Below are 113,925 nucleotides of genomic sequence, written 5' to 3' on the forward strand. Positions count from 1 at the left end.
GGACCGGCCGGGTTGCTGTCGCCTCCGCCGGTCACCTCGGTCAATCCGAACACGACGGCCGCACCGGCGCGATAGGCTGCGCCGAGCTGGTTGAGCAGCTGCTGGCGCAGCTTCTCGCTGGCGGCGAATCCGGTTGAAGGATCGCCCGCGCTGGTCGACAGCACCGGCAGCGTCTTCAGGCCGATCGTATCGGCCAGGGATTCCTTGGCCGACAGCACGCTTCCCAGCGAACCGTCCTTGAGCGGATCGGTCACGCCGTCAATCCGGTCGAGGATGAAGGCGTGCGGCGCGTAGTCGGCCGACAGGAACTGATCGATTGCATCCAGCGCGCTCTGGAACCACTGGTTCAGGTCGACGCCGTCGAGATGCAGCGTGTCGGTGTCGCCGCTGTCATAGCGCGTGATCGCCGCATCGCCGCTGGCCAGCGCCTTGGCGATCGGCTTCGGCGCGAAATAGCTCGGTGACGTGCCGAGCTTGAAATGGATGCCCTGCCCTGCCGCCTTGCCGAAGCGCACCGCCCAGAGCTGCTGAGCGCCGTCGGCCGCATCCTCGCCGTCGCGGGACAGCCCCTGCCCGACCTTGAGATACCAGTCGGCAGTGGCGAACACGGCCTCGACCGCTTTGCTGAACACCGTATAGGACACATTGCCGTCGCCATCGGCACGCGGCAGGATCGCCGCGGCCACGCCGCTGCCGCCCTGCAACGCCGCCACCGCCGGATCGACCAGCAGCGGATTGCGGCTGAACGCGAGTGTTACATCCAGCTCGAGGATGTTGCCGGCGGCGATCGCATTGACGTCGACCGGAAGCGACAGGGTCACAGCCGGGGCGGCGGGCACCTGGCCGCGCGTCACGAGCTTCAGATACAGCACGCAGGCGCGCACATAGCCGCGAATGATGTCCGCCTGCGGGTCGCTGAGGTCCACATCGGGCTTGGCCATCAGCGAATTCGATAGCCGCATCGCCACCGCGTTGCCGGAGACGCCCGGCACATGCACGGCGACATCGGCCGAATAGTCCTGATGCAGCTGATAATAGATCCGGGTGTAGAGCGAGAGATCGTCGGCGGCCCGGGCCGCGCCGTCCGGCCCAGCATAGGCGGCGGCGTTGAGGGACAGAACGAGCTTGAACGCGGCACCGGCCGTGCCGTCATAGCTGTAGCTGGCGTTGGTATTGATCCAGGACCCCAGCCCGATCAGCTCGTCGCGATACAGCATCGGCACCGCCGCACCGTTGAGCGCGCCGCGGTACCCTTGCGGCGGTGCCTCGAACGGCGTCACCGTGGTGTTGCCGAAGATGTCGCGCCATTGCAGCGCGACCTGCGCCATGGTGCCGACGCCGAGATAGGGGTTGGCTGCCTTCGGCGGCAGATCCGGATCAGACGGGTCCGGCGCGGCGTTGACCAGCGCGAACTGCGCGCCGATGCCGATCGATTGGCGATAGTCGAAATCGGCGAGGGCAACCTGCGCCAACCGGTTGCCGCGCGTCCGCGCCGAGCGCGCATGGCTCTCGAACGCGCCGGACTGATCGTCGTCATGGTCCTGAGGACCGAACGGCATGCCCAGCGGAGTAGCCTTGTAGAAGACGTTGCCCGCGAGCCCCGCGGCCAGCGAGGTGTAGAGCTGATACATTGTCTTCTTGGCAAAGTCCGGCGCCGCTGGATCGTCCGGCGGCAGGCCGAGATTGTCGCGCGTCAACGAGAACCCGATGTTCTGCGGCGGCAGCTGGTCGCGCAGCGAGAACAGCTGCGGGTCGAGATCGAGCACGGCATTGACCGGGAACAGTCCGGGCGCTGCGCTGGCGCCACGGGCGATCAGGTCGACATCCAACCCGTAATAGGCGGCCATGCTGGCAAAGCTCATCCCGGGCGCGGCGGAGGAACTGACCTGATAGGTCAGCGGCGGGATGTAGAAGACGGCCGCGAGCGCAACAGCGACTTGCGGATTGAACGCGGCGATGTCCTGGCCGCTGATGGAGTGGATGGCGCCGGCAGAGAACAGCCTGGCGAGCTTGTCGAGGGTGGCCTGCGCGTCGATGGACCCGCCGGCACCGCGGACCAGATCCGCGTCGGTCAGTTGGCGCACCGCGCCCACGATCGGCACCAGCGCGCCCGCGGCGAGCGGCTTGGTCGCGTTGACCTCGGCGATCCGCCCGGGCCCAGGGCCGTAGATCGCCGCGAGCGCATCGAGCGATGCCCCCGCCGCAACCGGCGCCGTCTGGCCTGTCGAGGCGAGCGACACCGTCTGTACCAGATCGCTCTGCGGATCGACGGCGTCGGTTGTCATGAAGGCGTTGACGAAATCGGGAAGCGTGGTGCCGAACGACTCGCTGCCTTTCGTAGCGAACGTCACGACCACCGTCACTACGCCCGAGCCGGAGGAATCGAAGACGGCGGCCGGCAAGCCCTCGCCGCTTTCGACGTTCTCGTAATAGAGATAGTAGCCGCCGCTGCGGACCGTGCTGAGCTCCCACATCAGGCGGATGAACTGCGCCGGGGAGTTGGCAATGCCGCGCGGCGGAGCGTCCTCGGTAGCCAGCGTCAGCCGGAGCGCCGCCGCCGGATTGGTCTCGGTCGAGAGGTTGGTCTGGGTGATGAAGGCGAGGAAGTTGGCATCCGCAGGCGTCACCAGCATCGGCGCGCCGGGTCCGGACTGGTTGTAGAGCAGGAAGACGGCGGAGGCGATGCCTTCGCCCAGGGCGTCCATGGCGGTCAGGATGCGCTGCAGTCGCACCGCATCCTCCGAGCTGGGGCCAACCAACTCATAGACGAACGGCAGCGACGGCGCGGATGCCGGACCGCTCGGCAGATCGCCTGCGCCCACGCCCTGCGCGGCCAACGCCGCCGCGTCGGGCAGACGCTTGATCTGAACGTCGAGCCGCGTGCACCAGGCCCAACGTGCGATGTCGGCATAGTCGGTGCGTCCCGTTGCAGGATTGCTGCGCCCGGTCTGCGGCTGGAATTTCGGCAGCAGCGCGAAGGTCGAACGAAGATCCGGCATGACGGCGCGGATCGACTGCTCCCGCGTGGCGACCAGATTGGTCTGCGCCGGCGGCAGGCTCCACAGCGTCGGCTGCACCTGCGCGCCGGCATCGGCCGCCGCGGCCACGCCGCTGCGGTTCGTCAGGGCCAACAGGCTCGCGACGGAGCCGCTCGACCAGCGCGCGTAGCCGCTGGCGGTAAACGGCCGCGGCTGGCGCTCGGCGAGCGGCAGCGCCGCAAATGTCGGGCTCGGGACGAAATTGCCCGGCCCCCTGGCCCAGCTGACGACCACATCGAGCGCCGCATAGGCCTGGCTCAGATCAACCTCCATGCTGAGGTCGGTGCCGTCGTTCAGCAAGATGAAATCGAGCGGGACGCCGTGGCTCTGAGTCTCGCGTGCGAAGCCGACCTTGTAGCTCGTGGCAGAACTGGGTGTCGGAAACTGCTGGCCGGTGAGCTGATAGACTCCATAGGCCGACTGCGTCCTCGGATAGAGGAACGCATTGGACAGCGTCAATCCGTCCTGGACCGGTAGCCGCAACCCATAGACCAGGAAGCGCGAGACCATGCCGGCGGTCTGCCCGACCTGACCCGTGGCCGCGATGGCCGACCACAGCGCGCCAACCGACAGGGCCTGAAGATTGGCGACCGTGAGCAGGCCGCGCTCCGCCTGCACGGAGAACAGGCCGGCGACGCCGCGATTGGCGTCCGCAACCGCAACGGCGGTGGTCTGGAAGAGGCTCGCCACCGTCGCCAGCGTATCGGATGACGGGCCGGATGTCCCTGCGGTCTTGTAGGCGATCGGCCAGATCGCGAGCGGCAAGGTCGGCTGCAGCAGGCCGGCGACGCCGTAGAGCACGCTCTGTGCAGCCAGCGCGTCGATCGAGATCGCGCCGAGTTGCAGCGCGACATCGTCGAAACTGTCGCCCTGCCGCGTCACATAGATCTGCTCCTGACCCTGGCTGTTGGTGAGCAGCAGGACGACGCCGCCCTGCAGCATGTGGCGGGACCGGTTGGCCACGATCAGGCGGTCCGGCGTCGTGGTCCAGCGCGGAGGCGACGCCGCATCGGAATAGCGGCCAGCGATGCCTTGCAGCGTGTCCCCGCTCTGCACCACATATTCGAGGCCGTCGACATGCAGCGACAGCCCGGCCCCCAAGGCATGATCGACGTTGGGCTGCACGATATCGGCAATCGTCAAGGAATTGCCGGCGATCCCGTTCAGCTCATCCAGGATACCACCGACGTTGCTCGTCGGTGTCAACGGATAGGCATAGCTCTGCAGCGCGTCGGCCGCGGCCTGGAGCAATTGGCGTGCGATCAGGGTGAAGGTGTCGACGAACACCAGGGCCGCCATCGACTCCGCCGAGCTCGTATCGGTCTCCGCGGCAAGCCGGCGCGTTTCCTTGTTCTGGGCCGCGATGTTCGCGGCGACCTGCGCGAATATCTTGCTGACCGCGGTCGCGTAGCCGGGCGTGGCCGTGGTGTAGGTCTCGAACGCGATCGGCGAGGTCTGGCCACCGGACATGCCGGGGACCTGCAGCTTCAATCCGTCGAACACCGGAAACAGCACCGAACCGGCATCGAGCTTGGTCTTCAGCCCCGACGATTGCGCCGTCGCCGGATTGAAGATGTCGAGCGTGAATCCGTCGGCCAGGAACTGCAGCAGGCCCTTGATCGACAGGAACGGATCGGCCGTGTCGGCGAGACGCGCGACATAGGCCTCGAGCTGGGTGAGCGTCACCGACGTGGCCAGCGTCTCGGCGAGCTCGGCCGCATCGCCGCTCTCGTTGCCCAGCGCATCGATGATCCAGGGGAAGTAGACCTCGGCCAGCACATCGAACGACGTCTTCGTCGCGGACGGCACGCTCGCGGCGGCATCCGGCGCGTCCATCGCGAGCAGGAGCACGAATGCCCCCTGGTTCGAGGCTGCGTCCGTGGCCCCCTCCGGAGCAAGCACAGTGTACTGTGCGCCGGCCATCAGCGACAGTCTCGGCTTGTCGCCGGCGGTGGCGGCAAGTCCCATGCGATGAGCGGCGGCCGGCGCCAGCCGCTTCGGCCGCGGCTTCAGGCTGCGCGCCAGCCGCATGGCCGCGTCCGGTCCGCGTGCATGGGCCCGCTGCATCAGCAAGGCATCCGCGCGCGCCCCCTGGACCTCCCACGGCGCCGTACTGGTCTGTCCGATCACAAAGGTCGCGGAGACTTGAGCCGAGAACGACAGGCTGATCGAAATCGAGAACAGGCCGAGGTTGATCTTGACCTTGAGGCTGATCGTCACGCTCGCGCTGGCGATCACTGGAATCTCGCGATAGCTCGCATAGGTGAGCTGGATCGACAGCACAATCTTGACGTTGACCGAGGCCGAAATGATCGCGAAATCGACGCTGCCGTACAGCAGGCCGATGATGCCGACCGTTCCCGACAGCTTGAAGTAATAGTCGCTCTGCAGCGCACCGCTGCTGGCGCGCGATGCCAGCGTGCGCGCGGGATTGTAGGGATGCCACGGCGCCACGACGCCTTCGACGATGCCGAACACCGTGAGCGCGAAGCCCGCCTTCAGAGGCCCCTTCTCGAAATTGTAGCCCAGGCCGAGCTGCAGTCCGATGCCGAACTCGATGACGGGATCGAAAGTGCCGAGGTTGGTCTTCGGGATCTTGGTCGATGTCGCATTAGAGAGTTTTCCGATGTAGAAGCCGCCCGCGCCCAGCACCGGCACGCCGTACACGATCACCGAGATCGAGAAGGAGCGGCGGAAATCGAGATTGTACGGGAAGCCGATGTCGATGAAGAAATCGCCGTTGGTGTAGACCTTGATCCCGAGCTGCGGCAGCGTGATCGACACCGCGCCGAAATTGAGGTTGCGGATGATGTCCGGGAAGGTGAAGTCGATCTGGTAGACGCCGATGTCGTCGGTGATCTTCTTGTAGAGGATGTCGACGACGAGATTGGCGAGCCCGCCCATCTTCTCGCCGGCGAGCGCCAGCCGCAGGCCATAGAGATTGGGGTCGTTGAACACCAGCATGGCATCGATCGACCAGGCGCCGGCCACTTTCATCAGGCCGAGATGCCCGGCAATGAGCCAGTTGTTGGACTGGTCGTAATAGGGCAGTCCGGGCGTCCCGCCGTCGTCCGCATTGGGATCGACCGGATTCATCTTGCCCGTCGTGCTGGGGACGGACTGCAGTGCGCAGATCACTTCCTTGGTACTGTTGAAGCTGGAATGGCCGGTGATGCCGATGCGCTGTCCGAGCACCAGCAGGAACAGCTTGAACCATTCCTCGCCCCGGCCGGGCACCGACGGCAGGTTCTGCACGTCCTGCCCCTTGGCGGGATCGAGCAGATTCTTGAATGCCGGATCATCGGCGACGAGCGGGCTCGAGCCCTCGATGGCGAGGGTCACCTTGCCGTCGGTGCCGCGGCGGAAGGTCAGCGCCGTGATGCTGATGAAGCCGAGATTGATCGGGCTCGACAGCTCGTAGCTGGCCGAAAGGCGTTGCGAGAAGCTCTCGCCGCTCTTGAGCGAGACGTTGACACGCAGCGCATCGAGCGAAATCTGGTTGAGCAGGTCCCATGGCGAATCCAGCGTGAAGTAGGGATTGCCGAGCGTACGCACCAGCGCCTGCACCAGCGACCCGATGCTCCAGCCCTTGAGGCTGAAGGTGACCTGCTCCTTGCCGCTCTCCCAATCCGCGCGGAATCCTTCCCACTCGACGAACAGGATGTTGTTGGAGCCCGCCTCCGTCGTCTTGAACTCATAGCCCATCGTGAGCTTGAGGTTGATCGCCGAATAGACCCAGGTTCCCTGCGCGAAGCCGGAGAACTGTTGCTGGGCCGGCTTCTGGCCGTCATAGCTGACGCCGAGCCGCGCCGGATCGATGCCGACGGTCTGATCGCCGAAGGTGAACGTCCAGCTGAAACCGACGGTGATGTCGTAGCTCGTCTTCAGCTCGCCCTGCTCGGCCGGAATGGTCGCGGTGATCGCAAATTCGGCGATGATGAGATCTCCGGGCAGGAAGCTGGGGAATCCATAGGCGCTGCCGGGCGAAAAGAACTGGTTGATCAGTTCCGAGACCTCGAGCGGCTCCTCCAGCGAGGCGGCGAGGTCCCACCGCTTCGGCGTTTCGAACCCGTCATAGGTCACGCTGACCTTGGTGTGCAACGGCCCGACATCGAGGAAGCCTCCGACGCTCGACTTCCATTGCGTCTGCGAGGCGGTCTGCAGCGCGACCACTCGCGAGGTCCGGAGCATCGGCAGCGGCGCCGCGCGCAACAGCGTCGTCGCATTGCCCCCGTCTGGCGTCTGCGTCGGAGTCTGCGCCGCGATTGAGACCGTTCCCTCCCGCACGGCAAGGATCGGCTGGTTGTTGATCTTGAGCAGATTGAGCGTCAGGCTGAAGCCAGCATCGAACTGAAAGCTCTGCGCGCTGTAATCGACCGCGACCGCGATGTCGCCAAGTTCGAAATCGCCGACATTCTCGACGTCGAGCACGACGGCACCGCCGGACAGGGCCGTCAGGAAGTCGCTCAGCTTCGCGGTCCCGGCGAAGGACGCGAAGAACTGCTTCGCGGAGGTGAACTGGACGGTGAACACGCCGTCGCCCTCGCCGTCCGGCCCCTTGAAGACGCTGGGCGCCAGTACGAACTCGGTCGTGAAGTCGTAGGTCTGCTGCCGCTTCGTGCCGTCGAACGGATAGGCCATCGACCATTGCAGCGCGAAGCTCGTGATCTTGAAGTCGAGGACGCCGGTCGGCGGCAGGATCTGCCAGCTCGTATCCTTCGAGCTGCCGATCTCGATCGAGACCGCCGTGATCGTCGGCGAGCGGCCGAGCGTGCCGGCGATCGAGAAGCCGTTGAGACCGACGAAGGCGAGGAACTGCTGCAGCACGTCCGGAGTCGCGGCGAGATAGCCGCCATTGCCGCCCATCACCTCGATCACCGTGGCCGGCGTCAGCGGCGCGCCGCCTTCGACGACCGCGAGCGCCACCGAATAGCTGGTGTCCGCGCCGGGCGTGATCTCGACGTCGAGCTGATAGGAGCCGGTGCTGCCGACGTCGAACTGCGAGGAGATCGCGAGCGTCGGCGCCTGATCGCCGGCATCCGGATCGGCGGGATCGGCCAGCACCAGCACGCCATCGACCTCGTCCGCGCCATCGGGCGCGGGAATGGTCAGAGCCAGGCTCGGATCCTTGACCGTGAACTGCGACGCGAGCTTGAACGTGCCGTCCTGGATCGCGGCCCGCAACTGCCCCGGCGGGAACAGCACGGTCTCGCCGTTGAAGATGCCCATGTTGAGCGCGCCGCTCAGCAGCAGATCGCCGGCCGGCGCGGTGAGGCCAGGAAACAGCAGCAGGAACGGCTTGGCGACATCCGGCAGAGCGACCTTGGCAACGAAATTCTGCACCGCGCCGCCGCTCACGGCACGCCCTGCGGAGTCACCATACGGGTAGGTGCCGGTCGCCGTCGAGAACACGAAGCTGACGTTCTTCAGCGTGCCGAATTGATTGAACGGGAAGCCCCCCATGAAGGCGAAGCTGCTGGTCCAGGTCCAGTTCGACGGCGTCGCCTCGGCCTGCACGATCAGTTGGTCGCCGTCCACGGTGAACACGAGCGTGGCCTTCGCGGCCAGCGGGGTCGCGGCGCCGATGAAGGGGATCGTCGCCGACTGCACCGTGAACGCCGTCCCCTCGACCGGGCCGACGTCGGATTTTGCCACCGTCACCTTGAAGTCGGCAGCGGCCTTGAGGAAAAAGGCCTGGCTCAGCCAAGTGTCGTAGTCGGCGGGAACCTTCACGGCGGGATCGGCGAGGCCTGCCGTCAGGAACGCTGCATCGAGCGCGAAGGCCGTGTCGCCGGCGGCGGCCTCGACAGCGGCGCGAAGATTGTCGATAGCGCTCATGAGCCGGCGCTCCCTCAGATGTCGGCAGAGATGCCGAAGTGATCGCTGGTGTTGCGAACGCGCCCGTAATTGCTCCAGCCGGTCAGATTTCCGGCGCCGCCGATCCCGGGATAGTTCGCCGCCGTCGGCGCGCCCGGCCACCCCATCGGCGCCGCGGTGAACTGGTGGGCCAGCGCAACCGCGCCCGGGGGAGGATTGTCCGGCGGCGCCATGACCGCGTTCATCGGCGTGCCGGTCACCGTGTTCATGATCGTGGTCTGATAGTTGTGCATGCCGTTGTGCGGCCAGACCAGGATGTTGTCGATCGAGTAGAACGGCGCAGCGACGAAGTTGGAGCCGACATAGCCGTAGCCGGGATAAAAGCTCTGCCCCGGGCCGCCGCCGTTGGACCAGAGGAATTTGGAGGCCGCCGTCTTGTCCTTGCCGCGGATATGGGTGGAGAAATAGCCCTTATACTGGTCGAGATTGACAGGAACTCCCACCGCCGTCGGACTGACGAGCAGCGTGTAGGCACCGGGCCCCCCGGTGAGCGGATTATAGAGGCCCGAGGCCGTGCCGTTGACGGCGAACAGATTGACGTTGAAATCGCCGCCGATCACCCGCGTCTCATTCACTCCCAGGGCGCCGACGATATCGTTGATCGTCGACAGCGTGGTGATGTAGTTCGCCGCCGCGGGATTGTTCGGCGGGGAATGGATGCCGAAGATGGTGAGGTCTCGCTGCACGACGCCGAGATTATCGGTCTCGGTGAACGTTGCCATGAACGGCTCGCGCAATCCGCCAAAGGCAACGGGCGCACCGAGCGTGGTCGTGAAGGCGATGCGCGCGGCGACGACGTCCTCATTGAGGCCGCCATTGTGCTGGGCGCCCGCAGGAATCTGGCGCACGCCGCCAAGCCCCGGCGGCACCAGCATTCCGTTGACGTTCACGGCACCGATAGGCACCACCATGCCATTGTACGGCGCGGCGGCGCCGCCGCCCGGCGGCACCGACAGGCCGCCATGACCGCCGGTCCAGATGTTGGGCCCGGTGAAATAGCGACGGAGGTTGCCTGCAGTGTCGGTGCGGCGATAGAGAATGCCGACCGTTTCGGCGCGCCCGCCGGTCCCGGTGTAGAGCGGCGGCACGGCGTTCCAGCCGCCTGCCACCATCGTGGCGGGGTTGTTGAGCCCGAACTGCACCATGGCGAGTGCATTGATGCCGCCGGTCTGGCTCGCCAGCGCGTTGGGCGCATTGTCGCCGGAGCTCACCTCGATGATGACGATGATGTCCGGCTGCGTGGCCGTCAGCACGGCATTGATCACCGCGCGGCGCTGGATCGCGCTCTGCATGTCGTTGAGGCCGCCATGGCCGCGCTGCCGCTTGATCGACGCGGAAAAGATCTTGTTGACCGAGAAGCTCTCGATATTCCAGAACAGGATCCGCGTCATGATGACGGCTCCTGCAGCTCGGGCTTGCGTGGGGCGAATGCGAGCGACTGCTCGTAGCCCGGATTGTCGTCGGCGACATAGGCCGCATACCAGCCGAGGCTGCCGGTGTTGTCGGGATCGCCGAACAGAAAGAACTGGATGTTGGCGGACGGCGGCAGCTTGGCGATGCCGAAAATCTTGATGGCGATATCGTCGATCCGCAGGCAGTAGAACCACTTCGGACCGTCATCAGACAGCTTGCGTCCCGATGCGGTCGGGACCGGCTGGCGCAGGATCGAGATCGCACCGACCGCAACCTTGATGACGCCCTGGATGCTGAACAGGCTGGCGCCGGGCGCCGCGCCCGGCAGGCTCATGCCGATGAAGACCGCATGCTGCGCATCCGAGCCGGTGGTGATCGGTGACCATGCCGCGAGCAGCTGCGACTGGAAGCCGACGCCCGAGGCGAGCGCCCCCGGACCGCCCAGCGTGATGTCATAGACGACGCCGAACCAGGGCCCCTCGAGTTCGGTCAGGTTGAGCTGCGACGTCACCGGCAGGAAGCCGAGATCGGACGGATTCTGATCGCCGGTCGCGTTGACGAAGCTCTTCAGCTGCAGCGCGAAGCCGCGGAACAGGCTGGTGTCGCGCATCGTCGAGCCGTTGAGATTCCAGGCCAGGTTGCCGGTCGCGACCTCGAACCGCTTGGCGCCAGGCGTCGCCTGCGGATAGGTCATTCCGACGGCGAGACCGGAGAAGGCGAGGCCGACGCCGAGCGCCGCCTCTGGCGTGTCCGGCGGACTGCCGAACGACAGCAGGTCGAGCGTCTCTCCGATGGTGCTCTGAAGCGGCGTGAAATCGAGCCGCCCCCAGACGAGGAAGTTGCTCGCCACCGTGGCGCCCTGGTCCTGGGTGCCGATCGTGTTGAACTGCACACGGTCGAAGGCGACGGCCGGCAGCACGTTCGATGGGCTGGTCAGCACGTTGGTCGTGTTCTGCTCGAAGACATAGGCGCCGCGGCCGCCCTGATCGACATAGCTGCCCTTCAGCACGATTCCCGTGAATGGCTGCGGCTTGCCGCGTGAGTACAGCCGCGACACCGGCGCGCCGAACAGCGCCGCGACCGAGAGCTGGACGTGGCTGTCGAACCGCGTCAGCCTGGCGTTCTCGAACAACGACTGCAGCTGCAGCACGGTGAAGTCGAACTCGCCGCTCATCTGCACCGCCACGGGCACGTCGGGCGCAACGCCGCTCGAGACGTTCACCGCATAGCGCGGATCTTCGTAGTCGATCAGGCCGAACAGGCTCGAGCTGCCCGAGGGCATCGTGATCCGGCCGCTCCGGCCGTCGACCGTGACGCGGCTGACGGTGAAGCCGAAATGATGGGCATTGAAGCGCGTGAAGTCGATGCCGGCGGCAAGACCCGCAATCTCCGGCGGCATGTCGCGCTGGCCGAGATCGGCGGCGAGCACGATGACGCCGGTCCAGTTCGGATCCTGGGCAATGCGCGCGAAATTCTCATAGAATGGGCCGGACGCTCCCTTCGAGCGTGCGATGGCGTCCGCAATGTAGTCCTGCAGCCATTGCGAGAGGCCGGTGTAGGACAGCGCGGCGGTGACCGTCGGTGTGCCGGGCAACAGCGAGAACTGCTCCGCGGACGTCCAACGATTGGCATTCGTGACCCGCTCCAGCAACGAGCCGGAGCAGAACTTCATGATCATCACGTTGCGGTAGGCGGTGGCCGACACGCCGGCGCCGACCGCCGCGGTCATGGTCCAGCCCGCAATGTTGACGGTATTGGCGAACTGGGCGCCGGTGCCGAACGGCTCCGGATTGACAGCGACCAGAAAGAGCTGGTTGGTCTGCAAGGCGTCCTGCATCGCCTGGGTTGGAGCAGATAGCGCGAATGGCAGGGTATTGCCGTCGCGGTCGAGCGATTGCGCCATGCTGACCTTCAGATAGGCCCCCGTCGCCGGATCGCGCTCGATGATGAAGCCCTGAGGCGTCGTCCCATCGGTGCTGGGGCCATCCGCCAGCGTGCCGTGCAACGCATGAGCCCGCGCCGCCTGCACCCGCGCCGACCACGTCTTGCTGCCATAGCCCGAGATCAGCGACTTGCGGGTTGCGGCCACGATCTGGCTCTCGAACTGGACGAGCGTCGCGCCATCGAGGCCGCTGCTCGCAGCAGCGCCATAAGGCGCCAGCGGGAACGTCTTGTCGCTGCCCTGGGCGAGCGGCATGAACGGCGGCGCGGATTGGAGTATCTCCGCATTCGCGGCGCCGGCCGCGGCCGCACCGTAGATCGCGCTGCCCTCGGGCTCGGCCAGATAGTCGACGGCCCCGCCCCCGGCGACGATGGTCACCCAGGAGGTCTGGTGGTCGTCGGTCAGGCGCGGCGCAACGGCGCCGCTCGCGGGACGGTTGAGATCCGCCGTCTCGAACGGGAACACCGGCGCGTAGCCTGGTTTCGAGGGGATCGCGTCGAGGCGATCGTTTTGTGTTGCAGGCAGGCTGACGTCGTACGCCTTGAAGCTGAGCGCTTCCGATCCGAACAGTCCGCCCATCAGCTTCGCGACCTGGCCGGCGGCGCTGCCGTCGGCACTGAGCGCGTAGTGGCCGGCCAGGCTCAGATAGGCTGTGCCGGTGTCAGCCGCGGCCGTCTTCGCGGCGCTGGTAGCAAAGGCGAAGCCCCCGGCGCCGAGCGCCGGCGCCGTATCTCCGCTGCCAGCCCCGAGCGGTGTCAGTTGCACGACACGCCCGCCGGTCGTGCGGAATTCGCTGGTCAGCGCAGGCGCCCCCTTGATGGCAAAACCCGAACGCAGATAGCCCTGTTCGAGCTGCTCTCGGCTGATCACGCGGTTGGCCGGATCGCCGAGGTCGAAAGCGCCCGCGATCGAAAGCTGCGATGGCAACGCCGCCACCGTCATGGCTGCATACTGCGCAGCTTGCAGCGACGCCGTCGCATTGTTGTTGATGACGTAGCGGACGCCCTGCCCCAAGCCCTGGCTGACGAACGCCTGTTTCGAATCGAGCAGCCCATCAAAGGTCACGCAGCCGGTGTTGGCGCCGCCGAAGGGCACGTAGGCGTAGATGCGATTATTGGAGGCCGGCGCAAGCCGAATGCCGAGCGGGTTGTCGCCCTTGCCCGCGAAGCCGATGAACGGAGGTGAACTCAGCGCCGAGCCCGACAGGCGCAGCGCCCCACCGTCAATATCGATCCGGCTCTGATCGAGGATGTAGAATTTGGCGTTGCTGGCGAACCAGAGGTTCATGTTGCCCGAGACCTGGTAGACCGGCGGCAGATTGATGAAGGAGACGCCATAGCGCTCGAAGTCGCCAAACACGACCGGATTGGCCGAGGCAAGCCAGACGACGGCGCGATTGCGCGTCGCCTTGCTGATATAGGTCCGTGCACGCTCGGCGAACCCGCCGGGATCCCGATCGAGATCGGCGGGCCGCTGTGTCGCGAACAGATAACTGCCACCGTACTTCTTCAGCGAGTCATCGTAGTTGATGAACGGTGGCAGCGACGAGCCCGCGCCGAGAAGGTAGCCGGCCCAGCCAACCGAGCCGGCAACCCTGGTCTCGTAGATCGCGGAGGAGTCGACCTGCTCGAACTGCGCTGACGCGGACGCGTCCATGCTCGTATCACCCGATCGGGAAGATGCCGAGCAAGGTGCCCGCCAGTGAATAGAGGGCGCGATCGTCGATGATGTCGCCCTTGATGATGGTCACCGTATATTGCGTCGAGCCCAGCGCCGCATATTGCACCGTAATGCCCGCCTTCCACGTCGTCGCGCCGATGGTGATATCGGCGCCGAGGACCGCGGTGATCTGCGACTGCGAGACGATCGGCGTCCAGACCGGGATTCGGCCCTGGTACTGGAACGAGACATAGGTCGTGTTGTTGGTGTCGCCGCTCGGCGTCGTCACCACGTTGCTGTTCGGACTGGTCGGGGTGTTCACCGTCGGCAGCGCCGTGAAGGCCGCGCGCGGATACTCTTCGGTCCGCGTCGCCGCGGGCGCCGCTGACTTGACGGACGAACTGATCGGGAAGATGCCGAGCGTCACGCCCTGGAGCGAGTAGAGCCCACGATCGTCCACGATCTCGCCCGAAATGATGGTCACGGTGTACTGGGTCGATCCCAGCGCCGCATACTGGACCGTGATGCCCTTGCGCCAAGTCGTTGCGCCGATCGTGATGTCGGCCCCCAAGACGACTTGAGGTTGAGCCTGCGAAACCACCGGCGTCCAGACCGGAATGCGGCCCTGATACTCGAAGACGAGCTGCGTCGTGTTGTTGGGATCGCCCGTCGGCGTCGCGACGACATCGGTGTTGGGACTCGTGGGGGTTTTTACGACGGCGGGAGCGGTGAAACGAATACCTTCACGATCAGACATGACTATCTCCTTTTGTAAAACACAGGTCGAAACCTGCAGCGCGCAGCTGCTGAGCGCAGCTGAGGCGAGTCGAAAATCAATAAACTACCAATGATCGAAATCTATCAGAGGTTGCATCGTGTAACAGAGTTCGCAGGGGCGGTCAATCGGGCCAGATCACAGTCCTGCCCCCCACGCCCGATAACATTCTGGTGTTTACATTTCACGCGAAGCCGGGCCGGCCCTCAGCGGCTGCCTTGTCTCCGAAGCATTTGCATCGCACGCTTCATCGCTGCGGACCGGGTGAACGAGCCGAGCACGATTCCGGTAAAGCTGCTCTCCTTTCCGGAATCGACGATCGCTCCTGTCATCGTGACCGTGTAGTAGGGACCCATGGGGTTCATGGTCACGGTCAGCCCCTTGCACAGGACAATGCCGGCAACAGCGACATCCTCGGCCAGCGTGACCTTCACCTCGCCAATCGACACGAGCGTCCTCCAGCACGGGATCGTACCGTTGACGAAGAAGGTCACCCAGGTGCTGTCGTTGGTGTCGAACGTTGCGGCCACCTGCGCATTGCAATTCGTCGTCAGCTGGGTGTCGACGGTTTGATCGGTGAGCTGAGATGGCGCAGCGGGCAAGGCGGCTTCCGTCCTCGTTCAAACGCTCAGCGTCATGCAAGATGACCAGCCGGAGGTGACAAATAACTAGCCGCCGTCGGTTTGCGAGTCCATTTGCAATCCGGCCGGGGCTCCGCATCCCACGCAGGTGCGACCAAGGCCCTGGCCGTAACCTCCCGCTGGCCAAGATTCCCGGCGGGGTTTCGCAACAGGCACGATCCGCTGCAAAAGCTGCTCTTCCCGGATTTCTTCAAACCTACCAGCCTGTTGCCCGCCGATCGCATGCCGCACCGGGAAACGCCTCGCCCCTTGGATGGGACGCCGCCGATGCCAAGGCTGATTTCCCTTTATTTTTCAGCTCGTTGTTGTCGACAGCAATGTGAGACGCCGCCGCGTCGGACGCCGCAAACGGCAGACGCCGGACCGATCGGGCGCAGAGTCATCTCCGGCCTGAACGCCAGAGCGTCGCTCGAGCGGGCGGCAATCCCGTCTCCGGCGGCCTGCGTCGGGTTGCCTCCGGACCCTGCTGTTTCTACAACAGCCGGAGCGCCTCCCAAGTATCAGGACCATCCCTCAAAGTGAACGAGCAACGCTTCATCGGCTCGCTGACCGGCTTACGCTTCGTCGCGGCCGCAACGGTCGCCATCGGCCACGGCGCCCCGTCGTTGGCGCAAGGCCTGCTGCCGGAGCTCATCGCTCAGGTCAGCAGCATCGGAATGACGATGTTCTTCGTGCTGAGCGGATTCGTCCTGTGGCTCAACTATGCCGCGCGCTTCCAGTCGCAACCGTTCGGAAACGCTCTTCGCGAATTTGCCATCGCGCGATTCGCCCGGCTCTACCCGATGTACGCCGTGATTGTGCTCGCGGTCGTCGCATACGTCGTGATCGCGCGAGACCTCTCCGCGCCCTCGCTCGGCTTCATCCTCACGATGACGCAAGCCTGGTTTCCCGTGCAGAACGGCACCATGCTGGTCGCGGTCGTGCCGTCGCTGCAGCACCTCTGGTCCATCAGCGTCGAGCTGTTCTTCTACCTGCTGTTTCCGTTCGTCTGCCTGCTGTTTGCAGGCGTCGCCAGGCTGCCCACGATCATCTGGATCGCGCTTGCGAACATCGTGACTTTCGCGCTGACGATCGCCGCCGCTTTCACCTTTGGCGATGCGTTGTTGCGGGCCGCCGCGCCAAGCCTCACGCAAAACGGGATGCAGTGGCTCACCTACTACTCTCCCTATCTTCACATCGCTCAGTTCCTGGCCGGCTGCCTTGCCGCCATGATCTACAAGAACCGCGCCGATGCCAGCATCGGTGACGGGGAGCGGCGCTGCGTGAGGCTCCTGTTCTGGCTTGCGCTGGTGAGCCTCATCTGTGCGCCTGTCCTGCTGTTTCTGCAGCCTCGTCTGCCCGGCTGGTCGTTCGTGATCGAACTTGCCGTACGTCTCATCGAGATCTCGGGATTCTCGATCGTCTTCGTCGCAGCCAGTCGGTACGGCCATGCCGCTTGGTTGTCGTCCAGAGCCCTGATCATTGGTGGCGAATGCAGCTATTCGATCTATCTGCTGCATCCCTTTCTCATTCGGCTTGCGATGATCGGAAAGTCAGATGCTCCCGGCGCTCTCGAGCTCGCACTGCGGCTCGGTCTGTTCGTTGCGATTGCGACGGCGGTGGCCTGGGTCACCTACATGCTCATCGAGGCGCCCTCGCGAACATGGTTACGGAGAGCCTTCCGCACCAGCGCACCGCGCGACGTGATCCATGCGACGCCGGTCTGAGCGCCGTGTCACCGGCCCGTCCGTGCTTCGCGGTGCGCCTCTACCAGCGGCTTATCCGGAGCCTTGCCGTGCCTTGAATCAGGAGCCAGACGAAGCTGCCGCCGCTAACGACAGGGCGCGACGTCCAAGGTGAACAGTCGCTGATCCCTCGCGGCAGCCGGCAGCCCGGTACACGCTGCCGCGGCGATGATCAGCCATCGCATGTTCACCTGCTGACACAGGCCCTCGCCTGTCTGCTCCATTTGAACGCGGTTCCGCATGGCGGCCTTGGCCGAGCGCCCGCAGGGCATTCGTTCCACACCGGCGCTCCCACCTCCCAGCCATTCACGACGCAGCCGCCATTGGGCGCGACGTGGCACCCTGGGCCGCAGGACTCATTGGCGACCGACCGGCCGCCTCCTGCCGCAAGGCCAGTCAGCAGCACAACCCAAAACATCAGCCTCATCGCGTTGCTCCATTGACTCCGAGGCGACGAGCCCCTGCGACCGCGCCCCAGCGGAAACCATGAACGTATCAAACCGTTCCCCCGTTGATCGCAGCCTGCTCGCGCTGAGATCTCGTCGGAGATGGTCGCCGCCAGCCTGTGACGAAACACCGCGCCGCCACCACACTCCAGCCCCACTACGCGCACGACTGCGCCATATCCGTGCACGGAAATGGGAAACCATCGTAGCGAGAAGGTTTTCACCATGTTGGGCGATGATTGCGCAGCCTGGGCGAGCGATAAGCGGAAAAATCACCTCTCCACGCCAATTTGATCGTGGTGAGCCAGCAAGGCGTTGGGGCGCGCGCGCTCAGAAACGTGACGAGCCGAACAACATCAGGAGCCGGCGGCACGAACTGCCGGTCAGCCTTGGATCGTCCGGATGCGCGCCGGACGAGCCCGTGGCGAATGCAGGGAGCGATAGATCGACATGATGGCACGAAAGCTTTCAGTCCGCGAAGTCATTGCCAGATCCTATCCCAGCTGGGACTATGCCATGGCCGACCGGTTGATCGCATGGCTCGATCATTGTGGGTACGAGATCGTGGAGAAGAAGCCGGAGCGCACCGCGGCTCCCGTGACCGACGACGCGCAGCCACACGTGATCAGCGTTTGATGAATTCTGCCCCGTTTCGCCGAGGCGCTGTGAATGATCAGCGCTCCTCAAGCGGCAGCGCTCGGGCGCCGCAGGAACCGCGCATCGCGTTCTGGGGTTCAAGATGACAAGACCAGACGCTCGACGTCTCATCGAGCACCATGAGATCAGGGAAGGATCACCAATGTCTCGCAAGCTCACGCCACGCCAGGTCATCGCACGCTCCTACCCGACCTGGGATTACGCCATGGCCGATCGCCTGATCGCCTGGCTGGATGATTGCGGCTACGAGATCGTCGAAAAAGGAGCCGCGCACCTGGACACAAGTCTGGTGCCTGCTGCGCCGGAATCGACACCGTCGCATGAAAGCACACATTGATCCCGTCGCGGTCGAAACCGCGAACGGGGCCTCCGGGCGCTCATTGGTATGAGAAAGCCGGCCTCAGGCGAGCAGCTGCTTCTCGATTTCGTAGACCGGAAGCTTGACCAGATCCTTGTGGACCTCGCCATGCAGCACCTTTCGTACCGCGTCGGAATAGTCGGCGCGGATGATCCCGAGCGCGCGCGGCGACGCCACCATCGTGACGGCTTTGGTTTCGCCCGACAGGACAGCCTGATGCAGGCGATCAGCAAGCTGCTTGAGAAAGGCGCGCTCAGCCTGATCATGCCAATCCGTCTGATCCACCGAACTCCGAGCATTGCCAAATGACTGCTGCACCGAGCCGGGCGCATCAGTGCCCTGAGCGCTCGTGCGGTCGTTCTCCTGCTCACGGACCTCTTTGGTGTGCAGGTTCGGAAACATGCTGTCACCAACGTTCTCGAGGATCAGTGCCTTGCGGCCGTCGCACACGACGATCCAATCACCGGTTCCGACCTTCAGCTTGTCCATGAGATTACTCCATCATCCGAATTGCAACGAAGAACGTGCTGGGAATCCATCGGGAGACGCCGCCCAGCTATATGCCTTCTTCGAAGTCTTCCAAGGAAAGGCCGAATTCCGAGAGAGCCTCCTCCAGATAGTCGCCAAGCATCGGAGTTTCGATCAGGTACGTCGCGGTGCGATTGTTGTGCGCCTGAGCGGCCTGCGCACGAAGCTCATCCCAATTGTCCAGCGAGCCGTCACCCCGGCCCAGCCACATCAGCGTGACCAGATCGATCTGTTCGTCGACATTGAGGCCCCTGATGAAGCTGACGAGCTCCGACCTGTCCGTGTTCAAACCTCGCCCACCGGTACCGGGCGCCGCGTCGTCATCCGCCAAATCTGCCAGCAATTCGGGTTCGGCCGCTTCCATTTCATGCTTGTGGATCTTGGTCACGACGAAGGCGACCTTCTCCGGCGAGATCGAGAGGGTGGGCGTGGTAGTCGTCATTCAGCGTCTCCTGGGTCCCCGGGCAAACGCTCCCAGGTCCCATGCAAGGGACGCTAGGCGTTCCGGAAGGAGCGCACTTTGCGCAAGATCAAGGCAGCGCGGCGGCGTGAAAAACGGCGCAGCAGCCCACGTCAGTTCGACCGCCCCCGGCGCGCGATTGCACCGGGACTGCTTGGATCGACCAGGGACTGCGGGCAATCGATACTACCAGGTCCAAGCGAAAGGGCCGACATGCGGCTGCTGCGCGACCAAGATCATCGGTCTGCCCAGATGAGCTCTTGCGACCTTTCGCTTCTTCGCCTTGCTCGTGTCGGCAATCCGCGTCGCGCGAGGCTTCTCGGCGGCCTTCACGGCCGCAACCTGCGGGTTGGCTTCGACGGCGCTCATCTGCGCGAAGGCGTCGCGGAGACCGTTCTTGGCCACTTCTGCCGGAGGCTGCTCCGCCTTCGCGAGCTTCACCGGAGCTGGCGTGGCGATCGAGGTGTCCATCACGATCCGCTCCGGCCACTTTCGCGTCGACTGAATGCGCACCGGGGGAAGATCCGACGCAGACGACAGGCTTGCAGGCAATGGCACGCTGGGAAGCACGGCATCCGCCAGGACGAGCAGCGCCAGCAGAGTTCCACCGACGAAAAGAAAGTAACGGAGAATGGGCATAATTTACCGCTCCGTCGGCACCTGCGCCGACATCCACCTAACGGAGGATCATGACAGTATGTTCCCGCGTCGAACGCTCGGGTTCAAAGACCGTGGGAGACTAGCGCGACATAATTAGATTTTGGTCGCTGCAACCAGCGCGCATTTGGCCGCGCTGACGTTAACGTTGACGAATCCGACGTGGACCGCCGCGAAGGTCTTGCGGCTGCGCGACCCGACTTGGCCGGGCACGATCCGTCGGCGGTCGGTGACGTGACTGCCGTCGCGCCGGCTGAAGGCGCAGCTGATTTCGACGTCCTTGACTGCGAAACTGTTGGCATTCCGTAGCGTGAAGGTCACCAGCGCCTTCGATCCAAGCCCGCCGCGCCGCCAGGACTGGGAACTGATCCGCAGGCCGGACAGAGCGGCCGGGTCGAGCGCAGCGGATGACACAGGCAGCATCGTCGGCGACAGACTGGCATGCGCGTCCATGACGTTCCGGCCGGAGCCGACGACCGGGGACGAATCGGGGTGCGCATTGGACCCCAGACTGGGCACCACGGACGAGAGCCCATGCGATGGCTCCGTCCCGTCTTCATCTCCTTCATACCGGCCGCTCGGGGAGGCCGATGTGACTTGCGCAAGGCGGAGGTCGGCCATCTCCTCCTCTTCGACCGACATGATCAGCCACCCGACTGCGCCGAACATGATCAGCGCGAGGATCGCCAACCCCGACACGGCGGCTCCCAAAGGGATGGACGCTCCGCCGCTTCGGCGCATGGCCAGCGACGCCGCGGCATCGGGCTTGCGACCCAGCAAACGAGAGAGACCCGCGCTCATGTCTGCACCATCGGCTGCCCGGCGGGGGCATCTGGAAGCTTCAATCGGCAAACATCGATAGGGTTGCATGCAAAGCCGACAATTGGAGGGCAGGCCCGGATACCGGTCGGTTTGCCGGCTGGCGCGGCCGGCGACGGGCCGGTAAACATCCGCTCCGCTGCCGACGCCTCAAGGAACGCCGCCGCGCCGCAAGCGGTTCACTCTTTCGAAAGATCTCGACGATGTTGAATGTCACGTGGGACCATATCCATCTGCGCAGCCCTGACCCGGAAGCCACCGCCAACTGGCTTCACGACATTCTCGGCGGCGAGATCGTCCGCAATCCCGGCCGCATCGACGTCAAGCTCGGCGGCGCCAGCGTGTTCATCGCCAAGGTCGAGCCGGGCGACGGAGTGAACGAGCCGCCGGTGCCCCCGCACCAGGGCCTCGATCATTTCGGCCTCACCGTGAAGGACATCGACGCCGCGGCCGCCGAGCTCAAGGCCAAGGGCGTCACCTTCACGACCGAGCCGACCACGGTCCGCCCCGGTGTTCGCATCTGCTTCATCCGCGGGCCCCAGGGCATTTCCATCGAGCTCCTGGAGCGCGACAAGAAATACGTCTGAGCGCCGCCCCGCTCGTCTACGTCATGCTGCCCGGCATGAAGCAGCGGATCGAGAGGCCCTGATAGCCGCGCATCGGCCACACCATGGTGCGCCCGACGCGGTTGGGCTCGGTGATGACCGCCTCGTCGGGAACGTCGAGCCATTCCCCCTCGATGCGGACGCGGTAGTGACCGCCCCTGCTCTCCCAGTCGACATCGCTGACGGCGCTGCCGTCGGCATCCGAGCAGCACGGGCCCTTGCCGCTGCGCAGGCCGTCGAACCATGCCTTGATCTCCGGCGACGAGTTCGCATACTGGCCGCGATCGCGCGCCAGTGACGGTGGCGCGGCGAGTGCGATCAGCAGCGCCGCACCGCCGACCTGGATGGGCGGCTTCCATGGAGCGACCGCCGGTCGCCTCGAACCCGTGTTGCTGATGTCGGCACGATCAGCTCGATGCGGCTCATGGCCGCGGGACACGATCCATTTGCTCATTTCCATCTGGTCCATCTGGCTCCTGCACCACCCCAGGGTGCACGGATAATGATGCATCAACTGGGCCAGATTTCGATTCGATCTCGGCTTCGTGAGAGTCAATCCGGAGTTTCACGCAGCGGCGCGGCATCCCCGCGCATTGCGGATCTCCCTACTCGGCCGCCTGCTCGAGAGGCGCGACCCGCGGCAGAATGATCTGGACGCGCGTGCCGGCGCCCGGCTCGGAGTCGAGATCAAGCCGGCCGCCGAGCCGGTTGGTCACGATGCTGTAGACGATGTGCAGGCCGAGGCCGGTGCCGCCCTGGTCGCGGCGCGTCGTGAAAAAAGGATCGAAGGCGCGGCGGCGGACGTCGAGCGACATGCCGCAGCCATTGTCGGAAAAGATGATCTCGACATTGTCGCGCCCGGACTCCCGCGCCCTGATTTCGATCACACCGCTCCTGCCATCCGGAAACGCGTGCGCGACCGCATTGAGGAAGAGATTGGTCAGAACCTGCCCATAAGGCCCGGGGTAGCTGTTCATCACCAGATCGGGCTGGCAATCCACATTCACCGTCAGGTTCTGTCTGCGCACGCCCGGGCGCAGACTCATCACCACCTGCTCGGTGAGGTCGGCGAGATCGAAGGTGCGCTTGTCGGAGTAGTTGCGGTCCGCTGCGACCTGCTTGAACGACTGGATCAGCTCGGCCGCGCGATTGAGATTTGCGACGAGCTGCCCAGCCGCACTGCGGCTCATCTCGATGAACTCGTTGAGGCTCGACCGCCGCAGTTCGCCCCGCGTGACCGCCTCGCTGAAGCGCTCGGTCTTGCGCTCGAGCGCGGAGGCGACCGTGAGGCTGATGCCGACGGGGTTGTTGACCTCATGGGCAACGCCGGCGACCATGCGCCCGAGCGCCGCGAGCTTCTCGGCTTCGATCAGCGAGGCCTGGGTCTCGCGCAGGTTCCGGAGCGCCGTCTCGGCGGCCTCCTTGGCCTTGCGCATCTCCAATTCGCTCTTCTTGCGCTCTCCAATGTCGAGCGCCACGGTGACGATCTTGTCGACCTCGCCGTCGGCATCGAGAAGCGGCAGCTTGTTGACCAGCCATTGCCGCATGACGTTGCATGAATCGAGGTATTCCTCCTCGTAGAACCCGAGGCCGGCCTTCGTCGCCAGCACGCGCTTGTCGTTCGAGTCCGTCTTGTTCGCACCGTAGCGCGACATCAGCTCGCCCGTGGTGCGGCCGAGCGCATCCTCGGGCTCGACGTTGAAGATGCCGGCCATGTAGCGGTTCATCAGGACATAGCGTAGCTCGCTATCCTTGACGTTGATCACCGCCGGCACGGTGTCGATGACCTGCTGCAGCAATCGCCGGCCTTCCGCGATCGCGTCCTCGGCGCGCTTCTGATCCGTGATATCGCGAACCACGCCTTCGTAGCGAATTACCTCGCCGTTCTCATCCCGCACCACCGTGGCGCTGTCCGAAAGCCAGCGGATCTCACCGGTGCGCCGGCGCACCTGGTATTCGAACTCGCGCACCATGCCGTCGCGCCGCATCAGCCGCTGGTAGCGTTCGCGCGCCAGGGGATGGACATAGATCGTATCCGCGATGTCGTTGACGCTCTGGATCAGCTCGCTCGCGGATTCGTAGCCCATGATGCGCGCGAGCGCCGGATTGGCATTGAGCACGAGACCACTCGGTGTGGTGACATAGATGCCGTCGATCGAAGCTTCGAACAGCTTGCGATAGCTCTCCTCGGCCAGCCGCTGCTCGGCCAGCGCGCGGACGGCCGCCTCGCGCGCCGCGTCGGCATCCTGCAAAGTCTGCCGAAAGACTTCTGCCGCCCGCGCGATGTCGCCGATCTCGTTCTGAACGTCGGTCTGCGGGATCGACGCCGCTTTTTCGCCCGCCGCCAGCGCCCGAATCGAGCGTGCGATCGAGGCCAGCGGCTTCACCGTGCGGCGCACCACGAACGAGGCAGCAAAGATGCCGATCAGAACGCCCGCCGTGCCGAAGATGATGCTCTGCCATTTCGTCTCCGCCAGCGTGCGGGCGAAGTCGCGCGACAGCACCTTGCCCTGGCTGGCACTCAAGGCGCGCAGCAGCTCCGTGACCCGGCCGATCAGCCGCCCCTCGATGCCCAGCACCTCCTTGTCGAGGCGTGCGATCTCGTCCTCGGTGCCGGCAATGGCGATGATCGCCTCGGCGTAGCGGTCCGCTGCAGCGCGCAGGGCGCTGTCCTCGATCGGCATTGCGCGCATGCTGCGGGCGGCCTGCTCGGCGCCAGCCGGGTCGCGCGCCAGCAGCGCCGCGCCGACCTGGTTCTGCACTTGGAACAAGGCCCGCGCCGTGGCGCGATCAGTCAGGCCGGCGATGGCGTCCTCGAAGCTCTCGCGCGCCGCCGGCAAACCCGACAGCAGCTCGGCACGCCGGGCGATCAGCGCGCTGATGCGATCGATGCCTTCGCGGTAATTGGCGAGCCGCTGGGCAACGCCATCGATGGTCGCCTGCTGCTCCGGTGCGAGCTGCAGGCGCGTCTTCTTCAGGAGCGCGCTGAGCTCGGTCGCCGCCTCCATGGCACGGTCGGAGCGGGAGCCGGGGTCGGTGACGAAATCGCGCGCCGCGAGCCGCAGCTCGTTCATGCGCTGGTCGATCTCCTCGGCGAGATCGCCGACGCCCTGCAGCCGCTGCAACTCGGCAAAGGTCGAATCGATGTGGCGAATGGCGATCACGCTCGCCATGCTGGTCGCGGTGATCACGGCAAGCAGCAGCAAAAAGCTGCCAAAGATCATCCGCCCGATCGTCATCGATCGGAGACTGCTGCAGGCCGTGTCGAGGTCCGGTAATCTACTCATGGGATCCGATGGTCGGAACCGCACTATATACGAGCCGCCGGGCGGCCAAATGAACATATAGAGAACAATTCTCGTCCGCGCATCATCCGCCGGACGAAAAATAGCCCGTGCGGTTAACCGGCCGCACCGAACTCGAACACCTCCCCATCATAGCCCGCCTCGCGCGGAATGCGCAGCTGGCGACCGCCCTCGGCGGTCTTGGTCATGACCGGCATCACGGTGACGACGTCCATGTTCCGCGCCGCCGCCAGGGCGTCGGCCACCGCGGGCTGCTTGCCAAGCCGGATCAGGTTGCGCGTGGTCGGGAACGGCAGCTTGAAGCGGCCATCCTCGCCGCCGGCCAGCGCCTCGCGCGGCGAGACCCAGACGGAGTCGGTCGATTCCCGGCCGTCATGGGCGCCGAGCTGGTCCGGCGGCGCGGCCGCCAGGAAGAACCAGGTGTCGAAGCGCTTCGGCATGCCCTCCGGCGTGATCCAGTGGGCGTAAGGCACGAGCGCATCGAGCGCGAGCACGAGGCCGTGAGCTTCGAGGACCTGGAAAAAGCTGATCTTGCCCTCGCACAGCGCCAGACGATGCGCCGCCTCGATCTCTCGGGCGGCCGCGGCATCGATCAGCGCGTCCGATCGGCGCAGCCGCGCCAGCAGGATGCCGCTCTCCTCGAAAGTCTCGCGCACCCCGGCGATGCGGAAGCCGAGCGCCTCGGCCTCCAGGCCGTCGTCGCCGGCATAGAGCTCCGGCCTGCCGGCGATCTCCTGATCGCCTCTGTCGACGCTGCCGCCAGGAAACACCAGGGCGCCCGAGTTGAACTCAATCTGATGGTGACGCACCATCATGAACACCTCGATTTCGCGTGCGGCCGCGCTGTCGCGCAGCAGCAGCACGGTCGAGGCGGGACGGACGGCGGCAGCGTCAGCCATAGTCACTCCGCGGCGGTGGCACGAGGTTGCAGGTTGGCGCGGGCATCATAGCGCGCCACGCGCGACAAGAGATAGTCGACCTCGGCCTTGGCCGCGGCCGTGATGCCGGAGGCCGGCTTGCGCTGGGCGCTGGAGGCAATGGCGCCGCGCTTCTGCAGCACGTATTTGCGCACGGCAAGCCCCGCCCCCGGCTGCTGCTCGTAGCGCACGAGCGGCAGATGCGCGTCGAACAGGTCGTGCGCGGCGTCGCGTTTTCCGGCCTGCGACAGCTTGACGACATCGACCAGCATTTCCGGGAAGGCATAGCCGGTCATGGCGCCGTCGGCGCCGCGCTCCATCTCGAAGTCCAGGAACAGACCGCCATTGCCGCACAGGATCGACAGCGGCTTGAGCGAGCCGTCCTTCTGGAAGCCACGCAGCGCGGAGATCTTCTCCAGGCCCGGCCAGTCCTCGTGCTTGAGCATCACGCAGGACGCGCTGTCCATGACGATCTTGCGGATCACAGCCGGCGTGAACTGGACGCTCAGCGTCAGCGGGTAATCCTGCAGCACCCACGGAATGTCCTCGCCGATGGCCTCCTGGGCCTGCTTGAAATAGCCCGTGATCTGATCATCGGTGCGCAGGCTCGGCGGCGGCGCGATCATCACGCCGGCAGCGCCCGCGTCCAGCGAGGCGCGCGCCAGCGCGCGCATGGTGGCAAAACCCGGCGCGGAGACACCGACGATGATCTGCAGGTTCTTGGCTCGCTTGGCAAAGCGCACTGCAACCTGCTCGGATTCAGCCGCATCCAGCTTCGGCGCCTCGCCCATGATGCCCAGCACCGTGATGCCGTCACAGCCGGCCTCGGCATAGAAATCGACCAGACGGTCGATCGAGGCCTCGTCGATGCGACCGTCATCATGGAACGGCGTCGGCGCGATCGCGAAGGTGCCTTTGGCGGCGGCGGTGAGCTTCATCTCGTCTGGTCTCCAATCTCTCTGGCGTCATTCCGGACGCGCCAAGCGCAGGCCCGAAATGACGTCCTGAATACATCAAAACCGCCGTGCGGACTTGGCTATATCGGCCTCCGAAAAGAATATCTCCTCTGCGTGCGCGGCGATGTCCTGGGCGTTCCAAGCCGAGGACGGTGGCTTCCAGCCCTCCATCTCCATCATCCGCATCTCACGGACGCCGCGCGCGGCGGACACGCCGAGCACCTTGCCGGTCTGATCCCCCGAGAGTCTGCTGACCATGTAGAGCACGGCTGGCGCGATGCCCTCGGGCGTCAGCGCCGCGTCCGGGTTCTCCTTGTAGCGCGGCAGGTCCGCGGTCATGCGTGTCAGCGCGCCCGGCGCGAGCGTCCACACCCGGATGTTGTACTTGCGGCCCTCGATCGCCAGCACGTTGGACAGGCCCCAGATACCGCCCTTGGCGGCGCCGTAATTGGACTGGCCGAAATTGCCGATCAGGCCCGAGGTCGAGGAGGTGTTGACGATGGCGCCGCCGCCATTGTCACGCATCCAGCGGAACACCGGCAAGGTGCAGCAGAAGGTACCCTTGAGGTGCACCTGGATCACCTTGTCCCAGTCGGCCTCGCTCGACTTGGCGAAGGTCTGGTCGCGCAGGATGCCGGCATTGTTGATGAGGATGTCGGCGCGGCCGAAATGGCGGATGGCGTCGTCGAACACCGATTGCCCACCGGCCATGGTCGAGATGTCGGCGCCGTTGGCGACCGCGCGCCCGCCCTCGGCCTCGATCGCGGCGACCACCTGCTCGGCCATCGACAGGTCGGAGCCGGAGCCGTCACGCGGGCCGCCGCGATCGTTGACGACGACCGCCGCGCCCTCGCGCGCGAACAGTCTTGCGTAGGCCTCGCCGAGACCGCCACCTGCGCCGGTGATCAGCGCCACCTTGCCGTCGAGCAGTCCCATGGGTATCTCCTCCGCTGTCTTCTTTGCTTTTGTTCGTCATGGCCGGGCTTGACCCGGCCATCCATCTTCGGAAGCGGATGGATGCCCGGGTCAAGCCCGGGCATGACGACAACGAACAGACGTGTCTCACATGGCAAGTATCAACCCAGCACCGTCTTGCCGTTCTTGATCACGGTGACGTTGCGCGCGGTGACCCGCGCCTCGAACGAGATCACGTCGCCGTCCTTCCAGAGATCGACCGTCACGGTCTCGCCGGGAAACACCGGCGAGGAGAACCGCGCGGCGTGCTGCCGGAACGCCGAGGCGTCGTAGTCGGCATAGGTCTGCAGCACGGCGCGGCAGGTGAGACCGTAGGTGCACATGCCGTGCAGGATCGGCCGCGGGAAGCCGGCGCGGCGCGCGAATTCGGGGTCCGAATGCAGCGGATTGCGGTCGCCGCACAGGCGGTAGATCAGCGCCTGGTCCGGCCGCGTGGAAATGTCGACGCTGCGATCGGGCGCGCGCGACGGCACCGGATGCGGCTCGGGGATGCCCCCGGACGGGCCGCCGAAGCCGCCATCGCCGCGGGCGAAGCGCGAGGCCACCAGGGTCGCCAACGGGGCGCCGCTCTCGTCGCGCAGGATCGTCTGATGGCGAATGACGGCGCCCTTGTCCTTACCCTTGTCGGACACCGCGAGCACGGAGGAGTCGGCCGTGATCTTCGCGGCCGTCGCCAGCGGCTGGTGAAAGGTGATGTCGCGCTCGCCGTCGACCACCAGCACCCGGTTGAGCTTCATGTCGCCAGGGCCCGAACCCCAGGCGGCGACGGAGGCAAAGGTCGGCACCACCTTCAGCGGCCGCGGCTCGGCGGTGGCCTCGTTGACGAAGGCGAGCTCCCTCTCGTCCATCGGATCGGCGCCCATGCCGATGCCATAGGCGTACAGCATCACCTCGCGATCGCTATAGGCATATGGCTGCCCGATCGCCTTCATCGCCATCAGCTCATCGTAGTTGATCGGCATGTTGTTGGTGTCCTCCCCGAAACGCGTTCCTTGTAGGGTGGGCAAAGCGAAGCGTGCCCACCGCCTCTTCGTCTGGCAACGGTGGGCACGGCGCTCCGCGCCTTTGCCCACCCTACGCGCTTGTCGTTGCGCGGCGCCCATTGCTGCGCCCTCTCCCCCAAGCGAAGCGGAGCCTCGCAAGGGCGGGTGAGGGCTCCGCCGACGTCAGCCCCACACTCACTCGGTCGTCATTGCGAGGAGCGCAGCGACGAAGCAATCCAGAGTCTTGGAAATAGCCCTGGATTGCTTCGCTTCGCTCGCAATGACGTCCACCGGCATTGTTGCTCCTCAACTACACCGGCGTGAAGAACGGCAACGGGGCGCCGTCGGTCGGCTTGAACACCACCCTCACCTTCTGGCCGATCTTCAGGCTGTCGAAATCGCAGTCGACGAAATTGGTCTGCAGCGATGGGCCTTCCTTCAACGTGACGTAGCCGATCGCGTAAGGGCCGGTCGGCGACTTGCGCATGATCGAGAATGTGTAGATCTCGCCTTCGCCTGCGCTTTGCTCCCACACCGTCTGGTCGGAGAAGCAGAACGGGCAGATCGAGCGCGGAAAATAATGCGCCTCGCCGCAGGCAGTGCAGCGCTTGATCATGAACCTGCCCTCGGCGGCGGCATCCCAGAACGCCTTGGTCTCGGGATTGGTGACGGGGGCCGGCAGCTTCTTCTGATCAGACATCACACGCGCTCCAGAATGCAGGTCGAGGCGGCGTGGCGCACGCCGAGCAGGCCGCCGGTGCCATGGGCGATGGCGAGATCGCAGTTTGGCACCTGCACCTTGGGATGGGCTTCGCCGCGCAGCTGGCGCACGGCCTCGATCACCTTGGTCATGCCGCCGCGGTTGACGGGATGGTTGCTGCAGAGGCCGCCGCCATCGGTGTTGAACGGCAGCTTGCCGACGCCGGAGATGAGATTGCCGTCGGCGACGAACTTGCCGCCCTCGCCCTTCTTGCAGAAGCCGAGATCCTCGAGCTGCATCAGCACGGTGATGGTGAAGCTGTCATAGATCGAGGCGTACTTGATGTCCTTTGGCGTTACGCCCGCTTCCTCGAAGGCGCGCGGGCCGGACCACACGCCGGCGGAATAAGTGAGATCGAGGTCCTTGCCGCCACGCGGCCCCTTCATCGCCTCGCCATGGCCGATCAGGCGGACCAGCGGCTTCTTCAGGCTCCTGGCAATCTCCGGCGTGGTCACGATCAGCGCGCCGCCGCCATCGGTGACGACGCAGCAATCCATGCGATGCAAGGGATCGGAGATCATCGGCGAGTTGATGACGTCCTCGACGGTGACGACCTCCTTCAGCATCGCGTGCGGATTGTACTGCGCGTGATGCGAGGCTGCGACCTTGATCCAGGCGAGCTGCTCCGACGTGGTGCCGTAGTCGTGCATGTGGCGCATCGCGCACATGCCATAGGCGTTGTGCGTGGTGGCGCCATAGGCCACCTCGAAGTCGGCCTCGGCGCCGGCGGCGCGCGGCGGCATCGGCCCGGTGCGCGGCTTGCCGGCCAAGGTGATCAGCGCGATCGAGCATTTGCCGGCGGCGATGGCTTCCGCCGCATGGCCGACATGAATCAGATAGGAGCAGCCGCCGGTCTCGGTGGAATCGATGTGCCGCACCTTCAGTCCGAGATAGTCGACCATCGGCCAGGCGCCGCCAGGCGCATCGCCGGCGCAGAAATAGCCGTCGACATCCCGCACGCTGAGCCCGGCATCCTCGAGCGCGCCCTTGGCGACCTCGGCATGCAGCTGCGCCGTGGATTTGTCCGGTGCATGCCGGGTCGGATGCTCGTAGATCCCGGCAATGTAGGCCTTGCCCTTGATGGTCAATTCCGTCTCCGCTGCTCGTCGTTTCGTCCCGAATGGTTGGAGATTTTCTGGACCGTTGCATGAGGGTTGGCAAGCGTGGAAAATATTCCGCGAGGTGGAGATGAGCCGTGGTCTTGCCCTTCACTCCGCTGTCGTCCCGGGCTTGACCCGGGACCCATACCCACCGGCCAATGTTGGTAAGGACGATGGTCGACCAGCGTGCGCGACAACTTCTCCCTGTGGATATGGGTCCCGGGTCAAGCCCGGGACGACAGCGGTGATGACGCGCGATCGTGCCCATATCGAACTACGCACGACATCGCATTCCCGCGGCAGACACTGCCCGGGTGATGCTGGTCTCGCTCACCCTCATCAAGTCGGAGGGCGCAGGGAAGGCCAGGCGTCGGCTGACGCCTGCGGCCCGCCTGCGAAAAAAATGCAGGCGGCAGGTACCACAGGTGCAGCCGGAAAACGCCCGGCCTTCCCTGCGCGATGGTCTTCACGCTTATACGCAGTCTGCTTGGTGCACCGGGCTTGTTGGCCACCATGCGCACAATGCTTGCGCATTGCGCGGGACACCAGCATCGGGGTGTCAGCACGCTGCGACTTCACGTCCGCGCCATGCCGTTCGTCCGCGCATCCGTGAGGACACGCTGCGGCACGTCGCGGCCACCGCTCCCCGCCTCGCGTGTCGTGACGATCGCGCGCAACGCCCCTCCGAAGTGAGGCGGGATGCGCTCATCAAAGCACAATTTCTGAATTTCGTAAAGATAAATCTGCCTGACGGGCATTCTGCGCATGGCGCCCATGCCGCGAGTCTTGCCGACGGCTCCCGCTAGCGAGCGCAGAGGCCGAACCAATTGCCCTCGGTGAGATCGGGCTGGGCCGCCCGGATGTCGATCGATATCTGGGGCGACCATGGAAAGTGTCCATCACGATCGGGATAGAGCAACTGCAGACATTCGAAACGGTCACCGCCATAGAACCAGCGGCTCCACCCGAGGTGATCGCGATAGTGCCGTTGGGCGACCGGGAGCAGCACGGCAGGTGCATTCTCGAAGACATCGCCCGTCTCGCTGCCGACAGGCATCCGCCGTCCAGCTTGGAGCTCGCGATACAGATGCCAGAACGTGTCATGCGCGGTCTGCCCGGGCAGCGAGAAAACGATCAACTCAGGATGACCGAACTTCAACCAGAACCCGGTCGTATAAGCGAACCCCGGTCCCTCATCGTCCGCTGCGATAGAGGTCGTGGCCCAGCCGTGCTGACGAATCCTGGCAACGAACGTCCGGTCTCCGTCGTCGAGCTTCTCCGGATCAGCGTCGAGCGCCGTGTACATAGGTCGTGCGTCCTCCATCCCATCAATCGCGATATCACGGAATACTCTTCCTGGTCATCCACGAGCGCTCATACCATGCGACCGGCGCAACGGAACGAACCGCGTGACCGGCCGTTACCCCTGCGCTGCATCATTTCTCGGATCCTCCGGTTGTCGTGCACGCCTTTCCATGAGGGCAGATGATGACCGCAGCCCGGACCACAGCGCGCGCGCTCGCTGCGTCGACGCCCAGCCGCCTGACCAGCCTGACACCGTCCCTCGAGCCCGTGGCGCGACGCGGCCGGTCGTTGGCGAAGACGCATCCTTTTCTGCTGGCGGCAGCGGCGGCCACGGCCGTCCTGGCCGTCACGGCGCTCGTCAACCGCCGGCTCGCCAAGTCTGCCGAGCGCGCCAATCCCCCTGCCGGCCAGTTCATGGACGTCGACGGCGTCCGGCTGCACTATGTCGAGCGCGGCACCGGCGTGCCGCTGGTGCTGCTGCACGGCAACGGCAGCATGATCCAGGACTTCGCCTCCAGCGGCCTGATCGATCTGGCGGCGCAGACCTACCGTGTCATTGCGTTCGACCGGCCGGGCTTCGGCCACAGCGACCGGCCGCGCAACGTCGTGTGGACGCCGACGGCGCAGGCCCGGCTGATCAAGAGCGCACTCGACCGCCTGGGCGTATCGGAGGCCTTCGTCCTGGGTCACTCCTGGGGCGCATCCGTGGCGGTGGCGCTCGCCCTCGAACATCCGGCCATGGTCAAGGGCATGGTGCTCGCCTCCGGCTATTACTATCCGACCTTCCGGTCCGACGTGGTGGCCGGATCGGCTCCGGCCATTCCGTTGCTGGGCGATATTCTGCGCTACACGATCTCCCCTCTGATCAGCCGGATGATGTGGCCGCTGCTGATGGCCAAGCTGTTCGGCCCGCGGTCGGTTCCGGCGAAGTTTGCCGGCTTCCCCAAGGAAATGGCGGTTCGCCCGTCGCAGATCCGCGCCTCCGCCGCGGAGGCCGCGCTGATGATTCCCGATGCTTTCCGCTTCAGGAGGGCGTACGGTGAGCTGAAGATGCCGGTCGTGATCGTCGCCGGCGATCAGGATCGGCTGATCGACATCGACGCGCAGTCCAGACGGCTTCATCACGACGTCAGCCAGAGCACCTTTCGCCGCGTGCGCGGCGCCGGCCACATGGTGCATCAGACGGCCACCGAGGCCGTCATGTCCTCGATCGACGAAGTCGCAGCGGCGGCGTAGTCGGAGGGCGAATATGGCTGCGGCTGCCGGATTGCGGGATCCGTAGCTTGCGGAGCAGCGACGAAAGGGGGAATCGAACTCATGCCGGCCGAGGACGCGTGCATGCCGATCTGGCACGAAAAGCATCTGCGGGCCGCTACCAAAGCTGCGGGCGTGGCCTTGTGGTCGTGGAACGTCGACACCGATGCGATCACGATGGACGAGCGCGCCTATGAGCTGTGGGAGGTGCCCAAGAGCAAGAGCAGGATCACGTTCGAGGTGCTCTCCCAGAACATTCACCCCGCCGATCTCGAACGGGTGAGATCGGCGTTTTCAGCGACGCGGGCGATCGTCGGCGCTTATGAGATCGATTTTCGCATTCTCGCGGATGGCGAAATCCGCTGGATTTCCGCCCGCGGCCAAGGTGACGATGCCGACATCGCCGAGCGGCTGATGTTCGGCATCTTCCTCGACGTGACCCAGCGCAAGCAGGCCGAAGAAGCCAACGAGCTGCTGGCGGGCGAGATGAGCCATCGGGTCAAGAACCTGCTGACGATCGCCACCGCGCTGACGCAGATGACGTCGCGCACGGCGGCGACAAAGGAGGACATGGCCCACGAGCTCGCCAGCCGGCTGATCGCGCTAGGCCGTGCCCAGGATCTGATACGTCCGCGGCCGGGCGGGACGAACCAGGCAGCCCTGCTCGGCGATCTCGTCTCCGTGCTGCTTGCCCCCTACGACGAGAAAGGCGCCAGCGTCCGCATCCGTGTGTCGGTGCCCAAGATGAATGTCGGAGAACGCTCGAGCACGACATTGGCGCTGGTGATCCACGAGCTCGCGACCAACTCGGCGAAATACGGCTCGCTGTCGGTTTCGAGCGGCACGCTGGACGTGTCATGCAGCGCGCATGACGACGAAGTGGTGATCATGTGGACCGAGCGCGGCGGGCCGCCGAAGTCGGCCGACACCAGCGAAGGCTTCGGCAGCAAGCTGATCCATCGCAGCGTGAACGCCCAGCTCGGCGGCACCATCGCCTTCGACTGGTCCGACGAAGGCCTGGTCGTAACGCTGCGCATGAGCCGGGAGCGGATGGCGAACTGACGCCCCTGGCCGCCCGTGTCGCTTCGTTCACGTGGGCACTATATGCAATCCTCCCAGGACATGACCGCCGGCAAGATTCCCGTCCTCCAGTAGATCACCTTATCATCCCGGGTCTCGAAAATGATCGCTCTCTTGGCATCCGGGCTCTTGGCGATCACCCAATGATTGGGTGCGGGTGGCGGCTCCGTGACACCCTGCTTCAGCCGCTCGGCCTTGTCTTCCTCGGTCTCCTCGCTCTCGTATGGCGCGAATGTCCGCTCCGTCGCTCCATAGGCACCCGCGATGTCGGCCTCCGTCGACCCCACTCCAACTCCGTTCGCGTCGACGATCTTCGGATCTGGTCGACGCCCATCGTCGAGAAAGAGGTAGATCACGGCAATCCTGCCATCGACGATCACGTAGGACAGCGCTTCGTCCTTGCCGTCGGCGCGACCGGCGACATAGCACTCCTTCGTATACGGCGGCTCCATCGGGCCTAGCTTTGCGTTCAACGCACGCTCGGCCTCGGCAACGGTCATGCCCAGGTCGACCGACCCCACGCCCCGCCAGGACATGACCTCGGCGTGGCTCGAGGTCGATATCGCCGCGATAGCCGCGAACAAGAAAACCAGAACTCGCATGGACCCCCCCTATCGACGTCTCCATGCGTATAGCAACATGTAGTGAATACGGCAGATTTGTGCGACACCCGCACGATCGGGTGAACAGGAGTCATCCAGAGTTGGGCAAGGACGCTAGATTGCTTCCTTCGCTCGCAACGACGAGGCTAGCGGACAAAGCGATCGCGTGATGGTGGGCACGGCGCTCGCGCGCCTTTGCCCACCCTACGAACCTGGCTCGTAGCGCCCTACTCCGCCGCCATCTGGCGCGGGGCCGGCGGCGGGCTCGCGAGATCGGCGGCGAGTTGCGCGTAGCGGGCCTTGGCGTCCTGTACCGCCTTCTCCTTCACCGGGCCGTAGCCGCGGATGCGGTCCGGCAGCGACAGCAGCTCGACGGCGATGTCGGCGTTGGCTGGCGACAGCAGGTTGAGAACTGTCGCGACGTCCTTCTCGTAGCCGGCGATCAGGTCGCGCTCGGTTCTGCGCTCGGCCGCATAGCCGAAGATGTCGAGCGGCGTGCCGCGCAGGCCCTTGAGCTTCGCCAGCAGGCGGAACATCTTCATCATGCCGGGTCCGAAGCTGCGCTTCTTCTGCCTGCCCTGCGGATCGAGGCCTGTCTTCAGGATCGGCGGCGCAAGATTGAAGCTGATCTTGTAGTCGCCTTCGAACGCGTCATGAATCTGCTTCTCGAAGCTGCCATCCGAGAACAGCCGCGCCACCTCATACTCGTCCTTGTAGGCGAGAAGCTTGGCGTAGTTGATGGCAACCGCGCGGGGCAGCGCCTCGCCATAACCGCCCTTGTCGGCGGCCTCGCGCACCTGATCGACCAGCTTGCCGTAGCGCTTGGCAAGCCGCGCGTTCTGATAGGCGGTGAGGAACGCCGTGCGATGGGCGATGATCTCGTCGAGCGACATCGCATCGAGCGATTTCGGCGCCACCGTTTCGTCCTGGCCTGACATCATCGTGGCCACCCGCTCGGGGTTGACAACCACGAGGCGGCCGAGCCGGAACGCCTCGGTGTTCATCTTGACCGCGACGCCGTTGATCGCAATCGCCTTCTCGATCGCCTCGGCGGACAGCGGCAGCAGGCCCTTCTGATAGGCGTAGCCCATCATCATCATGTTGGTGGCGATGGAATCGCCGAGCAGCGCTTCGGCCGGCTTGGTGAAGTCGAAGAAGGTGGAGTCCTTGCGCAGCGCGGTCTCCAGCAGGCTCGTCACCTTGCGGTTCTGGAAGTTGAAGTCGCGATTGAGCACGAAATCGGCAGTGGGAATGAGATGGCTGTTGATGACGCCGTGGGTACGCTCGGACTCGCACAGCGTGATCGTCTCCTTGGCGCCCGCCACCACCTCGTCGGCGGCAATGACAAGATCGGCCGTCCCGGTGACGATGCGCGAGCAGGTCACGTCGGCAGTGTTTTCCGACAGCCGCACGTGGCTGAGCACCGCGCCGCCCTTCTGCGCGAGGCCGGACATGTCGAGGATCATCGAGGCCTTGCCCTCGATATGCGCGGCCATGCCGAGCAGCGCGCCGATCGTCAGCACACCGGTGCCGCCGACGCCGCCGACCGCGACGTTGTAGGGCCGCTCCAGTGACGGCTTGGTCAGCGGTTCCGGCATCTCGCCGATGTCGCCGAGCTCAGCGGGCGCGCGGCTGCGCGGCTTGCCGCCGTCGATGGTGACGAAGGACGGGCAGAAGCCCTTCACGCAGGAATAGTCCTTGTTGCAGGAGGACTGGTTGATGACGCGCTTGCGGCCGAGCTCGGTCTCCAGCGGCTCGACCGAGATGCAGTTCGACTGCACCGAGCAGTCGCCGCAGCCCTCGCAGACGGCGGGATTGATGAAGACGCGGCGCTGCGGGTCCTCCATCGTGCCGCGCTTGCGGCGGCGGCGCTTCTCGGCGGCGCAGGTCTGCACGAACACGATGGCCGAGGCGCCCTTGGTCTCGCGCAGCGTCTTCATGACGTTCTCGAGCTCGTCGCGGTGCGCCAGCTTGACGCCGGGCGCGATGCTGTCGGCCGGATAGGCGTCTGGATTCTCCGAGACCAGGTAGATCTCGCGGATGCCCTCGGAATGCAGCTGGAAGGTGATCTGCTGCGGCGACAAATCGCCGTCATGGCGCTGGCCGCCGGTCATCGCAACCGCGTCGTTGTAGAGGATCTTGTAGGTGATGTTGGCCTTGGAGGCGATCGACTGGCGGATCGCGAGGCTGCCGGAATGGAAATAGGTGCCGTCGCCGAGATTGGCGAAGATGTGCTTCTCGTCGGTGAACGGCGCGATGCCGACCCACGGCACGCCCTCGCCGCCCATATGGGTGAAGGTCTCGGTGTTGCGGTTCATCCACAACGACATGAAGTGGCAGCCGATGCCGGCCAGCGCGCGGCTGCCCTCGGGCACCTTGGTCGAGGTGTTGTGCGGGCAGCCCGAGCAGAAATACGGCGTGCGCGCCACCGGCGAGACCAGTTGCATCTGCGAGGCGTCGCGGCCGTTGAACCAGTCGGCCTTGGCCCGCAGCATCGCCTTGATCTCGGGGTTGAGGTCGAGGCGGAGAAGACGCTCGGTGAGCGATGTCGCGAGCGAGGCGACGGAGAGCTCGGTGGCAAACGGCAGGAAGCGCTTGTCGTGGTCGTCCATCTTGCCGACGATGCGCGGGCGGACGTCGTCGCGCCAGTTGAACAGCTCCTGCTTGACCTGGTTCTCGACGATCTCGCGACGCTCCTCGATGATGAAGATCTCCTCGAGGCCGACCGCGAACTGCCGCACGCCTTCCGGCTCCAGTGGCCAGGGCATGCCGATCTTGTAGAGGCGAAGCCCGATCCTGGCGGCGACCTCCTCGGTGATCCCGAGTTCGCGCAGCGCCTGGCGGATGTCCTCATAGCTCTTGCCCGACGCCATGATGCCGTAGCGGGCGTTCGGTGAGTCCATCGTGATGCGGTTGACCTTGTTGGCGCGGGCAAAGGCGATCGCGGCAAAGCCCTTGTAGTCCTGCAGCCGCCGGTCCTGCTCGAAGCGGTCATCCGGCCAGCGCAGATTGAGGCCGCCCGGCGGCATCTCGAAATCGGCGGGGATGACGAACGGCGTCATCTCGTCGTTGAGGTTGATCTCGGCGGTCGTCTCCACCGTCTCGGTGATCACCTTCATTCCGACCCAGCAGCCGGAATAGCGCGACATCGCGATGCCGAGCAGGCCCATCTCGATCATCTCGTGGATCGAGGACGGATAGAGATAGGGCATCAGCGCCGAGATGAAGGCATGGTCGGACTGATGCGGCACGGTCGAGGATTTGGCGCCGTGGTCGTCGCCGGCGAGACAGAGCACGCCGCCGTTCTTGGCGGAGCCGGCCGCATTGCCGTGGCGAAACACGTCGCCGCAGCGGTCGACGCCGGGGCCCTTGCCGTACCAGATGCCGACGACACCGTCATACCTGCCGCCGGGCGACAGTGCGAGTTGCTGCGAGCCCCAGATCGCGGTCGCCGCGAGGTCCTCATTCACGCCGGGCTGGAACTTGATGTTGTACTGCTCGAGATGCTTGCGGGCCGAGAACAGCTGCTGGTCGTAGCCGCCGAGCGGCGAGCCGCGATAGCCGGAGATGAAGCCGGCGGTATGGAGGCCGGCGGCGCGGTCGCGCCGGATCTGGGCCATCGGCAGCCGCACCAGCGCCTGGATGCCGGTCAGGAAGATGTGGCCGGAGCTTGCGGTGTATTTCTGGTCGAGATTGATCTCGCTCTCGTTGAGTCCCATTCCGCCCTCTTGCCGTGCTTTACCGGGGTGCGCGGCTGCCGCCGGCGGGCGGAAGCGCGCGCTCTGCCAATCATTTATGTCTGCTTTTGAAGAATGCGCATCACAAATCTCGTTTGCGCAGGGCAGCCAACCGAAATCGCAATTTCGTGGCGGGAGCCGGCCGCGGCTTTTGCGGTTTGTGTCGAAAACCCCCGCCGCCGCGAAATGGGATGATGCGTGCCATGGCTTTGGCGGCTCGGCGGACGGTTACTGAAGCGTTGTGGCCGGCGCGATTCCGGCACCAAACGAATTGTGCGATGCGACAAGACCGCCGCCGTTCATCCCCGATCGTCGCCCGCAAATACGAAGCGCGGCATGTTCCATTTGTAGCGGATCGCGAGCAGCCGGAACGACAGTCCGAGCGCGAAGGTCAGCGCCGTCCACCATCCGCTGGCGATGCCGAGCGACAAGCCGGTCGCATAGACCAGGCCCGTGACGAGGGACACGCTGGCGTAGAGCTCGGCGCGAAACAGCAATGGCACGTCATTGCACAGGATGTCGCGCAGCACGCCGCCGGCGCAGCCCGTGATCATCCCGGCGACGATGACGATGCCGATCGGCACGTTCATCTGCCAGGCGATGTCGCAGCCCGTCATCGTGAACACGACGAGACCAACTGCGTCCAGAACGAGGAAGGCCATTGTCAGCCTGTGAACCAGGCGCGCCATCGCGATCGTCACGAACGGCGCCAGCACGGTCAGCAGCAGCAAGGACGGGCGCTCGACCCAGGCGAGCGGATAGTGGCCGAGCAATACGTCGCGCAAGGTGCCGCCGCCGAGCGCGGTGATCGCCCCCAACAAGCAGACGCCCATCCAGTCCATGCTGCGGCGTCCCGCCGCCAGCGCAGCCGTCATCGCCTGCGCCGCCAGCGCCACCCAGGTCAACAGATGCAACACGCTGTCACCGGGCGGCAGGTTCCACATGAGGTGAGCTCCAGAAGTTCCAATAGAACGAGAATCGCAATGCTCGCGAGGAACCTTAGCGCGCCGTGCAACGATACAAATTGGGATTCGCGCAGGTTTCGCGGAACGGCCCGGAGCTGCCCTGGTTGTCAGGTGACAATCACGAGGAGGATGAGATGGCCAACGAACGGCTTCCCAACGAACGTTATCCCGACGGCATGAACCGTCCCGACATGTCCACACGTCCCGACATCACTGGGGCTGGAATGACGGGAACAGATTATGAGCGCACGCCGCCAGTGGACAACCGGCTGCAGCCCGATCTCGAGCCGACGAACGCCTCCAGCTCGACGGGCCGCATCGCGGCCTATGCCCTGGGCATCGCGATCCTGCTCGGCGCGGTGTTCTACGGCCTGAACAACATGTCGATGCGCAACGACCAGACGAGCACCACACCGGCTTCGCAATCGGCCTCGACCACCAAAGATAACACCTCGACCGGCATGACGACCGGCGCCGCGGGAGATCGCACCACACCGCCGCCGGCGGCCCCGAGCGACAAGCCCAACGCCGTCAAGTAGTCTCGCGGACGGCAATCAGCGGTCTCACTCCTGGGCGGCGGGTGAGCAATCATCCGCCGCCGCTTTTTTGGCGAGTCCTCCAACAAATTACGCGAAGTGTGCGAGGGCCGCCGTGGAACCATAGCAGCGCGAACCGATTGGCTCATTGACACTCTCACCCAGGAGATACGTAATGAAAGCTCTCTCCATAGCTATCGCAGCCGCGGCAAGCACGCTGGCCGTGACCGCCGCTTCGGCGGCACCGATCTCTCCCGCAGCCTCGGCGGTCCCGCAACGCGACATCCAGAACGTCCGGATGGTCTGTAACGAGGAAGGCCGCTGTTGGCGCGAGCGCAGTGAACGCCGCGTCATCATTCAAGGCGAAGATCGCGATTCCTACGCGTACGCTCCGCGCGAGCGCTACATCGAGCGGCGCGGCTATGAAGACCGCGGCGGCATCGGCTTCCGCGCTCCGGGCGTGAGCGTCGGCATCGGGACGGATCGCTACTAAGCGATTTCCGCGAACTCAGACTGAAAAGCCGCGGCAGAGTCCGCGGCTTTTCTACAGGCGGATGAGATCGGGATCTGCGGGAGGCCGGGCGCGCAGCCTGATCTCAACCGAAGATCCTGTTCAGCTCGCCGCCGGGATAGCCGTTGGCCAGTTCGGTGAAGGTGCCCTGCTCGGCCATCTCCTTGGCCGCCCGGATGAAGCCGGCCCAGGCCATCCGGGCCAGCGAACCGCCGACGCTGATGCGGCGCACGCCGAGCTCAGTGGCTTGCCCCAACGACAGGCCGGAAGCGCCGATCAGAAGGTTGACCGGCTTGGGCGCCACGGCTTTCACGACCGCAGTGATCTCCTCGATCGTCTTGATCCCGGGCGCGTAGAGACAATCCGCGCCCGCTTCGGCATAGGCTGCGAGGCGGTCGGTCACGAGCTTGAGGTCGGGCTTGCCCCAGAGAAACGCCTCGCAGCGGCCGGTCAACAGCACGTCGGCGCCGGTCGCATCGATGGCCTGCCGGGCCGCGCGGATACGCGCGATGGCGAGCGCGCGCTCATAGAGCGGATCATCCCTGTCGCCCGTGGAATCCTCGATCGACAGACCGGCGACGCCGGTCGCGACCGCACGCGTGACGTTGGCCGCCACACCCTCCGGCGCATCGGCGAAGCCGCCCTCGAAATCGGCATTCACGGGAATGTCGACCGCCGCCGACAGCGCCGCCAGATGCGCAAGCATCTCGTCGAGCGTCGTGCCAGTGTCGGCCTTGCCAATCGACCACGCGAAGCCGGCGCTGGTGGAGGCGATCGCGTTGAAGCCGAGATGCTGCAGCATCTTCGCCGTGCCGACGTCGAACGGGTTCGGCAACACGAAGCAGCCGGCCGCGTGCAACTTGCGAAAGGCTGCGCGCTTGTCCGCCGTGTTGGTCACCGTCATGTCATCCTCCCATGCATCGTCGCGTTGTGTGGCAGCATAGAGCCGCGATCATTGCGCCGCCACGACATTGCGCAAGAATGTTCGCTCTTCGCCCAGAATGAGCTTGTGCTCCTCGGCCTGCGCGAAGTTCGCCCGACCCTCGGCATCGCCGCGCAAGGTCGCGCGATAGCGCTCGTAAGCCGCGAGACTGTCGAATGAAATCAGGCCGTAGGCGATGTCGTTGGTGCCTTCGTGAGGCATGAAATAGCCGATCAGGTCGCCGCCACAGCGAGGAATGATCGACAGCCAGCGCTTCGCGTAGGCCTCGAACACGTCGCGCTTGAACGGATCGATGCGATAGCGGATGAAGACGGTGATGGTCATGACAACCTCCGGTGAGTTCTGTATCATCCACACTATCCGCTTGCCGGGCGAGAATGCTTCGTCTAGCATCGAAGTATGAAATCAGGTCCGGACATTGCGATGGTGGCGGCGCTGGTGGGCGATCCCGCCCGCGCCAACATGCTGACTGCGCTGCTGTCGGGCCGCGCGCTGACCGCGACCGAGCTCGCCCAGGAGGCCGGCGTGACGCCGCAGACGGCGAGCTCGCATCTTGCCAAGCTCGAAGGCGGCGGCCTGATCGAGCCGGAGAAGCAGGGCCGTCACCGCTACTACCGGCTCGCCGATCCCGACGTCGCCGACGTGCTGGAGAAGCTCGCCGGCCTCGCCGCGCGCGCATCTGCTACGACCATCTCGCCGGCGATCTCGGCGTGCAGATGCTCGACAGCATGACGCGGCAGAAGCTGGTGCGCCGGCGCAAGCAGGAGATCGTGCTGACCGAGGACGGCGAACACTTCCTGGCGCAGCATCTGCGGATCTCGCCGGAAATGCTGGCGCATCCCCGCCGGCCCGTCTGCAAGGCCTGTCTCGATTGGAGCGCGCGGCGGCATCATCTCGCGGGCACGCTTGGTGCAGCGTTGATGAAGCGCTTCACCGAGCTGAAATGGGCGGCGCGCGATGCCACCCCAGGCAGCCGCGTGGTGAATTTCAGCCGCGCCGGCGAAAAGCATTTCGCGGCGCTGTTCGGTCCGGCCGAAGACTGACGATCACGCGCTCTTTATCGCAGCGCCTTCCTGCCTTGCGGCCAAAACCAACGCGGGGCACGGAACGACCATCTCATTCCCGTCTTTCCTGGAATCTCCATGTCCCGTTTCGCCGGGCGCGACAATCGCCGCGAAAGCGAGCACCGCATCGCAGAGGACAACGCCGCGCGAGCCCTACGGCATCAATCTCGAAGGCTTCCCCTACCCCGTACCCGGTCAGCCTGCTGCCTCTGTTCAATGACGGCGAGCAGAACGCGCCGGAGGCCCCACTCGCGACGGAAGCAGCGCTTGTCATGAGGCAGCTGTGCCGACATCACCAGTGGTGACGACGGTGCCAACGGCGGCGCCAGTGCCGATGATGGTGATGCCAGCCCCAATGACGGCGCCGCCAACCCCAATGCCGCCGGCGCCAGCCCCAATGATGGCCGTGACCATGGTGTCCGTGATGATGACCGTGATGCCCCCAGCGAACCTGCTCCGGCGCGAGCCGATCGGCCTCACCCTGCGAACCGACCGCGCGCTCGACGTGCTGATCCCTTGCTGAAGGCGCCGCTTCGTTCAGCGGCAACGGCGAGAGCGGCGCAGCGACCGCATCGGTGGTGCGGAGCACGGCGCCGGCCGCCGCCGCGCAGCCGAACCCGAATGCCAGCTTGAGGAAATTCCGTCGTTCCATCGCACGCCTCCATGATCCACGAGCCAGAGCATGAAGTGAGTATTCGGCCGATCACCTGAACGTGAGCTGAACTGGCGCATGCCCGCGACACCACCATGGCTCTGCCACCTTCGCCGATCTTGGTACGCGCCGCCGGCCGATCACTCCTCGACCGCCTGCGCCAGCACGAAGCTCTCACGCGTCCGCGTCACGTACGACGAAGATGGCTGACGGCATCGAGTTTCCTCCGGTCCGTGTTGGTGTCGTCACGGAGCAGGATCAAAAACGCGACCTTGCCGTTGTCTCGATCATCGCCGCGCGATGACGGGAGACTATCAAAATCAACGAGGCCCGGAGTGCCTAGGAGTCCGGGCCTCGTCACCTCGCGACCTCGCGCGAGCGAAGCCGGTCGGTATTCGATGAAATCTAGCGCCCGTTCACACGGATCGCATTGAGTTGGCTCAAAACGTCAGTAGCAGCGCGTGATCGTGACGGAGTGATCGCCGCCGCGGCGGCCCGGTACCGTCACGGTCTGCATCGGACAGCTCGACACATAGGGGCGATCGGACGGCACGACATTCGGCGGATAGCGGTGAACCCAGTCCCACGGGACGTCATATGTATAAGTGTAGCGCACGTCGGCCGATGTGTGCTCGGGGATCTGCTGCGGCACGGGCTCGCCAGGGCCGCCATAGGCGAAAGCGCCGGCGGCCGGCAGATAGGAACGATAGCCGCGGTGGTGCTGACGGACAAAGGGCCGCGCGCCAAGCGCCGGCGGGACGACCTGGCTCGGCCCCGCCTGACCGGCGGCGACGGGCGCAGCCACCGCGGCGCCGGACTGGGCCGACGCGGCCTCGGAGGAGAACATCAGCGCGGCGGCTGCCGCGCAGACGACCAGAACTCTGGAATTCCGATATGCCGATGTTCCGACAGCCATGATACGCGACCCTACTCTTCTGACCCACCAGCGATCGATAAATGCTAGGCCAGCGGCCCAGTTCCCGCAAACCCATCGTTAAAGGTTAGTTAAGCCGTAAGCTTAACGCCAGGGGCGGAAACGGTGCAGATTGCCGCGCCGCTCCGGCGGCAGCGCGCTGCGGTCGCCGGACTTCGTCAAATACGAAGGCGACACGCCGGTGCGCTGCCCTCCCACTTCTTCACTCCCCCTCAGAGCGGCAGATTGTCGTGCTTCTTCGCCGGCATTTCCATCTTCTTGTCGCGGAGCATCGCCAGCGCACGCGCGATGCGGCGGCGGGTGGAGTGCGGCATGATGACGTCGTCGATGTAGCCGCGCTCGGCGGCGATGAACGGCGACAGGAAGCGGTCCTCGTATTCCTTGGTGCGCGCGGCGATCTTCTCCGGATCCGCCATGTCGGCGCGGAAGATGATCTCGACCGCGCCCTTGGCGCCCATGACCGCGATCTGCGCCGTCGGCCAGGCGTAGTTCATATCGGCGCCGATCTCCTTGGAGGCCATGACGTCGAAGGCGCCGCCATAGGCCTTGCGGGTGATGATCGTGACCAGCGGCACCGTGCACTGCGAATACGCGAACAACAGCTTGGCGCCGTGCTTGATCAGGCCGCCATATTCCTGCGCGGTGCCCGGCAGGAAGCCGGGCACGTCGACGAAGGTGACGATCGGGATGTTGAAGGCGTCGCAGAAGCGGACGAAGCGCGCCGCCTTGCGCGAGGCGTCGCTGTCGAGCACGCCCGCCAGCACCATCGGCTGGTTGGCGACGAAGCCGACGGTGCGCCCGGCGATGCGGCCGAAGCCGGTGACGATGTTCTTGGCGAAGCCTTCCGCGATCTCGAAGAAGTCTCCCTCGTCGACGACCTTCAGGATCAGCTCCTTCATGTCGTAGGGCTTGTTCGGATTGTCCGGGATCAGCGTGTCGAGCGACATGTCGACCCGCTCGATGTCGTCGAAGCTCGGCCATTCCGGCACGCCGTCGGTGTTGTTCGACGGCAGGAAGTCGATCAGGCGGCGCATTTGCAGCAAGGTCTCGACGTCGTTGTCGAAGGCGCCGTCGGCGATCGAGGAGCGGGTCGCGTGCACCGAGGCGCCGCCGAGCTCTTCCGCGGTCACGACCTCGTTGGTGACGGTCTTCACGACATCTGGGCCGGTCACGAACATGTAGCTCGTGTTCTTCACCATGAAGATGAAGTCGGTCATGGCCGGCGAATAGACGTCGCCGCCGGCGCACGGGCCCATGATGACGGAGATCTGCGGGATCACGCCGGAGGCCAGCACGTTGCGGCGGAACACATAGGAATAGCCCGCGAGCGCCGCGACGCCCTCCTGGATGCGGGCGCCGCCGGCGTCATAGAGGCCGATGATGGGCGCACGCGCCTTCATCGCCATGTCCTGCAGCTTGGTGATCTTCAGCGCGTGGGTCTCGGACAGCGAGCCGCCGAACACGGTGAAGTCCTTGGCGAACACGAAGGTCTTGCGGCCGTTGACAGTGCCCCAGCCGGTGACGACGCCGTCGCCCGGGACCTTGGTCTTCTCCATCCCGAACTCGGTCGAGCGATGCTCGACGAACATGTCGAACTCCTCGAAGCTGCCCTTGTCAAGCAGCAGCTCGATCCGCTCGCGGGCCGTCAGCTTGCCGCGGGCATGCTGCGCCTCGATGCGCTTCTCGCCGCCGCCGAGCCGCGCGCCGGCGCGCCGCGTCTCCAAGGTGTCCAGGATGTCCTTCATGCGCGTCCCGCCCGTTCCCGATCTCGTGAGTGTTGGCGGCCTTCTAACACGGCTATTTCGGAGGCGAAAAGCGGCTTTCGGACGGGCCGCCCCTCCTCCCACAGTTCGGAATTGGAAGCAGAATCATGGATATGGCCGTTCGACCAAGCCTTGCCGATCCGGCTGACGACGCAGCCCGGGGCGCCGTGCGGGGCGGCGTCCGCCTGCTGTTGCGGCTCGAAGGGCTGGTGCTGGCGGCCGCGGCAATCGCCTTCTACGCCCATCGAGGGGACTCGTGGTGGCTGTTTGCGGCCCTCTTCCTGGGGCCCGACCTCAGCTTTGCCGGCTATCTCGGCGGCCCCCGGATCGGAGCGGCCGTGTACAACGCCGCGCATGCCACGCTGCTGCCGGCCGCCCTGCTCGCGGTCGGACTGGCGCTCGGCGTGCCGCTGGCGACCCAGCTCGCCACCATCTGGCTCGCCCATATCGGCGTCGACCGGCTGGTCGGCTACGGCCTGAAATACACCGACGGCTTCGGCTTCACCCATCTCGGCCGGATCGGGCCTGCCGCGCCGCGAGGCTGAACGCCGGATGCAGGGACCTGCCGCGACGGGTAGGATGCCGGCATGATCCGATTCCGAGACATGGCCGGCCTGGACCGGCGCTGCCTGCTGAGCGGCGCACTGCAGGCCGGGCTGGTGACGCTCGGCACGCCGCTGGCGCGCACGGCGCTCGCCCAGGCTCCGCCGCTGAAATCCAACCCGTTCACGCTCGGCGTCGCCTCCGGCGATCCCAGCCCCGACGGCTTCGTGATCTGGACCCGGCTCGCGCCCGAGCCGCTGCAACCGCGCGGCGGCATGATCGCGCTGCCGCGCGAGGTGAGCTGGGAGGTCGCGACCGATCCGGCGATGACGACCATCGTGCAATCCGGCATTGCGATCGCCCGCATCGAGCTGGCGCACTCCGTCCATGTCGAGATCGAGGGCCTCGCTCCGGCCCGCGACTATTTCTATCGCTTCCGCCTGCCGGAGGCGGAGAGCCCGATCGGGCGTGCGAGGACCTTTCCCGCCGCCGGCGCCGACGTCGCGCAGATGCGGTTCGCTTCCGCCGGCTGCCAGGAATGGGACCGCGGCTTCTACACGGCGTGGCGTGCGATCGCGCAGGACCATCTCGACTTCGTCTTCCACTATGGCGACTACATCTACGAGAATGCGTACGCCGCCGAGTCCAAGGGCGTGGCGCTGCCGCGCACCATGCCGAAGCAATTCGCCACCTGCTACACGCTGCCGGAGTACCGGCAGCGCTATGCGCTCTACAAGACCGATCCCGACCTGCAGGCCGCGCACGCCGCCTGCCCGTTCCTGCCGAGCTTCGACGATCACGAGGTGATGGACAATTGGGCCGGCGACCACGACAAGCGCGATACGCCGCCGGAGGCGTTCCTGTTCCGGCGCGCCGCCGCCTTCCAGGCCTGGTACGAGCACATGCCGGTGCGCCGCGCGCAGTTGCCGCGCGGACCCGACATCCTCGCTTTTCGCCGCCTCGCCTTCGGCAGGCTCGCCGACATCGCCGTGCTCGACACCAGGCAGTACCGCTCGAAGCAGCCCTGCGGCGACGGCATCAAGGCATGCCCCGACGCCGACGAGCCGAGCCGCACCATGATGGGCGCGCAGCAGGAGCGGTGGTTCGCCGAGGGTCTGCGCGGCAGCCGCGCAACCTGGCAGGTGCTGGCACAGCAGGTGATGTTCGCCCCGCTCGACTGGCGCTCGTTTCCGTGGCTGCCGTCGTCGGACGTGCCGCTGCGCAGCCTCGACAAATGGGACGGCGCCAGCGCCGCGCGCGACCGCGTCATGCAGATGCTGCGCGAGGCCGGCATCACCAACACCGTCGTGCTGACCGGCGACCTGCACAAGGGCGTCGCGCTCGAGCTGAAGCAGGATTGGCGCGATCCGGCCTCGCAATGCGTCGGCGTCGAATTCCTGGCGACGTCGATCTCGTCGGACGGCGACGGCTTTGCGCGCTACGACAACGAGCCGACATTGTTCGCCAACAATCCGCATCTGAAGTTCTTCAGCAACCAGCGCGGCTATATCAGGCATGTCGTGACGCCGGCCCGCTGGCAGGCCGACTACCGCGTCGTCGACCGCATCAGCGTCGCTGACGGCACCGTGTCGACCGCGAAATCCTTCGTCACCCTGGCCGGCAGGCCGGGGCTGGCCGACGCCTGAGGCGACGCGCGCGCGGCAAGGCCGCCGCCGCGTCGTGTGGCGATCTGCTCGCTGACAGCAGCCGGTCGTCCTGCCGCGTAGGGTCGAGGTCCGGCGACGATATCAAGAGCTTCGAACCCGACGGACGGGATCGACTCATCGAGGTCAAGACCACCAACGGCTGGGAACGGACACCGTTCTACGTTACTCGCAACGAGCTGGCGGTTGCGGAGGCGTACCGCGATGACTGGCGGCTGATGCGACTGTGGAATTTCGCCAGCGCCCCGCGCGCTTTCGAGCTGCGACCTCCTCTCCGAAGCGCATGTGTCGCTGATGGCGACGAGCTTTCAGGCCAGCTTTCCATAACGATCAGTCCAACCGCACGAGATCCGTCGACTTGACGACAACGAACTAATCGCTGCGTGGCATACTGCCGAACGCAGAGCTCCGCGCAACGTCAAGCGAACGACCGTTACAGCATCTCTCCCGCGGCGCACCATGCCTGAGCCTGCTCCACGCGTTGTCCACCGCTGTCCGTCGGCGTCGCTCACCAGTCTGTTTGACAGCCTCCTGATCCCTGGTTCTACTCGGTGCCAAAGCCGCGCAACAAGCGGTGAGCCAGGAGGACGGTCATGGAGCGACACGTTGGTGGTGCGCCGCTGGCGTTTGCCGCGCGCGCTGGTTTCAATCGCACGCGTGCATCACGCCGCACGGATCTGCGATCGCTACGCATCATCGCGGCAGCGGCCGTCACGATGCTGCTGACGGCTTTCGGCTCCGTCAGTTCCGCCCACGCCCAAGGCATCCCCAAGGACACGCCTGCCCGGATCGAGATGTATCCGATCCCTTCGCTCACGCTGTCCGACCGGCAGTTCCTGTCCGGCGACGACAATGGCAAGCCGGTCACGGTCGTGGGCGAGCTGCGCGTCGCGCAAGGCAGCGGCCGGCTGCCGGTCGTGGTGCTGATGCATGGATCGGGCGGCGTCGGCGGCAACATCGCGGCGTGGAGCCGCACCTTCAATGCGATGGGGATCTCGACCTTCGCGATCGACGGCTTCACCGGACGCGGCATCACCGCCACCAGCACCAACCAGGCGCAGCTCGGCCGGCTCAATTTGATCATGGACATCTATCGCTCGCTCGACGTGCTGGCGAAGCATCCGCGCGTCGATCCCGAGCGCATCGTGCTGATGGGATTTTCGCGCGGCGGTCAGGCGGCGCTGTATGCGAGCCTGGAGCGTTTCCACAAGCGCTGGAACAATTCCGGGCTGCAATTTGCCGCCTACATCCCGTTCTATCCGGACTGCTCGACGAGCTATGTCGGTGAGACCGATGTGGTGGCGCGGCCGATCCGGATCTTTCACGGCGGACCGGACGACTACAATCCGGTGCGGACCTGCAAGGCCTATGTCGAGCGGCTGAAGGCAGCGGGCCGCGACGTTGCGCTGACCGAATATCCGGACTCGCCACACGGCTTCGACCTCGGCCTGCTCGGCGCCAACATGCTCGCCGTCGCGCCGAAGGCGCAGACCGTGCGCAACTGCCGCATCAAGGAGAGCGACGGCGGGATGCTGATCAATGCCGAGACTCAGCAGCCCTTCACCTATCAGGACGCCTGCGTCGAGCTCGATCCGCATGTCGGCGGCAATCCCGCCACCGCGGAGGCCGCGCGCCAGGCGGTAACGGACTTCCTGCGCACGCTGTTCAAACTGTCGTGAGCAAAAATAGAACGATTTGGATCAATTCTTGAGGTGACAGATCGAACGCATCGGGTGTTCCTGCGTTGTCGCTCACTTTTCGACGATGAAACGGAGCCCGATGATGCGCGCCTCTCGCCTTGCGATCCCCACTTTGCTGACTGCCCTTGCTCTGGCTGGCGCCGCCCATGCCGCGCCGGCCTCGCCGTTCCGGGGGCTGGAAGGCTCCTGGACCGGCGGCGGCGTGCTGAGCATGTCCGACGGCAACCAGGAGCGGTTGCGCTGCCGCGCGGCCTATGACGTCGGCGGCGCCGGCGAGCAACTGCGGCTCAACATCCGCTGCGCCAGCGACAGCTACAACATCGATCTCTCCAGCGACGTCGCCTATCGCGGCGGCGAGATTTCGGGGCAATGGAGCGAGGCAAGCCACAATGCCTCCGGCACGATCGAGGGCCGCGCGGTCGGCAACCGCATCGAGGCGCAGGCGCGCGGCCAGACGTTTTCGGCCGGGCTGTCGCTGACGACGCAGGGACGCCGGCAGACGGTGTCGATCCGGCCGGCGGGCACGGAGATCACCGGCGTCAATTTGGAGCTGTCGCGGCGGTGACGAGAATGTAGGGTGGGCAAAGGCGCGCAGGAGCGACGCTTGCGTCGCTCCGAGCACCGTGCCCACCGCGCCGGGCAAGACGGTGGGCACGGCGCGCGACGGCGTCATCTACGACTAAGAATGTGCCTCGCGCCTTTGCCCACCCTACTGTCAATCACCTACAGCGCGCCGATGTCCTTCAGGCAGGCCTGCGCGAGCGTCATGCGGTCCGCAACATGGCGCTCCTCGGGGCAATCCATGTTGAGCGCGAACACGGTGGGCTGGTCACCCTTGTCGACCCAGCCAACCATCCAGCCGAGCGCGCCCTGCTCCTTCCCCAGCAGCCCCGACTTGAAATGGATCACGGCCTCGCCGACCTTGGTGGTCGGGATGATGTCGCGGGTCAGATCCTGGCTGCGCTTCGACACCGGCAGCGCGCCGCGCCTGAGGCGATCGATGAAATCGACCTGCTCCACCGGATCGATGCGAAGCGCGCCTGTCAGCCAGAACTGGTCGATGCCGCCGCCGATATCGTGATTGCCGTAGTCGAGCTCCTCGAGATATTTCTGCATGCGCTCAGGACCGATCCGGCGCGCGATCTCCTGATAGACTGGGACCGCGGAGACCGCGATCGCGCTGCGCAAGGTGTGATCCTTGTTCCAGGCCTCGATCGATCTCGTGACGCCATCCCATTTGAACACGTCCTTGTCGGGATCCTCGACGACGCCGGTCTCCAGCGCGATCAGCGAATTGGCGATCTTGAAGGTCGAGGCCGGCAGCTTCGCCTCGCCGGAGCGATCGGTGTCGCTGGCGATGATGAGATACTCCTCGACCTTGTAGGCCAGGAACGTGCCCTTGGTGCCCTCGTCGGTGAAGCGCTTGACGAGATCGCCACGGACCTCGTTGCGCGGCGGGGCGACATGCGCGAGCGAGCGCGCGGGCAACAGGCTGGCGCCGGCCATCAGGGCAAGCGCATGGCGGCGGCTCATCATGGACATCGCAAGTCTCCGTCGTCGTTCGCCCTCCCTACCACACGGCGGTGACGACCGACGCATGACGGAGATCACAAATGCGGCGCTAGCGCATCGGACGCGACAGATTGAGCACGAACACCAGCACCTCGGCGACGGCCTTGTAGAGCTCCTCCGGGATCTCGTCGCCGAGCTCGACATTGGAGAGCGCGCCGGCGAGCACCTCGTTCTCCTCGATCGGGATGTCGTGCGCCTTGGCGACCTCGATGATCTTGGCGCCTATCGTGCCCTTGCCCTTGGCGACGACGCGCGGCGCGCCCTGGCCCTTGTCATAGTGCAAGGCGACGGCGAGCTGGGTCTTGTTGGCGGCCTTCACCTCGATGCTCATAGCGCGCGATCCAGGAAATGGCCGGCCTTGGGCGGCATCACGGCCGGCGGCGCGCCGTCCTGCACCACGAGATCGCCCGGCGACAGCTCCGCGCGGCTGAGGGCCTGGCTGAGTTCGGAGAGACCGGCGCGCAACCGCGCGGCGGTGACCGGACGCTCGGCCCACATCCGCACGGAGGTGCGCTCGGCGCTGAAGCTGATCATGGCATGCACCGGGCCGGCCGGCTCGACGTCGAGCGAGAAGCGCGCCCGCCAGACGCGCTTGGCCGCGTCCGGCGACTGCGTGCCGCCGTCACGCGAGATCTCGAACTGTGCCATCGCGGTCCCTTGCGGGGTGGCGAAGGGAATCTCGAAATTCCAGCGCGGCAGCGCCGGATCGGTGCGCGCGGTCGAGGCGTCCGGGCGATCCGGCAGCGAGGCGACCTGCAGCAAGGTCTGGCGCGACAGCGCCTGGTCGGTCTCGTCGAGCAGGCGGTGCGCGATCGCCGGCAGCGGCGTGTCCGGGCCGAGCGTCGCCGTCGCCACGGCCTGCGGCATCGGCGCAGCCCCGCGGAACGGCGGCGGCGGCGTGTTGGTGCGCACGACCATTTCGGCGCGGCCATTGGCGTTGCGTCCGGGAACGAGGCCGGCGGCACGCGGAATCTGCTGCTGCGCTTCCTGCAGCACGGCCAGCACCGTGCCGGGCGTGAGCGACTGCGCCTTGGCGCCCGTCAGGGTCTCGATCAGCGCCGAGCCGGTGAAGCCGGCAGACACGGTGTCGGGCCGCCCCATTGCCGTTGCCCAGGGCTGGGGCGGCAGCTCGATCTCGATGTCGGGCACCAGCGAGGGTGCAGCGCTCTGTTGTTGCGCGGCGGCGGCGCGGCCGGCCTCGGACAGCACCGAGGCATAGGAGCCTCCCGGCGACGCCGACGTCGAGGCCGCCATGCTGGGATCGACAATCTGCAGCACCGTCGCCAGCGTCTGGCGCAGCACGATCAGCGCCGCCTTCAGGTCGGGCGTGCCGGCGCCGGCGGTGCCATTGGCAAGCGAGGATTCCAGAAACAGGCCGGAACGCCGCACTGCGCTCTGCACATCCTCCGCGGTCAGCGCCGGCGATAGCTGGGTCTGCTGCGCCAGCACCTGGGCCACGGCCGCGCGCAACGCCGGCGGAAGATTGGGCGCGTCGGCGACGGCCTGGAGATCGGCGAACAATTGGCCCTGGCTGCCCTGGCGGGTCGCCGCCTCCTCGCTGGCGATCGACAATGCGAGCCGCTCCAACCCGGTCAGCGGATCCGGCGTCGGGGGCAAGGTTGGCGCCAGCCGGCCGGTGACGTCGACGACGGTGGCCGCCGGCGTCGGGGTGCCACTGGTTCCAGTGGCAGCGCTGCCGCCCTGGCCGACGATGGCGAGCTGCAGCCCCTGCGCGGTCTGCGACACTGCGACCTGCACGGTCTGGCCGGCCTGCAGCGGCAGCTCGCTGGCGAGCTCCATCGACAGGTTTCCGATCGCGACCTGGACCAGGTTCTCGGCGAGCACCTGCTGCACCCTGGCGCTGAGCAGCGCACCGGCCTGTAGCGTGGTCGCGGCCTGCGGCGCGGTTCCGGCCGGCGAGCTGCCGACGCCGCGGACGGCGCTCACGGAAGGCGACGGGGTGACACTCTGGACCATGCGCGTACTCGGGTTACGCGCAGAGCCTAGCGGGTGCCCCTAAACCCGGCGTTAACCGGCCTCAGAGCACGGCGTCGACCGCCCGGAGGATGCGGACGGCGGCCTCGTAGTCGATCTGCTTGGCGGCGCGGCGGCTCATCGCCTCCTCGTCGGCCCCCCATTGCGCGACGTTCCAGTCCTCGTCGACATGGGCCGCCGCCCAGACCTGGCCGGGGTCGCGCACCCCATGCACCAGCGCCAGCGCCAGCAGCGCCGAGCCGGTCAGCGTGGTGACGACATGCGTCGCCGCGACCGTCCACGGGCCGGTCGGCAGCGCGCCCCGCGCCGCCTGCACCGCGGCGCCCGGCTGGGTCACATGCATGATGCCCTCGGACAGGATGAAATGCGCGCCCAGACTGTCGCGCGCCCAGTCCAGCACCGGGTCCCAATGCTCGGCCTCGCGCGCGACCAGCCCCTCGGGATGGCCGGCGCGGTAGAACAACAGGTCGGACTGGAGATATTTGGCGATGTCCTCGCGCACGTCGTCGGTGCGATCGACCACTGACTGCACGACGCTGTTGGCGAACCGCGTCAGCGGCATCGTGGCGGGATCGATGCTGTCGCCCTGGGCCTGCCACTCGGCGGCCACCGCCTCCGCCAGCTCCCCGGCGGGAACGATGACAACGCGCCCCGACGGCGTGCGGATCGGCCGACCGTCAAGGGTCACGTTGAAGCCGCCCTCGGCGGCGGCGGTCCCGGCCTCCTTGTAGAAGCGCTTGCGCAGCGGCGTCCGCATCGCCTGGCGCGCCGATTCCTGCGGATCGAGCGGCGACCGGCCGACGACGTCGTCAAACAGTTCACGCATCAGAATTCCAGCCCTCTCGCGGGATGATCACACGGGATCCGTCGTTTTCGCGCTAGATAAGCCCTGTCCGCCCGAAATGCGAGCTGCCGATGCGCGCCCTGCTGTCCGCCCTCGTCCTGATCGGCAGCGCCGCCCCGGCCGCGGCCGGCTTCCGCACCCCGGAATCGCTGGTCCGCAACGTCTATGCCCATTACGGCCAGGGCGCCCCGGAGCTCTCCGGCGGGCTGCCGCGGACGGCCGAGGCCGCACGGCAGTTCTTCGATCCGAGCCTGGCGAAAGCCTGGACCGCCCCGCGGCGCGAGCCCTACGACTTCCTGGTGCAGAGCCCGCGCTGGAAGCTCGGCCCGGTCGCGATCTCGATCCTGCGCCGGCAGTTCGACAAGACCTATGTCGCCGCCAGCTTCGACAATCAAGGCCGCCGCATCACCCTGAACTTCATCGTCGTCAAGGGACCGGACGGCTGGGTTATTCTGGACGTCGAGACGCCGCACGATTCGCTGCGGCTGTTCCTGGAGCAATTCCGGAACTGAGCGGCTGCGTAGCCTGGATGAGCGAAGCGACATCCGGGCTACGAGATGCCGCTCACTCCTCCGGCGCGTTCTCGATCGGGTCGAAGCGGTCGTGCTCGAGCCCGAGCAGATTCCACGACTGCAGCATGTGCGGCGGCAGCGGCGCGGTGGCGTCGATGACGCCGCCGCGCGGATGCGGGATGACGATGCGGCGCGCCAGCAGATGCAGCCGGTTCTGCAGGCCGCCGGGCAGCGCCCAGTTCTCGATGTTGAAATATTTGGGATCGCCGACGATGGGGTGGCCGATATGGGCCATGTGCGCGCGCAACTGATGGGTGCGCCCCGTGACCGGCTTCAAGGACACCCAGGCGAGCTTGTTGGCCGAGGCCTCGACCACGGCGTAGTAGGTCACCGCGTGGCTGGCGCCCTCGTCGCCATGCGCGGCGACGCGCATGATGGTGTCCTCCTCGCTCTCCTCCTTGGCGAGATAGGTCGAGATGCGGCCCTGCTTCGGCTTCGGCACGCCGGCCACTAGGGCCCAGTAGATCTTGCGCGCTGAGCGGCTGCGGAAGGCGCCGGTCAGATGCGTGGCGGCGAAGCGGGTCTTGGCGATCAGGAGGCAGCCGGAGGTCTCGCGATCGATGCGGTGCACGAGCCGCGGCTTCTGACCCTTGGCGTCGCGCATCACCTCCAGCATCTGGTCGATGTGGCGGGTCATGCCGGAGCCGCCCTGCACCGCAAGCCCCGCGGGCTTGTTGAGGACGAGCACGTCGTCATCCTCATACAAGGTCATCGCCTTCAGGCTTTCGAGCGTCTTGCGCTCGCCCTCGGTGAGGCCAGCGCGCTCCTTGGGCGCATCGAGCTTGAGCGGAGGGATGCGCACGCTCTGGCCTTCCTCCAGACGATCCTTGCTATCAGCGCGCTTGCCGTTCACCCGCAGCTCGCCTTTGCGGACGATGCGCTGGATGTGGGAGAACGACAGGCCGGGGAAGCGTGCCTCGAGGAAGCGATCGACGCGCATGCCGTTCTCGTCGGCGGTGACGACGACGGTCTGCACCTTGGTCGGCAGCACCGGCGTCTCGGGCTCGGGCTTCTTCGGCGGCGGTGCGGCGACCGGCTTGCGCTCGGCCCGCTCGGCGCCAAAGCGCACGGGCTTGCCGGCACTGGTGCGCTTGGCCGGCGGCCGCTCGCGCGACTCGAACGCGTCGCGACGATCCTCGCGCTCGGCGCGCGGGGCGCGGACGCGATCGCCCTTGCCCCGACCAAACTCGCTACGCGGTGCCGCCTCGCGCTCGCCGGCAAAACGGTCGCGCCGCGGCCGCTCGCCATCCGGACGCTTGGATGGCTCGCGCTTGGCTGGCGCGCCTGCGCTGCGCGCAGCCTCGGCCTTCGGCCGCTCGCCCTTGCGGCGGTCGGCGGGACGGTCGGATTTGCTCTGGGTTCGCTTGATGCGGCGGCTCATGGCAGGTTGCGTATCTCAAAAGCCACTGCCAGTCACGGCGAAATCGGGATAAATCGGCCCGGCGAGGCGTTGCCCCGCGAAATCGGACGTGATCGGAGCGAATTGAATGACGCTGACGAAAGTGGCCCTGACCATCGTAGCGACCGCGCTGACGCTGGGTGCCGCGCAAGCTCAACAAAGCCCGATGCCCGACGACATTGCCTGGAAGCTGATCGAGATCGGCCGGGCCATCGACCCGCCGAAGACCGCCGCGATCTACGCGCCGCTGCAGGCCAGGGAACCCTACATCGGCGTCAAGGTTCAGCGCGATGTGAGATACGGCACGGCCGAGCGCAATCTGCTCGACGTCTTCACGCCGGACAGCGCCGCCGCGCCCCGCCCGATCCTGATCTTCGTGCATGGCGGCGCCTTCATCGGCGGCAACAAGCGCACCACGCCGGACGGCCCGTTCTACGACAACATCATGCTATGGGCCACCAAGCACGGCTTCGTCGGCATCAACATCACCTACCGCCTGGCGCCGAAATTCCCCTGGCCCGCCGGCGTCGAGGACGTCGCCAGCGCGGTGCAATGGGTGGCCGCCCACGCCGCCGAGAACGGCGGCGATCCCGCGCGCATCTATCTGATGGGCCATTCGGCCGGCGCGGTGCACGTCGCGACCTATGTGGCGCATCCCGAATTCCACAAGGTCGCCGGTGGCGGCCTTGCGGGCGCGATCATGGCCTCGGGCGTCTACGACCTCACCGCGACGCCGCTCGGCGACCAGGAGATGGCCTATTTCGGCACCGATCCCTCGCGCTTCAAGGAGCGCTCGTCACTATCAGGCCTGCAGGCCTCGAGCCTGCCGCTGATGATCGCCTCCGCCGAGCTCGACCCGCCGCGCTTCGTCGAGCAGTTCGACCTCCTGAAGCAGGCCGCCTGCAAACGGCCTGCGGGCTGTGCGCGCGCGGTGATGCTGCCGCAGCATAGTCACATGTCGGAGGTCTACTCCATCAACACCGAGGACGACCGGCTGACGCGGGAGATCGTGGAGTTCGTGCAGAGCGGGAAGTAAACTAACGTTCTGCTGTCACCGCAACGACGGCAGCTCTCTCAACCTAGGACGCGCCGGGTCGTCGGGCGCGTCCTCCGGCCCTAGCGCTGCGCGTGCAATTGGAGAGACTGCATTTCCGCTGCAGCGCTTGCGTCTATTTTCCGATCACCGATATGCTGACATTCTTTGGAATGTTGATTGGGTCGTTGGACTGGTTGGCAAAGTCCATGTGCCACCAGGTATTATCTATGAATACGCTGATTACAGGAAGCGCTCCCGACTGTTTAACGGTGATGTTGTTACCGTTGCTCTGGAAGCTTGTTCCGATGCCGGCATTCACAGTATCGATGGTGCCGCCAGAAGACTTGGCAAGATCGAAGACCTCGGTCTCCTTGTCTCCAATGAATTTGATCTGCGAATGCCAGTTTAAGCGGACCGGTCGTGCCGCACTGGGCACAACGCTCAACGAAACTGCGTAGGTGCCAGCCCTCAACCTGTCGCAAGTCCATGAGAACGAATTGCCTCTAGTCACGGGTCCGGGGTCATCGGTCTGTGTAATAACACACCGGTTGGCGAATTTTTGCTCCGGAGGAATCGGAGGCGGCAAAGGCGTCAGAATCAGCGAATCGGAAAAACCGGCGTTTGCATCGTCGTTGAGCGCCAGCATGGAGGACTTGGCCGGTCTGTCAATGACGATAATTTTTTCACCGGCACTCACCGTTCCCGGCAGGGAGGCGTCCTTCGCCGCGGCACCCATCCATTTCACAGGAAGCGGGTTGGGACTGCCGCCAACCACGCCGTAAACTACACGGAACGACAGGTCGGAATCGGTTGCCTTATCGGGAACAATGTACAAGCCTCGACTCTTCTGCCTGATACATTCCTTGTAAGCATCCGCCGCCTCAGCCCCGAGGCCTGTCCAAGAGATGTTGTGGAATTGCTCCTGCGAAAAACTCTCCGTCGTGCTTGTCTTGTAGCGGTCGATACTCTCACGGAACTGGTCGTAATTTGCGCCCACCGGCACTCCGTATATGACAGCAGATGCACCGGCCGATTCCTTGATCTTGTTATAAGCCTCCTTGTCTACGAACGTCGCCATTCGCCAATCGGACTTGGAAGCATCTATTTTGTTGTAGGTAGAGACGATCAGTGCTGCGTTGCACTCCGACAAGGACGCAGCCGCTGCACTTCCAGCACCGAAAATCACAAGGCTTACAGTGGATGCGACCGCTCCCAGCTTGAATATCATGGCTCGCTCCTGCGGGTATGAATTGTAAAAAAAGCTTTCCTAATGAGAGGAAGCTGCCCTTAAAGAATCGCTTTGTCCAGCTCCGAAAATGAGTTGCGACCGGACAGGGTCTCACAACAACTAGGGCTGCTGTCGAACTGCAGCCCCGCCTTCACAACACTTACCGACAACGCACTTGTTGGGCCAACGAGAAAGATGAGCTGGACGCGCGACGCAAAAATCGGTCTCGGGATTTCAAAAGTAGTCGCCAGAGTCGATGAAGGTGTCAAGCGAAGTCCGAGATCGATCCCGACTGCTTAACCGAAGGCCGCATCGCGACCGCTGCACCCAACGGCAGGCTTGCTGCACTGCGCAAGTTGGCGGAAGCTAGAAGAAGGGCCGCGGTACCAGTCTGATTTTCTTGCTGGACGGTAAAATCAACGTCGTCCGGCGGAGCAACGATCAACGCCTCTGGAACGAGGCGCTATTCAACCGCCCCGCTCCTTCCGCAGCTTCGCCCAATAATCCAGCCGTTTCCTGATCTCGCGCTCGAAGCCGCGCTCGGGCGGGTCGTAGAACTGCTGGCGGCCGAGGGCTTCGGGGAAGTAGTCCTGCCCGGAGAACGCATCGGGGGCGTCGTGGTCGTACTGGTAGCCGGCGCCGTAGCCTTCGCCCTGCATCAGCTTGGTCGGCGCGTTGAGGATGTGCTTCGGCGGCAGCAGCGAGCCGCCCTCCTTCGCCACCCGCTTGGCGGCGCCGAAGGCCTTGTAGGCGGCGTTGGATTTCGGCGCGGTCGCGACATAGATCACGGCCTGCGCGATCGCGAGCTCGCCCTCGGGCGAGCCCAGGAAATCATAGGCGTCCTTGGCGGCGTTGGCGATGACCAGCGCCTGCGGATCGGCCAGACCGATGTCCTCCACCGCCATGCGCACGATGCGGCGCGCCAGGAACAGCGGGTCCTCGCCGGCGTCGAGCATGCGTGCAAAGTAGTATAGCGCCGCATCCGGATCGGAGCCGCGCACCGCCTTATGCAGCGCCGAGATCAGGTTGTAGTGGCCGTCGGCCGACTTGTCGTAGATCGGCGCCCGGCGCTGCAGGATGTCCTGCAGTTGCACCGCGTTGAAGATCTCGTCCTTGCGCGCCGAGCGCCAGACTTCCTCGGCGAGCGTCAGCGCGGCGCGGCCGTCGCCGTCGGCCATGCGGATCAGCACGGCGCGCGCCTCGTCGTCGAGCGGCAGCTTGCGGCCCTCGACCGCTTCGGCGTTGCTGTAGAGCCGCTCGATCGCGGCGGCGTCGAGCGAGTGGAACACCAGCACGCGCGAACGCGACAACAGAGCGGCGTTGAGCTCGAAGGACGGGTTCTCGGTGGTGGCGCCGACCAGCACGACGGTGCCGTCCTCCATCACCGGCAGGAAGGAATCCTGCTGGGCGCGATTGAACCTGTGCACCTCGTCGACGAAGAGAAGCGTGCCCTGCCCGGTCTCGCGGCGGGCGCGCGCGGCGTCGAACACCTTCTTCAGGTCGGCGACGCCGGAGAACACCGCGGAGATCTGCTCGAAATGCAGCTCGGTGGCATCGGCCAACAGCCGCGCCACCGTGGTCTTGCCGGTGCCGGGCGGGCCCCAGAAGATCAGCGAGCCCAGCGTCCGCGTCTCCAGCATGCGCGTCAGCGCGCCGTCGGGGCCGAGGATGTGATCCTGTCCGACGACGTCGGAGAGCTTGTGGGGGCGCAGCCGCTCCGGCAGCGGCCGCGGCGCATCGTGCTCCATCCCCGCCGCGGCGAAGAGGCTCGGGCCTCCCTGCTGGGGGCGCTTCGGACTCATCCGCCGAGCGTGACGTTGATCTGCTGGCCGCCGCGCAGCACGGTGATGCGCCAGACGCGGGCGGTCTCACGCGCGGCCTTGTCGAGATCAGCGGTCTTGGCGATCTTCTGGTTGTTGACCGCCATGATCACGTCGCCCTTCTGGAAGCCGACATTGGCCGCCGTGGTGCCGTCGCCCGGCTCGAGAATGACGACGCCCTCGGTGTCGGCATCGAGATGCAGCTCGTCGGCCACCGCGGGCGAGATGTTGGCGACCTTGGCACCCTGGAACGGCGAGCGGCCGTTGATGACCATCTCGTTGCGCCCCGTGTCCGGCGCCGTCTCCAGCGCGACCGCGACCTTCACCGGCTTGCCGCCGCGCTGCACCTCGATCTGCGCGGTGCCGCCGAGCGGCCGCGTGGCGAAGCGGTAGTCGAAGGCGTTGGGATCGTCGACGGTCTGGCCGTCGATCGACACGATCAGGTCGGACGACTTGATGCCCGCCTTCGCCGCCGGGCTGTTCGCGACCACGGAGGCGACCAGCGCGCCGGTCGGTGAGCGCAAGCCGAGGCTCTCGGCGATCTCAGGGGTCACCGCCTGCAGCCGCGCGCCGAGCCACGGACGCTTGACCGCCTTGCCGCCGCTCTTGGCAGACGCCACGACGACCCGCACCATGTTGGCGGGAATCGCGAAGCCGATGCCCTGCGAGCCGCCGGACTTGGAATAGATCGCGGTGTTGATGCCGACCAGACGGCCGTTGATATCGACCAGCGCACCGCCGGAATTGCCGGGATTGATCGCGGCATCGGTCTGGATGAAGAACTGATAGTCGGTGATGCCGACCTGCGTGCGCGCCAGCGCCGAGACGATGCCGTGCGTCACGGTCTGGCCGACGCCGAACGGATTGCCGATCGCCAGCACGATATCGCCGACCAGCAGATCGTCGGAATTGGCGAGGTCGAGCGTGACGAACGACTCGCGCGTTCCCTTCAGCTTGAGCACAGCAAGGTCGGTGCGGCTGTCCTTCAGCACGATCTCGGCCTCGAATTCGCGCTTGTCGGACAGCGACACCTTCACCTCGTCGGCGCCCTCGATGACGTGCACGTTGGTGACGACGAGACCCGACTGATCGATCATCACGCCCGAGCCGAGCGAGCGCTGCATCTGCTCCTGCGGTCCGCCCTGCAGGCCGAAGAAGCGGCGGAAGATGGGATCGTCGAGGAAGGGATTGCGGTTCTGCACCACCTTGGCGGCGTAAACGTTGACGACTGCCGGCTGCACCCGCTGCACGATCGGCGCATAGGACAGCCGGAGCTCGGCCTGGGACTGCGGCACGCGCCGGTCCTGGGCCGCGAGCGGAGAGGCGGCCAGCAGGGACAGCAGCAGGACCACGGAAGTGCGAATCAACGTCATGCAAAGAATCCCGGACAATGAGGACTTCGATATAGGCGGAACGGCGGGTGCGGCCAAGCTCAGGCGGTCTGATGCGGCGCTTTGATGGTCTCCGCAACGGGTGCGCAGGACAGCCGTTCCTGGTGCCGCTCGCCCCAGCTTCTGAGAACCTCGATCACCGGCCGCAGGCTCTCGCCGACCTCGGACAGGCTGTATTCGACGCGCGGCGGCACCTCGGCATAGACCTTGCGGACGACCAGCCCGTCGTCCTCGAGCGCCCGCAGCTGCTTGGTCAACATGCGCTGAGTGATGCCGGGCATCAGCCGGCGCAGCTCGCCGAAGCGCTGGCTGCCACCCTGCAGGTGGTAGAGGATCACGCCCTTCCACTTGCCGTCGATCAGATCGAGCGTGGCTTCGACCGCGCAGCCGGGACGGCGGGTGAAATTCTTCCGTTTCATCGCGTTTTGGCCCAATAGTATCCAAATGGGGACTAGTTCCCCATTTTTACAGTACTTGCTGAAGTGATGCCAGCAGGACAAACAGATCCTATTGCCAAGCCAACCAGGAGGCTGTTCATGAAGGCCGTCGGATACCAGCAGTCGCTGCCCATCACCGAGGACCGCGCGCTGTTCGATTTCGAGACCGCCAAACCCGAGCCGAAGGGACGCGACATCCGCGTCGCCGTGAAAGCGGTCTCGGTCAATCCGGTCGACACCAAGGTGCGCAAGCGCGCCGCACCGCCCGCCGGCGAAACCAAGATCCTGGGCTATGACGCCGCTGGCGTGGTCGAGGCTATCGGCCCGGACGTGAGCCTGTTCAAGCCCGGTGACGAGGTGTTCTACGCCGGCTCGATCCTGCGCCAGGGCACCAATGCCGAATTCCATCTGGTCGACGAGCGCATCGTCGGCCGCAAGCCGAAGAGCCTGTCGTTCGCCGAAGCCGCCGCCCTGCCCCTGACCTCGATCACGGCCTGGGAGCTCTTGTTCGACCGGCTCGGCGCAATCCCCGGCAAGAGCCTCGACGACCGCACTTTGCTGATCACGGGCGCCGCCGGCGGCGTCGGCTCGATCCTGATCCAGCTCGCGCGCCGGCTCACCGGGCTGACCGTGCTCGCCACGGCGACGCGACCGGAGTCGCGCGACTGGTGCCTGAAGCTCGGCGCCCATGCCGTGATCGATCATGGCAAGCCGATGAAAGAGCAGATCGACGCGCTGAAGCTGCCGCCGGTCGCGCTCATCGCGAGCCTCACCCACAGCGACCAGCACTACAAGGCAATCGCCGACTTCATGACGCCGCAGGGCAAGTTCGGCCTGATCGACGATCCCGCCGAGTTCTCGCTCGCCGCCTTCAAGGGCAAGGCGATCTCGATCCACTGGGAGTCGATGTTCACGCGCTCATCTTTCACGACACCCGACATGATCGCGCAGCACCATCTGCTCAACGACGTGTCCGACCTGATCGACAAGGGCGTGATCCGCACCACCCTTGGCGACAATTACGGCACCATCAACGCGGCCAACCTCAAGCGCGCGCACGCGTTGATCGAGAGCAACACCTCCCGCGGCAAGATCGTGCTGGAGGGATGGAGCTAACTAGCAGGCAACAATGGGCAAAGGCGCACAGGCGGTCTCCTCGCGCGAGATCGCGGGGGCGCCGTGCCCACCATTCCACCGATCGAAAGCATGAGATGGCCAGCAGCCGACGCGCGGTCCGATCAGCGGCCATGAGCGATTGAGACTGGCCGACGGTCCCGTTTCCCCTTAACGAAAGCCGATAGGAACCTCCTCGCGACTGGAACGAACGTCCGTGAGCAGCCTGAAGTCCGCGACCAACCCGCCCGCCGATCACGGCGGGCGCTCCGGATCTGCGCTCGAGGTCCTGCGGATCTTCCTCACGCTCGGCCTGACCTGCTTCGGCGGTCCGATCGCCCACATCGGCTACTTCCGCGACGAGTTCGTCGTCAGGCGGAAGTGGATCGACGAGCATGCCTATGCCGATCTGGTGGGCCTCTGCCAGTTCCTGCCCGGCCCCGCCAGCAGCCAGGTCGGATTCTCCATCGGGCTGATGCGGGCCGGCTATCTCGGCGCGCTCGCCGCCTGGACCGGCTTCACCCTGCCATCGGCCGCGATTCTCGTGCTGTTCGCCTATGGTGCCGGCCAATTGAGTGGTCCGGTCGGCGACGGCCTGCTGCATGGACTGAAGCTGACCGCGGTCGCCATCGTCGCGCAGGCGGTCTGGGGCATGGCGCGCACGCTCTGCCCCGACCGGACGCGCGCCTCGATCGCGGTCGCCGCAACCCTCGTCATCCTATTCAGCACCGCCTCGCTCGCCCAGATCGGAGCGATCGTTCTCGGCGGACTCGCCGGTCTGTGGCTCTGCCGCGGCGAGGCGGCGCCGTCCGGACACGTCGCGATTCCGGTGTCGCGGACCGTGGGGCTGGTTGCGCTCGCCATGTTTGCCATCCTGTTGGCGGGACTTCCGCTGCTGCGCGGCGTGACGGGATCGACCGGCGTCGCCTTGTTCGATGCCTTCTATCGCTCGGGCGCACTCGTGTTCGGCGGTGGGCACGTCGTGCTTCCGCTGCTGCGCGAGGCCTTCGTCGGACCTGGCTGGCTGAGCGACGACGCCTTTCTCGCTGGCTACGGCGCCGCGCAGGCCGTACCGGGCCCGCTCTTCACCTTCGCCGCCTATCTCGGCACCGTCGTCGCTCCGGAGCCGCATGGGATCGTCGGAGCCGCGCTCGGTCTCCTGGGCATCTTCCTGCCGGGCATGCTTGTCCTGCTCGCCGCGCTGCCATTCTGGGACTCGTTCCGCAAACGCGCCGGCGCCCAGGCGATGATGCGGGGTGTCAACGCCGCGGTCGTCGGTGTGCTGGGAGCGGCCCTGTACGACCCGGTCTGGACAACCACCATCCACAACGCCGCGGATTTTGGCATCGCCCTGATCGGCTTCGTCCTGCTGGTCGCATGGCGCGCGCCGCCGCTCGTCGTGGTCGCGTTCAGCGCCGCTGCCGGCGTCACGGTCGCGCTGGTGTGAGCGGCGCCGCCGTCGCATCACATGATGGCAAAGCGCCGCCACGGCGGCGCCTTGCCGCCAGCGAACCGCCGTGCGCGGCTAATTGTGCTTCTTCCAGAATATGCGCGCGCCCTGCACGGATTGCGCGACGTTGATGCGGGCACGCTCGAACGGCGTCACCACGCCGTCCGCCTTGGCCTTGTTTTCCAGCTTCTGGACGTGGATCTGACCGCGGACGAGCTGCTGCGCCTCCAGATGGGTCAGCCGTCCGCCCGCGATGCCGTTGTAGATGCGATGTGACTGGTTGTGCTGACGCGCATCGATCAGCGGCGTGCCCGCAAGGCTTGCGCCCGATGTCAGCACGAGCAGCAACGCAGCGGCCATGATGGACTTCATTTCACTCTCCTGTGGTTGTCGTCCACTGGCGTGAAGACCTCATTGTCCGCAATTCTCCAGCGAACGGCCGCCAGGATGCGCACGATCAGCGGTGTCGGCCGTGCCCGCGCTCACACTGCAGCCCGTTCGGCCGATGAAGACGAACGCCGTCGCATCGACGGTCCGGCAGAGCCGCATTTCACGCCGCGAGGCGCCTCCGAAAAAAAACGCGGGTTGCGTGAGCTACCGGTCTTGCAAATCTCACCTTTGGGTGCATGTTCGCCGCGCACTACTTTTGAATGAATCATTTTCAGCAATCATTTGCGACGCATGGCGGCGAGACCTTCGGCCCATCCCAGCGCGCACATCAATGGAGACCGGCCATGAAGACGATTCAGTGGCTCATGCTCACTTTCGCGACGACCGTCACCGCAAGCGGCCTTGCCGGCGCCTTCAGCCCGGCCAGCGCCGCCCCTCCACCGCCGGCGAAGAACTGCCCGGCCTTCGGCTGGTCGGAGGGACTGGGCAATTATCTCAAGCCGGACGCCGCCTTCCCCACCTCCGACACCAAGACCATCCCGACGCCGGACTGCAATTTCCATCAATGGTCGTGGGAGGCGTTCGTCTGGGCGACGGCGCTGGTGAAGGATTCGGGCTCCGGCGCCGCCGTCCCGCGGTTCATGACCTTGGCGACGCCCGACGAGTTGCTCGGCAACGCCGAGAATGCCGGCGCACCACGGCCGCGCCCGCTGACGCTGGCGGCCCGTGCCCAGGTCTTCCACGGCACGGCCGGCTTCACCGAAGGCGCCGGCGCCATCGTCGAAGCCGACGGCAACATGCTGGTCGCGCAGAACGGCTATCCCGTCTACGCCTCGGTTCACATGAACCAGAGCTATTTCAGCACGGCGCGCAAGAACCTGATCGCGACCGGCGGCTACCAGAGCCAGCCGGCGGATTCCTCCTTCGCCGTTGGCGATGCGGTGTTCAAGGCGACGTGGCTGCGGCTCGACCCCGGGCAGGCACCGCCTGCGGGCGCCTATACGACCCAGGCGCAGGTGCCGGTGCTGGAGAACAACATCACCCCCGGCCTGATCACGATCCGCCCGGTGCCCGGCAAATTCGTCACCGTGACCGTGGCGCTGATCGGCCTGCACGTGGTCGGCTACACCGAGAACCACCCCGAATTCCTGTGGGGCACGTTCGAGCTGAAGAACAACTCGCCGCAGACGCCGGACAACACCTTTGCGCCATCGGCGAGCCGCTCGGATCCGAAGAGCTACACGCTCTACAAGGGCCGCACGCCGTTCTCACAGGTCAACATCCCGGCTCTGCCCGGCGCCAACCGGCCGCAACTGCGGCTCGATCCGGCGACCCAGAAGCTCACACCGGTGAGCAACGTCGTGCTCGAGAACCAGACCGGCGGCGAGAACCAGCCCAATGGCGTCGGCAACATCTTCGCGATCACGGCGCAAGCCCAGGGCTTTCTCTCCGGCCTGAAAGGCCCGCAATCGACGTTCGCGAACTACGCCCTCGACGGCACGGTCTGGATGCTCCCCAACTCGTATAATCTGAACAGCAACCAGACCAGCGCGGTCGGCTCGGTCAATCTCGCCAACGCCACCGCCGAGACCTTCGTGCAGAACGCCGACAACACGCCGATCAAGAACGTGCTGAACTGCTTCCTGTGCCACAACCCGACGTCGTATTCGTTCCAGACGCCGCCGCCGGCCAAGCTGCCGAACCGGCTGATCGCGCTGAGCCACGTGCTGTCGATCGGCTCACCCTACGAGGTGCCGAACTCGATCTCCGGCCGGCTTCTGATGCGGCCAGATCCGTTCAGGAAGTAGAGCGACGAACCTTGCGCGGCGGCGCCGGCAACGGGGCCGCCGACGGTCATTTCGAACTGATGGCAGATCCCAGGATCTGCCATCAAGCGATTGAACCGACGCCGGTTATCGGCGCGCGCCGAACACTGTGGATGAGCGCGAGGTCAGGACGGCGCGGCAAACCGCTTCAGTCCTTGCGCTGCCTCAGCCTTTGTCTCAGCTCTGGCGACGAAGCCCTTGGCGAGGGCGTGGTAGAGCCCCTCCTCGCAGATGAGACGCGAGGTGCCGTAGGCGATCAGCGCGGCCGTCATCAGCGGCACCACCATGACGTGGTTGTCAGTCATCTCGCAGCACCTTGCCGATGGCGATGCGGATCGACACCAGCGGGCTGCGCGCGCTTGTATCCGTCAGGTGGCGTGCGGCGATCGCCTGCGGGATTGCCGCTGCCTTGCGCGTTCAGGAAGAAGCGCTGGGTCAGATAGACCGACAGCGCGAAACCGGCGGGCGTCATCACCAGCGACGCGTAGCGTGACTTCGACAGCAGCCAGTTGAAGGCGAGCCGGCCAGGTCGGCGAGCTCAGCCAGCGCGACGCCGCACAACCACCAGGCTGCAGTGCGCAAGAAAACGTCCATGCGTTTGACTCCGCGGGAGATTTTGTCTCCATTTCGAACTTTCCGTCACGAACGTTTTAAGATCGACGAGGTATTTGCGTAGTTGCGCGTGTGAAACGTCGCGAACACTCTCAACCTTCTCTGCGACGTCTCTCCGCCCGACGGCTCCCGTTCAGACCTGATGTGACAGAAATGCAGCAAGCCCTGTTTGCGCACGCAAGCCGCCTCCTCTCCGTTCTCTTCCAGCGACTACGTCCAAGCCTCGCCACCCAGATCGCGGCGCTCGGCACCGCCGGCGTAATCGTGGTCGGTGCGCTCTGCCTCGGCGGCCTGGAGCATGCGGCCCAGATCCAGCAGGCCGCGGACGACGGCATGCGGTTCCGCATTCACATCGCCACCCTGTCGGAGGGCTTTCTTGAGACCCAACAGCTCGCCACGCGATTCCTGCGCAGCCGCGACGAGAGCCTGATCGCCAGGCACGCCGATCGCCTCGCGCAGGGGCTGCGCGCGCTCGACGCCGTCGAGGCCTATGTCGCGACCACGCCCCAGGGAGACCCCATCGGCGAGGTCGGCGCGCTCCGCCCCGGCATCAACCTCTACGCGACGCGGTTCCAGAACATCGTCGGCGCGCAGCGCGTGCTTGGCTTCCGCGACGGCGACGGGCTGCAAGGCCGGCTGCAGAATGCCGCCCGCCCGTTCGAGACCGTGGTCACTCAAATCAGCGATCCCAGGCTGTCGCTCGCCATGCTGGCCATGCGCCGGCTCGAGACCGAGTTCCTGCTGCGCGGCGAGGAGAGGATCAGCGACCGCTTCGACGAGGCCGAAAGCGAGTTCGAGGCGGCGCTGGCGCGCGCGCCGGTCGCGGCAGCCAGCAAGTCGGAGCTCCTGCCGTTCGTCCGCGCCTACAAGCAGGCCTTCGCGGCGGTGGCGGTCTCGCGCCAGGCGCTGGACGAGCAGGCCGAGGACCTCGACCAGATCTTCGATCGCATCCGCCCGGCGCTGGTCAAGGCAGCGGCCGCCGCTCAGCAGCGCGCCGACGCGGGGGAGCGCAGGGCGGCGGAAGTCCGGCAGCTGCTGACATGGATCACCGGTGCGACCGCAATCGCGCTCGCGGTCGCCGCCGTGCTGTTCGGCCGCCGCGTCGCGCGGCTGATCCGGCGTATGAGCACGGCGATGTACGAGCTCGCCGCCGGCCGCTTCGAGATCGTGCTGCCCGGCCTCGGACGAAGCGACGAGATCGGCGCGATGGCGCAGGCGGTCGAGCAGTTCAAGCTCAAGGCCCGTGAGCGCGCGGACGCCGAGCTCGAAATCCGCCGCGAGGAGGACCGGCGCGCTGCCGAGCGCCATCGCGCCGGGCTCGCGCGGCTGGCAGAGGCGTTCGAAGCCACCGCCGGCCAGGTGATCGTGTCGGTGTCGTCGGCATCGCAGGAGCTGACGCAGTCGGCGCATGGACTGACCGAGACGGCCCATCACACCCAGGCGCTCTCGGCGGCCGTGGCCTCGGCCTCCCAGGAGGCCTCGCACAACGTGCAGCGCGTCGCCGCCGCGACCGAGCAGATGATGGCCTCGGCGGCCGAGATCGGCCGGCAGGTCGACATCTCCGCAGCCATTGCGCGCGACGCCGTCGATCAGGCGAGGCAGACCGACGAGCGGATGGCAATGCTGGCCGCCGCGGCCGACCGCATCGGCAGCGTCATCCAGCTGATCGCCACGATCGCGCAGCAGACCAACCTGCTGGCGCTCAATGCGACCATCGAAGCCGCGCGGGCCGGTGAAGCCGGTGCCGGCTTTGCCGTGGTCGCCCAGGAGGTCAAGACGCTCGCCAAGCAGACCGCGGATGCGACCGAGGATATCCGCGAGCAGATCGCCGGCATCCAGACGGCGACGCGGGATTCCGTCGGTGCCATTGGCGCCATCGTCGACATCATCAGCCGCATCTCGGAGATCGCCTCGCACGTCGCAACCGCGATCGAGGGTCAGGGCAATGCCACGCGCGACATCGTCCGCAACATCCAAGGCGCGTCCGAGCGCACCGCCCAGGTGGCGCACAGCATCGGCGAGGTCACACAGGGCGCCTCACGGACCGGCGAGGCCTCATCTCAGGTCCTCAGCGCCGCCCGGCTGCTGACCGAAGGCAACGACCGCCTCCGCCATGACCTCGATGACTTCGTCCGCACCATCCGCGCGGCGTGAGTGAGCGCGACCGTCTCACTTCATGTCGCTGCGAGCACAGCGACGGAATCAACTTTGCGCAGCCCTGGATGCGTCGCTGCGCGCGCGTGACGATGTGGCAAGAGGACGAGACACCCTCCCCGCCTCATCCGGCCACGCCACCTCAAACGAAAACGGCGCCCGAAGGCGCCGCTTTGCAAACCCTGGATCGGAGCGACCGTTACGCCGCTTCCGAGGTTTCCTGCACCGGACCGGAGTCCAGGCCCTTGGCATCGACGTCGCGGTCGACGAACTCGATCACGGCCATCGCCGCGTTGTCGCCGTAGCGGAAGCCGGCCTTGATGATGCGGGTGTAGCCGCCGTTGCGGTCCTTGTAGCGCGGCGCCAGGACGTCGAACAGCTTCTTGACCTGGTCGACATCGCGCATCTCCGCGATCGCCTGGCGGCGCAGCGCCAGACCGCCCTTTTTGCCGAGCGTGACGAGCTTCTCGACGATCGGCCGGAGCTCCTTGGCCTTCGGCAGCGTGGTGACGATCTGCTCGTGCTTGATCAGCGCGGCGCACATGTTGGCGAACATCGCCTTGCGGTGCTCGGCGGTGCGGTTGAGCTTCCGATGAACCTTGCCGTGACGCATTGTCTTAGTCCTTCATTTCAATCTGCCGCGACGGTTCGTCGGACATGTTGCTCAGGTGGGCTGCCTGCGTTCGCCCAGAAGTGCGAGTAGCGAATGGCGAGTAGCGAATAGTTCTTCCTATTCGCCACTTCCTATTCGCTATTCGCCACTCCCTATTCGCTCAGTAATGATCCTCGAAGCGCTTGGCCAGCTCGTCGATGTTCTCCGGCGGCCAGCCCGGCACTTCCATGCCGAGATGCAGACCCATCTGGGCCAGCACTTCCTTGATCTCGTTCAGCGACTTGCGGCCGAAGTTCGGGGTGCGCAGCATCTCTGCTTCCGACTTCTGCACGAGGTCGCCGATGTAGACGATGTTGTCGTTCTTCAGGCAGTTCGCCGAACGCACCGACAGCTCGAGCTCGTCCACCTTCTTGAGGAAGGCCGGGTTGAAGGCGAGGTCCGGGATGATCTCCTGGGCGACTTCCTTGCGCGGCTCTTCGAAGTTGACGAAGACGTTGAGCTGGTCCTGCAGGATGCGGGCGGCATAGGCCACCGCGTCCTCCGGCGTGATCGCGCCGTTGGTCTCGATCGTCATGGTCAGCTTGTCGTAGTCGAGGATCTGGCCCTCGCGGGTGTTCTCGACCTTGTAGGAGACTTTGCGGACCGGAGAGAACAGGCTGTCGACCGGGATCAGGCCGATCGGCGCGTCCTCGGGGCGGTTGCGATCGGCGGCGACATAGCCCTTGCCGGTCGCGACCGTGAACTCCATGCGGATCTCGGCACCCTCGTCCAGGGTGCAGAGCTGCAGGTCGGGGTTCAGAACGACGATGTCGCCGACGGTCTGGATGTCACCGGCGGTGACCGCGCCCGGGCCCTGCTTCTTCACGACCATCCGCTTCGGGCCTTCGCCCTGCATCTTGATCGAGATGTCCTTGATGTTCAGCACGATGTCGGTCACGTCCTCGCGGACACCGGCGATCGAGGAGAACTCGTGCAGCACGCCGTCGATGTGCACCGACTGCACAGCGGCGCCCTGCAGCGACGACAGCAGGATGCGACGGAGCGCATTGCCGAGCGTCTGGCCGAAACCGCGCTCCAGCGGCTCGGCAACCACGGTGGCGAAACGGGTCGCGTCGGAGCCCGGCGTGACCTGGAGCTTGTTCGGCCGAATCAATTCTTGCCAATTCTTCTGGATCGTCACTGTTTCACCCATGGGCCAGTCATGGGATCTGACTGACTGGCGTTGGAGAACCGCGCTTCAGATCGCGGCAGTCGAAATGTCTCAAAAGCACGACGAGGCGGACATGCTGTCCGCCTCTTTCAGATTAGACGCGCCGACGCTTGCGCGGACGGCAACCATTGTGCGGGATCGTCGTCACGTCGCGGATCGAGGTGACGGTGAAGCCCGCAGCCTGCAGCGCGCGCAGCGCCGATTCGCGGCCAGAGCCAGGGCCGGCCACCTCGACCTCGAGGGTGCGCATGCCATGTTCCTGGGCCTTCTTGGACACGTCCTCCGCCGCGACCTGCGCGGCATACGGGGTCGACTTGCGCGATCCCTTGAAACCCATCGTACCGGCGGACGACCAGGCAATGGTGTTGCCCTGCGCGTCGGTGATGGTGATGGTGGTGTTGTTGAACGACGAATTCACATGAGCGACGCCGGAGGCGATGTTCTTGCGCTCGCGACGGCGGACACGTGTGGCTTCCTTGGCCATATAAGTACCTTTCTTGAGATCTCAACGCCGCCGTAATGCCAGCGGCTACACCAAACGAGCGAATGGTAAATAGCGAATAGCGAGAAGGGCTTCCCCTACCCGCTATCCGCGCATTCGCAATTCGCCAATTACTTCTTCTTGCCGGCGATCGCCTTGGCCGGCCCCTTGCGCGTGCGCGCATTGGTGTGGGTGCGCTGACCACGCACCGGCAGGCCGCGGCGATGACGCAGGCCGCGATAGCAGCCAAGGTCCATCAGCCGCTTGATGTTGATGCCGGTCTCGCGACGGAGGTCACCCTCGACGACGTAGTCACGGTCGATGATCTCGCGGATCTGCAGGACTTCCTGGTCGCTCAGCTGGTTGACGCGGCGATCTTCCGCGATCTTCACCTTCTCCACGATCTCACCCGCGATCTTCGGGCCGATGCCATGGATGTACTGGAGCGCGATCAGGACGCGCTTGTTGGTCGGGATGTTGACACCGGCAATACGGGCCACGGACTTCTCTCCTGTCACCGATCCCAGGACGGACCGGCCTTCATTCTCGCTATCTCGGGCAGGTGTCCGCAAACGCGAACAAGACGCCCACCCCTCGATTCGTGGGGCCCGGCATCTCTGGGAAAACCATCCGACTTTGATGCGGGCTTATTAATGGATTCACACGGCGGTCGTCAACCGCCCCTACAAGATTCGATCACCTCGCCGCACGCTTTTTTGCAGCCTTTGCAGAGGTCTTGCGGGTTCCCCTGGCGGCCTTGGCGGCGGGCCTGGCAGCCTTCTTCGAAGCCTTGGAGGCCTTCTTCGGCGTCGTCTTGACCGCCTTTCTTGCGGTCTTGGCGGACTTCTTGACTGCCTTTTTCGCGGGTGCGGCTGCCTTAGGAGCCTTTTTGGCAGCCTTCTTGGCCGATTTTGCCGGCCCCGTCTTGCCCGGTGCCTTGGCGCTGCGCTTGGCCGGGCTCGCCTTCTTGGCCGCCCGGTTACCGCCGGTCTTGCCAACGGCGGCCAGGATCCGACCGATCTCCTCGGTCACCTGCTCGATCGGCATCATGCCGTCGACGGTCGCCAGCATCCGATGGTCGGAATAATAGTGGATCAGGGGCGCGGTCTGGTCGCGGTAGCTGGCTAGGCGCTTGGTGAGGACCTCCGGCGTATCATCGGCCCGAACAGCTTCGCCGCGCGCGCGGGTCTCGGCGGCCCGGCGCTCGACGCGCTCAAGCAGCACACCTTCATTGACGCGGAGTTCGATCACCGCGTCGAGCTTCATCTGCTTCTGCTTCAACAGCGCATCCAGCGCCTCGGCCTGCGGCACCGTGCGCGGGAAGCCATCGAGGATGAAACCATTGGCCGCGTCGGGCTGCTCGATCCGGTCCGCGATGATGCCGACCACGACCTCGTCCGGGACCAGACCGCCCGCCGCCATGATGTCCTTGGCCTTCAGCCCGATCGGCGTCTGCGCCGCCACCGCGGCGCGCAGCATGTCACCGGTCGACAGCTGGACGATGCCATACTGCTGCACGAGGCGCTGCGCCTGCGTTCCCTTGCCCGAGCCGGGCGGTCCCAGAAGAATGAGTCTCATCGAATTTCGCCCCCCGGCACACGGTGAGCGACCCTCCCGCACACCTTGTTCTTGGCTTTGTGGTTCCCGGGCCGCGATCCGCCGCTATCCGCGGCGGCGCCCCCGCAACTTCGACTTCCTGATCAGCCCCTCATATTGATGGGCGAGCAGATAACCCTGAACCTGCGCCACGGTATCCATCGTAACGCTGACCACGATCAGAAGCGAAGTGCCACCAAAGTAGAACGGGACGGAAGCGTAGGAAATCAGAATTTCCGGGATCAGACACACGATCGCCAGATAGATGGCGCCGAGCACGGTGATCCGCGACAGCACATAATCGATATATTCCGCGGTGCGCTCGCCCGGCCTGATGCCGGGGATGAAGCCGCCATGCTTCTTGAGGTTGTCCGCGGTCTCGGTCGGGTTGAACACGATCGCGGTGTAGAAGAAGGCAAAGAACAGGATCAGCGCCAGATACAGCACCAGGAACAGCGGCCGGCCATGACCGAGCTGCGTCGTGATCCACTGGAACCACTCGGGTCCCTTGCCGGCGTTGAAATTGGCGACCGTGGTCGGCAGCAGCAGCAGCGACGAGGCGAAGATCGGCGGGATCACGCCCGAGGTGTTCAGCTTGAGCGGCAGATGCGAGGACTGGCCCTCGAACATCTTGTTGCCGACCTGGCGCTTCGGATACTGGATCAGGAGCCGGCGCTGGGCGCGCTCCACGAACACGATGAAGGCGATCACGGCGACTGCCATCACGATGACGATCAGGATCAGGCCGGTCGACAGCGCGCCCTGACGTCCGAGCTCGAGCATGTTGGCGAGCGCCGAGGGCAGCTCGGCCACGATGCCGGACAGGATGATCAGCGAGATGCCGTTGCCGATGCCGCGCGAGGTGATCTGCTCGCCCAGCCACATCAGGAACATGGTGCCGCCGGTCAGCGTGATCGCGGTGGAGAGGCGGAAGAACAGGCCGGGATCGGCAACGACGTTGCCCGCGCCTTCGAGGCCGACGGCGATGCCGTACGACTGCACCGCGGCGAGAATCACCGTCAGATAGCGGGTGTACTGATTCAGCATCTTGCGGCCAGCCTCACCCTCTTTCTTGAGGGCTTCGAGCTGGGGCGAGACGGTGGTGAGCAACTGAATGATGATCGATGCCGAGATGTACGGCATGATGTTCAGCGCAAAGATCGCCATGCGGTGAATGCCGCCGCCAGCGAACATGTTGAACATGCCGAGAATGCCGCCGGCCTGGGTCCGGAACACCGAGTCCCAGATGTTCGGATCGATGCCTGGCAGCGGAATGTAGGTGCCGAGGCGGTAGACCAGCAGCGCACCGAGGGTGAACCAGATGCGCTTCTTCAGCTCATCGGCCTTCGCGAGCGCGCCGAAATTGAGGTTTGCCGCCAGTTGTTCCGCTGCTGAGGCCATGTCTAGCTTTCTCCCGCCGCCCTTCTTCACCGCATTGGGCCCCGCGAGGGCTCGCAGGGCCGGGCAGACGCCGGATATTATCTGGTGCGCGGGCGCGTTCTGTCCATTGCCCTGCCCTATCCGGCATGCGCCGGAGGCAGGGCAATGACGCAGATGTTACGCAGCCTCGCCTTCGTCCTTGGCTGGCGCCAGGAGCTTGACGGTGCCGCCGGCCTTCTCGACCGCCGCGATCGCTGACTTCGAGGCGCCATGCACCTCGATGTTGATCTTCGCGGTGAGCTCGCCACGGCCGAGCAGACGCACGCCGTCCTTCGGCCGCCGCAGCGCGCCCGACTTCACCAGCGCCTCGGCGTTGATCACGCTGCTGGCGTCGAGCTTCTTGGCGTCGATCGCCTGCTGGATCCGGTCGAGATTGATCTCGACGAAATCGAGCGCGAAGATGTTGTTGAAGCCGCGCTTCGGCAGACGGCGATGCATCGGCATCTGACCGCCTTCGAAGCCCTTGATGCGCACGCCGGAGCGCGCGGTCTGGCCCTTGCCGCCACGGCCGGAGGTCTTGCCCTTGCCGGAGCCGATGCCGCGGCCGACGCGCATGCGCTTCTTGCGCGCGCCGGCGTTGTCGGCGATATCGCTGAGCTTCATCGCCCTTCTCCTTACTTCTCGTCGACGATGCGGACGAGATGATGAACCTTGGTGATCATGCCGCGGACCGCCGGCGTATCCGGCAGTTCGGTCACCCGGCCGATCTTGTTGAGCTTCAACCCGATCAGCGTCTCGCGCTGCGAGTGATGCCGGCGGATCGGGCTGCCGATCTGCTCGATCTTGATCGTCTTGGCGCTAGCCATGGTCTTCACTCCGAGTTGCGCCATCCGCAGGACGACGCGCGTTCGTTAGTCGGCTGCTGCCTCGGCATCGCCACCGACGCGGCGGGCCTGCAGAGTCGACACCTTGATGTTGCGGCGCGCGGCAACTGAGCGCGGGCTATCCTGGTGCTTCAGCGCGTTGAAGGTCGCACGCACCATGTTGTACGGGTTCGACGAGCCGATCGACTTCGCCACCACGTCCTGGATGCCGAGCGTCTCGAACACGGCGCGCATCGGTCCGCCGGCGATGATGCCGGTACCGGCCGGAGCCGCACGCAGATAGACGCGACCCGCACCGTGACGACCGAAGATGTCGTGGTGCAGGGTGCGGCCCTCGCGCAGCGCGACGCGGGTCAGGTTGCGCTTGGCGGAGTCGGTCGCCTTGCGGATCGCCTCCGGAACCTCACGTGCCTTGCCGTGGCCGAACCCGACCCGGCCCTTCTGATCGCCGATCACGACGAGCGCCGCAAAGCCGAAGCGCTTACCGCCCTTCACGACCTTCGCGACTCGGTTGATGTGGACGAGCTTGTCGACGAACTCGCTGTCGCGCTCCTCGCGCTCCTTGCGATCGCGACCGCCTCGTTCCCGTTCACCTGCCATGGTGCTATCCAATCTTCTGAGGGGCTCTGACGCCCATATCCATTGATGTTAGAAGCTCAGCCCGCTCTCGCGCGCCGCGTCGGCCAGCGCCTTGACGCGCCCGTGATAGAGATAGCCGCCGCGATCGAACACGACTTCCTTGATCCCCGCCTTCACCGCGCGCTCGGCGAGCAGCTTGCCCACCGCCTTCGCCGCGTCGATGTCGGCACCGGTGTTGCCGGCCGAGCGCATCTCCTTCTCCATCGACGACGCAGAGGCGAGCGTCTCGCCCTTCTGGTCGTCGATGACCTGAGCGTAGATGTGCTTCGACGAGCGGAACACCGACAGACGCGGACGGCCGCCGGCGGAGCGGCGCAGCGACAGCCTCACACGCTGCTTGCGCCGGGCATTCGTAACCTTGGCTCTCGACATGTCCGGCTCCGTTACTTCTTCTTGCCTTCCTTGCGGAAGATGAATTCACCCGCGTACTTCACGCCCTTGCCCTTGTAGGGCTCCGGCGGCCGGTAGGCGCGGATTTCGGCGGCCACCTGGCCGACGCGCTGCGGGTCGATGCCCGTGACCGTGATCTCGGTGGGCTTCGGCACCGCGATCGTGATGCCTTCCGGGATCTGGTAGACGACGTCGTGGCTGTAGCCGAGCGCGAGCTGCAGGTTCTTGCCCTGCATCGCGGCGCGGTAGCCGACGCCGGTGATCTCGAGCTTCTTCTCGAAGCCCTTGGTGACGCCTTCGACCAGATTCGCGATCTGGGCGCGAGCGGTGCCGTACAGCGAACGGGCGCGCTTGGTCTCGGCGCGCGGGGCAACCTTGACCTGGCCGTTCTCGAACTTCACGTCCACGTCGTCATGGACGATGAACTGAAGCTGGCCCTTCGGCCCCTTCATCTTGACGGTCTGTCCATCGACGGAGGCCGTCACACCGGACGGCACCGCCACAGGCTTCTTGCCAATACGTGACATGGCTCAATCCTTCTTAGAACACCGTGAAGAGAACTTCACCGCCGACATTCGCGTCACGCGCGCTATGGTCGGCCATGATTCCCTTCGGTGTCGACAAAACAGAAATTCCGAGCCCGTTGTTCACGCGCGGCAGGTTCTTCACCGAGGTGTAGACGCGGCGGCCGGGCTTGGAGACGCGCTCGATCTCGCGGATCACGGGCTCGCCGTCGAAATATTTCAGCTCGATCTCGATCTCGCTGCGGCCCGACGGATGCTCCAGCGTGGCATAGCCACGGATGTAGCCTTCGGACTTCAGCACCTCGAGCACGCTGGCGCGCATCTTGGAGCCGGGAGTCGAGACCTTCGACTTCGAGCGCATCTGCGCGTTGCGGATGCGGGTGATCAGATCGCTGATGGGATCGTGCGTTGACATGGTGCGACCCTCCTTACCAGCTCGACTTCACGAGGCCCGGGACCAGGCCCTTGGACCCGAGCTCGCGCAGCGCGATGCGGCTCAGCTTGTTCTTGCGATAGTTCGACCGCGGACGGCCGGTCAGCTCGCACCGGTTGCGGATGCGGGTCGCCGACGAATTGCGCGGCATCTCGGCCAGCTTCAGGGTCGCGGCAAAGCGCTCCTCCATCGGCTTGGACTTGTCGGCGATGATCGCCTTCAACCGGGCGCGCTTCGGGGCGGCGTTCTTCGTCATCCGCTTGCGCCGGTTGTTCTTCTCGATTGAACTCTTCTTTGCCATGCTTGGCTCCTGGGTATCCGCGTTTGAGAAGCTGTTCAGCGTCTCACTGCCGGAACGGGAAATTGAATGCGGTCAGAAGGGCACGGGCCTCATCATCGGTCGTCGCGGTGGTGCACACCGTGATGTCCATGCCCCAGCTCTCCCCGGCCTTGTCGAAGTCGATCTCGGGGAAAATGATGTGCTCCTTGATGCCGAGCGAGTAGTTGCCGCGGCCGTCGAAGCTCTTCGGGTTCAGGCCGCGGAAGTCGCGGACGCGCGGCAGCGCGACGTTGATCAGGCGGTCGATGAACTCGTACATCTTGGTCTTGCGCAGCGTGACCTTGCAGCCGATCGGCTGGTTCTCACGCAGCTTGAAGGTCGCAATGGCGACGCGCGAATAGGTCACGACCGCCTTCTGGCCGGCGATCAGCGACAGGTCGGCCGCCGCCGTCTCCGCCTTCTTGCGGTCGTTGACCGCCTCGCCGATGCCCATGTTGAGCACGACCTTGTCGAGCCGCGGCACCTGCATGACGTTGGCGTAGCCGAACTTCTCGGTCAGCTGGCTCTTGATCTGGCGATCATATTCCGTGCGGAGGCGCGGGGTGTAAGCAGTCTCAGCCATCGATCTCAACTCCCGAGCTCTTGGCAACGCGGACCTTCTTGCCGTCCGCCTGAATCTTGAATCCAACGCGCGTCGGCTTGCCGTCCTTACCGACATACGCGACGTTCGACAGGTTGATCGGCGCCTCCTTGGAGATGATGCCGCCTTCCTGGTTCTGGGTCTGCTTCTGGTGACGCTTCACCAGGTTGATACCGCGCACCAGCGCGGTGCCCTCGTCGGGACGCACCTCGAACACCTCGCCGGTGCGACCCTTGTCGCGGCCGGTCAGGACGATCACCTTGTCGCCCTTGCGGATCTTGGCAGCCATCACAGCACCTCCGGCGCGAGCGAAATGATCTTCATGTGGTTCTTGGCGCGCAGCTCGCGCGGCACCGGCCCGAAGATGCGGGTGCCGACCGGCTCCGACTGGTTGTTGATCAGAACGGCCGCGTTGCGGTCGAAGCGGATCACCGAGCCGTCGGCGCGGCGGATGTCCTTGCGGACGCGCACCACGACGGCCTTCATGACGTCGCCCTTCTTCACCTTGCCACGCGGAATGGCTTCCTTGATCGACACCACGATGATGTCGCCGACGGTGGCATAGCGGCGCTTCGAGCCGCCCAGCACCTTGATACACATGACACGGCGTGCGCCGGAATTATCGGCCACGTCGAGGTTGGTCTGCATCTGAATCATTGATGCACCTCGTCCTCTTCATCTGCTGCGCAGGAAAGCTGCGCCTTGTTTGATCCCGAAAGCGAAATGGGCCCTCTTCGACGAGGGCCGCTTCGCGCCTCAGGCGGTTTTCTTGTGCTCGCCCCGGACCACGGTCCAGCGCTTCAGCTTCGAGATCGGCTTGCTCTCCTCGATCCACACCATGTCGCCCGGCTTGAACTCGTTGTTCTCGTCGTGGGCGTGGTAGTTCTTCGAGCGGCGGATGGTCTTCTTGTAGATCGGGTGGGTGAAGCGCCGGTCGACGCGCACGACCACCGTCTTGGCCTGCTTGTCGCTGACGACAACGCCCTGGAGGGTCCGTTTCGGCATGTCGAGCCTCTTACTTCGTCTTGGCGCGCTGCTGCGCGGCGATGGTCTTGATACGGGCGATGTCGCGACGCGCCTCGCGCAGCCGAGCGGTGTTCTCGAGCTGGCCGGTGGCACGCTGGAAGCGCAGGTTAAAACGCTCCTTCTTCAGGTTGACGATCGCATCGTCCATCTGATCGGGGCTCATCGCGCGAATGTCGGCAATCTTCATCTCGGCCATGACCATTACTCCGCAATGCGTTCGACGAAGCGCGTCTTGATCGGCAGTTTGGCGGCCGCCAGCAGCAGCGCCTCGCGCGCGATCTGGGTGCTCACGCCGTCGATCTCGAACATCACCCGGCCCGGCTTGACGCGGGCCACCCACAATTCCGGCGAGCCCTTGCCGGAGCCCATGCGGACCTCGGCCGGCTTCTTCGACACCGGAAGATCCGGGAACACCCGGATCCAGACGCGGCCGGCGCGCTTCATGTGACGGGTCAAGGCACGACGGGCGGCCTCGATCTGGCGCGCGGTGACGCGGTCCGGCTCCATCGCCTTCAGCCCGAACTGGCCGAAGGCCAGCGTCGCGCCCGAGGACGCAACGCCGTGGATACGGCCCTTATGCGCCTTTCGGAACTTGGTCTTCTTTGGTTGCATCATGGCTTTGAGCCCTCAAACCTGTCTTGTCGCGGCTGATCGATCAGGCCGCGTCGCGGCGCGACCGCGGCTGCGAGCTCTCGCCGCCGCCTTCGTTCATCCGCTTGTCCTGTGCCATCGGATCGTGCTCGAGGATCTCGCCCTTGAAGATCCAGACCTTCACGCCGCAGGTGCCGAAAGTAGTGAACGCGGTGGCCACACCGTAGTCGATGTCGGCGCGCAGCGTGTGCAGCGGCACCCGGCCCTCGCGGTACCATTCCATGCGGGCGATTTCCGCACCGCCCAGACGACCCGAGCAGTTGATGCGGATGCCCTCGGCGCCGAGACGCATCGCCGACTGCACGGCGCGCTTCATGGCGCGGCGGAACGCCACGCGGCGCTCGAGCTGCTGCGCGATCGACTCGGCGACCAGGGTCGCATCGAGCTCGGGCTTGCGGATCTCGACGATGTTGATGACGACGTCCGACGAGGTGATGTCGGCGACGCGCTTGCGCAGCTTGTCGATGTCGGCGCCCTTCTTGCCGATCACGACGCCCGGACGTGCCGAGTGGATCGTGACGCGGCACTTCTTGTGCGGACGCTCGATCACGATGCGGGCGACGGCCGCCTGCTTGAGCTCCTTGTGCAGGATCTCGCGGATCTTGACGTCTTCATGCAGCAGCTTGCCGTACTCGGCCTTGCCAGCGAACCAGCGCGAATCCCAGGTCCGGTTGATGCCGAGACGCAGACCGATCGGATTGATCTTTTGACCCATCGTATTCTCCCAGCGCCTGCTTTAAGCGCTCGCCTCGACCTGACGGACAATGATCGTCAGCTGCGAAAACGGTTTGAAAACTCGGCCCGAACGGCCACGGCCGCGCGGCGAGAAACGCTTCATCACGATTCCCTTGCCGACGAAAGCCTGCGAAACGACGAGATCGTCGACCTCGAGCTCGTGATTGTTCTCGGCATTGGCGATCGCCGATTCCAGGCACTTCTTGACGTCGACCGCAATCCGCTTGCGCGAGAACTGCAGGTCGGCGAGGGCTGCCGACGCCTTGCGGCCGCGGATCATCTGCGCCACCAGGTTCAGCTTCTGCGGGCTCACCCGAAGCATCCGGGCCACAGCCTTGGCCTCGTTTTCGGGGAGGCTCCGTTCGCGCTTTGGTTTGCTCATCGCTTAATCCTCAAGCCTTCTTGGCTTTCTTATCGCCCGAATGGCCGTGGAAGGTGCGGGTCGGCGAGAACTCGCCGAACTTGTGGCCGACCATCTCTTCGTTGATCGCCACCGGCACGTGCTTCTGGCCGTTGTAGACGCCGAACGTCAGGCCGACAAACTGCGGCAGGATGGTCGAGCGGCGGCTCCAGATCTTGATGACGTCGTGACGGCCGGACGCGCGCGCCGCATCTGCCTTCTTGAGCAGCGACGCCTCGACGAACGGGCCTTTCCAGACTGAACGAACCATGTCCGTCGTTCCTTACTTCTTCCGCTTGTGGCGGCTCAAGAGAATGAATTTGTCGGTCGACTTGTTGGTGCGGGTCTTCTTGCCCTTGGTAGGCTTGCCCCACGGAGTGACCGGGTGACGACCGCCCGAGGTACGGCCTTCGCCGCCGCCGTGCGGATGGTCGATCGGGTTCATCGCGACACCGCGGTTGTGCGGGCGACGACCCATCCAACGCTTGCGGCCGGCCTTGCCGATCGAGGTGTTCATGTGGTCCGGGTTCGACACCGCACCGATGGTGCCGCGGCAACGGCCGTGCACCAAGCGTTGCTCGCCCGAGTTCAGGCGGACGATCACGTAGTCCTGGTCGCGGCCGACGATCTGGGCATACGTGCCGGCCGAACGCGCGAGCTGGCCGCCCTTCCCGATCTTGACCTCGATGTTGTGCACGATCGTGCCGACCGGCATGTTGCCGAGCGGCATGACGTTGCCCGGCTTCACGTCGACATAGTTGCCGGCGACGATGGTGTCGCCGACCGCCAGGCGCTGCGGCGCCAGGATGTAGGCGAGCTCGCCATCCTGATACTTGACCAGGGCGATGAAGGCGGTGCGGTTCGGATCATACTCCAGCCGCTCGACGGTGGCCGGAACGTCGACCTTGTCGCGCTTGAAGTCGACCGTACGATACGACTGCTTGTGGCCGCCACCGAGGAAGCGAACCGTGATGCGGCCGGTGTTGTTGCGACCGCCGCTCGACTGCTTGCCTTCGGTCAGCGCCTTGACCGGCTTGCCCTTGTAGAGGGCCGAACGATCGACCATCACCAGCTGGCGCTGGCCCGGCGTCGTGGGATTGAATGTCTTCAGTGCCATGGCAGCTCAGCCTTACAGTCCGGTGGTCACGTCGATACGGTGGCCCTCTTCGAGGGTCACGATCGCGCGCTTGCTGTCCGATTGCGAACCGAAATTGCCGCGGAACACCTTGGTCTTGCCCTTGCGGACGAGCGTGTTGACGCTCCTGACCTTGACGTCGAACAGCTTCTCGATCGCTTCCTTGATCTGCGGCTTGGTCGCCTTGGCGGCCACCTTGAACAGAACCTTGTTGTGCTCGGAGGCGAACGTCGCCTTCTCGGTCACGACCGGCGCGATGATGATGTCGTAGTGGCGCGGATCAATGGTCTTCATTTGAAGCGCGCCTCCAGCGCATCGATCGCCGCCTTGGTCAGCACGAGCTTCTGACGGCGCAGGATGTCGTAGACGTTGATGCCCTGGATCGGCAGCACGTCCAGGTTCGGGATGTTACGGGCTGCAGCGGCAAAGCCGTTGTGCAGCTCAGCGCCGTCGATGATCAGCGCGTTGGTCAGGCCGAGACCGGAGAAGTGACCGATCAGCGCCTTGGTCTTCGCCGCCTCGAGGGTGGCGTTCTCCAGCACGACAAGATCACCGTCCTTGGCCTTGGCCGACAGCGCATGCTTCAGCGCCAGCGCACGGACCTTCTTCGGCAGGTCGGTCGCATGCGAGCGCACGACCGGACCGAAGGCGCGGCCGCCGCCACGGAACTGCGGCACGCGGGCCGAGCCGTGACGAGCACCGCCGGTGCCCTTCTGCTTGTACATCTTCTTGCCGGTGCGCCAGATCTCGGCGCGGCCTTTGGCCTTGTGGGTGCCGGCCTGGCGCTTGTTCAGCTGCCACTGAACGCAGCGCTGAATGATGTCGACGCGCGGCTCCAGACCGAAGATGGCGTCGGAGAGCTGGACGGAGCCGGCTTCCTTGCCCTCGAGGGTGGTGACTTTCAGTTCCATTTATGCGCCCTCCTGCACGGCCGGCGCTTCGGCAGCCTGCTCACCCGCGACCTTGAACTTGCCGGGCTTCGGCGCTTCCTTCGGCAGCGGCTTCTTCACGGCGTCGCGCACCGAGATCCAGCCACCCTTGGAGCCGGGCACCGCGCCTTCCACCAGGATCAGGCCACGCTCGACATCCGTCTGCACCACACGCAGGTTCAGCGTGGTGATGCGATCGACACCCATGTGACCGGGCATCTTCTTGTTCTTCCAGGTCTTGCCGGGGTCCTGACGGCCACCGGTCGAACCGATCGAACGGTGCGAGATCGACACACCGTGCGTGGCGCGCAGACCGCCGAAGTTCCAGCGCTTCATACCGCCGGCGAAGCCCTTACCGACCGAGGTGCCGGTGACGTCGACGAACTGGCCGACGACGAAGTGATCGGCCTGGATCTCGGCGCCGACCGGAATCAGCGAGTCCTCGCTGACACGGAATTCGGCGAGCTTGCGCTTCGGCTCGACCTTGGCGACCGCGAACTGGCCGCGCTCGGCCTTCGGCATGTAGACCGTCTTGCGGCTGCCGCTGCCGAGCTGCAGAGCGACGTAGCCGTTCTTCTCGGTGGTGCGGTGACCGACCACCTGGCAATTGCCGAGCTTCAGCACGGTCACGGGGATATGTTCGCCGGTCTCCGTGAAGACCCGCGTCATCCCGACCTTTTGTGCGATCACTCCGGAGCGCATCGGCGTGCTTCCTGTTCTTCTCTATGTCCGCGTGAGGTGCGAACGTGAATCCAAAAACTTAGAGCTTGATCTCGACGTCGACACCGGCGGCCAGATCGAGCTTCATCAAAGCATCGACGGTCTGCGGGGTCGGATCGACGATGTCGAGCAGGCGCTTGTGGGTGCGCATCTCGAACTGCTCGCGGCTCTTCTTGTCGACGTGCGGCGAACGGTTCACGGTGAACTTCTCGATGCGGGTCGGCAGCGGAATGGGTCCGCGAACCTGCGCGCCGGTCCGTTTCGCCGTGTTGACGATCTCGCGCGTCGACGTATCGAGGATACGATGGTCAAACGCCTTGAGACGGATGCGGATATTTTGGCCGTTCATTGCCGTATCTTTCTGTGAGTAGTGAGTGGCGAGTAGCGAACGGCGAATGGATAATCTCCATTCGCCACCCGCCATTCCCTATTCGCTGTTGTTACTCGATGATCGAGGCGACGACGCCGGCGCCGACGGTGCGGCCGCCCTCGCGGATGGCGAAGCGCAGCTTCTCCTCCATCGCGATCGGCACGATCAGGTGCACTTCCATCGCGATGTTGTCGCCCGGCATCACCATCTCGGTGCCTTCCGGCAGATGAACGACGCCGGTCACGTCGGTCGTGCGGAAGTAGAACTGCGGACGATAGTTGGTGAAGAACGGCGTGTGACGGCCGCCCTCTTCCTTGGTGAGGATGTAGGCCTCAGCCTTGAACTTGGTGTGCGGCTTGACCGAGCCCGGCTTGCACAGCACCTGGCCGCGCTCGACGTCCTCGCGCTTGGTGCCGCGGAGCAGCGCGCCGATGTTGTCGCCGGCCTGACCCTGATCGAGCAGCTTGCGGAACATTTCGACGCCGGTGACGGTGGTCTTCTGGGTCGGGCGGATGCCGACGATCTCGATTTCCTCACCGACCTTGATGATGCCGCGCTCGACACGGCCGGTCACCACGGTGCCGCGGCCGGAGATCGAGAACACGTCTTCGACCGGCATCAGGAAGGGCTGGTCGATCGGACGCTCCGGCTGCGGAATGTACTCGTCGACATTGCGCATCAGCTCGAGGATGGCGTCGTGGCCGAGCTTCTTGTCCGAATCTTCGAGAGCGGCGAGCGCCGAGCCCTTGATGATCGGGATCTTGTCGCCCGGGAATTCGTACTTCGACAGCAGCTCGCGGACCTCGAGCTCGACGAGCTCCAGCAGCTCCGGATCGTCGACCATGTCGCACTTGTTGAGGAACACGACCAGCGCCGGCACGCCCACCTGGCGAGCGAGCAGGATGTGCTCACGGGTCTGCGGCATCGGGCCGTCAGCGGCCGACACGACCAGGATCGCGCCGTCCATCTGCGCGGCGCCGGTGATCATGTTCTTCACGTAGTCGGCGTGGCCGGGGCAATCGACGTGCGCGTAGTGGCGGTTCTTGGTCTCGTACTCGACGTGCGCGGTCGAGATGGTGATGCCGCGCGCCTTCTCTTCCGGGGCCTTGTCGATCTGGTCGTAGGCAGTGAACGTCGCACCGCCCGTCTCGGCCAGGATCTTGGTGATTGCAGCCGTCAGCGAGGTCTTGCCGTGGTCGACGTGACCGATGGTGCCGATGTTGCAGTGGGGCTTGTTACGTTCAAACTTAGCTTTGGCCATTTGACTCTCCGTTCAGTCGCTCACTTGAGCTCGCGACAATCAGGCAAACTTCTTCTGGACTTCAGCCGACACGTTGGCCGGCGCTTCAGCGTAGTGCGAGAACTGCATCGTGAAGGTCGCGCGACCCTGGCTCATGGAGCGCAGGTTGTTCACGTAACCGAACATGTTCATGAGCGGCACCATCGCGTTGATGACGTTGGCGTTGCCGCGCATGTCCTGGCCCTGGATCTGGCCACGACGCGAGTTCAGGTCGCCGATGACCGAGCCGGTGTAGTCTTCCGGGGTCACCACCTCGACCTTCATGATCGGCTCGAGCAGAACCGACTTGCCCTTCTGCAGCGCCTCGCGGAAAGCCGCACGAGAGGCGATTTCGAAGGCTAGCGCCGACGAGTCGACATCGTGATACTTGCCGTCGACCAGTGCCACCTTGACGTCGACCACCGGGAAGCCGGCGACGACGCCCGCGCCGAGCACGCTCTCGATGCCCTTCTCGACGCCCGGGATGTATTCCTTCGGAACCGCACCGCCGACGATCTTGGACTCGAACACATAGCCGCCGCCCGGCTCGTTCGGCTCGACCACGAGGCTCACGGCCGCGAACTGGCCGGTACCGCCGGTCTGCTTCTTGTGGGTGTAGTCCACGTTGGCCGGCTTGGTGATACGCTCACGGAACGCCACCTGCGGCGCGCCGATGTTCGCATCGACCTTGTAGGTGCGCTTGAGGATGTCGACCTTGATGTCGAGATGGAGCTCGCCCATCCCCTTCAGAATGGTCTGGCCCGACTCGTGATCGGTCGACACGCGGAAGGACGGATCCTCCGCGGCCAGCTTCGCCAGCGCGACGCCCAGCTTCTCCTGGTCGGCCTTCGACTTCGGCTCGATCGCGATCTCGATGACCGGCTCCGGGAACTCCATCTTTTCCAGGATCACCTGGTTGGACGGATCGCACAGCGTGTCACCGGTGCGGGCTTCCTTGAGGCCTGCAAGAGCGACGATGTCGCCGGCATAGGCTTCCTTGATGTCCTCGCGGTTGTTCGCATGCATCAGCAGCATGCGGCCGATGCGTTCCTTCTTCTCGCGGGTCGAGTTCACGACGCCGGTGCCCGAGGTCAGGACGCCCGAATAGATGCGGCAGAAAGTGATGGTGCCGACGAACGGGTCGTCCATGATCTTGAACGCCAGCAGCGCCAGCGGCTCCTTGTCGTCCGCCTTGCGCACGACCTCGTTGCCCTTGTCGTCGGTGCCCTTGATCGCGGGCACATCGAGCGGCGACGGCAGATAGTCGACGACGGCGTCGAGCAAGGGCTGCACGCCCTTGTTCTTGAAGGCCGAGCCGCACAGCACCGGATAGAAGGCGCCGGTCAGCACCGCCTTGCGGATCAGGCGCTTCAGGGTCGCCTCGTCCGGCTCGTTGCCGTCCAGGAACGCAGCCAGGGCGTCGTCGTCGAGCTCGACGGCGGCTTCCACCAGCTTCTCGCGATATTCCTTGGCCTGATCGGCGAGATCAGCCGGAATCTCGGCGTAGTCGAACTTCGCGCCAAGCGCCTCGTCGTTCCAGACGATCGCCTTCATCGTCACGAGATCGATGCAGCCCTTGAAGTTGTTCTCCGCGCCGATCGGCAGCTGAATAGCCACCGGCTTCGCGCCCAGGCGATCGACGATGTCGGACAGGCACTTGAAGAAGTCGGCGCCGGTCTTGTCCATCTTGTTCGCGAAGACGATGCGCGGCACCTTGTACTTGTCGCCCTGACGCCAGACGGTCTCGGTCTGCGGCTCGACGCCCTGGTTGGAGTCGAGCACGCAGACGGCGCCGTCGAGCACGCGCAAGCTACGCTCGACCTCGATGGTGAAGTCGACGTGACCGGGGGTGTCGATGATGTTCAGGCGCTTGCCGTTCCAGAACGCGGTGGTCGCGGCGGAGGTGATCGTGATTCCACGCTCCTGCTCCTGCTCCATCCAGTCCATCGTCGCGGCACCTTCGTGCACTTCGCCGATCTTGTGGCTCTTGCCCGTGTAATAGAGGATGCGCTCGGTCGTGGTCGTCTTACCGGCGTCGATATGCGCCATGATGCCGAAGTTGCGATAGTCTTCGATGGCGTGTTGGCGGGGCATGGGTGTGTTCCCTGATTTCCGTCGGTTTCGCCGTTACCAGCGATAGTGCGAGAAGGCGCGGTTGGCTTCAGCCATCCGGTGCACGTCTTCACGCTTCTTCACGGCGTTGCCCCGGTTATTGGAGGCATCGAGCAGCTCCGCCGAAAGCCGCTCGGTCATCGTCTTCTCGTTGCGGTCGCGCGCGGCCGAGATCAGCCAGCGGATGCCCAGCGCCTGCCGGCGGGTCGAACGAACTTCGACCGGCACCTGGTAGGTCGCGCCGCCGACGCGGCGGGAACGGACCTCGATGGTCGGCATGACGTTTTCGAGGGCCTGCTCGAACACCGTCAGCGGGCTCTGCTTGGTCTTGGCCTCGATGATGCCGAACGCGCCGTAGACGATACCTTCGGCGACCGACTTCTTGCCGGCGTACATCACCGAGTTCATGAACTTGGTGACAATGATGTTCCCGAACTTCGGATCCGGAAGCACTTCACGCTTTTCGGCTGAATGGCGACGCGACATGTGATCTTGTTCCCGCTTCTCTCGAACGTCTTACTTCGGACGCTTCGCGCCATACTTCGAACGGCGCTGCTTACGGTTCTTGACGCCCTGGGTATCCAGCACGCCGCGGAGGATGTGGTAGCGCACGCCCGGCAAGTCCTTGACGCGGCCGCCGCGGATCATGACCACCGAGTGCTCCTGCAGGTTATGGCCTTCACCCGGGATGTAGCCGATCACCTCGAAGCCGTTGGTCAGGCGCACCTTGGCGACCTTACGAAGCGCCGAGTTCGGCTTCTTCGGGGTCGTGGTGTAGACGCGCGTGCAAACGCCACGCTTCTGCGGCGACTGCTGCAGCGCCGGCACCTTCTTGCGCGACTTCTGCACTTCGCGCGGATTTGCGATCAGCTGGTTGATCGTCGGCATCTTGGCCTTCACCCTTCTCAACGTTCGCACGGAGACCGCGACCGGCTTCCGCAAATTCTGTTCGAGGTTCCCCGCCTCACCGGGCCGTTCGCGCGATCAAAACCCACGCAAAACGAAATCGCGCCAACCGTTCATCGCTGAACGGAAAGCGCTTGACGCCACAGAGGACCGCGATCACCACCAGTCAGCTTGCGCTGGCGGGCGGCCTACCGAGGTCATGCATCCGAAATTGGTCTCAGGAGAACGAGCTCGAGAGATCTAATATCGTTTTGGCATTGCCTAGCTATGATCGACAGCGTTTGAGCGGCATTCGTCGAGGGTGGTGCCCGTCCCACCCTGTTCTGGGTGGTCTGGGTGATCCGTACCGACGCTGGCGAAGCTCACCGCCTGTCGTTGAGTGCCGGCCTTTTATAAGCGGTAAATATCCAAGTCAAGCAAAACGACGCCGCAGGACGCTCAAAGAAGCGCTTCTGGCCGCTGCAGTTTCCGCTCCGACGGTGCCCCCCGCGTCCTAAGGTATCTGTAGACCGCAGAGCCCTGCCCGCGCCTGCGCAGTCACCTCTCCAACCCCGGAAATATCCAGAGACATTGAAGATAAGGCTTTTTTCGGCTTTGGCCGACAAGGATGGCGCCACGACGAGGCGCCCGGTGACAGAATATACCGATATTGCGATCATTGGCGGCGGCCTGGCCGGCGCGATCACGGCCGCCATGCTCGGGCGTGCGGGCATCCCGGCGATTCTGGTCGATCCCCACGCGATCTACCCGGCCGACTTTCGAATCGAGAAGATCTCCGGTGCCGGGCAGATCGACCGGTTCCGTCGCACCGGGATCGCCGACAAGGCGTTAACCCAAGCCACCCTGGCCTCGGAGAACTGGATCGCCCGATTCGGCTACGTGCTCGAACGGGCGCCAGTCCAGCAATATGGCATCCCGTACGATACGCTGGTGACGGCCGTGCGTGACGAGATCCGTGGCCCTGTGACGCGAATCGTCGCCAAGGCCGTGGCGATCACGCCAGGCGAGGATCGCCAGTCGGTCGTGCTGTCCAACGGGCAGACGATCTCGGCCCGCCTCGTCGTGCTCGCCAACGGGCTGAACGTTGGGCTGCGGCACATGCTGGGAATCACCCGCAAGATCACCAGCCCCGCGCATTCCGTCTCGATCGGCTTCGACCTGACGCCGGTCGGCCGCGCCGCCTTCCCGTTCCCGGCCATGACCTACTTCCAGGAGCGGGCCAGTGCGCGGGTGCCCTACATCACCCTGTTCCCGATCGGCGAGCGCATGCGGGCGAACCTGTTCGCCTATCGCGAGGTGGATGATCCCTGGCTGCGGGCGATCCGGCGCGCCCCGGTCGAAACGCTGACGGCCGCCCTGCCCGGCCTGCGGCGGATCACTGGCGAGTACGCCGTGAGCGGCGAGGTGAAGGTCCGGCCGGCCGATCTGATCACCAACAGCGGATATCGCATGCCCGGCGTGGTGCTCGTCGGCGACGCCTTCTGCACCACCTGCCCCGTCACCGGCACCGGCTCCGACAAGGTGTTCACCGATGTCGAGCGCCTCTGCAACGTCCACATTCCGCGCTGGCTGGCGACTGACGGCATGGGCGAGGCCAAGATCGCGGCCTTCTATGCGGACCCGGTCAAGATGGCCTGCGATGCGTGGTCGCTCGAGAAGGCCTGGAATTTCAGATCCGTCTCGATCGGGACCAGACCCTATTGGCAGGCGCAGCGCTGGGCACGCTTTGCAGTCTCGCTCGGCCGCGGCACGCGGCAGCGGCTGACGAAGACCATTGCGCCGCTCAACGCTTATTCCTCGTCGTCGTCGTCGTCGTCATCATCCTCATCGTCGTCTTCATCGCTGTCGTCGTCGGCCTGATCGGCCCGACTCGGCTGGTGGCCCTGGTCGTCCCACAGCTTGCGATAGACACCGTTCTTGGCCAAGAGCTCGGTGTGGCTGCCGCGCTCGATCGCCCGGCCGCCGGAGATGACGATGATCTCGTCCATCTCGACCACCGAGGTCAGGCGGTGGGTCGACCAGATCATGGTGCGGCCCTTGGCGACCTTGAGCAGGGTGCGGTTGATTGCGGCTTCCGTGGTCTGGTCGAGCGCCGAGGTCGCCTCGTCGAGCAGCAGCACGGAGGGATTGCGGATGATGGCGCGGGCGATTGCGATGCGCTGGCGCTGGCCGCCGGACAGCGTGTCGCCGCGCTCGCCGACGAGCGTGTCGTATTTCTGCGGCAGGCTCATGATGTAGCGGTGGATCTCGGCCTTCTTGGCCGCCTCCTCCACCTCGGCGTCGGTGGCGCCCTCCTTGCCGAGCCGGATGTTCTCCCGCAGCGACATGTTGAACAGCATGTTCTCCTGGAACACCACGGCCATGCTGCCGCGCAGCGAATCGCGCGTGACCCTGCGGATGTCGACGCCGTCGATGGTGACGCGGCCTTCGTTGGGCACGTAGAGTCGCAGGATCAGGTTGAGCAGCGTGCTCTTGCCCGAGCCCGACGGACCGACGATCGCGATCCGCTTGCCGACGTCGAGCTTGAGGCTGAGATTGTCGAGCACCGGCGTCTGGCTGCCCTCGTACTGGAAGGTCACGCGCTCGAAGGTGATGTCGTGGCTGATGCGGGGCAGATCCGGCGCGCCCGGCCGGTCGGCGCCGCGGGTCGGCTCGTCCAGCAGCTCCTGCATGTGCCGGATTGCGGCCGCCGAGGAAATCGACACCGGCACGAAGTGCATGACATGGGCGATGTTGTAGGACACCTCCCAGAACGCGCTCTCGAAGGTGACGAAGGTGCCGATGGTGATCTGGCCCTTGGTGGCGAGATAGGCGCCGAGGGCAAGCACGACGAGATGCAGCAGCAGCACGGAGATCGTGACCGTGCGCTCGACCATGGTCGACAGGAACATCGCATCGGCCATCTTGCGCCGCGCCGCGTCGTTGCGGAAGCTGAACCAGCCGAATACCTTGCGGTGCAGGCTGAAGGCCTTGATGACGGCTTGCGCCGCGATGTTCTCCTGGATCACGCCGAGCAGCGACGCCTCGTTCAGCTTCTGCTCGTAATTGGCCTGAACCGCCTTCGGCGTCAGGATGCGCGGGCCGATCAGGGTGATCGGAAACACCAGCAGCGCGATCGCAGCGAGCTGCCAGTTGAGGAACAGCATCAGAATGATGCCCGCAATCAGCTCGAGGAACGGCAGCACAGCGCTGTTGGCGAAACTCTTCACGACGTTCTCGAACGCCGACATGTCGACCGAGAAGCGCGACAAGATCTCGCCGCGCTTGGTGCGCTGGAAATAGGCGGCCGGCAGGTTCTGCACGTGGTCGAACAGACGGGTGCGGACATCCGAGATGACGCAGGCCGCCAGACGCGCATCCCAGCGCTCGTAGAGCACGGCAACGATCGAGGTGAAGATGCCCGCAACGGCCAGCACGCCGAGGATGCGATAGAGCGCCTCGAAATCCTCCTCGCCGAGCGCATCGTCGATCAGGAACTTGAGGCTGAGCGGCATGATGACGTTGAACAGCGTCTCGATCAGGACGCCGATCGACACGAAAGCCAGCATCTTCTTGTATCTGGCGAGCAGCGGCGAGATGAAGCCGTAGATGGTCGCAAGCGCACCGGCGGCCTCGCGGGCCGTGTAGACGACGAGATCCTCGTCGTCGTCGTCATCGTCGAGGTCGAGGCCGGCCTCTTCGCCGTCCTCCTCGTCATCGTCCTCGATGACATCAGCCTTCTCGGTCGCCGACGTCTTCGCTGTTCCGGGTTTTGGAACGGCAGGCACGGCCGCCGCCGGCCCCCGCTTGTCCAAATCATCGGCAGGATCAGCTGCCGTTGCGGACGTCTGATTTCGCGGCGGTGAAGATTTGGGCGCCATTCAACGAACCGATCCTGCACGGCCAGCATGACCGTAACGGATTAAAGCGGCTCGGCTTTAACACCTGTGTCCGCCGGCCGCCAGCATTCTCGCGACACGGTGCCGCAGCGGCCGCGACCAAGACGCGGCCTTGTCACGCAACCAGCACAGTCACAAGCGCCGCGGACGCAAGACAGCATCGAGATGCCGGGTTCAACGCCCGCGACCTTGGCTCGAAATGACGGCGGCTGTGCCGCAAGCCTAGTCCTCGTCCTCGACCTTGTCGAAGAACGAATAGCGCAGGCTGTCGGCGTCGGCGTACCACTGACCGGGCCCCTTGTTGGCCGCGAGCGTCGCAGCCCACACCTCGTCGGTGCAATCGCGGCGGTGCATGGCCAGATCAAACCCGTTGCCGAAGAACAGCTCCGACCACTCCCACCAGGTGCCGAGCTTCTTGACCCCACGCAGCAGGTCGTAGCGGTCGACCAGCGCCGGGGCCATGTCCGAGGTGATCGAGCCGAACACGAGGCCGGTCTTGACGACACGGTTGAGCTCGCGGATCGCGCGCGCAACCTGCTTGTCACCGAGGTGGCAGAGGCTGGTCTCGAACACGAAATCGAACTCACCGGTCTTGAACGGCATGTCGGTGATCGAGCCGAGCTTGTTGTACTTCTTCAGCGCCTTCGGCGTCTTGCCGTGGATGTAGCGGTTGTTCTCTATGCCCCAGGCATCGATGCCGCGCTCGCGGAGCGCTCCCACCAGCTCGCCGCTCGCGGAGCCGGCGACCAGGAGCTTGTAGCCCTTGCCCTTGCCGGCCCGGTTCCAGACGATCTTGATCAGGCTGGTCAGATAGTCCGGATCGGTGAACTGCGACCACGCTTCGCTGTAAGGCCCCTGCCCGCGATAATTGTCGAAATAGTCGCGGTCGATCTTGTCCGACAGCGGCATCTCGGCCTGCGAGCGGGCGCGGCGCAGCCGCATCATCTCGGTCAGGATGATGTCGGTGGCCGCATCTGAGGAATCGAGCAGCCCGTTCAAGGTCGAGTCGAACAGGTAGTCTCCGACCACGACGATACCGGGGTGCTCCTTCGGCTCAGGCCGGTGATTGGTCATGACGTCGCGCACCGGCAGACCGCCGGGCAGCGCGTTGACCGACGACAGCCAGCGATGGATCTTGCCTTCCATGAAGTGCGCGCGCGCATCGCCTAGCGCCGCCGGGAGCGACTTCAGGGCGGCATCGATCAGCTCCTGGTCCGACAGATTGGCGAAGGCGAGCGCATCCGAGCCCGCGATCAGCCAGTTCAGCACGCCGTGCTTGCCGACGTCGTGGCGCGAGCCCTCGTTGTAGATGCAGCAGCCGCCGAACGCCTCCGACATAAACCAGGAGCCCGGAATCTTCTCGCCCCAGAACGGCTCGTCGAACAGGATCGAGACGCGCAGATAATGCGCGGGACGATCGAAATAGGCGATGTGCTTGACCATGGACTGGCGCAGCTTCTCGCCGTCCCAGCCGACCGTCGACAGCCAGGAATGCGGCAGACACACCAACACGAGATCGAACTCGCGCGTCTCCGGCCCCTTGCCGTTCATCATGTTGAGCCGGTAGCGGCCCTGCTCGGTCTTGCCGATGCGGAGCACGCGATGATTGAGTTTGATGTCAGCATCAACCTCCGAGCGAAGGCACTCGATCAGCTGCTCATTGCCGTTCTGGATCGAGTACAGGCCGATATAGTCGTCGATATCCATCACGAAGTTCTTGAGCGCATTGAGGCCGTTGGTGTTGTGGGCCTCGGTCGCGAGGTCGGAGCGCGACATCACCTTGAAGAAGCGCTTGGCCGTGGGATCCTCGACCTCCTCGTCGAGCAGCTCTTCGCAGGTCTTGTAGGCCCAGGGGTGCTCGTTATCGTGGGCGCCGACGCCTTCGTAATATTCGACCGGCGACATTACCTCCGTACAACGCTTGCGGAACGCCTCGACGGCAGCGGCCGTCTTCGGGCCGTACTTGCGGCGCAGCCCGGGCACGTCGTCGAGCAGCTCGCCGTCGAGCTGGACCTGCAGCGCATCCATCGGAATCGTCTGCAGACCGAAATGCTGGATCAGCTCGCGCAGCGGATCAGGGCCGGTCATCGAGTAGTCGTAGATTTCTGCGACACCAGCCTCATACATCGCCGGTGCGGTATCGAACTTGCGCGTCACGATCTTGCCGCCGAGCCGGTCGGATGCCTCGAAGATCGTCACCTTGCAGAGATCGCCGAGTTTGCGCCTCAGGTACCAGGCGCTCATCAGTCCACCCGGACCGCCACCAACAATCGCAAGGTCAAGCATCTAAGTTCCGCCATCTCCGGCTGTCAGCGACGTTGCCGGTCGTCCATATCAGGGGTCCTGCCACCCTCGGGGCTCGATCGGCCATAGCGTACCCGGCCCGCAAAAGATTTGCGCCGGAGCAAATCGGCGCATCGCCACGGGAGTCGACGGAAATCAGCTCAGCGGATCTGATGCTTCCAAGAGCACCTCTGTCCCTGAAGGGAAGATGAACAACGGGGCAGCAGCGCGGCAACAGGAGAAGAAAATGTCAAAAAAAGGCCGGCAACCGCCGGCCTTTTCTACGCGTGATGAACGCACGGCAGACCCCAACACCGTCAGGGTCTGCCGCAATCGTCCGTTTACTCTGCCGGCGGCAGAGCGAGCGGCTGAGGCTCGGGCTGCGCCGGCACGATCGCCGCCTGCTTCTCGCGCTCGTCGAGAATCAGCTTGTCGCGCTTCAAGGCGACTTCGCGGATGCGGGCCATCGAGGCGCCGGTGCCAGCCGGGATCAGACGGCCGACGATGACGTTCTCCTTGAGACCCTCGAGCGGATCGATCTTGCCGTTGACCGCCGCCTCGGTGAGGACGCGGGTGGTCTCCTGGAACGAGGCCGCCGAGAAGAACGACCGGGTCTGCAGGCTCGCCTTGGTGATGCCGAGCAGAACCGGAGTGCCTGTGGCCGGCTTCTTCGCCTCCTCCACGGCCTTCGCGTTGAGCAGGTCGAACTCGATCTTGTCGACCTGTTCGCCCGAGATCATGTCGGTGTCGCCCTGGTCGGCGATCTCCACCTTCTGCAGCATCTGACGGACAATCACCTCGATGTGCTTGTCGTTGATGAGCACGCCCTGCAGCCGGTAGACCTCCTGGATCTCGTTGACCAGATAGGCCGCGAGCTCCTCGATGCCCTTGATCGCCAGGATGTCGTGCGGCGCCGGGTTGCCTTCGACGATGAAGTCACCCTTCTCGACGATGTCGCCATCCTGCAGATGGATGTGCTTGCCCTTCGGGATCAGGTACTCGCGCGGCTCCTCGGTCTTGTCGACCGGCTCGATCGAGATGCGACGCTTGTTCTTGTAGTCGCGACCGAACCGGATGGTGCCGGCGATCTCAGCGATGATCGCGGCATCCTTCGGCTTGCGCGCTTCGAACAGCTCCGCCACCCGCGGCAGACCGCCGGTGATGTCGCGCGTCTTGGCGCTTTCGGTCGAGATACGCGCCAGGATGTCGCCTGGCTTCACCGTCGCACCGACGTCGACAGAAAGAATCGCGTCGACCGACAGCATGTAGCGGGCATCGCCGCCGCGGGCGAGCTTGAGCACCTTGCCGTCCTTGCCCTTGATCACGATCGCCGGACGCAGATCCGCGCCACCGCGCGTTCCACGCCAGTCGATGACCACGCGCTTGGCAATACCGGTGGATTCGTCGAGCGTTTCCGAGATCGACAGACCTTCGGTCAGATCCTCGAACCCGATCGTGCCCTCCGCTTCCGTGAGGATCGGGCGGGTATAGGGATCCCACTCGGCGATGCGCTGGCCGCGCTTGATCATGTCGCCGTCGTCGACGTGCATGCGCGAGCCGTACTGGATACGGTGCGTCGCACGCTCGGTGCCGTCGGGGTCGACGATCGTCACGACCATGTTGCGGACCATCGCGATCAGGTGACCCTCGCTGTTGCGAGCGATCGACTTGTTCCTGATGACCACCTTGCCTTCGAAGTTCGATTCCACGAAGGACTGCTCGTTCAGCTGCGCTGCGCCACCGATGTGGAAGGTGCGCATCGTCAGCTGGGTGCCGGGCTCACCGATCGACTGCGCGGCGATGACGCCGACAGCCTCGCCATGATTAACCGGCGTGCCGCGCGCCAGATCGCGGCCGTAGCACATCTTGCAGATGCCGTTGACAAGCTCGCACGTCAGCGCAGAGCGGATCTTCACCTCCTGCACGCCAGCCTGCTGGATGGCGTCGATGTGGCTCTCCTCCATCAGCGTGCCGGCCTTGACCAGCACGGCGTTGGTCGCGGGATCACGCACGTCATCGCAGGGCACGCGGCCCAGGATGCGCGAGCCGAGCGAAGCCACGACCGTGCCGGCATCGACGATGGCGCGCATCTTGATGCCGAGATGGGTGCCGCAATCGTCCTGCGTGATGATGCAGTCCTGCGCGACGTCGACCAGACGACGGGTCAGGTAGCCCGAGTTCGCGGTCTTCAACGCGGTGTCCGCGAGGCCCTTGCGGGCGCCGTGGGTCGAGTTGAAGTACTCGAGAACCGACAGACCTTCCTTGAAGTTCGAGATGATCGGCGTCTCGATGATCTCACCCGACGGCTTGGCCATCAGGCCGCGCATGCCGGCGAGCTGACGCATCTGGGCCGGCGAACCGCGGGCACCGGAATGCGACATCATGTAGATCGAGTTGATGTCGGCATCCGCCCCCGTCGCCGTCTTCTTGGTGACGGAGATTTCCTTCATCATCTCCTTGGCGATCTCTTCGCTGGCCTTCGACCAGGCGTCGACGACCTTGTTGTACTTCTCGCCATGGGTGATCAGACCGTCATTGTACTGCTGCTCGAAATCCTTCGCCAGCGTACGTGTGGTGTCGACGATCTTCCACTTGCCCGCCGGCACGACCATGTCGTCCTTGCCGAACGAGATGCCCGCCTTGAAGGCGTTGTAGAAGCCGAGCGCCATGATGCGATCGCAGAAGATCACCGTCTCCTTCTGGCCGCAGTGACGATAGACCTGATCGATCACGCCCGAGATTTCGCGCTTGGTCATCAGCTTGTTGATGACCTCGAACGTGACGCGCGGATGCTTCGGCAGGAGATTGCCGAGCATGACGCGGCCCGCGGTGGTTTCGATCCAGCGCTTGGCGACCTTGCCGGTCTCGTCCATGCCCTCCCAGCGATACTTGATCTTGCTGTGGAGATGGATGGCCTTGGCGTGCAGCGCATGCTCGAGCTCGGCCATGTTGCCGAACGCCATGCCCTGGCCGGGCATGCCTTCGCGCATGATCGAGACGTAGTAGAGACCGAGCACGATGTCCTGCGACGGCACGATGATCGGCTGACCATTGGCCGGATGCAGGATGTTGTTGGTCGACATCATCAGGACGCGCGCTTCCAGCTGCGCTTCGAGCGACAGCGGAACGTGGACGGCCATCTGGTCGCCGTCGAAATCGGCGTTGAACGCGGAGCAGACCAGCGGATGCAGCTGGATCGCCTTGCCTTCGATCAGCACCGGCTCGAACGCCTGGATGCCGAGGCGATGCAGCGTCGGCGCGCGGTTCAACAGCACCGGATGCTCGCGGATGACCTCGTCCAGGATGTCCCAGACCTCGGGGCGCTCCTTCTCGACCAGCTTCTTGGCCTGCTTGACCGTCGTCGACAGGCCCTTGGCATCGAGCCGCGAATAGATGAACGGCTTGAACAGCTCGAGCGCCATCTTCTTCGGCAGGCCGCACTGGTGCAGGCGCAGCTCCGGACCGACCACGATGACCGAGCGACCGGAATAGTCGACGCGCTTGCCGAGCAGGTTCTGACGGAAGCGGCCCTGCTTGCCCTTGAGCATGTCGGCGAGCGACTTCAACGGACGCTTGTTGGCGCCGGTGATGACGCGGCCGCGGCGGCCGTTGTCGAACAGCGCATCCACCGCCTCCTGAAGCATGCGCTTCTCGTTGCGGATGATGATGTCGGGCGCGCGCAGCTCCATCAGCCGCTTCAGGCGGTTGTTGCGGTTGATGACGCGGCGGTAGAGGTCGTTGAGGTCGGAGGTCGCGAAGCGGCCGCCGTCGAGCGGCACCAGCGGCCGCAGATCCGGCGGGATCACCGGAACCACGGTCATGATCATCCATTCCGGCTTGTTGCCGGAGTGGCGGAACGCCTCGACGATCTTCAGGCGCTTGGCGAGCTTCTTGTGCTTGATGTCGGAGTCGGTCTCCTGCATCTCGGCACGCAGCGTCTGCTCGAGCTTCTCCAGCTCGAGGCCGCGCAGCAGCTCACGGATCGCCTCCGCGCCGATCATGGCGGTGAAGCTGTCCTGGCCGTATTCGTCCTGCGCCTTGAGGTACTCGTCCTCGGACAAGAGCTGACGGTCCTTGAGCGCGGTCAGACCCGGCTCGAGAACGACGTAATATTCGAAATACAGGATCCGCTCGAGATCCTTCAGCGTCATGTCGAGCAGCAGGCCGATGCGCGACGGCAGCGACTTCAGGAACCAGATGTGCGCGACGGGAGCGGCGAGCTCGATATGGCCCATGCGCTCGCGCCGGACGCGCGACAGGGTCACCTCGACCGAGCACTTCTCGCAGATGATGCCCTTGTACTTCATCCGCTTGTACTTGCCGCACAGGCACTCGTAGTCCTTGATCGGCCCGAAGATGCGGGCGCAGAACAGGCCGTCGCGCTCGGGCTTGAAGGTGCGGTAGTTGATCGTTTCCGGCTTCTTGATCTCGCCGTAGGACCAGGACAGAATCTTCTCCGGAGACGCAATCGAGATCCGGATCTGGTCGAAGACCTGAGCCGGCGTCGTCGGATTGAAGAGATTCATAATTTCTTGGTTCATCGTATTCTCCTCGCGGGCCGATCGGGGGTCGGCCGCAAATTCGAAAATCTCTCAACGGGCGCCTTGTCCTGACCCGCGGGGGAAGGCGCCGGCACCCGGCCGTCCGAGACGGCCGGGCCTGACCTCTTGAACTACTCGGCGGCTTCCGACGTCGGCGCCGGTCCGAGCTTGGAGTTGTGCAGGTCGACGTTGAGGCCGAGCGAGCGCATTTCCTTGACCAACACGTTGAACGATTCCGGAATACCGGCCTCGAACGTGTCGTCGCCGCGCACGATCGCCTCGTAGACCTTGGTGCGGCCGGCGACGTCGTCCGACTTCACCGTCAGCATCTCCTGCAGCGTGTAGGCCGCGCCGTAGGCTTCGAGCGCCCACACCTCCATTTCGCCGAAACGCTGGCCGCCGAACTGGGCCTTGCCGCCCAGCGGCTGCTGGGTGACCAGCGAGTACGGGCCGATCGAACGCGCATGGATCTTGTCGTCGACCAGATGGTGCAGCTTCAGCATATAGATGTAGCCGACCGTCACCTTGCGATCGAACGCATCGCCGGTGCGGCCATCATAGACCGTCGACTGACCGGATGCGTCGAGGCCGGCGAGCTTCAACATCTCCTCGATGTCGGCCTCCTTGGCGCCGTCGAACACCGGTGTGGCGATCGGCACGCCACGGCTCAGATTGTGACCAAGCTCGATCAACTCGTTGTCGTTGAGCGACTTGATGGTCTCGTCATCGCCGTAGATCCGCTTCAAGGTCTCCTTCAGCGGCTTCACGTCCTGCTTCGACAGGTAGGCATCGACCGTCTGGGCGATGCGCTTGCCGAGGCCGGCGCAGGCCCAGCCGAGATGCGTCTCGAGGATCTGTCCGACGTTCATGCGCGAGGGCACGCCCAGCGGGTTCAGCACGATGTCCGCATGCGTGCCGTCCTCGAGGAACGGCATGTCCTCGATCGGCACGATCTTGGAGACGACGCCCTTGTTGCCGTGACGGCCGGCCATCTTGTCGCCCGGCTGGATCTTGCGCTTCACCGCAACGAAGACCTTGACCATCTTCATCACGCCTGGCGGCAGCTCGTCGCCACGCTGCAGCTTCTCGACCTTGTCGAGGAAGCGCTGTTCCAGCCCCTTCTTCGACTCGTCGTACTGCTTCCGCATGGCCTCGATCTCGGCCATCAGCTTGTCGTTCGGCGAGGCGAACAGCCACCACTGCGACTTCGGATACTCGTCGAGCACCGCGCGCGTGATCTTGGTGTCCTTCTTGAAGCCCTTCGGACCAGAGATGCCCTGACGGCCATCCAGCATGTCGGCGAGACGGCTGTAGACGTTGCGGTCCAGGATCGCCTGCTCGTCGTCGCGGTCCTTGGCCAGACGCTCGATCTCTTCCCGCTCGATCGCCAGCGCACGCTCGTCCTTGTCGACGCCGTGCCGGTTGAAGACGCGGACTTCGACGATCGTGCCCTGCACGCCCGGCGGCACCCGCAGCGAGGTGTCGCGCACGTCCGAGGCCTTCTCGCCGAAGATGGCGCGCAGCAGCTTCTCTTCCGGCGTCATCGGGCTCTCGCCCTTCGGCGTGATCTTGCCGACCAGGATGTCGCCGGCGCGCACCTCCGCGCCGATATAGACGATGCCGGCTTCGTCGAGGTTCTTCAGCGCCTCTTCCGACACGTTCGGAATGTCGCGCGTGATTTCCTCCGGACCCAGCTTGGTGTCGCGGGCCATCACCTCGAATTCCTCGATGTGGATCGAGGTGAAGACGTCCTCCTTCACGATCCGCTCGGAGAGCAGGATGGAGTCCTCGAAGTTGTAGCCGTTCCACGGCATGAACGCGACGAGCACGTTGCGGCCGAGCGCGAGCTCACCGAGATCGGTCGACGGACCGTCAGCGATGATGTCGCCCTTCTTGACGATGTCGCCGACCTTCACCAGCGGACGCTGGTTGATGCAGGTCGACTGGTTCGAGCGCTGATACTTCATCAGCCGGTAGATATCGACGCCCGACTTGGTCGGATCGAGATCCTCCGTGGCGCGGATGACGACGCGGGTGGCGTCGATCTGGTCGATCACGCCGGAGCGGCGCGCCGCGATCGCGGCGCCCGAGTCACGGGCCACGACGCCTTCCATTCCGGTACCGACGAACGGCGCCTCGGCGCGAACCAGCGGCACGGCCTGGCGCTGCATGTTCGAGCCCATCAGCGCGCGGTTGGCGTCGTCGTTCTCGAGGAACGGGATCAGCGCCGCGGCCACCGAAACGAGCTGCTTCGGCGACACGTCCATGTAGTCGACCTTGTCGGGCGTCATCGGCACGACTTCGCCGGCGTGACGGCAGACCACGAGGTCCTCGGTGAAGCGGCCCTTGGCATCGAGCGGCACGTTGGCCTGCGCGACGCGGTAGCGCCCCTCCTCCATGGCCGACAGATACACCACCTCGTCGGTGACCCGGCCGTCCTTGACCTTGCGGTACGGCGTCTCGACGAAGCCATACTTGTTGACACGGGCGAAGGTCGCCAGCGAGTTGATCAGGCCGATGTTCGGACCTTCAGGTGTCTCGATCGGGCAGATGCGGCCGTAATGCGTCGGATGCACGTCGCGCACCTCGAAGCCGGCGCGCTCGCGGGTCAGACCGCCCGGTCCAAGCGCCGACAGGCGGCGCTTGTGGGTGATCTCCGACAGCGGGTTGGTCTGGTCCATGAACTGCGACAGCTGCGACGAGCCGAAGAACTCGCGCACGGCAGCGGCGGCAGGCTTGGCGTTGATCAGGTCCTGCGGCATCACGGTGTCGATGTCGACGCTCGACATGCGCTCCTTGATGGCGCGCTCCATGCGCAACAGGCCGATGCGGTACTGATTCTCCATCAGCTCGCCGACCGAGCGGACGCGGCGGTTGCCGAGATGGTCGATGTCGTCGATCTCGCCCTTGCCGTCACGCAGGTCGACCAGGGTCTTGATGACCGACAGGATGTCTTCCTTGCGCAGCGTGCGCTGGGTGTCGGGCGCATCGAGCTCGAGGCGCATGTTCATCTTGACGCGACCGACCGCGGAGAGGTCGTAGCGCTCGGCATCGAAGAACAGCGACTGGAACATCGCCTGCGCCGAATCGAGCGTCGGCGGCTCGCCCGGACGCATCACGCGGTAGATGTCGAACAGCGCATCCTCACGCGTCATGTTCTTGTCGGCCGACAGCGTGTTGCGGATGTAGGGGCCGACATTGACGTGGTCGATGTCGAGCAGCGGCAGGTCCTTGTAGCCCTGCTCGTTCAGCACCTTGAACAGCTTGTCGGTGATCTCCTCGCCGGCCTCGGCGTAGATCTCACCCGTCTTCGGATTGACGAGATCCTCGGCGATGTAGTTGCCGAGCAGCTCCTCGTCCGACATGCGCAGCGCCTTCAGCCCCTTCTCCTGGAGCTGGCGGGCGGCGCGCACGGTGAGCTTCTTGCCGGCCTCGAGCACGACCTTGCCGGTGTCGGCGTCGATCAGGTCGTTCACGGTCGAATAGCCGCGGAACCGGTTGGCGTCGAACGGAACGCGCCAGCCTTCCTTGATGCGCTTGTAGATCAGCTTCTTGTAGAAGGTCGACAGGATCTGCTCGCCGTCGAGGCCGAGCGCGAACATCAGCGACGTCACCGGCAGCTTGCGGCGACGGTCGATGCGCGCGAACACGATGTCCTTGGCGTCGAACTCGATATCGAGCCAGGAGCCGCGATACGGAATGACGCGGGCAGCGAACAGCAGCTTGCCCGACGAATGGGTCTTGCCCTTGTCGTGGTCGAAGAACACGCCCGGCGAACGGTGCATCTGCGAGACGATGACGCGCTCGGTGCCGTTCACGATGAAGGTGCCGTTCATGGTCATGAGCGGAATGTCGCCCATGTACACGTCCTGCTCCTTGATGTCCTTCACCGACTTCGCACCGGTTTCCTCGTCGATATCGAACACGATGAGGCGCAAGGTCACCTTGAGCGGCGCAGCGAAGGTCATGCCGCGCTGGCGGCACTCGTCGACGTCGTATTTCGGCGGCTCGAACTCGTAGCGGACGAATTCCAGCATCGAGGTGCCCGAAAAGTCGGAGATCGGGAACACCGAGCGGAACACCGCCTGCAGGCCCTCATCCGCTCGCCCACCCGTGGGCTCGTCCACCATCAGGAACTGGTCGTAGGACGCCTTCTGAACCTCGATGAGGTTCGGCATCTCCGCGACTTCCTTGATGTGTCCAAAGAACTTGCGAACGCGTTTGCGACCGGTGAATGTCTGCTGCGCCATCGTGGCCTCTCATTTCGTCGCCCGGAGGGGCGAACCTTCCGAAACAGCGGCTGCCACCGCCCCTTCGGGTTGAATTTCGATCCATTTCGAGGATCTGAGGCTCAAAGCCGGAACGGAAACGTCCCAGCTCTGTTCTTCAGACCAGCAAAACGCAAAACGACGCGCGAGGCGCGAGGGCGCACCCGCTCGTCACAACCATCTCGTCACGGACTGCAAAAGCCCGAAATTGCCTATCTCCCAACGGTCTAAGGGCGGAGACGCCACTCCACCGATAACCGGCTTTTCGTGCTGCCGACCCAATATGGGCCGACGATAGCCGAGATTCGAGGGGGAAGCCCCTAAATCTCCACACTTTTCCGTGTTCGGCCCGCAACGGGCGATCCTGTTGCACGCCTTTTGCAGTATCCCGGCCCGACCCGACACCTCTGCAAAACTCTTTTGTCCCGATGATGACCGGGCGATGTTACCGCCCGGTCACCACAATCTCTCGAAACCTTCGGACCTGCCTTAGGCCGCCGGAAGGCTCCGCGTGCAATCTTGCGATTACTTGAGGTCGATCTTGGCGCCAGCCTTCTCGAGCTGAGCCTTGATCTTCTCGGCCTCTTCCTTGTTGACGCCTTCCTTGACCGGCTTCGGGGCACCCTCGACCAGGTCCTTGGCTTCCTTCAGGCCCAGGCCGGTGATGGCGCGGACTTCCTTGATGACCTCGATCTTCTTGTCGCCGGCCGAAGCCAGGACAACCGTGAACTCGGTCTTCTCTTCCGCCGGAGCGGCAGCGGCAGCGGCCGGGCCAGCAACCGCGACGGCGGCAGCGGCGGACACGCCCCACTTCTCTTCCAGGAGCTTGGCGAGCTCGGCGGCCTCGAGAACGGTGAGCGAGGACAGGTCGTCGACGATTTTCTGCAAGTCAGCCATTGATCTACTTCCTTAAGATGGTTCGGTTCGAAACCAGGTTTTGAGTGTTTGCGAAGGGCGTCAGGCCGCTTCGCCCTTTGAGGCATGAGCCTGAATGACGCGCGCGACCTTGGCCGCGGGTGCGTTGGCGAGCTGGGCGAGCTTGGTCGCCGGAGCCTGGATCAGGCCGACGAGCTTGCCGCGCAGTTCGTCCAGCGACGGCAGCGAGGCGAGAGCCTTGACGCTGTCGACATTCAGGACGGTTTTACCCATGGAGCCGCCGAGGATGACGAACTTTTCGTTCGCCTTGGCGAATTCCATGGCAACCTTGGGCGCCGCGACAGGATCGTTCGAAGTTGCGATCACGGTCGGCCCCTTCAACAGGGGACCGATGCCGACGACGTCCGTGCCTTCAAGAGCAATTTTGGCGAGACGGTTCTTCGAGACCTTCACCGACGCGCCCGCCTGCTTCATCTGCATGCGCAGCTTCTGCATCTGGGCCACGGTGAGGCCGGAATAGTGAGCGACGACCGCGACGCCCGTGGTCTTGAAGACCTCGTGCAGTTCCTCGACCGCCTCTTTCTTTGCCGCTCGTTCCACAGCAAGCTCTCTCCGGTTGGCGGCCTTCGCCCGAAAGCGGGACCGCCGGGTTGCACCCGCCGCCCCACCAAACCTGACCTCCGGACGGAAGAACCCGAGGACACGCAAGGCAAAACGGCGATGAATAGCCTGCCCTTCCGCAAGGCTTTATCGGCCCACGGAGTGTCGAGGTTCGAACCAAACCTGCATGCCACCACGACAGAGGCAGTGGACATGCCGAAATCCGGTCTTCACCCGTCTATGCAGGCTGGACGATTAAGCCATTGAGGAAATTGAATTCCGCGCCGGCGCCTGCAGTCTCGGACAGGATCGGGGTGATCGGCGGACCGACCTCCCCTGCGGCACTCGAGAGCAGAAAGATCCTTCTTCCTTCCGGGTCATCCAAACGGATATCCTCAAAAGGAATGCTGATCCTCTAGGCTTTCGGAATGCGCGCACGAGCGCGCCAGCAAATGCCAGCCCGCCCGGAAGCCGGTTCTTTAACGGGTCCACGGCGACTTGCCAAGACCCCCAAGAGCAAAAATCGCACCAGTTGGGCAGTTCGCGAGGCCCCCACGAGCATCCGCCAGCGCCTGACAGGCGAAGGCGAGAGCAGCATGCGGGTTCCCACGCTCGGTCTCTCCCCCCGTCATTGCGAGCGAAGCAATCCAGGGTCGAGAAGGAAGTCTGGATTGCTTCGTCGCAATGACGGCGCTCATGACGGCCGAGGTCTCACACCGGATAAGTGTAGGCCGTTGCGGCGGTCACGCCGGGTCTTCACGGGCGCTTTGGCTTCGGCCGTCATCTGTGCGGCCGTGTTCGCATCCAGCCTCGGCCTGGCCGGCCAGGCAGAGGTCGATGCCACCTACAAGGACATCAAGCAGACGCTCGGCAAGGTGCCAGGCTTTCTCCACCAGGTTTCGAAAGCCGCGCTGCCGGGCGCCTGGGCCGAGGTGAAGGCGCTGCAGTTTTCGAACGAAACCGCCCTGCCGCCGAAGGTGAAGGCTCTGATCTCACTCGCCGTCTCCGCCCAAATCCCCTGTCGGTACTGCATCTGGGAAGACACCGAGAACGCCAAGCGGGCAGGTGCGACGAAGGACGAAATCGAGGAAGCCGTCGCGATCGCCGCGGTGGCCCGGCACTGGAACACGATCTTCAACGGCATGCAGGTCGATTTTGAGACCTTCAAGAAGGAGCTTGGCGGCGACGCGCAAGCGGCTCCGCCTGCCAAATAAGGCGAACACCATCGGCAATGTGCCAAATCGGGATGCCGAACGGAAAACGCTGCCGTCGGCATCCCATGGCGTGATTTAGAAACCCAGGATTGGAAGGAGGCAAGGATGCCCATCGTTTTCGGAGAAGCTATCAGCACGGTGAAGGACATCGTGTCCGTGATGAAGAAGCATGGCGATGCGGTGCGCGGGACCTACCGTGCCCGCTACCGCTTCGATCCGCAGTCAAGCGATCCCTACACAACACCGCTTCTGGAGCGGCCGGCGAGCCTGAAGGACAATGCCCCGTCTGTCGTCTATCCCTGGGAACAGATCTTCGCCGCCGCAGCCGTCTGTGCCGGCTCGGACTATCCGATGCTGGCGGCGCATGCCGGCATCGATCTGCGTTCGGTCGAGTTCGTCGCGGAAGGCGTGTTCGACCCGCGTGGTGAATTCGATGGCCTCGAAGGGCTCGAGGCGCCCGTCGAGGCCCGGCATTGCTACCTATCCCTCCACCTCCGCGCCACCCTGAGTTCCTCCGCGCCGCGTGCCGAACTCGAGAAGATCCATGAGCGCGCCATTTCCCACAACATGGTGCTCGGCGCACTGAGGGGAATCCCCATGACCAGCGAGCTTGTGGTTCGGCAGGCATAGAGGTCAGATCGTCGTGTCCATGCCTGATGACTCGCGCCCACAGTCAAGCATCAAGGCTCTGATGGCCCACCATATCGCATCGTCCAGATCGGCACCTGACCGGGCCCATACTCATTTCCGATCCACAGTGTGCCGCAGATCTGCAGATAGGCGTAAGGCGTGCCATCGAACATCACCCACGCTCGCAATGACGAGGAGGGAGTTCGTCACGTCACGAGCATGGCAACGTTCGCGCGATCTGTCGTGTGTCGTGGCACCCGCCAGGGCCGTGCCGCCTACCCCTTCGGGCAGGCCCCACCGGCATCGGCCCAGGCCTTGATCAGCTCGCCGAACTGCTTCTGGCTGCCCGGCGCCGGCGTCCGCCCTGCTCCCGGATTCCAGCCCCAGCCGACTAGTTCGTCCTCAGCCATATGATGAATCAGCTGGGCCATGGTCTTGCCGCCGTTGAGCTTCGGGTCCTTGATCTGGGTGCAGATCTGGCCGAGCGATCGGCCCTGCCAAGCCATCTCGATCGGCGCCAGCTGCCACTTCGGATTGCCGGGCACGCGCGCCGGGTCGAAATTGGCTTCGTGGTGACAGGTCGTGCAGGCGAGCCCGCCGGGCGCGCCCATGCCGGCCTCGCCGCGGACCACCAGCGGCTGGTGCGGAATCATCTTGTCGGTCTGGGTCGGACGATCGCCGGCCGGATGGCAGTTCATGCAGCGCGGCGACTGCAGCACCTTGCCGGCCTCCTCGAACAGCGCCACCGCGCGCTCCTCCCTGTTCTTGATCTTCGCGAAGTCCGCTGCCGGCTTCAGGCCATTGGCCACGCGGGTCGCCTCGGGCGCGGCATAGGCGCGCTGAAGCTCCGGATAGGCCGCGACGGCAACCGCAGCCAGGCAGCCGGCGAGCAACGCCATCGCCCCCGTTCTAACCAGTCTCATGCAGTGTCTCCCGGCCGGATCGGCAATTGCGTGGGGCGCGGCAGGCCGAGCTTCGCCATGGCGTTGGCGACGGCCGGTCCGAGCGGCGGGACGCCGGGCTCGCCTACCCCCGATGGCTTCTCTGTCGACGGCACGATCGCGACCTCGATCTCGGGCATCTCGTGGATGCGCAGCGAGCGGTAGGTATCGAAATTGCCCGACACCGGACGTCCCTCGTCGAGCGGCTGCTGCGCATAGAGGATGTGGCCCAGCGCAAAGCCGATGCCGCCCTCCATCTGGGCGCGGATGATGTCGGGATTGACCGCGACGCCGCAGTCGACAGCGCACCAGACCTTGTGCACGACCGGTCCGTCGGCGCCCATCGACAGCTCGACAACCTGGGCGACGTAGGTGTTGAAGCTCTCGACCACGGCAACGCCGCGGGCGCGGCCCGCCTCGAGCTTGGCGCCCTTCCAGTCCGCGAGCTCGGCGACCGCCTTGAGCACACCGGCGTGACGCGGCTTGTCGGCCATCATCGCCAGTCGCCCCTCCACCGGATCCTGGCCGGCGGCTTCGAGCAGCTGATCGACGAACGCCTCGACAGCGTAGCCGGTATGGGTGTGGCCGACGGAGCGCCACCACAGCACGGGCACCCCGACATCGACCTGGTGCAGGTCGCAGCGGAAGTTCGGCACCTGGTACGGGATCTCGTTCGAGCCCTCATAGGCCGTCGCATCGAGACCGTTCTTCATGGTCATCGCCTCGAACGGCGAGCCCTTCATGATCGACTGCCCGACGATCGTATCCGACCACGCCACGATCTTGCCGTCGCGAACGACGCCGCGCATGCGATGCAGGCTGAACGGCCGGTAGTAGCCGCCGCGCATGTCGTCCTCGCGGGTCCACACCAGCTTGACCGGACGTCCCGGCCCGATCGCCTTGGCGACCTGCGCCAGCTCCATGGCGACATGGGTCGACTGCTGCGCGCGCCGGCCGAAGCTGCCGCCGGCGAGAATCGTCTTGAGATCGACCTTGGCGATGTCGAGCCCCAGCACCTGCGCGATCACGGCGTGATCAGGCGTCGGAAACTGGCTGCCGTAGCGCGCCGACGCGGTGTCGCCCTTCCAATGCAGGAAGGCGTTGATCGGCTCCATCGGCGCATGCGCCAGATAGGGGAAGACGAACTCGGTCTCGATCAGCTTGCCGCCCTTGGCGATCTCGGCGTCGACATCGCCCTCCTGCTTGACCAGCGCACCCTGCTTCTTCGCACGCGCGCGAAACTCCTCCAGCAGCTGCGCCGTGCCGCGCGTCTCCGCCTTGCTGTCGTCCCAGGTGATCTTGAGCAGGTCACGTGCCGTCTTGGCCGGCCAAAAGCCCTCGGCATAGACGGCGACGCCATTCGGCACCTCCTTGACGTCGACGACGCCAGGCACGGCCTTCGCTGCTGATGCGTCGAAGGAGGCCACCTTGCCGCCGAACCGCGGCGAGCGCGCCACCAGCACGGTCAAGGTCCCCGGATCCTTGATGTCGAGCGTGTACTCGGCCGAGCCGTTCGACTTCGCCACGCTGTCGAGCCGGGTCACGGCGCCTTCCTTGCCGATCAGCTTGAAGGCGGAGGGATCCTTGAGCTGCGGGTTCGCCGGCACCGGCTGTTGCATTGCCTTCGCGGCCAGCGCGCCGAAACCGCTCTGCTTGCCGGAGGGATGTCTAACGATACCTTTATCGACCGTGATCTCCTCGGCCGGCACCTTCCATTCGTCGGCAGCCGCAGCCACCAGCATCGCGCGCGCGGCGGCGCCGACCTTGCGCATCTGCTCGTAGGAATTGGCGATCGCGCTCGAGCCACCAGTGCCCTGCACCCCGAACAAGAGATTCTTGTAGAGCACCGGATTCGAGGGCGCATGATCGGCGCGCATCTGCGACCAATCGGCATCGAGCTCCTCAGCCACCAGGGTGGCCATGCCGGTGAACGGGCCCTGTCCGAACTCGATGTGCTTGCAGAGAACGGTGACGGTGTCGTCCCGGCCGATCACCAGAAACGTGTTCGGCGCGATGTTGACGGATTTTGCCGCAGCAGCGTCCTGCGCGTAGGCGACGCCGTTGCGCGCGACATAGGTGGCGAGCACGAACCCAGCGCCGGCTTTCAACAGCGAGCGGCGCGACAAGATCGCAGCGGCTTCAGATTTCACATGAAGGTTCACGATCAGCCCTCCAGAGTCTTGGCGGCCGAATGAATTGCGGCGCGGATGCGGACATAGCTGGCGCAGCGGCAGATGTTGCCGTTCATTGCGAGATCGATGTCCTGGTCGCTGGGCTTCGGGGTCAGGCTGAGCAGCGCGGCGGCGCTCATCACCTGGCCTGACTGGCAGTAGCCACATTGTGGCACATCATGCGCGGCCCATGCCTTCTGGACGGCAACCGCCTCTTTGCTGGAGAGTCCCTCGATCGTCGTCACCTCGCTCTTCCCGACTGCCGACACCGGCAACGAGCACGAGCGCACGGTCTGGCCGTCGATATAGACTGTGCAGGCCCCGCATTGCGCAACGCCGCAGCCATATTTGGTGCCGGTCAGCCCAACATTGTCACGAATGGCCCAGAGCAAGGGAGTGCCGGGGTCGACATCAACCTGATGCTCCCGCCCATTGATCTTCAAAGTGAACGCCGCCATGGCCCCTCGCTCTATCTGTCGTCCTAACAGCAAGAGTTAGAAGCATTCGAGAATGGTTCGCAATTCACAGAGATGTGCAGTGCGTCAAAATATTTCTGCGCGGGGCGGAACGTTTTGGACGTAGCCCGCATCAGCGTCAGCCACAGCCCGCAAAGGCGAAAGCGACATGGGGGATGGTCCGTCCCGGGTCGTTCCGTTCGCCCGGGTTACGAGCTACTTGACTTGATAAGGCATCATCTCGCCGCCGAAGAACGCTGTGAGATTCGCCACCACGCAGGCCTGCATCGCGACGTGCGACTCCCTGGTGTTGCCGCCGATATGCGGCGTCACCACCACGTTGGGCAGGGAGGTCAGCTCATCCGGCGCATGCGGCTCCGTCTCGAACACGTCGAGACCGGCACCGGCAACGGTACCCTCCTTGAGCGCCGCCACCAGCGCCCGCTCGTCGATGACCGAGCCGCGCGAGATGTTGACGATGTGGCCGTCGGTGCCGAGCTTCTTGAGGAGGTCGGCGTTGACGACGTGGGTGGTCTCGGCGCTGGCGCGGACGGCGATCATCAGCACGGTGCACCATTCGGCGAGCGCATCGAGGCTCGGGAAATATTGATACGGCAGATCGTCATAGCGGGTGCGGTTGAAATAGCCGACCTCAGTCTCGAAGGCGGCTACGCGGCTCGCGATCTTGCGGCCGATCTCGCCCATGCCGTAGACGCCGACCTTGCAACCGGCGAGACTGGGCGGCGGCTTCATCAGCGGCGATGGTTTTGCGGACGCCCAGCCCCCGTCGCGGACATAGGCGTCTGCCACCGTCAGCCGCCGCGTGGTCGCCAGCATCAACATCACAGCGACGTCTGCGACCGCCGCGGCATTGGCGCCCGGGCTGTGGCCGACGGCGATGTTACGGGCCGCGGCCGCCTTCAGGTCGACGCCGTCGTAACCGGTGCCATAGCAGACGATGGCCCCGAGCGCCGGCAGCCTGTCCATGTCGGCAGCCCCCAGCGGCGTGCCGCCGGCCGTGATCAGCGCCCGGATCCGCGCGACCTCGTCCGCCGGAAACACCTCGTGCGCCGGCTTGCCGCCGCTGTCGAGCAGATCGAACCGACCAGCAAAGCGCTGGGTCAAGGATTTCGGCAGGCGGGAATAGATCAGGACCTTGTCGGGCATGTCGGCGGGCACTCCAAAATGCGAAGGGCGGGACCGATGAACGATCCCGCCCTTCCTAATCTATCTTATGCCTGGCCGCTTACGCGAGCACGGTGCCCGGCTCAACCTTGACGCCCGGGCCCATCGTCGACGACACGGCGACGCGCTGGACGTAGGTGCCCTTGGCGCCCGCCGGCTTGGCCTTCACGACCGCATCCGCCAGCGCCTTGATGTTCTCGACCAGCTTGTCCTCGGCGAACGAGGCCTTGCCGACGCCGGCCTGGATGATGCCGGCCTTCTCGACGCGGAACTCGACCGAGCCGCCCTTGGCGCCCTTGACGGCGCCGGCGACGTCCATGGTCACGGTGCCGATCTTCGGGTTCGGCATCATGCCGCGCGGACCGAGCACCTTACCGAGACGGCCGACCAGCGGCATCATGTCGGGGGTGGCGATACAGCGGTCGAAGTCGATGGTGCCGTTCTGCACCTTCTCGACCAGGTCCTCCGCACCGACCACGTCGGCACCGGCGGCCTTGGCCTCGTCGGCCTTGGCACCGCGGGCGAACACGCCGACGCGGAGCGTACGGCCGGTGCCGTTCGGCAGCATGACGACGCCGCGGACCATCTGGTCGGCGTGGCGCGGATCGACGCCGAGGTTGATCGAGACCTCGATGGTCTCGTCGAACTTCGAGACGGCCCGCTCCTTGATCATCTTGATCGCGTCAGCCAGCGGGTAGAGCTTGGTGCGATCGATGCCCTCGCGGGCCTTCTTCAAACGCTTTCCGATTGCCATGGCGCTTTACCCCGCAACTTCCAGACCCATCGAGCGGGCAGAGCCCTCGACCATCTTCATGGCCGACTCGATCGAGTCGCAATTCAGGTCCTTCATCTTCTTCTCGGCGATCTCGCGCACCTGCGCCTTGGTCACCTTGCCGGCCTTGTCGCGGCCCGGCGCCTTCGAGCCGGACTGGATCTTGGCAGCCTGCTTGAGGAAGTAGGACATCGGCGGGGTCTTCATCTCGAAGGTGAAGGACCGGTCCGCATAAATAGTGATGACCACCGGGATCGGGGTGTTCTTCTCTTCCTTCTGGGTCTGCGCGTTGAACGCCTTGCAGAACTCCATGATGTTGAGACCGCGCTGACCGAGCGCGGGGCCGATCGGGGGCGACGGGTTGGCCGCACCGGCCGGAACCTGAAGCTTCAGGTAACCGGTTACTTTCTTTGCCATTATGACTCTCCAACGCGTTCGCGATTCTGCCTGATGCGAACGCAACGCCTTCGGGCGACAAAACCCTCAGGCGAGGTTTGGGACCGTGGTCCGGCGCGCTTGATCCGGCTGGCAAAGCCGGTCACGCCTCCCACGAACGAAATCGCCCCCCGGTTGGGGAGCGAAGGGCGCCCGATACACGAGATCGAACGAAAAGGAAAGGGCTGAGCCCTTTCGTAGCCCGGGCGAGCGCAGCGTCCCCCCGGGGGGCATCGCCGGCATCGGTGTGAACCCGGATGTCGCTGCGCTCATCCGGACTACGACCCCATGAGGCTCAGCCGACGATCTTCTCGACCTGGTTGAATTCCAGTTCGACCGGGGTGGCGCGGCCGAAGATCGACACCGCGACCTTGACCCGCGAGCGGGCCTCGTCGATTTCCTCGACCACGCCGGAGAACGAGGCGAACGGGCCGTCGGCGACGCGGACGTTCTCGCCGATCTCGAACGACACCGAGGATTTCGGCCGCTCCACGCCTTCCTGCATCTGGTTCAGGATGCGCATCGCCTCGCCTTCGGAGATCGGCATCGGCTTGTTCTCGGCGCCGAGGAAGCCGGTCACCTTGGGCGTATTCTTGATCAGGTGGAACGCCTCGTCGGTCAGCTTCATCTTCACCAGCACGTAGCCGGGGAAGAAC

Annotated in this window: 105 protein-coding genes and 3 pseudogenes (2 of these 108 only partly in view); 24 read left to right on the forward strand and 84 right to left on the reverse strand. The window is 65.1% G+C overall.

Features of this window, described 5'->3' with window-relative positions; translation table 11 throughout:
- The 5 genes from QX051_RS14440 to QX051_RS14460 all read right to left on the reverse strand — a co-directional run.
- Window positions 1–8,876, reverse strand: partial view of a LysM domain-containing protein gene (locus tag QX051_RS14440; protein WP_315776588.1) — the 5' portion only. Its footprint begins 1,669 nt before the window's first position; only the first 8,876 of its 10,545 coding nucleotides appear in the window; its start codon is at window positions 8,874–8,876; its stop codon lies beyond the left edge, outside the window.
- Between the two features lie 14 nt (window positions 8,877–8,890).
- On the reverse strand, window positions 8,891–10,306 hold the full coding sequence (locus QX051_RS14445; RefSeq protein WP_315737657.1) for a hypothetical protein: 1,416 nt from the start codon (window positions 10,304–10,306) through the stop codon (window positions 8,891–8,893).
- Window positions 10,303–13,926 (reverse strand): hypothetical protein, encoded by a 3,624-nt coding sequence (locus QX051_RS14450; protein ID WP_315776589.1) that lies wholly within the window; start codon window positions 13,924–13,926, stop codon window positions 10,303–10,305. Before QX051_RS14450 ends, QX051_RS14445 begins: the two co-directional genes overlap by 4 nt.
- A 7-nt stretch (window positions 13,927–13,933) precedes the next feature.
- The gene (locus tag QX051_RS14455) at window positions 13,934–14,686 is read right to left on the reverse strand and encodes a hypothetical protein (RefSeq protein ID WP_315737655.1); all 753 of its coding nucleotides are present in this window, start codon (window positions 14,684–14,686) and stop codon (window positions 13,934–13,936) included.
- A 224-nt stretch (window positions 14,687–14,910) separates the two neighbouring features.
- On the reverse strand, window positions 14,911–15,306 hold the full coding sequence (locus QX051_RS14460; protein WP_315737654.1) for a hypothetical protein: 396 nt from the start codon (window positions 15,304–15,306) through the stop codon (window positions 14,911–14,913).
- A 557-nt stretch (window positions 15,307–15,863) separates the two neighbouring features.
- On the opposite strand from QX051_RS14460, the gene QX051_RS14465 reads away from it, so the two are divergent.
- Complete coding sequence (locus QX051_RS14465) at window positions 15,864–17,051, forward strand: acyltransferase (RefSeq protein WP_315776590.1); 1,188 nt, start codon at window positions 15,864–15,866, stop codon at window positions 17,049–17,051.
- A gap of 205 nt (window positions 17,052–17,256) precedes the next feature.
- Here QX051_RS14465 and QX051_RS29490 read toward each other — a convergent pair whose 3' ends face one another.
- Entirely contained in the window at window positions 17,257–17,496 is a 240-nt protein-coding gene (locus QX051_RS29490) for a hypothetical protein (protein ID WP_409997750.1), read from the reverse strand.
- Window positions 17,497–17,968: 472 nt separating this feature from the next.
- On the opposite strand from QX051_RS29490, the gene QX051_RS14470 reads away from it, so the two are divergent.
- Together QX051_RS14470 and QX051_RS14475 are read left to right on the forward strand one after the other, a co-directional pair.
- Complete coding sequence (locus tag QX051_RS14470; protein ID WP_315771202.1) at window positions 17,969–18,151, forward strand: hypothetical protein; 183 nt, start codon at window positions 17,969–17,971, stop codon at window positions 18,149–18,151.
- A gap of 163 nt (window positions 18,152–18,314) precedes the next feature.
- Window positions 18,315–18,509: a hypothetical protein gene (locus QX051_RS14475; RefSeq protein WP_315737652.1), complete on the forward strand. Its 195-nt coding sequence runs from the start codon at window positions 18,315–18,317 to the stop codon at window positions 18,507–18,509.
- 63 nt (window positions 18,510–18,572) lie between these two features.
- Here QX051_RS14475 and QX051_RS14480 read toward each other — a convergent pair whose 3' ends face one another.
- The 4 genes from QX051_RS14480 to QX051_RS14495 form a co-directional block, all read right to left on the reverse strand.
- Window positions 18,573–19,019: a host attachment protein gene (locus QX051_RS14480; protein WP_315737651.1), complete on the reverse strand. Its 447-nt coding sequence runs from the start codon at window positions 19,017–19,019 to the stop codon at window positions 18,573–18,575.
- Window positions 19,020–19,086: 67 nt separating this feature from the next.
- On the reverse strand, window positions 19,087–19,500 hold the full coding sequence (locus QX051_RS14485; RefSeq protein ID WP_315737650.1) for a DUF3775 domain-containing protein: 414 nt from the start codon (window positions 19,498–19,500) through the stop codon (window positions 19,087–19,089).
- Between the two features lie 204 nt (window positions 19,501–19,704).
- The gene (locus tag QX051_RS14490) at window positions 19,705–20,157 is read right to left on the reverse strand and encodes a hypothetical protein (RefSeq protein WP_315776591.1); all 453 of its coding nucleotides are present in this window, start codon (window positions 20,155–20,157) and stop codon (window positions 19,705–19,707) included.
- A 114-nt stretch (window positions 20,158–20,271) separates the two neighbouring features.
- Window positions 20,272–20,976 (reverse strand): hypothetical protein, encoded by a 705-nt coding sequence (locus QX051_RS14495; RefSeq protein ID WP_315776592.1) that lies wholly within the window; start codon window positions 20,974–20,976, stop codon window positions 20,272–20,274.
- Window positions 20,977–21,197: 221 nt separating this feature from the next.
- Here QX051_RS14495 and QX051_RS14500 point away from each other — a divergent pair, with 221 nt between their 5' ends.
- Complete coding sequence (locus tag QX051_RS14500; protein WP_315776593.1) at window positions 21,198–21,581, forward strand: VOC family protein; 384 nt, start codon at window positions 21,198–21,200, stop codon at window positions 21,579–21,581.
- Window positions 21,582–21,597: 16 nt separating this feature from the next.
- Here QX051_RS14500 and QX051_RS14505 read toward each other — a convergent pair whose 3' ends face one another.
- The 10 genes from QX051_RS14505 to QX051_RS14550 form a co-directional block, all read right to left on the reverse strand.
- The gene (locus tag QX051_RS14505) at window positions 21,598–22,059 is read right to left on the reverse strand and encodes a hypothetical protein (RefSeq protein ID WP_409998103.1); all 462 of its coding nucleotides are present in this window, start codon (window positions 22,057–22,059) and stop codon (window positions 21,598–21,600) included.
- 145 nt (window positions 22,060–22,204) lie between these two features.
- On the reverse strand, window positions 22,205–24,886 hold the full coding sequence (locus QX051_RS14510) for a PAS domain-containing protein (RefSeq protein ID WP_315737646.1): 2,682 nt from the start codon (window positions 24,884–24,886) through the stop codon (window positions 22,205–22,207).
- Between the two features lie 113 nt (window positions 24,887–24,999).
- Window positions 25,000–25,803 carry an NUDIX hydrolase gene (locus QX051_RS14515; RefSeq protein WP_315776594.1) on the reverse strand — a complete coding sequence of 268 codons (804 nt, stop codon included), beginning with the start codon at window positions 25,801–25,803 and terminating at the stop codon, window positions 25,000–25,002.
- Window positions 25,804–25,805: 2 nt separating this feature from the next.
- Entirely contained in the window at window positions 25,806–26,759 is a 954-nt protein-coding gene (locus tag QX051_RS14520) for a dihydrodipicolinate synthase family protein (protein WP_315776595.1), read from the reverse strand.
- Window positions 26,760–26,834: 75 nt separating this feature from the next.
- Complete coding sequence (locus QX051_RS14525; protein WP_315776596.1) at window positions 26,835–27,713, reverse strand: SDR family oxidoreductase; 879 nt, start codon at window positions 27,711–27,713, stop codon at window positions 26,835–26,837.
- A 140-nt stretch (window positions 27,714–27,853) separates the two neighbouring features.
- Window positions 27,854–28,714 (reverse strand): MaoC family dehydratase, encoded by an 861-nt coding sequence (locus tag QX051_RS14530; protein WP_315776597.1) that lies wholly within the window; start codon window positions 28,712–28,714, stop codon window positions 27,854–27,856.
- Between the two features lie 331 nt (window positions 28,715–29,045).
- Complete coding sequence (locus tag QX051_RS14535; RefSeq protein WP_315754283.1) at window positions 29,046–29,435, reverse strand: Zn-ribbon domain-containing OB-fold protein; 390 nt, start codon at window positions 29,433–29,435, stop codon at window positions 29,046–29,048.
- Entirely contained in the window at window positions 29,435–30,583 is a 1,149-nt protein-coding gene (locus tag QX051_RS14540; protein WP_315776598.1) for a thiolase domain-containing protein, read from the reverse strand. Before QX051_RS14540 ends, QX051_RS14535 begins: the two co-directional genes overlap by 1 nt.
- A 587-nt stretch (window positions 30,584–31,170) precedes the next feature.
- On the reverse strand, window positions 31,171–31,371 hold the full coding sequence (locus QX051_RS14545; protein WP_315776599.1) for a hypothetical protein: 201 nt from the start codon (window positions 31,369–31,371) through the stop codon (window positions 31,171–31,173).
- Between the two features lie 26 nt (window positions 31,372–31,397).
- Window positions 31,398–31,901, reverse strand: a complete 504-nt coding sequence (locus QX051_RS14550) for a DUF4262 domain-containing protein (RefSeq protein ID WP_315737639.1) — start codon at window positions 31,899–31,901, stop codon at window positions 31,398–31,400.
- Between the two features lie 182 nt (window positions 31,902–32,083).
- On the opposite strand from QX051_RS14550, the gene QX051_RS14555 reads away from it, so the two are divergent.
- The gene (locus QX051_RS14555) at window positions 32,084–33,136 is read left to right on the forward strand and encodes an alpha/beta hydrolase (RefSeq protein ID WP_315776600.1); all 1,053 of its coding nucleotides are present in this window, start codon (window positions 32,084–32,086) and stop codon (window positions 33,134–33,136) included.
- 102 nt (window positions 33,137–33,238) lie between these two features.
- Window positions 33,239–34,216: a sensor histidine kinase gene (locus QX051_RS14560; RefSeq protein ID WP_315776602.1), complete on the forward strand. Its 978-nt coding sequence runs from the start codon at window positions 33,239–33,241 to the stop codon at window positions 34,214–34,216.
- Window positions 34,217–34,254: 38 nt separating this feature from the next.
- Here the strand turns inward: QX051_RS14560 and QX051_RS14565 are convergent, their stop codons facing one another.
- From QX051_RS14565 to QX051_RS14575, 3 genes are all read right to left on the reverse strand, one after another.
- Window positions 34,255–34,734, reverse strand: a complete 480-nt coding sequence (locus QX051_RS14565) for a hypothetical protein (RefSeq protein ID WP_315776603.1) — start codon at window positions 34,732–34,734, stop codon at window positions 34,255–34,257.
- Window positions 34,735–35,063: 329 nt separating this feature from the next.
- Window positions 35,064–38,555 (reverse strand): indolepyruvate ferredoxin oxidoreductase family protein, encoded by a 3,492-nt coding sequence (locus tag QX051_RS14570; protein ID WP_315776604.1) that lies wholly within the window; start codon window positions 38,553–38,555, stop codon window positions 35,064–35,066.
- A gap of 317 nt (window positions 38,556–38,872) precedes the next feature.
- Window positions 38,873–39,517 (reverse strand): trimeric intracellular cation channel family protein, encoded by a 645-nt coding sequence (locus tag QX051_RS14575; protein WP_315737635.1) that lies wholly within the window; start codon window positions 39,515–39,517, stop codon window positions 38,873–38,875.
- A 155-nt stretch (window positions 39,518–39,672) separates the two neighbouring features.
- On the opposite strand from QX051_RS14575, the gene QX051_RS14580 reads away from it, so the two are divergent.
- A complete protein-coding gene (locus QX051_RS14580; RefSeq protein WP_315776605.1) occupies window positions 39,673–40,077 on the forward strand; it encodes a hypothetical protein in 405 nt (134 codons plus the stop codon).
- A gap of 172 nt (window positions 40,078–40,249) precedes the next feature.
- Window positions 40,250–40,567 carry a hypothetical protein gene (locus QX051_RS14585; RefSeq protein ID WP_315714522.1) on the forward strand — a complete coding sequence of 106 codons (318 nt, stop codon included), beginning with the start codon at window positions 40,250–40,252 and terminating at the stop codon, window positions 40,565–40,567.
- Between the two features lie 103 nt (window positions 40,568–40,670).
- Here the strand turns inward: QX051_RS14585 and QX051_RS14590 are convergent, their stop codons facing one another.
- The gene (locus QX051_RS14590) at window positions 40,671–41,489 is read right to left on the reverse strand and encodes an isocitrate lyase/phosphoenolpyruvate mutase family protein (protein ID WP_315776606.1); all 819 of its coding nucleotides are present in this window, start codon (window positions 41,487–41,489) and stop codon (window positions 40,671–40,673) included.
- A gap of 48 nt (window positions 41,490–41,537) precedes the next feature.
- Window positions 41,538–41,852 (reverse strand): NIPSNAP family protein, encoded by a 315-nt coding sequence (locus tag QX051_RS14595; RefSeq protein ID WP_315737632.1) that lies wholly within the window; start codon window positions 41,850–41,852, stop codon window positions 41,538–41,540.
- Between the two features lie 75 nt (window positions 41,853–41,927).
- Between QX051_RS14595 and QX051_RS14600 the strand changes: the two are divergent.
- Both QX051_RS14600 and QX051_RS14605 read left to right on the forward strand, forming a co-directional pair.
- A pseudogene (locus QX051_RS14600) lies at window positions 41,928–42,571 on the forward strand (ArsR/SmtB family transcription factor).
- 124 nt (window positions 42,572–42,695) lie between these two features.
- A pseudogene (locus QX051_RS14605) lies at window positions 42,696–42,822 on the forward strand (alpha/beta hydrolase); the annotation flags it as partial.
- A 62-nt stretch (window positions 42,823–42,884) separates the two neighbouring features.
- Here the strand turns inward: QX051_RS14605 and QX051_RS14610 are convergent.
- From QX051_RS14610 to QX051_RS14620, 3 genes are all read right to left on the reverse strand, one after another.
- The gene (locus QX051_RS14610) at window positions 42,885–43,244 is read right to left on the reverse strand and encodes a twin-arginine translocation signal domain-containing protein (protein ID WP_315776608.1); all 360 of its coding nucleotides are present in this window, start codon (window positions 43,242–43,244) and stop codon (window positions 42,885–42,887) included.
- 448 nt (window positions 43,245–43,692) lie between these two features.
- Window positions 43,693–44,160: a hypothetical protein gene (locus QX051_RS14615; protein ID WP_315737629.1), complete on the reverse strand. Its 468-nt coding sequence runs from the start codon at window positions 44,158–44,160 to the stop codon at window positions 43,693–43,695.
- Between the two features lie 230 nt (window positions 44,161–44,390).
- Window positions 44,391–45,923 carry an acyl-CoA carboxylase subunit beta gene (locus QX051_RS14620; protein ID WP_315776609.1) on the reverse strand — a complete coding sequence of 511 codons (1,533 nt, stop codon included), beginning with the start codon at window positions 45,921–45,923 and terminating at the stop codon, window positions 44,391–44,393.
- 125 nt (window positions 45,924–46,048) lie between these two features.
- Here QX051_RS14620 and QX051_RS14625 point away from each other — a divergent pair, with 125 nt between their 5' ends.
- From QX051_RS14625 to QX051_RS14645, 5 genes are all read left to right on the forward strand, one after another.
- The gene (locus QX051_RS14625; protein ID WP_409998098.1) at window positions 46,049–46,486 is read left to right on the forward strand and encodes a DUF4260 domain-containing protein; all 438 of its coding nucleotides are present in this window, start codon (window positions 46,049–46,051) and stop codon (window positions 46,484–46,486) included.
- Between the two features lie 42 nt (window positions 46,487–46,528).
- Window positions 46,529–48,130 carry an alkaline phosphatase D family protein gene (locus tag QX051_RS14630; protein WP_315776610.1) on the forward strand — a complete coding sequence of 534 codons (1,602 nt, stop codon included), beginning with the start codon at window positions 46,529–46,531 and terminating at the stop codon, window positions 48,128–48,130.
- 137 nt (window positions 48,131–48,267) lie between these two features.
- Complete coding sequence (locus tag QX051_RS14635; RefSeq protein ID WP_315776782.1) at window positions 48,268–48,510, forward strand: DUF3883 domain-containing protein; 243 nt, start codon at window positions 48,268–48,270, stop codon at window positions 48,508–48,510.
- 231 nt (window positions 48,511–48,741) lie between these two features.
- Complete coding sequence (locus tag QX051_RS14640) at window positions 48,742–49,827, forward strand: dienelactone hydrolase family protein (protein WP_409998099.1); 1,086 nt, start codon at window positions 48,742–48,744, stop codon at window positions 49,825–49,827.
- A 100-nt stretch (window positions 49,828–49,927) separates the two neighbouring features.
- On the forward strand, window positions 49,928–50,413 hold the full coding sequence (locus QX051_RS14645) for a hypothetical protein (protein ID WP_315776611.1): 486 nt from the start codon (window positions 49,928–49,930) through the stop codon (window positions 50,411–50,413).
- 158 nt (window positions 50,414–50,571) lie between these two features.
- Here the strand turns inward: QX051_RS14645 and blaOXA are convergent, their stop codons facing one another.
- From blaOXA to QX051_RS14665, 4 genes are all read right to left on the reverse strand, one after another.
- On the reverse strand, window positions 50,572–51,390 hold the full coding sequence (blaOXA, locus tag QX051_RS14650) for an OXA-1091 family oxacillin-hydrolyzing class D beta-lactamase (RefSeq protein WP_315771164.1): 819 nt from the start codon (window positions 51,388–51,390) through the stop codon (window positions 50,572–50,574).
- 79 nt (window positions 51,391–51,469) lie between these two features.
- Window positions 51,470–51,751 (reverse strand): EscU/YscU/HrcU family type III secretion system export apparatus switch protein, encoded by a 282-nt coding sequence (locus QX051_RS14655; protein ID WP_315714536.1) that lies wholly within the window; start codon window positions 51,749–51,751, stop codon window positions 51,470–51,472.
- A complete protein-coding gene (locus QX051_RS14660) occupies window positions 51,748–53,397 on the reverse strand; it encodes a flagellar hook-length control protein FliK (RefSeq protein ID WP_315776612.1) in 1,650 nt (549 codons plus the stop codon). The genes QX051_RS14655 and QX051_RS14660 overlap by 4 nt, the downstream gene beginning before the upstream one ends.
- A gap of 61 nt (window positions 53,398–53,458) precedes the next feature.
- Window positions 53,459–54,241: an ATP12 family chaperone protein gene (locus QX051_RS14665; RefSeq protein ID WP_315776613.1), complete on the reverse strand. Its 783-nt coding sequence runs from the start codon at window positions 54,239–54,241 to the stop codon at window positions 53,459–53,461.
- An 89-nt stretch (window positions 54,242–54,330) separates the two neighbouring features.
- On the opposite strand from QX051_RS14665, the gene QX051_RS14670 reads away from it, so the two are divergent.
- Complete coding sequence (locus QX051_RS14670) at window positions 54,331–54,771, forward strand: hypothetical protein (protein ID WP_315776614.1); 441 nt, start codon at window positions 54,331–54,333, stop codon at window positions 54,769–54,771.
- Window positions 54,772–54,823: 52 nt separating this feature from the next.
- On the opposite strand, the gene QX051_RS14675 is transcribed toward QX051_RS14670, so the two are convergent.
- Entirely contained in the window at window positions 54,824–56,212 is a 1,389-nt protein-coding gene (locus QX051_RS14675; RefSeq protein WP_315776615.1) for an RluA family pseudouridine synthase, read from the reverse strand.
- 106 nt (window positions 56,213–56,318) lie between these two features.
- Between QX051_RS14675 and QX051_RS14680 the strand changes: the two genes are divergently transcribed.
- Entirely contained in the window at window positions 56,319–57,266 is a 948-nt protein-coding gene (locus QX051_RS14680) for an alpha/beta hydrolase (RefSeq protein ID WP_315776616.1), read from the forward strand.
- A gap of 133 nt (window positions 57,267–57,399) precedes the next feature.
- Here the strand turns inward: QX051_RS14680 and QX051_RS14685 are convergent, their stop codons facing one another.
- The 4 genes from QX051_RS14685 to QX051_RS14700 form a co-directional block, all read right to left on the reverse strand.
- Complete coding sequence (locus QX051_RS14685) at window positions 57,400–58,494, reverse strand: hypothetical protein (protein ID WP_315737616.1); 1,095 nt, start codon at window positions 58,492–58,494, stop codon at window positions 57,400–57,402.
- 467 nt (window positions 58,495–58,961) lie between these two features.
- Window positions 58,962–60,296, reverse strand: a complete 1,335-nt coding sequence (locus QX051_RS14690) for a replication-associated recombination protein A (protein WP_315776617.1) — start codon at window positions 60,294–60,296, stop codon at window positions 58,962–58,964.
- The gene (locus QX051_RS14695) at window positions 60,293–61,687 is read right to left on the reverse strand and encodes a DegQ family serine endoprotease (RefSeq protein ID WP_315776618.1); all 1,395 of its coding nucleotides are present in this window, start codon (window positions 61,685–61,687) and stop codon (window positions 60,293–60,295) included. The genes QX051_RS14690 and QX051_RS14695 overlap by 4 nt, the downstream gene beginning before the upstream one ends.
- 59 nt (window positions 61,688–61,746) lie before the next feature.
- The gene (locus QX051_RS14700; protein ID WP_315737613.1) at window positions 61,747–62,124 is read right to left on the reverse strand and encodes a helix-turn-helix domain-containing protein; all 378 of its coding nucleotides are present in this window, start codon (window positions 62,122–62,124) and stop codon (window positions 61,747–61,749) included.
- 117 nt (window positions 62,125–62,241) lie between these two features.
- On the opposite strand from QX051_RS14700, the gene QX051_RS14705 reads away from it, so the two are divergent.
- Together QX051_RS14705 and chrA are read left to right on the forward strand one after the other, a co-directional pair.
- Window positions 62,242–63,258, forward strand: a complete 1,017-nt coding sequence (locus tag QX051_RS14705; RefSeq protein WP_315776619.1) for a zinc-binding alcohol dehydrogenase family protein — start codon at window positions 62,242–62,244, stop codon at window positions 63,256–63,258.
- A gap of 223 nt (window positions 63,259–63,481) precedes the next feature.
- Window positions 63,482–64,702 carry a chromate efflux transporter gene (gene chrA / locus QX051_RS14710; RefSeq protein ID WP_315776784.1) on the forward strand — a complete coding sequence of 407 codons (1,221 nt, stop codon included), beginning with the start codon at window positions 63,482–63,484 and terminating at the stop codon, window positions 64,700–64,702.
- A gap of 78 nt (window positions 64,703–64,780) precedes the next feature.
- Here chrA and QX051_RS14715 read toward each other — a convergent pair whose 3' ends face one another.
- Window positions 64,781–65,077, reverse strand: a complete 297-nt coding sequence (locus QX051_RS14715; RefSeq protein WP_315776620.1) for a hypothetical protein — start codon at window positions 65,075–65,077, stop codon at window positions 64,781–64,783.
- Between the two features lie 362 nt (window positions 65,078–65,439).
- Here QX051_RS14715 and QX051_RS14720 point away from each other — a divergent pair, with 362 nt between their 5' ends.
- Window positions 65,440–66,903 (forward strand): hypothetical protein, encoded by a 1,464-nt coding sequence (locus tag QX051_RS14720; protein WP_315776621.1) that lies wholly within the window; start codon window positions 65,440–65,442, stop codon window positions 66,901–66,903.
- A 143-nt stretch (window positions 66,904–67,046) separates the two neighbouring features.
- Here the strand turns inward: QX051_RS14720 and QX051_RS14725 are convergent, their stop codons facing one another.
- A complete protein-coding gene (locus tag QX051_RS14725) occupies window positions 67,047–67,226 on the reverse strand; it encodes a hypothetical protein (RefSeq protein ID WP_315776622.1) in 180 nt (59 codons plus the stop codon).
- A gap of 4 nt (window positions 67,227–67,230) precedes the next feature.
- A pseudogene (locus tag QX051_RS14730) lies at window positions 67,231–67,473 on the reverse strand (chloride channel protein); the annotation flags it as partial.
- 213 nt (window positions 67,474–67,686) lie between these two features.
- Between QX051_RS14730 and QX051_RS14735 the strand changes: the two are divergent.
- Window positions 67,687–69,687 (forward strand): HAMP domain-containing methyl-accepting chemotaxis protein, encoded by a 2,001-nt coding sequence (locus QX051_RS14735; protein WP_315776623.1) that lies wholly within the window; start codon window positions 67,687–67,689, stop codon window positions 69,685–69,687.
- Between the two features lie 199 nt (window positions 69,688–69,886).
- Here the strand turns inward: QX051_RS14735 and rplQ are convergent, their stop codons facing one another.
- The 31 genes from rplQ to rpsL form a co-directional block, all read right to left on the reverse strand.
- The gene (rplQ, locus tag QX051_RS14740) at window positions 69,887–70,300 is read right to left on the reverse strand and encodes a 50S ribosomal protein L17 (protein ID WP_315754213.1); all 414 of its coding nucleotides are present in this window, start codon (window positions 70,298–70,300) and stop codon (window positions 69,887–69,889) included.
- Between the two features lie 160 nt (window positions 70,301–70,460).
- Window positions 70,461–71,492 (reverse strand): DNA-directed RNA polymerase subunit alpha, encoded by a 1,032-nt coding sequence (locus QX051_RS14745; RefSeq protein WP_315737606.1) that lies wholly within the window; start codon window positions 71,490–71,492, stop codon window positions 70,461–70,463.
- A gap of 112 nt (window positions 71,493–71,604) precedes the next feature.
- Window positions 71,605–71,994 (reverse strand): 30S ribosomal protein S11, encoded by a 390-nt coding sequence (rpsK, locus tag QX051_RS14750; RefSeq protein ID WP_012045029.1) that lies wholly within the window; start codon window positions 71,992–71,994, stop codon window positions 71,605–71,607.
- A gap of 128 nt (window positions 71,995–72,122) precedes the next feature.
- A complete protein-coding gene (rpsM, locus tag QX051_RS14755; protein WP_006611860.1) occupies window positions 72,123–72,491 on the reverse strand; it encodes a 30S ribosomal protein S13 in 369 nt (122 codons plus the stop codon).
- A 196-nt stretch (window positions 72,492–72,687) separates the two neighbouring features.
- Window positions 72,688–73,569, reverse strand: a complete 882-nt coding sequence (locus QX051_RS14760) for an adenylate kinase (protein ID WP_315776624.1) — start codon at window positions 73,567–73,569, stop codon at window positions 72,688–72,690.
- A gap of 84 nt (window positions 73,570–73,653) precedes the next feature.
- Window positions 73,654–74,988 carry a preprotein translocase subunit SecY gene (gene secY, locus QX051_RS14765; protein ID WP_315714557.1) on the reverse strand — a complete coding sequence of 445 codons (1,335 nt, stop codon included), beginning with the start codon at window positions 74,986–74,988 and terminating at the stop codon, window positions 73,654–73,656.
- Window positions 74,989–75,144: 156 nt separating this feature from the next.
- Window positions 75,145–75,630: a 50S ribosomal protein L15 gene (rplO, locus tag QX051_RS14770; RefSeq protein ID WP_315776625.1), complete on the reverse strand. Its 486-nt coding sequence runs from the start codon at window positions 75,628–75,630 to the stop codon at window positions 75,145–75,147.
- A gap of 11 nt (window positions 75,631–75,641) precedes the next feature.
- A complete protein-coding gene (gene rpmD, locus QX051_RS14775; protein ID WP_006611856.1) occupies window positions 75,642–75,833 on the reverse strand; it encodes a 50S ribosomal protein L30 in 192 nt (63 codons plus the stop codon).
- Between the two features lie 45 nt (window positions 75,834–75,878).
- Window positions 75,879–76,451, reverse strand: coding sequence for a 30S ribosomal protein S5 (gene rpsE, locus QX051_RS14780; protein ID WP_006611855.1), 573 nt, complete (start codon window positions 76,449–76,451; stop codon window positions 75,879–75,881).
- A gap of 48 nt (window positions 76,452–76,499) precedes the next feature.
- Entirely contained in the window at window positions 76,500–76,862 is a 363-nt protein-coding gene (gene rplR, locus QX051_RS14785; RefSeq protein WP_006611854.1) for a 50S ribosomal protein L18, read from the reverse strand.
- Window positions 76,863–76,873: 11 nt separating this feature from the next.
- Window positions 76,874–77,407, reverse strand: coding sequence for a 50S ribosomal protein L6 (rplF, locus tag QX051_RS14790; protein ID WP_172108074.1), 534 nt, complete (start codon window positions 77,405–77,407; stop codon window positions 76,874–76,876).
- Between the two features lie 13 nt (window positions 77,408–77,420).
- A complete protein-coding gene (rpsH, locus tag QX051_RS14795; RefSeq protein ID WP_315714559.1) occupies window positions 77,421–77,819 on the reverse strand; it encodes a 30S ribosomal protein S8 in 399 nt (132 codons plus the stop codon).
- A gap of 13 nt (window positions 77,820–77,832) precedes the next feature.
- Window positions 77,833–78,138 (reverse strand): 30S ribosomal protein S14, encoded by a 306-nt coding sequence (gene rpsN, locus QX051_RS14800; RefSeq protein ID WP_315737603.1) that lies wholly within the window; start codon window positions 78,136–78,138, stop codon window positions 77,833–77,835.
- Between the two features lie 43 nt (window positions 78,139–78,181).
- Window positions 78,182–78,739, reverse strand: a complete 558-nt coding sequence (gene rplE, locus QX051_RS14805) for a 50S ribosomal protein L5 (protein WP_315737602.1) — start codon at window positions 78,737–78,739, stop codon at window positions 78,182–78,184.
- Window positions 78,732–79,046: a 50S ribosomal protein L24 gene (rplX, locus tag QX051_RS14810; protein ID WP_315737601.1), complete on the reverse strand. Its 315-nt coding sequence runs from the start codon at window positions 79,044–79,046 to the stop codon at window positions 78,732–78,734. Before rplX ends, rplE begins: the two co-directional genes overlap by 8 nt.
- Window positions 79,046–79,414, reverse strand: a complete 369-nt coding sequence (gene rplN / locus QX051_RS14815) for a 50S ribosomal protein L14 (RefSeq protein ID WP_006611848.1) — start codon at window positions 79,412–79,414, stop codon at window positions 79,046–79,048. The genes rplX and rplN overlap by 1 nt, the downstream gene beginning before the upstream one ends.
- Before the next feature lie 99 nt (window positions 79,415–79,513).
- On the reverse strand, window positions 79,514–79,762 hold the full coding sequence (rpsQ, locus tag QX051_RS14820) for a 30S ribosomal protein S17 (protein ID WP_008963469.1): 249 nt from the start codon (window positions 79,760–79,762) through the stop codon (window positions 79,514–79,516).
- 10 nt (window positions 79,763–79,772) lie between these two features.
- Window positions 79,773–79,979 (reverse strand): 50S ribosomal protein L29, encoded by a 207-nt coding sequence (gene rpmC / locus QX051_RS14825; RefSeq protein ID WP_006611846.1) that lies wholly within the window; start codon window positions 79,977–79,979, stop codon window positions 79,773–79,775.
- A 5-nt stretch (window positions 79,980–79,984) separates the two neighbouring features.
- The gene (gene rplP / locus QX051_RS14830) at window positions 79,985–80,398 is read right to left on the reverse strand and encodes a 50S ribosomal protein L16 (RefSeq protein WP_315737600.1); all 414 of its coding nucleotides are present in this window, start codon (window positions 80,396–80,398) and stop codon (window positions 79,985–79,987) included.
- 40 nt (window positions 80,399–80,438) lie between these two features.
- Window positions 80,439–81,149 carry a 30S ribosomal protein S3 gene (gene rpsC, locus QX051_RS14835; protein WP_012045041.1) on the reverse strand — a complete coding sequence of 237 codons (711 nt, stop codon included), beginning with the start codon at window positions 81,147–81,149 and terminating at the stop codon, window positions 80,439–80,441.
- Between the two features lie 21 nt (window positions 81,150–81,170).
- Window positions 81,171–81,551, reverse strand: coding sequence for a 50S ribosomal protein L22 (gene rplV / locus QX051_RS14840; protein ID WP_315714562.1), 381 nt, complete (start codon window positions 81,549–81,551; stop codon window positions 81,171–81,173).
- A 10-nt stretch (window positions 81,552–81,561) separates the two neighbouring features.
- Window positions 81,562–81,840, reverse strand: a complete 279-nt coding sequence (gene rpsS / locus QX051_RS14845; RefSeq protein ID WP_006611842.1) for a 30S ribosomal protein S19 — start codon at window positions 81,838–81,840, stop codon at window positions 81,562–81,564.
- A 12-nt stretch (window positions 81,841–81,852) separates the two neighbouring features.
- Window positions 81,853–82,686, reverse strand: a complete 834-nt coding sequence (rplB, locus tag QX051_RS14850) for a 50S ribosomal protein L2 (protein WP_006611841.1) — start codon at window positions 82,684–82,686, stop codon at window positions 81,853–81,855.
- A gap of 12 nt (window positions 82,687–82,698) precedes the next feature.
- Window positions 82,699–82,998 carry a 50S ribosomal protein L23 gene (locus QX051_RS14855; RefSeq protein ID WP_315737599.1) on the reverse strand — a complete coding sequence of 100 codons (300 nt, stop codon included), beginning with the start codon at window positions 82,996–82,998 and terminating at the stop codon, window positions 82,699–82,701.
- Window positions 82,995–83,615 (reverse strand): 50S ribosomal protein L4, encoded by a 621-nt coding sequence (gene rplD, locus QX051_RS14860; protein ID WP_315737598.1) that lies wholly within the window; start codon window positions 83,613–83,615, stop codon window positions 82,995–82,997. Before rplD ends, QX051_RS14855 begins: the two co-directional genes overlap by 4 nt.
- Window positions 83,616–84,335, reverse strand: coding sequence for a 50S ribosomal protein L3 (gene rplC / locus QX051_RS14865; RefSeq protein ID WP_006611838.1), 720 nt, complete (start codon window positions 84,333–84,335; stop codon window positions 83,616–83,618).
- A gap of 58 nt (window positions 84,336–84,393) precedes the next feature.
- On the reverse strand, window positions 84,394–84,702 hold the full coding sequence (gene rpsJ, locus QX051_RS14870) for a 30S ribosomal protein S10 (protein WP_002712302.1): 309 nt from the start codon (window positions 84,700–84,702) through the stop codon (window positions 84,394–84,396).
- 91 nt (window positions 84,703–84,793) lie between these two features.
- Window positions 84,794–85,984, reverse strand: coding sequence for an elongation factor Tu (tuf, locus tag QX051_RS14875; protein WP_006611837.1), 1,191 nt, complete (start codon window positions 85,982–85,984; stop codon window positions 84,794–84,796).
- Window positions 85,985–86,023: 39 nt separating this feature from the next.
- On the reverse strand, window positions 86,024–88,096 hold the full coding sequence (gene fusA, locus QX051_RS14880; RefSeq protein ID WP_315737597.1) for an elongation factor G: 2,073 nt from the start codon (window positions 88,094–88,096) through the stop codon (window positions 86,024–86,026).
- A gap of 33 nt (window positions 88,097–88,129) precedes the next feature.
- Window positions 88,130–88,600 (reverse strand): 30S ribosomal protein S7, encoded by a 471-nt coding sequence (rpsG, locus tag QX051_RS14885; protein WP_006611835.1) that lies wholly within the window; start codon window positions 88,598–88,600, stop codon window positions 88,130–88,132.
- A 30-nt stretch (window positions 88,601–88,630) separates the two neighbouring features.
- Window positions 88,631–89,002, reverse strand: coding sequence for a 30S ribosomal protein S12 (rpsL, locus tag QX051_RS14890; protein ID WP_006611834.1), 372 nt, complete (start codon window positions 89,000–89,002; stop codon window positions 88,631–88,633).
- 648 nt (window positions 89,003–89,650) lie between these two features.
- Between rpsL and QX051_RS14895 the strand changes: the two genes are divergently transcribed.
- Window positions 89,651–90,880 (forward strand): NAD(P)/FAD-dependent oxidoreductase, encoded by a 1,230-nt coding sequence (locus QX051_RS14895; RefSeq protein ID WP_315776626.1) that lies wholly within the window; start codon window positions 89,651–89,653, stop codon window positions 90,878–90,880.
- Here the strand turns inward: QX051_RS14895 and QX051_RS14900 are convergent.
- The 6 genes from QX051_RS14900 to rplJ all read right to left on the reverse strand — a co-directional run bounded on the left by QX051_RS14900 (window position 90,811) and on the right by rplJ (window position 105,466).
- Entirely contained in the window at window positions 90,811–92,880 is a 2,070-nt protein-coding gene (locus QX051_RS14900; protein ID WP_315776627.1) for an ABC transporter ATP-binding protein, read from the reverse strand. The genes QX051_RS14895 and QX051_RS14900 overlap by 70 nt on opposite strands.
- A gap of 240 nt (window positions 92,881–93,120) precedes the next feature.
- A complete protein-coding gene (locus tag QX051_RS14905; protein ID WP_315776628.1) occupies window positions 93,121–95,184 on the reverse strand; it encodes an FAD-dependent oxidoreductase in 2,064 nt (687 codons plus the stop codon).
- A 338-nt stretch (window positions 95,185–95,522) separates the two neighbouring features.
- Complete coding sequence (gene rpoC, locus QX051_RS14910; protein WP_315737593.1) at window positions 95,523–99,722, reverse strand: DNA-directed RNA polymerase subunit beta'; 4,200 nt, start codon at window positions 99,720–99,722, stop codon at window positions 95,523–95,525.
- A 131-nt stretch (window positions 99,723–99,853) separates the two neighbouring features.
- A complete protein-coding gene (rpoB, locus tag QX051_RS14915) occupies window positions 99,854–103,972 on the reverse strand; it encodes a DNA-directed RNA polymerase subunit beta (RefSeq protein ID WP_315737592.1) in 4,119 nt (1,372 codons plus the stop codon).
- Window positions 103,973–104,515: 543 nt separating this feature from the next.
- Window positions 104,516–104,887 (reverse strand): 50S ribosomal protein L7/L12, encoded by a 372-nt coding sequence (rplL, locus tag QX051_RS14920; RefSeq protein WP_315737591.1) that lies wholly within the window; start codon window positions 104,885–104,887, stop codon window positions 104,516–104,518.
- A gap of 60 nt (window positions 104,888–104,947) precedes the next feature.
- The gene (gene rplJ, locus QX051_RS14925; protein ID WP_315737590.1) at window positions 104,948–105,466 is read right to left on the reverse strand and encodes a 50S ribosomal protein L10; all 519 of its coding nucleotides are present in this window, start codon (window positions 105,464–105,466) and stop codon (window positions 104,948–104,950) included.
- A gap of 596 nt (window positions 105,467–106,062) precedes the next feature.
- On the opposite strand from rplJ, the gene QX051_RS14930 reads away from it, so the two are divergent.
- On the forward strand, window positions 106,063–106,680 hold the full coding sequence (locus QX051_RS14930; protein WP_315776629.1) for a carboxymuconolactone decarboxylase family protein: 618 nt from the start codon (window positions 106,063–106,065) through the stop codon (window positions 106,678–106,680).
- A 105-nt stretch (window positions 106,681–106,785) separates the two neighbouring features.
- Entirely contained in the window at window positions 106,786–107,310 is a 525-nt protein-coding gene (locus QX051_RS14935; RefSeq protein WP_315776630.1) for an OsmC family protein, read from the forward strand.
- A gap of 275 nt (window positions 107,311–107,585) precedes the next feature.
- Here the strand turns inward: QX051_RS14935 and QX051_RS14940 are convergent, their stop codons facing one another.
- The 7 genes from QX051_RS14940 to nusG form a co-directional block, all read right to left on the reverse strand.
- Window positions 107,586–108,233 carry an Isoquinoline 1-oxidoreductase subunit gene (locus QX051_RS14940; protein WP_315776631.1) on the reverse strand — a complete coding sequence of 216 codons (648 nt, stop codon included), beginning with the start codon at window positions 108,231–108,233 and terminating at the stop codon, window positions 107,586–107,588.
- Window positions 108,230–110,413 carry a xanthine dehydrogenase family protein molybdopterin-binding subunit gene (locus QX051_RS14945; RefSeq protein ID WP_315776632.1) on the reverse strand — a complete coding sequence of 728 codons (2,184 nt, stop codon included), beginning with the start codon at window positions 110,411–110,413 and terminating at the stop codon, window positions 108,230–108,232. Before QX051_RS14945 ends, QX051_RS14940 begins: the two co-directional genes overlap by 4 nt.
- A gap of 2 nt (window positions 110,414–110,415) precedes the next feature.
- Window positions 110,416–110,880, reverse strand: coding sequence for a (2Fe-2S)-binding protein (locus tag QX051_RS14950; protein WP_315776633.1), 465 nt, complete (start codon window positions 110,878–110,880; stop codon window positions 110,416–110,418).
- A 213-nt stretch (window positions 110,881–111,093) separates the two neighbouring features.
- Window positions 111,094–112,044, reverse strand: a complete 951-nt coding sequence (locus QX051_RS14955) for a 2-hydroxyacid dehydrogenase (RefSeq protein WP_315776634.1) — start codon at window positions 112,042–112,044, stop codon at window positions 111,094–111,096.
- A gap of 79 nt (window positions 112,045–112,123) precedes the next feature.
- Window positions 112,124–112,816 (reverse strand): 50S ribosomal protein L1, encoded by a 693-nt coding sequence (gene rplA, locus QX051_RS14960; protein ID WP_315776635.1) that lies wholly within the window; start codon window positions 112,814–112,816, stop codon window positions 112,124–112,126.
- A 6-nt stretch (window positions 112,817–112,822) separates the two neighbouring features.
- Window positions 112,823–113,251, reverse strand: a complete 429-nt coding sequence (gene rplK, locus QX051_RS14965; RefSeq protein ID WP_012045056.1) for a 50S ribosomal protein L11 — start codon at window positions 113,249–113,251, stop codon at window positions 112,823–112,825.
- A gap of 313 nt (window positions 113,252–113,564) precedes the next feature.
- Window positions 113,565–113,925: the 3' portion of a transcription termination/antitermination protein NusG gene (gene nusG / locus QX051_RS14970; protein WP_284423110.1), read on the reverse strand. The gene runs 197 nt beyond the window's last position; 361 of the gene's 558 nt are visible here — the last part of the coding sequence; its start codon lies beyond the right edge, outside the window — the gene reads right to left on this strand; its stop codon occupies window positions 113,565–113,567.

Origin of the sequence: Bradyrhizobium sp. SZCCHNR1053 (assembly GCF_032381235.1) — a bacterium.
In the GTDB taxonomy this organism is placed as follows: domain Bacteria; phylum Pseudomonadota; class Alphaproteobacteria; order Rhizobiales; family Xanthobacteraceae; genus Bradyrhizobium.

Bases quoted from the DNA above. Each gene is read 5' to 3' on its own strand.
- QX051_RS14685 (WP_315737616.1), bottom strand. From the start codon at position 58,494: ATGATATTCAAGCTGGGAGCGGTCGCATCCACTGTAAGCCTTGTGATT.
- QX051_RS14490 (WP_315776591.1), bottom strand. From the start codon at position 20,157: ATGCCCATTCTCCGTTACTTTCTTTTCGTCGGTGGAACTCTGCTGGCG.
- QX051_RS14670 (WP_315776614.1), top strand. From the start codon at position 54,331: ATGCGCGCCCTGCTGTCCGCCCTCGTCCTGATCGGCAGCGCCGCCCCG.
- QX051_RS14695 (WP_315776618.1), bottom strand. From the start codon at position 61,687: ATGACGTTGATTCGCACTTCCGTGGTCCTGCTGCTGTCCCTGCTGGCC.
- QX051_RS14450 (WP_315776589.1), bottom strand. From the start codon at position 13,926: ATGGACGCGTCCGCGTCAGCGCAGTTCGAGCAGGTCGACTCCTCCGCG.
- QX051_RS14455 (WP_315737655.1), bottom strand. From the start codon at position 14,686: ATGTCTGATCGTGAAGGTATTCGTTTCACCGCTCCCGCCGTCGTAAAA.
- rpmD (WP_006611856.1), bottom strand. From the start codon at position 75,833: ATGGCTAGCGCCAAGACGATCAAGATCGAGCAGATCGGCAGCCCGATC.
- rplB (WP_006611841.1), bottom strand. From the start codon at position 82,686: ATGGCACTGAAGACATTCAATCCCACGACGCCGGGCCAGCGCCAGCTG.
- rpsH (WP_315714559.1), bottom strand. From the start codon at position 77,819: ATGTCAACGCACGATCCCATCAGCGATCTGATCACCCGCATCCGCAAC.
- QX051_RS14560 (WP_315776602.1), top strand. From the start codon at position 33,239: ATGCCGATCTGGCACGAAAAGCATCTGCGGGCCGCTACCAAAGCTGCG.
- QX051_RS14580 (WP_315776605.1), top strand. From the start codon at position 39,673: ATGGCCAACGAACGGCTTCCCAACGAACGTTATCCCGACGGCATGAAC.
- rplK (WP_012045056.1), bottom strand. From the start codon at position 113,251: ATGGCAAAGAAAGTAACCGGTTACCTGAAGCTTCAGGTTCCGGCCGGT.
- QX051_RS14595 (WP_315737632.1), bottom strand. From the start codon at position 41,852: ATGACCATCACCGTCTTCATCCGCTATCGCATCGATCCGTTCAAGCGC.
- QX051_RS14480 (WP_315737651.1), bottom strand. From the start codon at position 19,019: ATGGACAAGCTGAAGGTCGGAACCGGTGATTGGATCGTCGTGTGCGAC.
- QX051_RS14900 (WP_315776627.1), bottom strand. From the start codon at position 92,880: ATGGCGCCCAAATCTTCACCGCCGCGAAATCAGACGTCCGCAACGGCA.
- QX051_RS14505 (WP_409998103.1), bottom strand. From the start codon at position 22,059: ATGGAAATGAGCAAATGGATCGTGTCCCGCGGCCATGAGCCGCATCGA.
- QX051_RS14935 (WP_315776630.1), top strand. From the start codon at position 106,786: ATGCCCATCGTTTTCGGAGAAGCTATCAGCACGGTGAAGGACATCGTG.
- QX051_RS14515 (WP_315776594.1), bottom strand. From the start codon at position 25,803: ATGGCTGACGCTGCCGCCGTCCGTCCCGCCTCGACCGTGCTGCTGCTG.
- rpsC (WP_012045041.1), bottom strand. From the start codon at position 81,149: ATGGGTCAAAAGATCAATCCGATCGGTCTGCGTCTCGGCATCAACCGG.
- QX051_RS14655 (WP_315714536.1), bottom strand. From the start codon at position 51,751: ATGAGCATCGAGGTGAAGGCCGCCAACAAGACCCAGCTCGCCGTCGCC.
- QX051_RS29490 (WP_409997750.1), bottom strand. From the start codon at position 17,496: ATGAGGCTGATGTTTTGGGTTGTGCTGCTGACTGGCCTTGCGGCAGGA.
- rplE (WP_315737602.1), bottom strand. From the start codon at position 78,739: ATGGCTGAGACTGCTTACACCCCGCGCCTCCGCACGGAATATGATCGC.
- QX051_RS14585 (WP_315714522.1), top strand. From the start codon at position 40,250: ATGAAAGCTCTCTCCATAGCTATCGCAGCCGCGGCAAGCACGCTGGCC.
- QX051_RS14955 (WP_315776634.1), bottom strand. From the start codon at position 112,044: ATGCCCGACAAGGTCCTGATCTATTCCCGCCTGCCGAAATCCTTGACC.
- fusA (WP_315737597.1), bottom strand. From the start codon at position 88,096: ATGCCCCGCCAACACGCCATCGAAGACTATCGCAACTTCGGCATCATG.
- QX051_RS14525 (WP_315776596.1), bottom strand. From the start codon at position 27,713: ATGGGACTGCTCGACGGCAAGGTGGCGCTGATCACCGGCGCAGGTGGC.
- rplF (WP_172108074.1), bottom strand. From the start codon at position 77,407: ATGTCACGTATTGGCAAGAAGCCTGTGGCGGTGCCGTCCGGTGTGACG.
- QX051_RS14625 (WP_409998098.1), top strand. From the start codon at position 46,049: ATGGATATGGCCGTTCGACCAAGCCTTGCCGATCCGGCTGACGACGCA.
- QX051_RS14715 (WP_315776620.1), bottom strand. From the start codon at position 65,077: ATGAAGTCCATCATGGCCGCTGCGTTGCTGCTCGTGCTGACATCGGGC.
- QX051_RS14555 (WP_315776600.1), top strand. From the start codon at position 32,084: ATGACCGCAGCCCGGACCACAGCGCGCGCGCTCGCTGCGTCGACGCCC.
- QX051_RS14500 (WP_315776593.1), top strand. From the start codon at position 21,198: ATGTTGAATGTCACGTGGGACCATATCCATCTGCGCAGCCCTGACCCG.
- QX051_RS14570 (WP_315776604.1), bottom strand. From the start codon at position 38,555: ATGGGACTCAACGAGAGCGAGATCAATCTCGACCAGAAATACACCGCA.
- QX051_RS14720 (WP_315776621.1), top strand. From the start codon at position 65,440: ATGAAGACGATTCAGTGGCTCATGCTCACTTTCGCGACGACCGTCACC.
- QX051_RS14485 (WP_315737650.1), bottom strand. From the start codon at position 19,500: ATGACGACTACCACGCCCACCCTCTCGATCTCGCCGGAGAAGGTCGCC.
- rplV (WP_315714562.1), bottom strand. From the start codon at position 81,551: ATGAGCAAACCAAAGCGCGAACGGAGCCTCCCCGAAAACGAGGCCAAG.
- QX051_RS14905 (WP_315776628.1), bottom strand. From the start codon at position 95,184: ATGCTTGACCTTGCGATTGTTGGTGGCGGTCCGGGTGGACTGATGAGC.
- QX051_RS14545 (WP_315776599.1), bottom strand. From the start codon at position 31,371: ATGGGCGCCATGCGCAGAATGCCCGTCAGGCAGATTTATCTTTACGAA.
- rplP (WP_315737600.1), bottom strand. From the start codon at position 80,398: ATGATGCAACCAAAGAAGACCAAGTTCCGAAAGGCGCATAAGGGCCGT.
- tuf (WP_006611837.1), bottom strand. From the start codon at position 85,984: ATGGCCAAAGCTAAGTTTGAACGTAACAAGCCCCACTGCAACATCGGC.
- rpsK (WP_012045029.1), bottom strand. From the start codon at position 71,994: ATGGCCAAGGAAGCCACACGTGTCCGCCGTCGCGAGCGCAAGAACATC.
- QX051_RS14725 (WP_315776622.1), bottom strand. From the start codon at position 67,226: ATGACTGACAACCACGTCATGGTGGTGCCGCTGATGACGGCCGCGCTG.
- QX051_RS14705 (WP_315776619.1), top strand. From the start codon at position 62,242: ATGAAGGCCGTCGGATACCAGCAGTCGCTGCCCATCACCGAGGACCGC.
- QX051_RS14950 (WP_315776633.1), bottom strand. From the start codon at position 110,880: ATGGCGGCGTTCACTTTGAAGATCAATGGGCGGGAGCATCAGGTTGAT.
- rplA (WP_315776635.1), bottom strand. From the start codon at position 112,816: ATGGCAATCGGAAAGCGTTTGAAGAAGGCCCGCGAGGGCATCGATCGC.
- rpmC (WP_006611846.1), bottom strand. From the start codon at position 79,979: ATGGCCGAGATGAAGATTGCCGACATTCGCGCGATGAGCCCCGATCAG.
- QX051_RS14610 (WP_315776608.1), bottom strand. From the start codon at position 43,244: ATGGAACGACGGAATTTCCTCAAGCTGGCATTCGGGTTCGGCTGCGCG.
- rplN (WP_006611848.1), bottom strand. From the start codon at position 79,414: ATGATTCAGATGCAGACCAACCTCGACGTGGCCGATAATTCCGGCGCA.
- rpsQ (WP_008963469.1), bottom strand. From the start codon at position 79,762: ATGCCGAAACGGACCCTCCAGGGCGTTGTCGTCAGCGACAAGCAGGCC.
- QX051_RS14615 (WP_315737629.1), bottom strand. From the start codon at position 44,160: ATGGCTGTCGGAACATCGGCATATCGGAATTCCAGAGTTCTGGTCGTC.
- QX051_RS14645 (WP_315776611.1), top strand. From the start codon at position 49,928: ATGATGCGCGCCTCTCGCCTTGCGATCCCCACTTTGCTGACTGCCCTT.
- QX051_RS14760 (WP_315776624.1), bottom strand. From the start codon at position 73,569: ATGAGACTCATTCTTCTGGGACCGCCCGGCTCGGGCAAGGGAACGCAG.
- QX051_RS14530 (WP_315776597.1), bottom strand. From the start codon at position 28,714: ATGCCGATCAACTACGATGAGCTGATGGCGATGAAGGCGATCGGGCAG.
- QX051_RS14745 (WP_315737606.1), bottom strand. From the start codon at position 71,492: ATGGGTGAAACAGTGACGATCCAGAAGAATTGGCAAGAATTGATTCGG.
- rpoB (WP_315737592.1), bottom strand. From the start codon at position 103,972: ATGGCGCAGCAGACATTCACCGGTCGCAAACGCGTTCGCAAGTTCTTT.
- blaOXA (WP_315771164.1), bottom strand. From the start codon at position 51,390: ATGTCCATGATGAGCCGCCGCCATGCGCTTGCCCTGATGGCCGGCGCC.
- rpsG (WP_006611835.1), bottom strand. From the start codon at position 88,600: ATGTCGCGTCGCCATTCAGCCGAAAAGCGTGAAGTGCTTCCGGATCCG.
- QX051_RS14535 (WP_315754283.1), bottom strand. From the start codon at position 29,435: ATGTCTGATCAGAAGAAGCTGCCGGCCCCCGTCACCAATCCCGAGACC.
- QX051_RS14690 (WP_315776617.1), bottom strand. From the start codon at position 60,296: ATGAGTCCGAAGCGCCCCCAGCAGGGAGGCCCGAGCCTCTTCGCCGCG.
- QX051_RS14665 (WP_315776613.1), bottom strand. From the start codon at position 54,241: ATGCGTGAACTGTTTGACGACGTCGTCGGCCGGTCGCCGCTCGATCCG.
- QX051_RS14735 (WP_315776623.1), top strand. From the start codon at position 67,687: ATGCAGCAAGCCCTGTTTGCGCACGCAAGCCGCCTCCTCTCCGTTCTC.
- QX051_RS14680 (WP_315776616.1), top strand. From the start codon at position 56,319: ATGACGCTGACGAAAGTGGCCCTGACCATCGTAGCGACCGCGCTGACG.
- QX051_RS14940 (WP_315776631.1), bottom strand. From the start codon at position 108,233: ATGAGACTGGTTAGAACGGGGGCGATGGCGTTGCTCGCCGGCTGCCTG.
- QX051_RS14565 (WP_315776603.1), bottom strand. From the start codon at position 34,734: ATGACCGTTGCCGAGGCCGAGCGTGCGTTGAACGCAAAGCTAGGCCCG.
- QX051_RS14470 (WP_315771202.1), top strand. From the start codon at position 17,969: ATGGCACGAAAGCTTTCAGTCCGCGAAGTCATTGCCAGATCCTATCCC.
- rpsL (WP_006611834.1), bottom strand. From the start codon at position 89,002: ATGCCGACGATCAACCAGCTGATCGCAAATCCGCGCGAAGTGCAGAAG.
- rplC (WP_006611838.1), bottom strand. From the start codon at position 84,335: ATGCGCTCCGGAGTGATCGCACAAAAGGTCGGGATGACGCGGGTCTTC.
- rpsN (WP_315737603.1), bottom strand. From the start codon at position 78,138: ATGGCAAAGAAGAGTTCAATCGAGAAGAACAACCGGCGCAAGCGGATG.
- QX051_RS14640 (WP_409998099.1), top strand. From the start codon at position 48,742: ATGGAGCGACACGTTGGTGGTGCGCCGCTGGCGTTTGCCGCGCGCGCT.
- rplR (WP_006611854.1), bottom strand. From the start codon at position 76,862: ATGTCGAGAGCCAAGGTTACGAATGCCCGGCGCAAGCAGCGTGTGAGG.
- QX051_RS14475 (WP_315737652.1), top strand. From the start codon at position 18,315: ATGTCTCGCAAGCTCACGCCACGCCAGGTCATCGCACGCTCCTACCCG.
- rplD (WP_315737598.1), bottom strand. From the start codon at position 83,615: ATGGAACTGAAAGTCACCACCCTCGAGGGCAAGGAAGCCGGCTCCGTC.
- QX051_RS14630 (WP_315776610.1), top strand. From the start codon at position 46,529: ATGATCCGATTCCGAGACATGGCCGGCCTGGACCGGCGCTGCCTGCTG.
- secY (WP_315714557.1), bottom strand. From the start codon at position 74,988: ATGGCCTCAGCAGCGGAACAACTGGCGGCAAACCTCAATTTCGGCGCG.
- QX051_RS14445 (WP_315737657.1), bottom strand. From the start codon at position 10,306: ATGACGCGGATCCTGTTCTGGAATATCGAGAGCTTCTCGGTCAACAAG.
- QX051_RS14575 (WP_315737635.1), bottom strand. From the start codon at position 39,517: ATGTGGAACCTGCCGCCCGGTGACAGCGTGTTGCATCTGTTGACCTGG.
- QX051_RS14855 (WP_315737599.1), bottom strand. From the start codon at position 82,998: ATGAAGACCATTGATCCGCGCCACTACGACATCATCATCGCGCCGGTC.
- QX051_RS14510 (WP_315737646.1), bottom strand. From the start codon at position 24,886: ATGAGTAGATTACCGGACCTCGACACGGCCTGCAGCAGTCTCCGATCG.
- QX051_RS14590 (WP_315776606.1), bottom strand. From the start codon at position 41,489: ATGACGGTGACCAACACGGCGGACAAGCGCGCAGCCTTTCGCAAGTTG.
- QX051_RS14550 (WP_315737639.1), bottom strand. From the start codon at position 31,901: ATGTACACGGCGCTCGACGCTGATCCGGAGAAGCTCGACGACGGAGAC.
- rpsJ (WP_002712302.1), bottom strand. From the start codon at position 84,702: ATGAACGGCCAAAATATCCGCATCCGTCTCAAGGCGTTTGACCATCGT.
- rplX (WP_315737601.1), bottom strand. From the start codon at position 79,046: ATGGCTGCCAAGATCCGCAAGGGCGACAAGGTGATCGTCCTGACCGGC.
- QX051_RS14930 (WP_315776629.1), top strand. From the start codon at position 106,063: ATGCGGGTTCCCACGCTCGGTCTCTCCCCCCGTCATTGCGAGCGAAGC.
- rplO (WP_315776625.1), bottom strand. From the start codon at position 75,630: ATGAAGCTCAGCGATATCGCCGACAACGCCGGCGCGCGCAAGAAGCGC.
- rplL (WP_315737591.1), bottom strand. From the start codon at position 104,887: ATGGCTGACTTGCAGAAAATCGTCGACGACCTGTCCTCGCTCACCGTT.
- rpsS (WP_006611842.1), bottom strand. From the start codon at position 81,840: ATGGTTCGTTCAGTCTGGAAAGGCCCGTTCGTCGAGGCGTCGCTGCTC.
- QX051_RS14700 (WP_315737613.1), bottom strand. From the start codon at position 62,124: ATGAAACGGAAGAATTTCACCCGCCGTCCCGGCTGCGCGGTCGAAGCC.
- rpsE (WP_006611855.1), bottom strand. From the start codon at position 76,451: ATGGCAGGTGAACGGGAACGAGGCGGTCGCGATCGCAAGGAGCGCGAG.
- rplQ (WP_315754213.1), bottom strand. From the start codon at position 70,300: ATGCGTCACGGCAAGGTTCATCGGAAGCTCAACCGCACCGCCGAGCAC.
- QX051_RS14620 (WP_315776609.1), bottom strand. From the start codon at position 45,923: ATGAAGGACATCCTGGACACCTTGGAGACGCGGCGCGCCGGCGCGCGG.
- QX051_RS14495 (WP_315776592.1), bottom strand. From the start codon at position 20,976: ATGAGCGCGGGTCTCTCTCGTTTGCTGGGTCGCAAGCCCGATGCCGCG.
- rpoC (WP_315737593.1), bottom strand. From the start codon at position 99,722: ATGAACCAAGAAATTATGAATCTCTTCAATCCGACGACGCCGGCTCAG.
- QX051_RS14520 (WP_315776595.1), bottom strand. From the start codon at position 26,759: ATGAAGCTCACCGCCGCCGCCAAAGGCACCTTCGCGATCGCGCCGACG.
- QX051_RS14660 (WP_315776612.1), bottom strand. From the start codon at position 53,397: ATGGTCCAGAGTGTCACCCCGTCGCCTTCCGTGAGCGCCGTCCGCGGC.
- QX051_RS14675 (WP_315776615.1), bottom strand. From the start codon at position 56,212: ATGAGCCGCCGCATCAAGCGAACCCAGAGCAAATCCGACCGTCCCGCC.